Source organism: Pseudomonas sp. NBRC 111133 (assembly GCF_001320605.1).
GTDB classification, from domain to species: domain Bacteria; phylum Pseudomonadota; class Gammaproteobacteria; order Pseudomonadales; family Pseudomonadaceae; genus Aquipseudomonas; species Aquipseudomonas monteilii.
In genome coordinates this window covers 106,757-188,309 of record NZ_BCBJ01000043.1, presented here as the reverse complement: position 1 = coordinate 188,309, position 81,553 = coordinate 106,757, and the positions used below count along the sequence as shown (strand labels likewise).

The window sequence follows — 81,553 nt, the reverse complement described above, 5'->3', positions numbered from 1 at the left end:
TCGGCCTTGCCCAGATCCCTGTAGGAGCGGCTTTAGCCGCGAACACCGGCAACGCCGGTGCCATCCACCGCGCCACCTGCTTCAAATAACCCAAGCAATCATGAAATGTGCGTCATCTATGCCTGACGAATCGCGGAGCAATGCTACGCTCGCGGAAATACTCAGCACGGATACCCACCATGGAAATGAACTGGCACCAGGCTTTGCAAGAGAGCCTGAGCTGGCTGGCAATCGCCTCGTTCATCACCTTAGTCTGCTTCGCAGCAGCTGCCACACTGGCTGTGCGCTGCACGCGTTGGGGCAGCCAGTTCTGGCAGCTTGCCGGGCCCTATTTCAGTTTCAGGCGCAGTTGGCGGCCGCTGTTGGTGTTTGCGTTGCTGCTGGTGTTGACACTGTTCTCTGTACGGCTGAACGTGCTGTTCTCGTTCTGGTACAACGGCTTCTACAGCGCTTTGCAGGGCCTTGATCAAACCGCGTTCTGGTACTTGCTTGGCGTCTTTGCCGTACTGGCTACCATTCATGTGTTGCGCTCGCTGTTCACGTTCTATGTAACCCAGGCATTTAGCATTCATTGGCGGGTCTGGCTCACCGAGCGCCTGACCCACGACTGGATGAAAGGCGATGCCTACTACCGCGGCCAGTTCCTCGCCGAGCCGGTGGACAACCCCGACCAACGTATCGAGCTGGATATCAACGCCTTCGTCACCAACTCGGTGAGCCTGGCGTTGGGCGCGGTCAGTGCGCTGGTTTCGCTGGTGGCATTCACCGGCATTCTCTGGGGGCTGTCGGCACCGCTGACGGTGGCCGGGGTGGAGATCCCCCGGGCGATGGTGTTTGCCGTGTACCTGTATGTCATCGTCGCCACCTGGGTCGCCTTCCGCCTCGGGCGCCCATTGATCCGCCTGAATTTCCTCAACGAAAAACTCACTGCGAACTTCCGCTATGCGCTGATGCGCTTGCGTGAGAACGCCGAGAACATCGCCTTCTACCAAGGTGCTCAGGTGGAGCGGGGCACCTTGCTGGGCCGCTTCGCTGCCCTGATTGTGAATGCCTGGGCGCTGGTGTTCCGAAACCTCAAGTTCAGTGGCTTCAACCTGGGCGTCAGCCAGGTTGCCGTGGTGTTCCCGTTCATTCTGCAGGCGCCGCGTTTCTTCAGCGGAGCGATCAAGCTGGGCGACGTCATGCAAACGTCCCAGGCATTTGGCCAGGTGCAGGATTCGTTATCGTTCTTCCGTGAGTCATATGATGCGTTTGCCCAGTACCGGGCGACCCTCGACCGTCTGACCGGGTTTCTCGATGCCAATGAGCAGGCGAGCGCATTGCCACGCGTCCTGACCGAAGACCAGGCGCATGCGCTGCAGATCACCCGCCTGCAGGTGCTGCGTCCAGACGGGCACGCCCTTATTGCCGACCTGGACCTGAGCCTGCACGCGGGTCAGGCGCTTTTGATCAAAGGGCCATCGGGCAGTGGTAAAACCACGCTGCTGCGCGCCCTGGCGGGCCTTTGGCCGTATGCCGAAGGTGAGGTCAGGCGGCCAATGGGCCATCAGGCACTGTTCCTGTCGCAGCGCCCGTACCTGCCTCTGGGTGACTTGCGTACTGTCATTGCCTACCCGGCAGCCAGCAAGCCTGAGGATGAGGTGCGGATGCAGCAGGCGTTGCGCCAGGTGAACCTGGCTCACCTGGCCGAGCGCCTGGACGTCAGTTGCGACTGGTCACACATTCTTTCAGTGGGTGAGCAGCAGCGTCTGGCATTCGCCCGGGTACTGTTCAACCGGCCGCAGGTGGTGTTCCTCGACGAGTCCACCTCGGCGATGGACGAGGGCCTCGAACATGCCTTGTATGCGTTGTTGCGCTCGGAAATGCCGGGTGCACTGCTGGTCAGTGTCGGCCACCGCAGCACGCTGGCAGCGTTCCATACCCATCGGCTGGATGTGGATGGGCATGGCGGTTGGTCGTTGCTGGAGCAGGAGGCTGCGCTGGCCTAGTTTGCGTCCGGGTGCTGATCACCGTCCAGCACGGCGATCAGCCGGGCGCTTTCCAGGCTTAGCGCAGCAGTATCAACCCCGCCAAGGTGGCGCCAGCGAACCCCGCGCCCACCAGAAACGTTGCCTGAAATCCTGCGCCATCCCACAGCAACCCGGCTACCACGCTGGCGGCCAGCAGTGCCACGCCGGTCAGCAGGTTGAACAGGCCGAAGGCGGTACCACGCAGGTGGGCCGGGGCACTGTCGGCGATCATGGCCGCGAAGACACCTTGGCTGAAGCCCAGGTGCAGGCCCCAGGCCGCCACCCCCAGGGCCAGCCCGCCCCAGCCCGGTAGCAGGGCCAGCAGCAGGTCGGCAGCGATCAGCAAACCCAACCCGGCCATCAGCACGCCTCGGCGCCCCACCCGGTCCGACAGCACCCCGGCAGGGTAGGCCGACAGTGAGTAGGCCAGCGCCATCAAGACCAGCACCGCCGGCGCCCACAGCGGTGCCAGGCCCATGTCCTGGGCACGCAGCAGCAGGAACGCTTCGCTGAAACGAGCAAGGGTGAACACCGTTGCCAGGCCGATCAGTCGCCAATACGCCGACCCGAGTTGCACCAACTCGTGCAGTGCCAACGGTGTGCGCACCGGCCGTGCGGCAGGCGGCGTTTCAGGTTCGCGAACGAAGGCGATGAGAATGTACACCGCTACAAATGCCGGGATCACCGCTACCCAGAACACGGTTTGGAAATGGCTCGCGGTCAGCCACATCAGCACGATTGCCAACAACGGCCCGAGGAAGGCGCCCACGGTATCGAGCGCCTGGCGCAGGCCGAACGCCGCGCCTCGCAGCTCGGCGGGGGTGACATCGGCCACCAGCGCATCGCGCGGCGCCCCGCGAATGCCTTTACCGACCCGGTCCACGAAACGTGCTGCGGTCAGCCACTCCAGCCCGGAGGCAATGGGGAACACCGGCTTGGTCAGCGCAGCCAGGCCATAACCGAGCACCGTCAGCAGCTTGCGCTTGCCCAGCCGGTCGCTGAGGGCGCCGGAAAACACCTTGGTGATCGATCCGGTCGCTTCGGCAATGCCTTCGATAACGCCCACAGCGACTACCGACGTGCCGAGCACGGTAACCATGTACAGCGGCAGTAGCGCATGGATCATCTCCGAGGAGATATCCATGAACATCGACACGAAGCCCAGCGCCCAGACGCTACGAGGGATCTTCGGCAGGCTTCTGGAGGTATGTGCAGAGCGGCTGTCTTCATTGCTGCGCATCTGGGCTCCCGACAGAGTTGCTACGTTCGAAACTGTAAGAGCCTCCTTGCAGGATGCAAATCGGATGAGTGGGTAGCGGCAATGGCCAGTGTGCTCACCACCCAGGTCGCTGGGTGGTGGCGTGTAGCCTGAGCGCCGTGACACGCGCCGGTTGCCGAGGCTACTGCGCGGCCCGCCGCAGGCACGCTCGTTCAGGGGAGCCGTTACAGGCCCTGAAGCACTTCACGAAAAACGTCCGGGCGAGAAGCTGCAATGTGGAGTAGGGACCGAGCGGCACCTGATGGCGCGCGCCTACCTTGCTCCCACTCCTGAAGCGTGCGTACTGAAACGCCCAGCAACTCGGCAAACTTGAGCTGGGAGAGCCCCGTTTTGCTCCGTGCCTCGGCGGCCTTGGTCACCTCTATCTGATGTACTGCTCCATAGCGGCCAGCTTTCACGTTGCGTATGGATTCCAGCAACTCCTCACCGATGTTACGGCTGGCATCGCGCAGCATCAGCTCTTTTTCAGTCAGGGGCATGGTTGAGCTCCTTGGCAATCTTGCGCAACACATGCGCGGGTATGTTTTCAGTAGCGCTCTTGCAGTAAATAAGCAATGCGACCAAGGCGCCATTGGCGAGTTGGGCCGTGTAGATCACACGTGCTGCTCCTCGCTTGCCCTTGCCGTCCAGGCTCCAGCGCACCTTGCGGCATCCGCCTGAGCCGGGAATCACAGAGCCGGCATCGGGATCATTCGCAAGGTAGGACATGAAGGCTCCGTGCTCTTCTTCAGTCCAGTATTCAGGCCATTGCCTTGAGAAAAGTGGCGCTTCAATGATTGTCAGCATACTGCATCCCTACGTCTTTGACGTAGTTATTTTGCTCTGTTCGGCTGAGCTCAAGAAGCGCAGGGATGTATCGACGGGTTTCTGATGAGCGTTGGCGCTGAAGTCGCCGGGGCCGCTGCGCGGCCTTCCGCAAGCAAGCCAACGCCTACAAGGCTGCGCAAGACTTCGTGCGTTGCGAACAGCAACTGCTCTACCTCGGGTTTCAGCAAAGTTCCGTTACAAACATGTAAACTTCGTAAATAAGATTTACTCGCATTTGCGTCTCTCTATATTTACCTCCCCTGTTGGCCACCAAACTGTGTTTGTGGGGCCGGTGGGCGAGGGCTCCCGGTTTCCAACAGGGATGTGCCTTTTCGCTCATGAATCGCAGGAGATGTACCCATGCAGTGCAGAACTTCACCCAATAGCCTGGCCCTGGCGTTCGTCGCGCTGGCGTCGCCGGCCATGATGGCCACCGCGGCTGAAGCCGAGGAGCAGCGTACGGGTGAGGTGCTGGAAGTGCCGGTCGCCGACAACGCGCTGGTGATCCAGGACACCCTGATCACCGCCGAGCGCGAGGCGCACCAGGCCTTGGGCTCGTCGATCATCACCGCCGAAGACATCAAGCGCCACCCGCCGACCAATGACCTGTCCGACATCATCCGCCGCGAGCCCGGCGTCAACCTGACCGGCAACAGCGCCAGCGGCGCACGGGGCAACAACCGTCAGATCGACCTGCGCGGCATGGGCCCGGAGAACACCTTGATCCTCATCGACGGCAAACCGTCCAGCGCCCGCAACGCCGTGCGTTATGGCTGGAACGGCGACCGCGATACCCGAGGTGAAACCAACTGGGTGCCGGCCGAAGCGGTCGAGCGCATCGAGATCCTGCGCGGCCCGGCTGCCGCACGCTACGGTTCCGGCGCCATGGGCGGGGTGGTCAACATCATCACCAAGCGCCCCACCGACGAACTCAAGGGCAGTGTCAGCCTGTATACCCAACTGCCGGAAGACAGCGCCGAAGGCGCCAGCCGCCGCGCCAACTTCAACCTGGGTGGCGGCCTTACCGACAACCTCGGGTTCCGTCTGTATGGCGGCTTGGCCAAGACCGACGCCGACGACCTCGACATCAACGCCAACCACGCCAACAGCGCACTGGTTGCCGGACGCGAAGGTGTGCGCAACAAAGACATCAATGGCTTGCTGAGCTGGAAGCTCAACGACGAGCACCGCCTTGAAGCCAGTGCAGGCTACAGCCGTCAGGGCAACATCTACGCGGGCGACACGATGAACAGCAACGGCGGCAGCGATGTCGCGTTGATTTCCAGCCTGTATGGCCACGAAACCAACATCATGCAGCGCAGCACGTACGACCTGACCCACTTGGGCGACTTTACCTGGGGTACCAGCAAGACCACCCTGGCTTACGAGTACGTGCGTAACTGGCGCCTCAACGAGGGCCTGGCCGGTGGCCCGGAAGGGGCGATCAACGACAGCGGCGCGGCGATGTCGCGGCTGCGCAACACCCGTTTGAGCAGTGAGGTCAACCTGCCGTTCAGCATGGGCAGCACTGAACATGTGCTGACCTTGGGCGGTGAATACCTGTACGAGTCTCTCAATGACCAGGGCTCGTTCCGCCCGCAAAGCTTCGACCCGAGCGGTTCGGGCAATGATGCGATCAGCGGCTTCGATCGCAGCGATACGAAGATGACGGCCAGAAGCTATGCGTTGTTCGTCGAGGACAATATCGTCCTGGGTGATACGACCGTGACGCCCGGCCTGCGCTTCGACCATCACGAGATGTTTGGCGACAACTTCAGCCCAAGCCTGAACCTGTCGCACAAACTGACCGAGGCACTGTCGGTCAAGGGCGGCATTGCTCGTGCCTACAAGGTACCGAACCTGTACCAGTCCAACCCCAATTACCTGCTCTACAGCCGTGGCCAGGGCTGCAGTGTGCAGCAGACCAACTCCGGCGGCTGCTACCTGCAAGGTAATGCCGACCTCAAGCCAGAGATCAGCGTCAACAAGGAAATCGGCCTGCTGTACGACCGTGGCACCTGGCGTACCAGCGCGACCTATTTCCGCAACGACTACAAGAACAAGATCATCGGCGGGACCGATGTGCTCTACGCCATTAACAGCGGTCGCCGCGTGACCCAGTGGGAGAACGCGGGCGAAGCGCGGGTGGAAGGTATCGAAGGCAACTTCTTCATCGAACTGACGCCGACCCTGGACTGGAACACCAACCTGACCTGGATGCTCGACAACGACAACCGCGAAACCGGCGAGCCGCTGTCGGTGATCCCGGTGTACACCGTCAACACCACCCTCGACTGGCGGGCCACCGAGCAGCTGTCGTTCCAGGTAGCGGGCACCTACTTTGGCAAGCAGAAGTCACCGACCTACAACTACCGCACCCAGCAAGACTACGACAAGACCGCGCAGCAGGACGTCGAGGCGTATGGCCTGGTGGACGTGAGTGCCGGGTACAAGTTCAACGCCAACTACGACGTGCGGGTAGGCGTGAACAACGTGTTCGACAAGCAGATCCTGCGTGGCGGCAACGCCAGCAGCTCGGGGGCCAACACCTATAACCAGCCGGGCAGGGCGGTGTTTGCTGCGCTGAATATCAACTTCTGACAGCGGGGGCCGTTTTGCGGTCCGATCGCGACACAAGGCCGCTCCTACAGGCGATTCGCATTCCCTGTAGGAGCGGCCTTGTGTCGCGATCGGGCTGCAAAGCAGCCCCAGATGCCCTACCTGTCCATGCCACGGAGCCCCGATGATGAAAGCCCCCGCCTGGCTACAAATACTCTCCCGCAGCACCGCCGCACTGCTCGGCGGCTATGCCCTCAGCTACGCCGCCACTGCCTGCCTGGCCCGGATCCTGCCGCTGTCTGCCACCGACGCGGTCATCGTCGCGACCCTGCCCGCGTTCATTTTCTACACCGCCACCATCCTCTGGGCCTTCGCCAGCCATGATGCCTTGCGTGCCTGGGCGCCGCTGGTATTGGCCGTGCCCCTGGCCCTGGTCGGTTTCTGGCCGCAAATACTGGAGCGCCTGGCATGAAAAACACCTTCACCCAGTCGATGGCGTGGCTGCACACCTGGGCCGGCTTGGTCTTTGGCTGGCTGCTGTTCGCCATTTTCGTTACCGGGACGCTGGCAGTGTTCGACAAGGAGCTCAACCACTGGATGCAGCCGGAGATCCCGGCTACTCAGGTGTCCCAGGCCGCCGCCGCGCAGCGTGCCATCGCCTACCTGCAGGCCCATGAGCCGAAGGCCGGCAACTGGGGCATCAGTCTGCCGAGCGAGCGCTCGCCAGGCCTGCGCGTGTCCACCGGCGAGCGGCGCTACGGTGGCGGCGTACAGCTCGACCCGCGCACCGGCGAAGCCATCGAGGTGCGTGACAGCGTCGGCGGCAACTTTTTCTTTCGCTTCCACTTCACCCTCGACCTGCCACGCAACTGGGGCATCTTCGTGGTCGGCGCGCTGGCACTGGTGATGCTGGCCGCATTGGTGACCGGCATCGTCATCCACAAGAAGATCTTCAAGGAGTTCTTCACCTTCCGGCCAAACAAGGGCCAGCGCTCGTGGCTGGATTTTCACAACGCCAGTGCGGTGCTGCTGCTGCCGTTCCACCTGATGATCACCTATACCGGCCTGGTGATCTTCATGCTCATTTATATCCCTGCCGGGGTGGATGCACGCTTTGCCGGTGACACCCGCGCCTACTTCCAGGCACAGGGTAATGCCCGCCTGGAGCAACCCCGTGGCCTGGCCAGGCAGCCGGCCACCCTGGTCGATGTGGCGCCGTTGCTGGCCCAGGCCGAGGCGCGTCTGGGGCCTATTGGCGGCTTGAACATTCGCAACCCCAACACTGCAGCGGCGCGTATCGAAATCCGCCCCGAATTGGGCAACCGCATCGCCCTCGCCAAGGGGCAGGCCATGGTTTTCGACGGCGTCAGCGGGGCGTTACTCAGCGATGTGCCTGAATGGCGTGCGGCACCGCTGACCCAACGGGTCATGGTCGGCCTGCACTTCGCCCAGTTCGGCGGTTACCCGATGCGCTGGCTGTACTTCATGTGCGGGTTGGTCAGTTGCCTGATGATCGCCAGCGGGCTGGTGTTGTTCTGCGTGAAGCGTGGGCGTAAATACGCCAGCGCCACCGCCGAAACATCGGCACGGCGTTGGCACCGGGTGGCCGAAGTGTGCAACGTGGGCTTTATCAGCGGCCTGCTGCTGGCATGCGTGGGGCTGCTGTGGGCCAGCCGTTTGCTACCGGTGGATTTGATGCAGCGGGAAAGCTGGGAAGTGCGCGCGTTCTTCGGCGTATGGCTGCTGGCGCTGTTGCATGCCGGCGTCAGGCCGGCGCGGTGCGCCTGGGTCGAACAACTGCTGCTGGCGGCATTGCTGTGCATCGGTCTGGGTGCATTTGGCGGCCTCGAAGACACGATGCGTATGGGCGTAGCGGGCTGTGCGCTGGTGCTGGGAGTGTTGCTTGGTCTGGTGGCCTGGCGGGTGTGGCAAGCACAGCCAGCGCAACAGAAGACCAGGGTGGGCCGGCAACAGAAGGAGGCCAAGGCATGATGATGTGGATCATAGGTGGCGTGGTGTTTGCCTACGCCGGCATGCTTGGGCTGTGCCAAGGGCTGGAGCGGCATTACAAGCAAGTGTGGAGCCGGGCGTGCCCACCCGCGCTGCGTGTCGGCCTGCGCAGTGCAGGTTGGTTGGCGTTGCTGGCCAGCCTGATGATGTGTGCCCAGGCCTGGGGCTGGGCCATGGGGCCGGTGGCCTGGTTCGGCGCGCTGTCGCTGGCGGGGTTGCTGCTGGTGATGCTGCTGCCGTACTGGCCGCGGATGGCGGTCGGGTTGGTGGCCGCGGTGCCGGTGTGGGGCCTGGTGTCACTGATAGCTTGACCGGGCCTCATCGCGGTAAAGGCTGGTACGACATAGTTGCAGCCAAAAGCTTCGCAGCGTGTTAAACCATGGGCCCCAGCCTGCTGCGAGAGAGCCCCGGTGAAAACCGTCCGCCTGACCCTGATCTGCCACGCCCTGACCCAGGCCCAGAAGGTCGGGCGCCTGCACCGGACAGATGACGGCATCTTGCCGTTAACGCAACAGCCCGACGCCATGCTGCCCGGCATGCAGCTGCTGGCTGCGCCAGAGCGGCGAGCCTGCGAGACGGCTACATGGCTGGCGGGGCAGGTGCAGGTCGAACCGGGCTTGGCCGATTGCGACCTGGGTCACTGGCAGGGGCTGGCGTTGAAGCAATTGCAGGCTGAGCAGCCTGGAGCATTGGCGCAATGGTTACAGGACCCGGCCAGTGCGCCGCACGGGGGGGAGTCGTTCGCCGCCCTGTGCCAGCGCCTGGCCGCCTGGCTGGCAGCCTTCGACAGGCCGGGCGATTGGCTGGCGGTGACCCACCCCATGGTCATGCGCGCTGTGTTGGTAGAGGTGTTGGGGTGCCCGATGAAGGCCAGCCAGCGTATCGACGTGCTTCCCCTGTCACGCCTGGATCTGAGTTTTACCGGGCAGTGGCGCCTGCGCCTGGAATGAGGCTCAGAACGCCAGCTTGTAGCCGATCAGCAGCAGCATCGCCGCCAGGCACGGGCGCAGTACGCGGTCGGAGATCCGCCCGGTGAGGTGGCTGCCCAGGTAGATGCCCGGCAGCGAGCCCAGCAGCAGGTAACCCAGCAGCGACCAGTCCATGTTGCCCATGCCCGCGTGGCCCAGCCCTGCTACCAGGGTAAGGGGCACGGCGTGGGCGATTTCGGTACCGACCAGGCGGCGGGTGACCAGGAACGGGTACAGCAGGAACAACGCCACAGTGCCCAGGGCGCCAGCACCGATGGAGGTGAGTGTGACCATTACCCCCAGCACAACGCCGGTGAGTACGGTGAGGATGTTCAGGCTGCGATCGCTGAGGTGGTAGTGGTCACCGGCATGACGGCTGGCAAAGGCCTGCAGGCGCGATTTGAACAGGATGGCCAGCGCGGTCAGGATCAGCACCACCGCCAGGCCTTGCTTGATGATGGCATTGAGCGCCGAGGTGTCGGTGTGCAGGGTGCTGAGGAACCACAGGGTCAGCGCAGCGGCGGGTACGCTGCCCAGGCTGAGCAGGCCGGTGATTTTCCAGTCGATGTTCTTCTGACGCGCATGCACCCAGACGCCACTGGCCTTGGTGATGGCGGCATAGAGCAGGTCGGTACCGACGGCCGTAGCCGGGTTGATGCCAAACCACAACAGGATCGGGGTCATCAGCGAGCCGCCACCGACGCCGGTCATGCCGACGATGAAACCCACGACCAGGCCAGCAATGGTGAAACCAAAAGAACCTACATCCATACGCTACTCGACTGCCCAACGTTGCCCGTTATCGGATGCAGCCAGCATATAGATTTTTTTATAGCCAAATAGACTTGTTCGTTATTAGGTTATAACCGAGGCGGCTTAACGATCCGTCATCACCACCATCACATGCGCATCGCCGCCGTCCTCGCTCTCGGACAGATAGATATGCCCCACCTGGCTGTCGAAATACGCCGTTTCCTGTGGCCCGATGCTCACCGCTTCGCCGGTTTCGAACTCGATGCGCACGCGCCCGCTCAGCACCAGGGCGAACTCTTGCCCGGGGTGGCGGATAAAGTCGTCGAACTGGCCGCGTTCACGGGCGATGATGCGGGCATAAGCCGGCGTCATACGCCGCTCGGGGAAGTCGCCGGCGATCGGGTGGTAGTCATAGGTGCCGGTCGAGTAGCCCGCTGCCGCCGGCAATGAATCGACCACCACGGTCACGGGCACCGGGGCGTTGACCGTGGCACCGGAGCGGAACAACTGGGCAATGTCGACATTCAGCGCCCGCGCAGCGGCGGCGAGCTTTTCATAGCTGACCGACACCTGTGCCAGCTCCATCTTCGACAAGGTGGACAGCGGTACGCCACTGGCTTCGGACAATTGCTTGAGGGTCATCTGGCGCGCCTTGCGCACCTGGCGCAGGCGCTGGCCGACTACGGCGCGGTCAAGCAGGGGTAGGGCAGCGGGCATTCAGCGTTCTCGGCATACGGCGTTGGTCGGGCATCTTACCTTGGACACTTGCGCATTTCTAAATTCTCATATATTAGAATTCTCATAAATGATAATTTGCTTGGCAGGAGCGTGCATGACCCCGATCTACGACACCCTGATCATCGGCGCCGGCATTGCCGGTGCCTCGCTGGGCTATCGCCTGGCTGACCAGCAGCGGGTGCTGCTGATCGAGCGCGAAGCACAGCCTGGCTACCATTCCACCGGGCGTTCGGCGGCCATGTTCATGGAGGCCTACGGCACTGCGCAGATCCAGGCGCTGACCCGCGCCAGCCGGGCCTTTTATGAAGCCCCGCCAGAGGGCTTCTGCGAGCACCCGCTGCTGGAGCCGCGCGGCTGCCTGTATGTGGCCAGCGTGGAGCAGCGCGAGCTGCTTGAGCAGGCCCACGCGCAGAACTTGGCCAATGGCACCGAGGTCAGCCTGCTTGACCGTGATGCCGCGCTGGCACTGGTCCCCAGCCTGCGCAGCGAAACCCTGGCGGGCGCAGTGCTGGAGCCGGGCGCGATGGACCTTGATGTGCATGCCTTGCACCAGGGCTTCTTGCGCGGTTATCGCGCTGCCGGTGGTGAGCTGCGCTGCAACGCCGAGCTGGTCCAGGCCGGGTATCTGGACAACCTGTGGCAGGTGGAATTGGCTGATGGCAGCCGTCTGCAGGCACGTCAGCTGGTCAATGCCGCGGGTGCCTGGGCGGACCGGGTGGCCGAGCAATGCGGTGTGGGGCGCATCGGCCTGCAACCGTGCCGGCGCAGTGCTTTCACCTTTCCTGGCCCTGCCGACCAGGACTTCGCCCGCTGGCCGGCGGTGATTGGTGTCGACGAAAGCTTCTACTTCAAACCCGACGCCGGGCAGTTGCTCGGTTCGCCTGCCAACGCCGACCCGGTAGAGCCGCAGGATGCTGCGCCGGAAGAGCTCGATGTGGCGTTGGGCATCTACAACATCGAAAACATGACCACCTTGACGATCCGCCGCCCCAGTCACACCTGGGCCGGGCTGCGATCGTTCGTTGCGGACGGCGACCTGGTGGTGGGTTTCGATGCACACGCCCCCGCGTTCTTCTGGCTGGCGGCGCAAGGTGGTTATGGCATCCAGTCGGCAGCGGGGGCTTCGCGCCTGGCCGCCGACCTGCTGCTTGGCCAGCCCCTGTGCTCCAGCCTTGTCAGCCAGGGCGTGGCGCCCGAGCGCCTGTCCCCAGCCCGTTTACAGCAACCTTGAAAGGAGCATCCCATGAGCAATGACATCCAGCGTTTCCCCAGCAGCCTGCCGTTCCCGTTTTCCCGTGCAGTGAAGGCCGGTGGTTTTCTGTTTCTCTCTGGCCAGGTGCCGATGAGCGCCAGCGGTGAAGTGGTGCGTGGCGACATCCAGGCCCAGACCCGCGCCGCCTGCGAGCGCATTGCCGAAAGCCTGGCGGCTTGCGGCGCGCGTTTCGACCAAGTGATAAAGGCCACGGTATGGCTGTCGGACATGAGCCACTTCGCCGGTTTCAACGAGGTGTACAAGGAGTTCTTCGGTGCCGCGTTGCCGGTGCGCTCGACAGTGGCCTCGGCGTTGGCGCTGGGGGTGGATGTGGAGATTGAAGTGCAGGCGTTTGTCGGCGATCTGTAACTGAGCGGAGGCCGCTCCCGCAAAAGCGATGCGGTGGCAGCAGGACAACAACAATAAATCCAGAGGTTCACATGCAAGAGCAGCTGAAGATTGCCGGCGCATTTGTCGGCGTGATCGTGGGGGCGGGCTTCGCTTCGGGGCGGGAACTGTTGTTGTTCTTTGTCGATTTTGGTGTGTGGGGGTTGGTGGGGGCACTGGTCAGTGCAGCCCTGTTTACCTTCCTTGGCATGGCCCTGGCCGGGTTGGGCAACCGCCAGCAGGCCACCTCGCACAAGGACGTGATACAGGCCATCTGCGGCCGCCACCTGGGCCTGTTCGTCGACTGGCTGATCACCTTTTTCATGTTCGCCGTCACGGTGGTCATGCTGGCCGGTGGTGGCGCGTTGCTGGAGCAGCAGTTCGGCATTCCGGCACTGACCGGCAGTGTGCTGGTGACGCTGGTGGTGGTGGCGATTGTGTGCCTGGACGTGCGCAAGGTGATCCTGGCCATCGGTGCCATCACACCGCTGTTGATCCTGGTGGCTTCGGCGATTGCACTGTACGCCGTGTTTACCCGTGCACAGAGCTTCGCCGCGCTCGACCAACTGGCCAGCCAGCAGCAGGCCGGTACCCGGCACTGGCTGTTGGGCGCGTTCCTGTATGTGTCGTACAACATCGTTGCCGGTGCGCCGATCCTGGCCATTCTGGGTGGTTCGGCCAAGGTCGAGAAAACCGCAGTGTGGGGTGGCCTGCTGGGTGGGGCGGCGCTGGGCGGCCTGATGCTGGTGATGAGTGCCGGGCTATTGTCGCGCCTGGACAGCGTGGCCGACTTGCCCATGCCGATGCTGTCGATTGCCAACGAAGTGTCACCGCTGCTGGGGGTGGTAATGTGCCTGATCATCTTCGGCATGATCGTCAACACGGCGGTGGGTACGATGTTTTCGTTCCTTTCGCGGCTGCTGCCGGCGGGCACGGCAACGTTCCGCTGGGGTTCGGTGATAACCGGGGTGGTGGCGTTTGGCTGCAGCCTGGTGGGGTTCATCAGTCTGGTGGGGGAGGTGTACCCGTTGTTTGGCTACCTGGGTTTCGTGCTGATGGCGGCGGTGTTGCTGGCCTGGGTGCGGCGGGGCAGGGCCACGAAAGCGGCTGTGGCATAAAAATGGGGCGCAGAGCGCCCCTCTTCGGGCCCATCAGATTCTGAAGCTGCCCACCAGCTGCTTCAAGCGCCCGGCCTGCTGGGCCAGCTGGTCGCAATGACGCAGGGTTTCGTTCAGGTTTTCCACGCCCTGCTGGTTCAGGGCGTTGATCTGGGTGATGTCCAGGTTGAGGCTCTCGACCACGGCGGTCTGCTCTTCGGTCGCGGTCGCCACAGACTGGTTCATGCCATCGATTTCGCCAATGCGCTGGGTCACGCTGGCCAGGCGTTCACCGGCCTGGTTGGCTACCTGCACGGTCTGCTCGCTGGACACCTGGCTGGTGTTCATGGTTTGCACCGCTTCGCGCGAGCCTACCTGCAGGCTGGTGATCATGCGGTGGATCTCTTCCGCCGACTCCTGGGTACGGTGTGCCAGGTTGCGCACTTCGTCGGCCACCACGGCAAAGCCACGGCCGGCTTCACCGGCACGGGCCGCCTCGATCGCGGCGTTCAGTGCCAGCAGGTTGGTCTGCTGCGAAATACCCTTGATCACGTCGAGAATCTTGCCGATTTCGTCGGTGCTGGCGTTGAGCGTTTCGATTTGCGCGCACGACTCGCTGATGCGCTGTGACAAGGCGGTCATGGCACTGATCGCCTCTTCCACCACTTCACGGCCGCCGTGTGCCTGCTCGCTGGCGCCGCTGGCATGCTGCGAAGCATCGGCGGCGTTGCGGGCGATTTCCTGGGTGGCGGCGCCCAGCTCGTTGATGGCTGCCGCGACACTGTTGGTGCGCATGCTTTGTTCTTCCGAGCCGGTGATCGACGCGTTGGATGCGCTGACCACCTTTTCCGACAGGTCGTGCACCAGGCGGGTGGCCGAGGACACTTCGCTGATCGAGGCATGGATGCGCTCGACGAAGCGGTTGAACGAGGTGGCCAGTTCGCCGAACTCGTCCTTGTTCTGCACGGTCAGGCGGCGGGTAAGGTCGCCTTCACCCTCGGCGATGTCGCGCATGGCTCGGCCCATGGCGGTCAGCGGGCTCATCAGCACCGGGATCAGCAGGCCGAGCAGGCCGGCGATGGCAGCCACGGCAATCAGCATGGCGATGATAGCCGAGGTACGGAACTGGCTGAGTGCGGCGTAAGCCTTGTCCTTGTCGATCGACAGGCCGATGTACCACTGCGCCGACGGCAGGCCGGCTACCGGGGCGAAGGAAATGATGCGGTCCTGGCCGTTGAGGGTGACATCCTGCAGGCCGGCGGCAATCCGCAGGTTGCTGCCAGGGTAGATGTCTTTGAGGTTCTTCATCACCTGCTCTTTGTCGGGGCTGACAATCACCTGGCCATTGGCGTCTGCCAGGAAGGCGTGGCCGATGCCGCCGAAGTCGACCGAGTTGATGATCTCGACCAGGGTGTCGAGGGTCACGTCACCGCCGACCACACCGATCAGCTCGCCGTTGCTTTTGCTCTTCACCGGGGTGGCGATGGTGACCATCAGGCCGCCGACCGCGCCTTGGTAGGGGGCGGTCAGCACGGTCTGCCCGGCACTGGCGGCGGCGCCATACCAAGGGCGCTGGCGCGGGTCGTAACCGGCAGGCATCTGGGCGTCCGGGCGCTGGGTGAACGCACCGTTGGCCTGGCCCAGGTAAGTGAACAGGAAATTACGCGTGTAGGACGGCTGCTCGATCAGCCCGGTCAGGGTCTCGCCGGCACCTTGCTGGCCGATGTCCTGGGCCAGGTTTTCCAGCACCAGGATGCGCCCGCTCATCCAGTTCTGCACGCTGCTGGCGGTCAGTGCACCGGATTGCTGCACCGACGCTTCGATGTTCTGGCGGATGGTGTTGCGTTGCAGGTAGTCGTTGTAGAGCGTGAACAGGGCAAATGCCAGGACCACGACGCCGCAGGCGCTGAGCAGGATCTTGTGGCGAAATTTCAGGTTCATGTTTCGAGACCTTGAGCCAATGAGGGGAGGGCGCAGCGCGCTCATGACGCACTGCGGGGCCTGTCGACCGGGATATCGGCTAAAGGGCTAAAAGATTGAAGTACTTACAGGAAATTCTTATGGCCGTTTCGACAGACGGTAATCAACGGTTACTCAACTGCTGGATCAACAGCCGTGCGGCTTGCTGCAGCGGTTGTTGCTTGCGCCACAAGATGTGTACCGGCAACTGCAACTCGTTGCGTGTATTGCGAAAACCCAGGCGCACCAGGCGTCCGCTGGCGAGCAGCGGCGCAACCCGCGACAACGGCAGGTCGCCCCAGCCCAGGCCTGCTTCCACCATTTGCAACGCCAGGTCGAAGCTGTCGGTTGACCAGTGCGCTGCGCCGATCAGCGGGCGCGGGTCGGCCATTGGCAGGTCGCGGCTGCGCACCAGAATCTGACGCACCTGGGTCAGGTCTTCGAGGTAATGGATGCGCCCCTCGCGCAAGGCCGGGTGGGCCGGCGACAGGGTGGCCACCAGCGACTCCATGCCGATGTGCTGGAAGCCTCGGCGGGCGTCGACCTGCAGGCCTGCAAAAGCCACGCAGAGGTCGGCGCGGCCACTGTCCAGCAGGTTCAGGGCTTCTTCCTGCGGGGCGCTGAGCAGGGCGATATCCAGCAGCGGATGGCGTTCGCCAAGGCGTGCGATGGCCGCCAGCAGTGGCCGGTGGTCGATGTCTGGTACCACGGCCAGGGTCAGGCTGCTTTCCAACCCTTTTGACAGCTCCAGTGCGTGTACCTGCAGCAAACCCAATTGTTCGCCAATCAGTCTGGCGTGTGGTTCCAGGGCCAGGGCTTGGGCAGTTGGGCGAACCTCACGCGAACCACGTTCGAACAAGCTGTAGCCCAGTTCCGCTTCAAGGTTGCCGATAGCCATGCTCACGGCTGAAGGCACGCGCTTGAGGGCGCGTGCGGCAGCAGAAAACGAACCGCAGTCGAGCACGGCTAGAAAAAGCTGGATGTTGTCGCTGGAAAAGTTCATGGCAGCCTCCTGTCAGTAGATCTGACAGCTGCTAACTTTTTCTGTCAAGCATGGTGAAGCATGATCGCGCCCCATCGTTTTTGTCATTGGAGGTAACCCCGAGTGCAGGGATTGAAACGCAAGCTGGTCTACGTAACTTTTTATGAACTGATCGGGTTGTGCATGTCGACCCTCGGGCTGGCTTACCTGTCGGACACCCAGGCGTCGCATACTGGGCCGCTGGCGGTGATGATCACCACCATCGCCATGTTCTGGAACCTGGTTTACAACACCTTGTTCGAAGGATGGGAGAGGCGCCAGGCCAAGCGTGGGCGCAGTGTGGCGCGGCGGGTGGCGCATGCCATCGGCTTTCAGCTGACGCTGGTGGTGTACCTGATTCCGCTGATTGCCTGGTGGCTCGACATGACACTGGTGGAGGCGTTGCTGGTGGACATGGCGTTCATCGTGCTGGTGCCTTGCTACACCTTTGCCTACAACTGGGCGTTTGATCGGGTGTTCGGGCTGCCAAGTTCCGCGATGGCCGCTGCCTGATGTTTCTCCTGTGCCGCCCCTAAGGCGGCAGGCGAATGATCAAAGGTGCTTGCTGCTTCACTTGCTGTTCTACCGGTTGCTCGACGGGCCGCGGCACACTGGCCAGCAAGCTGTCCTCAACCTGCCCCGACAGGTAGTACACCCCCGCCATGGCCCCGCTCTGGCGGTTTTCCATCAACTCCTGCCATTCTTGGTTCAGCGCCACGTTGAGGATCACCCGCAACTGTTCGACCATCTGCGGGTGATCGCGGTCATGGGTCATCATGCCGTAGCCGGCCGCCGCAATCGAAATCATCGCCCCCGCCACCTTGCCCACCGCCGACGCCACGGCACTGGCGATGCCGCGCGGGGCCAGGGTAGCGCCGAGCTTTTCGCTGGCCTGGGTGGCCACCGAGTTCAGCCCGACATCGGTTCTTCCGGGGCCTTTGCTGGCCTGCTCATGCAAGTGCTGGCGCATGGCTTGCCAGGCCGGTTGCTGGTCCAGCGACTTGGCCCGAAGCAGTTGATACAGGCTGGCATTACGCGCATCCGGCGGCCCCAGGTGGATGGCGGGGATGCGGTTGAGGCGCTGGCTGACCTGCTCGGGCGGCGCGTTGTAGCGGCTGATGATGGCGGGTAGCTGCTGGCCGAGCAGCTGCAGGTACAGCTCGCAGGCGCGGTCGCGGATGCCCTCGGGGTTGATCTGCTCGGCCACCGGTTCGATCACCCGCTCGTGGTATTGCTCCTGCAGGTACAGGGCCAGGCGCTTTTGCGCAGGTTCACGGCCTTCACCGCTGTCGAGCTTGTACCAGGCCACTTTGAGGGTGAGCCACTGCTGGGTCCAGTAACCGGTGAACCAAGGGATGAAGTCGCTTTCGGTGCGCTGTTGTACCTGCTCCTTCCATACCCGCATGGAGCGCCGGGCATAGTCGTTGGCCGAGCCGGCGGCGCCGACCGAAGCGTCGATCAGTTCCTGGTCGATGCGTTGCCAGGCGGCGGGCGTGAGCGCTGCGGGCGGTGGCGGGGCAGGCGGACGCTTGCTCGCGCAGCCGGTCAGGGCCAACAGCAGGCACAGCAACAGAAGGACTCGAGCACTCACGCAACCGCCTCCCTGATAGAGGCTGGGGTGGTTCTCGTAGTATAGGGTGGGGTTGTTGGGGCTGCTGCGCTGGCCATCGCTCGCTCAGCACAGACATAAGTTTCTGTCGGGACGCAGTCTCTGTGGGAGCGGGCTTGCCCGCGAACACGGGCGAAGCCCGTGCCATCGACCGCGTCAGCTTCTTCGCGGGCAAGCCCGCTCCCACAGCGGAACGCTGATTCATTCCAGGTCGAGCTTTTCTTCCAGGCGGTCCAGGTGCTTGTGCATCAAATCCAGCGCGGCCTCGGCATCGCCTTGCTCCACGGCATCAATGATGGCCGCATGCTCTTCCCATGCACAGTGGTCGCAGCACGGTGATTCGTAGCGGGCGATGATCAGCGAGGTCATCGGCACCAGCCCATTGAGGAACCGTGCCAGCGGCGCATTGGCCGCCACCTGCGCCAGTTTCAGGTGAAACTCGCCGCCCAGGCGGATCGCCGCGCAGCGTTCACCGCTTTCGTGGTGCTGGCGCTCGCGCTCTACCAGTTGCCGCAGCTGGCGCACCTGCGCCGGACGGGCGCGCTGGGTGGCCAGGGTAATCAGCGTGGTTTCGGCCAGGCGCCGGGCACTGAGCACCTGACGTGCCTGATCCGGGTCGGGCGCGGCCAGGTGCGCGGTGTGGCTGGGGCGCTGCACCACCACCTGCTGGTCGGACAGCCGCCCAAGCACACGACGAATCACGGTGCGACTGACACCAAAGGCATGGCCCAGCGCCTGCTCGGGCAGCAGCGCGCCCGGAGGCAGGCGCTGTTCGAGAATGGCGTCGAACAGCCGGGGGTAGATCTGCTCGGCCGACAGGCGGGTTTCGCCGGCCGCAAGCAGGGCGGGCAGGTGAGGGGCGGCGTTCATGGTCGCTCTCCTGGGGTCATGGATGCGGGTGTTCGTCCGGGATGTTCAGCGAAATGCCCATGCGCTGGCCTTCGGCGAGGATGTGCTGGCGCATCTGGGCACTGGCCTGGGCGCTGTTGCGTTCACGTATGGCACGTACCACTGCTTCGTTCTCCTTCAGCCGAGCCGCCAGGTGCTCGGGCGAGTTGCGCAGCATGTCGGCGCTCTGTTTCAGGGCATTGCCGGTCTGCTGCACAACGCTCTGGAAGATCGGGTTGGTGGTGAGCGCGAACAGCGCTTCATGGAAGGCGATGTAGGCCTTCACGCCGGCTTCGCTGTCATCGGCCTCCAGCGCTTCGCGCATGTCCATCAGGGTCAGGCGTAACTGGCCGATGTCCTGGCTGTTGGCCGATTGCGCCACCAGGCCAACGATGAAGGGCTCAAGGGTGTAGCGCAGTTCCAGTACGTCGGCCAGGCTGGCCGCAGCGCTGGTGTCGATGCCGGGTTCCTCGAGGGTGGCATCGACGTCCAGTACCAGTACGCCCTTGCCTGGCAACGAGCGGACCAGGCCCAGGGTCTCCAGCACGGTCACCGCTTCGCGCAGGCTAGGGCGGCTGATGCCCAGTTGTTCGGCCAGTTCGCGCTGGCCCGGCAACATGTCGCCGCTGCGCCATTGGCCCCGGGCCAAGGCCTGGCGCAGTTTTTCCACCACTGAGTTGACGACGGTCGATGAGCTGATCACGGTTCGCTCCTGCAAGGGCCGGCATGATCGCCGGCCGCTCTGGTTCAGAATTCCTGTTGATGGTGCGTGTTGGGCTGTTTGCGCGGCGTGGGAGCAAAGCCGGGTTTGCCGTCGAGCACGTTCTGCGCGCGCTCCAGGTCAATGTCCTTTTCCCAGCGGGCGATGGCCACGGTGGCCACGCAGTTGCCAATCAGGTTGGTCAATGCCCGGCCGATGCCCATGAACCAGTCCACTGCCAGCACCAGCACCAGGCCAACCACCGGAATCGCGGGTACGGCGGTCAAGGTGGCGGCCAGGATGACCAGCGCCGAGCCTGGGATGCCGTGAGCGCCCTTGGAAGTCACCAGGGACACCAGCAGAATGGTCAGCAGGTCGGTCATTTCCAGCGGCGTGCCGGTGGCGTTGGCGATGAACACGATGGCCAGGGTCAGGTAGATGGAGAAGCCGTCGAGGTTGAACGAGTAACCCGTCGGGATCACCAGGCCGACGGTGGAGCTGCCAATGCCCAGGTGCTCCAGCTTGCGCATGATCTGCGGCAGCACGGCGTCGGAAGAGGCGGTGCCCAGCACGATGGTCAGCTCTTCACGCAGGTACTTGATGAGCGGCAACAGCTTCAGGCCCGACAGGCGCATGACCGTCCCCAGCACGATCAGCACGAAGCCGGCACAGGTCAGGTAGAACAGTGCGACCAGCCCGCCCAGGTGCTGCAGCGATTCCAGGCCGTATTTGCTGGTGGTGAAGGCGATGGCGCCGAACACGCCGATCGGCGCCAGGCGCACGATCATGCCCATGATGCGGAAGATCACATGGCTCAGCTCGTTGATCAGCCGCGAAATGCCGGCGGCCGAGTCACCCACCAGGTTCAGCGCACTGCCGAACAGGACCGAGAACAACAGCACCTGAAGAATGTTGTTGTCAGCGAAGGCACCGATCACCGAGGTGGGGATCAGGTCCATGAAGAACGCCGTGGCGCCGTGAATGTGCTGGCCGCGCTCGGCCAGGCCGTTGGCATCGGCGGTGGACAGCTGGTCCAGGTGAATGTTGGCACCGCTACCAATGCCACTGCTGAAGGCGAACACCAGGCCGATCACCAGCGCCAGGGTGGTCAGCACTTCGAAGTAGATCACTGACTTCAGGCCGATGCGCCCGACCTTTTTCAGGTCGCCCGCGCCGGAGATACCGCTGACCACCACGCAAAATACGATCAGGCCGATGAGCATCTTGATCAGCTTGATGAAGCCGTCGCCAAGGGGTTTGAGTTGCAGGGAAAGGTCGGGAAAGCTGAGACCGCAGGCGATGCCGAGGGCAAGGCCGAGCACGACTTGCAGGAAGATCGAACGCGAGCACCATTTGAGCATGGGATTGATCTCTGATCGGTGTCCTTGCTTCGGTAGCCGCACGGGGCGAAAGAGCGCAGGACTTAATTATTGTGGTCTTACCGGTTTGTTCAGCGCGAGGCCATAAAAGCGCGAAAAATCCGACTTTGCAAGGGTTTTCGGCCTTACCGGTCTGACCAGTTATGGGGCAATCTGGCCTGCCAGGCTCTACTTCAGTGCATGCCGTGAAGTGGGTAGGCGCGAATCAGTTCAGGGCTTGGCCAGTGCCTGCTCCACTGCTGCAATCAGCTTGCCAAGATCCTTGGGCGGGGCGTTGTGAATGACGCCGAACAGGTAGGCGCGCTGCTCCTCTTCGTCGTCCGGCTCGGCGAAGAAGTCCTTGGGTTTGACGCCCAGCACCTGAGCAAACGCCATGAGTGCATCGATGCTGGGGGTATAGGTACTGGTTTCGAAGCGGCTGATGGTCTTGGGATCGAAGCCGGTCCGTTCGGCCAGTTGTGCCTGGGTCAGGCCCGCCAGCTTGCGGTAGCGGCGCAGGGCGGTACCCAAAGCTGATCTCGTCATCACTTAATTCCCATTTAGAATCAAGAACTTAACGATATCTATCAGCATGGCGCAACGCCATGATTGATCACCTTTGTTTTATTTATGTGATGAATTTCGTAGAATTCAGTGCTTGACCGGTCAGTCATCGTCAACTTCCCTGTGTGGTTCGGCCTCGTGCCCCAACGGCGGGAAGCACATGTGCCATTTGGAGCGGATCGCTACGGATCGGTTCCGGTGGCTGTCGATGGGCTGGGTACCGGCACGTCAGTGAATGGAGTCTCATCGTGCGTCTCAACTTGCCGGTTACCCCGGTCGAGCAACGTTTTCCCCCTGATCAGCGGCTGATTTCTGCTACCGATACCGCCAGCCTGATCACCTACTGCAACCCCGAATTCGCCGCTATCAGCGGCTACAGCGAGGCCGAGCTGATCGGTAGCCCGCACAACCTGGTGCGCCACCCGGACATGCCGCCGGCGGTGTACGCGTTGATGTGGCGCTACCTGAAAGCTGGCAAGAGCTGGATGGGCATCGTCAAGAACCGTTGCCGTAACGGCGACTACTACTGGGTCAACGCTTACGTCACGCCGATCCTCGAAGGCGGGCGTGTGGTCGGCTACGAGTCGGTTCGGGTGTGCCCCACGCGTGAGCAGGTGGCCCGTGCCGAAGCCCTGTATGCGCGGCTGCGTAATGGCCAGGCGGCATTGTCGGTGCCGCGTCGGCTGAGCTTGCTGGCGCAGGCGCTGGCCTTGCCACTGGCGGGCGGGCTGCTGGCACTGGGTGTCAACCAGTTGTGGCCTGGCCTGGTGGGGCAGGGGCTGACCCTGGGGCTGTTCCTGGCCTACGGCCTGTGGGCACGCGATGCCCTTGGCCGGCAGTTGCAGCAGGTTGTGCAAGGCGCCGACGGTGCCTTCGCCGACCCGGTTGCAGCCTTGACCTACAGCGACTTGCCGGGTGCCGCCGGGCAACTGCAACTGATGCTGATCAGCGAAGAGGCACGCCTGAAAACCGCATTGACGCGGTTAAGCGACCTGGCCGGGCAAATGGCCGTGGCCGCCCACGATGCCGGGCAGCTGTCGCGCGGCACCGAGGCCGCGCTGCTGGAGCAACGCGCCGAAACCGACCTGAGCGCCACGGCGATGAACCAGATGGCCGCCTCCATCGGTGAAGTGGCCAACCATGTCCAGTTGACCGCCGCCGAGGCACACACCGCGCACCTGCTGGCCGAGCAGGGCAGCCAGGTGGCAGATGCCAGCGGTGCAGCCATTCGTACCTTGGCCAGCACCGTGACGCAGATCAACCAGGCGGTCAGCCAGCTGGCCGGTCAGACCGGTGCCATCGCGGAGGCTGCCGGAATGATCCGCGGCATTGCCGAGCAAACCAACCTGCTCGCCCTCAACGCAGCCATCGAGGCAGCGCGTGCGGGCGAGCAAGGGCGCGGCTTTGCCGTGGTTGCCGATGAAGTGCGGGCGCTGGCCGACAAGACCCGCCAGTCGACCCTGCATATCCAGGCCATCATCGATGCGCTGCGCAGTGGCGCCGAAGAAGCCGTGGCGATCGCCAGCCAGGGCATCGAAGGTGCCGAGCTGGGTGTTGCCCAGGTGCAGGAAGCGCGACAGGCGCTGCATGGCATTCGCGATGCGGTGCAGCGCATCAGTGACATGAGCCAGCAGATGGCGACCGCTTCGCAGCAGCAGTCGGCAGTGGCCGAAGACGTTTCGCGGCAGATCAACGGCGTAGCCGGTATTGCCCAGCACAGCGCCCACAGCGCCAACGTCGCCGCCTCGCGCGGCGCCGAACTGGAACAGGTGTGCGCCGGATTGCGCGCCCTGGTGGAGCGCTTCAACCGCTAAGGCAGGATGCTTTATGGATGATATCTATCGCGCGGCCGTGGACGCGGCCGCGATCTTTTCGGAAACCGACCTGCGTGGGAACATCACCTACGTCAACCAGCAGTTCTGCAGCATCTCGGGCTATAGCCGCGAGGAGCTGCTGGGTGCCAACCACCGCATCCTCAACTCCGGCCTGCACGAGCCGGCGTTCTTCGTTGGCATGTGGCGGGCCCTGGCCGCCGGGCGGGTGTGGAAGGGCGAGATCTGCAACCGGTCCAAGGACGGTTCGCTGTACTGGGTCGACAGCACCATGGTGCCCTTGGTCGACCCGCTGACCGGCCTGGTGCGCAAGTACGTGTCGATCCGCTTTGACGTCACCGAGAAGCGCCAACTGCTGCACACCTTGCAATGGCGGGTGGGGCACGATGTGCTCACGGGCCTGCCCAATCGCGCCTACCTGTCCGACCTATTGAATCAGGCCCTGGCCTACTCGCGGCGTGAAGACATCCCGCTGGCGGTGTGCATGCTCGACCTGGATGGCTTCAAGGCGGTCAACGACGGTTACGGGCACGCGGTGGGCGACCTGCTGCTGGTGGAAGTGGCCCAGCGCCTGAAGCGCATCCTGCGCGGGGGTGACGCCGTGGCCCGGTTGTCGGGCGACGAGTTCGTGCTGATCCTGCGCGACGTCGATGATGAGCGAAAGCTGCATACAGCCCTGCGGCGGGTTTTGCGGGCATTGGCGGTGCCCTGTGTGGTTCGGGGGCACACGCTGTCGCTCAGCGCCAGTATCGGCGTGACCCTGTACCCGCTGGATGACGAAGATGCCGATACCCTGGTGCGTCATGCCGACCAGGCCATGTATGTGGCCAAGCAGCGCGGGCGCAACCGGTATCACGTGTTCGACGTGTCGCAGGAGCAGGAGCTCAAGGCCACTCACCAGACAGTGGCGCGGGTGCGACGGGCCCTTAACAACCAAGAGCTTTGCCTTTACTACCAGCCCAAGGTCAACCTGCGCAGCGGCCAGGTGCTGGGCTTCGAGGGCTTGCTGCGCTGGCAGCGGCCAGGCCGTGGCGTGGTGCCGCCCGGCGATTTCCTGCCTTGGGTAGAGCAGACCGACCTGATCGTTGAGATCGGCGAGTGGGTGCTCGATCAGGCCTTGACCCAGTTGCAGGCCTGGCAGCAGCAAGGGCAGCCCTGGTCACTGAGTGTGAACATCGCCGCGCGGCATTTGCAGCGCAGTGACTTTGCCGAGCGCCTGCAGCAGCTGCTGGCAGCGTACCCGGCGGTGGACCCGGCCAGGCTGGACCTGGAAATTGTCGAATCCGTGGCCATCGACAACCTGCAGCACGTCAGCCGTTGTCTGGACGCCTGCCGCGCACTGGGCGTGCGCTTCTCGCTGGACGATTTCGGCACCGGCTATTCGTCGTTGAGTTACCTGAAACGCTTGCCGACCCAGACGATCAAGATCGATCAGTCGTTCGTGCGTGACATCCTCCATGATCAGGACGACCTGGCGCTGACAGCGGCGGTGATCGGCCTGGCCCGGGCCTTTGGCCGGGAGGTGATCGCCGAGGGGCTGGAGAGCGTCGAGCACGGCCGGGTGCTGATGGGGCTGGGCTGCGAGCTGGCGCAGGGGTACTGCATTGCCCGGCCGATGCCGGCCGGTGAAGTGCAAGCCTGGGCACAGGCTTACCGGCAACCGGTGCAGTGGCGTAATCCGTGAGTGGCCGTGCAGGTCAATAGATTCATCGCTCACGCAGCCGCTTGTAGAGGGTGGTCCGGCTGATCCCCAGGCCGCGCGCCACTGCTGACAGGTTGCCATTGGCGTGTTCAACCAGCGTCTGCAGGTCTACCGCATCGGTCGCCACCCGCACAGGCACTTGCAACTCGGCCAGAAACCCTGCAGGCAGGTGCTCGACGCCGACTGGCCCGTTGCCCGCCAAGGCCAGTGCCACCTGCAGCACACTGACCAGTTCGCGCACATTGCCAGGCCAGGGGTGCTGATCGAGCAACTCGATAATGGCCGGGGGCAGCCGCGCCGGTTGCCCAGGCTCGCGGTAGCGGGCATGCACCTGGTCGATCAACTGCCGCCGGTCTGCACGCTCGCGCAGCGGCGGCAGCACCACTGTCAGCCCGGCAATGCGGTAGTACAAATCCTGACGAAAGCGCCCGGCACGCACCTCTTCGGCCAGGTCGCGGTTGCTTGCCGACACCACGCGGATATCCACCGCCACCGGTTCGCCGCTGCCCAGCGGCTGGATGCTGCGCGATTGCAACACGCGCAGCAGGCGGGCCTGGGTAGGCAGCGGCATGTCGCCGATTTCGTCGAGAAACAGGATGCCGTGGTCGGCCTTGCGGATCAGCCCCGGGTTGCCTTTGTGGTGGGCACCGGTGAACGCGCCTTTGTCGTAGCCGAACAGCTCCGACTCCACCAGTTCGGCCGGGATTGCCGCGCAGTTTACGGCGACCAAGGGCTTGTCGGCGCGGCTGCTGGCACGGTGCAGGGTTTCCACGAACACTTCCTTGCCCACACCGGTTTCACCCTGCACCAACACTGGAATGTCCTTTTCCAGCAGCAGGCCGGCCTGCACTCGCGCTTTTTCCAGGCGCGGCTCGCCGTTGTCAGGTTCAGGGCGGCGGGGCGTTTCGCGTGGCGGTTGCCACTGACAATGAAAGCGGTTGCGCCCGGTGGCCTGGAGGGCGAAGGGCTGTTGTCGGGGATGGCTGAGCAACTGCTGCAGGGGCAACTGGAACAGCTGCTCGATGTTCTGCTGCAGCGGGTTGCCGCCGAGCAGGCTGTCGGCCCGGTGGTTGGCGGCCAGCACCTGCCCATGCTCATCGAACACCAGCAGGCCGGCCCAAGGGCTGTCGAGGTTGTCGGAGGCGCTGTTGAAGATCAGTTGTGCATGCTGGTCGGCATGCGCGGCGAGGATCAGGCGGTTTTCCAGGCTCTGGCCCATCATGCGGACCAGGCCCAGTGTCTGGCTGGTCGGCAGATAGCCGTCGCTGGCCACGTCGAACACCCCGACCAGTTGCCGTGCAGCGTCGAACAGGGGGGCGGCGGCGCTGGACATGTAGCGGTTCTGGCGCAGGAAGTGCTCGTCCTGGCCGACGTGAATGGCCTGGGCACAAATCAGCGCGGTGCCCAAGGCATTGGTGCCAACGCCGCGCTCGTGCCAGTGGGCGCCGGCGCTGAAGCCATGCTGCTGGCGCGGCTCGATGAAACGCCGCGAACCCCAGCTGTCGAGCAGGCAGCCGCTGGCATCGGCCAGCATCACCAGGTAGCTGGCGTTGCCCAGCAGGTGTGCATATTGCGGCAGCACTTCCTCGCGGGTCAGGCGCAGCAGGGCCTGGCGTTTTTCCAGCAGTTCGCTGAGTTCGGCGCGGGTCAGGCAGTCGAAGTCCGGTGCGTGCTGCGGTTGCAAACCGTGATCGCGGCAGCGGGCCCAGGATGCCTGGATGAGCTGGGCGTGGGTCGAAGCGGATGCGGCCATGGGCCTGTCCTGTGTGGTTGTTGTTATGGGCGGACCGCTGTTCAGTGTTGTTCACGGGTGTTCATTGTCAAACCGGCAGGTGTTCAGTTGTTCAGTGATTGTGTTCACTTGTGAACCTCCGATTTGCGTGGCATGCCGCCCAGGCCCCGAGCCAGAGCATCGGGGAGCAACTGGCACGGAACTGGCTGTGCCTGGCAGACAACAACGACAAGAAGGCCATGCCATGTCCCTGGTGCTGGAGCAGGTCAGCCGCAGCGTCGACAACCAACCGTGGATCGTCGAGGCCTCGCTGCGTTTCGAACCTGGTTCGTTCAACGTGCTGCTGGGCCGCACCCTGGCTGGCAAGACCAGCCTGATGCGCCTGATGGCCGGGCTCGATTGCCCGGACCGGGGCCGGGTGCTGATGGATGGCCAGGACGTGACGGGTGTGCCGGTGCGCCAGCGCAACGTGTCGATGGTGTACCAGCAGTTCATCAATTACCCGACCTTGAGCGTGTACGAAAACATCGCCTCGCCACTGCGCCAGGCGCGCATGGCCGAGGCGGACATCCGCAGGCGTGTGCAGGAAACCGCCGAGATGTTGCGCATCGAAACCTACCTGCAGCGCCTGCCGCTGGAGCTGTCCGGCGGCCAGCAGCAACGCACGGCGATGGCCCGGGCGTTGGTCAAGGATGCCTCGCTGATCCTCTTTGACGAGCCGTTGGTCAACCTCGACTACAAGTTGCGCGAAGGCCTGCGCCAGGAGCTTCGCGAGCTGTTCGCGGTGCGCCACTGCATTGCTGTTTACGCCACCACCGAGCCCAACGAGGCGCTGGCGCTGGGCGGCACCACCACCCTTGTGCATGAGGGCCGTATCGTGCAAAGCGGTCCCACCGCCGAGGTGTATCAGCGCCCGGGCAGTGTGCTGGCGGCCGAGCTGTTCTCCGAGCCGCCGATCAACCTGGTGCCTGGCCGTATCAGTGGCAACGAGGTGAGCCTGGCCCAGGCCGTGCATTTTGCCCGCAATGCCGACTTGCAGGCGCTTGCCGAAGGCGACTACCGCTTTGGCGTGCGCCCCAGCCATATCACCCTGGTGCCGGCCCACGACGATGACCTGGAACTGGCGGTGCTGGTGGAGCTGGCCGAGATCAGCGGTTCCGAAACCTTTCTGCATGTGCGCAACGAGCATTGGCGCATGATCCTGCACCTGCCCGGGGTGCACGAATACCAGGTGGACACGCCGATCCGCGTGTTCATCCCCACCCACAAGCTGTTCGTCTTCGACAGCGCCGGGGCCTTGGTGCAGGCCCCGGGGCTGCGCCAGGCAAGGAGAGGGTGATGGCTGAAATCCGCCTGCGCCAACTGGCGCACAGTTACAGTCGCCAGCCCGCCAGCGAGGCGGACTATGCCCTGCACGCGCTGGAGCATGTATGGGAGCAGGGCGGCGCCTACGCGTTGCTTGGGCCGTCGGGCTGCGGCAAGTCGACTTTGCTCAACATCATTTCCGGGCTGCTGACGCCGTCCCATGGCGAGGTGCTGTTCGACGGCAAACCGGTCAACCAGCTGTCACCGCAAGCGCGCAACATTGCCCAGGTGTTCCAGTTCCCGGTGGTGTACGACACCATGACGGTGTTCGACAACCTGGCCTTCCCCTTGCGCAACCAGGGGCTGGATGAAGCCCGGGTGCGTGCCCGGGTGGAAGAAATTGCCGAGGTGCTCGATCTGTCTGCCGTGTTGCGCAGGAAGGCGCGCAACCTCAGCGCGGACGAAAAGCAGAAAGTCTCCATGGGCCGCGGCCTGGTGCGCGATGACGTGTCGGCGATCCTGTTCGACGAGCCGCTGACGGTGATCGACCCGCACCTGAAGTGGAAGCTGCGGCGCAAGCTGAAGCAGATTCACGAGCAGTTCAATATCACCATGATCTACGTCACCCACGACCAGCTGGAGGCATCGACCTTCGCTGACAAGATCGCAGTGATGCACGGTGGCCGCATCGTTCAGTTCGGCACCCCGCGTGAGCTGTTCGAGCGGCCTCGGCATACCTTTGTCGGCTACTTCATCGGCAGCCCGGGCATGAACCTGATCGAGGTGCGCGCCGAAGCCGATGGGGTGGCGTTTGGTGATGTCCACCTGGCTTTGCCCGATGGCCTGCGCGAACGGCTGGCGGCAACGACAGGCGGGCGCTTGCAAGTGGGCATCCGGCCAGAATTCGTGCAGCTGTGGGACAGCCCGTTCGATGACGCCATCCCCGCACGCGTCCTGGATATCGAAGACCTGGGCACCTACCGCATCGTCACCATCGAAGCAGGCGGTGTCGCGCTGAAGGTGCGCCTGGGCGAGGACCGCCCGTTGCCTGTGGATCAGGCCTGGGTCAGCTTCCCGGCGCAGTGGTTGATGCTGTACGTCGACGATGTGCTGCTGGAGGCCGGGCCATGAACAAAGTGCCGAACAACAAGGCCTGGTGGCTGGTGCTGCCGGTGTTCCTGCTGGTGGCGTTCAGCGCGGTGGTACCGATGATGACCGTGGTCAACTACTCGGTGCAGGATATTTTCGACCAGTCCAACCGCTACTTCGTCGGTGCCGACTGGTACCGCCAGGTGCTGCGCGACCCGGCGTTGCATGACGCGCTGCTGCGCCAGTTCATTTATTCCGCCTGCGTGCTGCTGATCGAGATCCCGCTGGGCATCGGCATTGCCCTGACCATGCCGACCAAGGGGCGCATGGCGTCGGTGTGCCTGATCGTCATGGCCATCCCGCTGCTGATCCCGTGGAACGTGGTGGGCACCATCTGGCAGATCTTCGGCCGTGCCGACATCGGCCTGCTTGGCGCTACCCTGGCCAAGCTCGGGGTCAGCTACAATTACGCCGGCGACCCGTTCGACGCCTGGCTTACGGTGCTGGTGATGGACGTATGGCATTGGACGTCACTGGTGGCACTGCTGTGCTATTCGGGCCTGCGCGCCATCCCTGACGTGTACTACCAGGCCGCGCGTATCGACCGTGCTTCGGGCTGGGCGGTGTTCCGCCATATCCAGCTGCCCAAGCTGAAGAACGTGCTGCTCATCGCGGTGATGCTGCGCTTCATGGACAGCTTCATGATCTACACAGAGCCGTTCGTGCTGACCGGTGGCGGGCCGGGTAACGCCACCACTTTCCTCAGCCAGACCCTCACGCGCATGGCCGTGGGGCAGTTCGACCTGGGCCCGGCGGCGGCGTTCTCGCTGGTGTACTTCCTGATCATCCTGCTGGTGTCGTGGCTGTTCTACACAGCCATGACCCATGCCGACAAGGACTAGCCCATGAGCACGCGCAAAACGCTGGCCTTGCTGCTTTATTTCTTTTTCCTGCTGGTGCCGATCTACTGGCTGCTGAACATGTCGTTCAAGAGCAACACCGAAATCCTGGGCGGCCTGACCCTGTGGCCGCAGGCATTCACCCTCGACAACTACCGGGTGATTTTCACCGATGCCAGCTGGTACAGCGGTTACATCAACTCGCTGTACTACGTGTGCCTGAACACGCTGATTTCGTTGCTGGTGGCGCTGCCGGCGGCCTATGCCTTCTCGCGCTACCGCTTCCTAGGCGACCGGCACCTGTTCTTCTGGCTGCTGACCAACCGCATGGCGCCCCCGGCGGTGTTCCTGCTGCCGTTCTTCCAGTTGTACTCGTCGATCGGCCTGTTCGACACCCATATTGCTGTTGCCCTGGCCCATTGCCTGTTCAACGTGCCGTTGGCAGTGTGGATCCTGGAGGGTTTCATGTCGGGCGTGCCAAAGGAAATCGACGAAACGGCCTACATCGACGGCTACAGCTTTCCGCGCTTCTTCATGAAGATCTTCATTCCGCTGATTGGCTCCGGTATCGGCGTGACGGCGTTTTTCTGCTTCATGTTTTCCTGGGTCGAGCTGCTGCTGGCGCGCACCCTGACCTCGGTGAATGCCAAGCCGATTGCTGCCGTGATGACCCGCACCGTGTCGGCCTCGGGTATCGACTGGGGGGTGCTGGCGGCGGCGGGGGTGCTGACCATTTTGCCGGGCATGCTGGTGATCTGGTTCGTGCGCAACCATGTGGCCAAGGGCTTTGCCCTGGGCCGGGTGTGAGGAGGGCAACGCATGGAATGGATGGCCTGGACCTTGCCGACGGCGCTGTTCTTCGCCGCCGTTGGCGTGCTGCTGCTGGGCATGACCCTGCTTGAGCTGCGCCGCCCTTGCGTGGCGCGGCGCGGCTTCTTGCCGCTGGTCACCAGCCGGGGTGACCGCTTGTTCATCGGCCTGCTGGCCAGCGCCTACCTGCATTTGCTGGTGGTTGGCGTCAGCGAGTGGCCGTTGTGGGTGGCCTCGCTGCTGTCGCTGGCGTGGCTGGTGGTGGTGCTGCGCTGGGGCTGAGCGAGCGGCCCTGTGGAATAACAGAAACGGGAGATCACAATGTTCGATAACAAGCACAAGACGCGACATTTGACCCTGGCCGCGTTGCTGGTGCTGACCAGCGTGCATGGCACAGCCTGGGCTGACCAATACGAGGATGCAGCGAAGAAGTGGCTTGGCAGCGAGTTCAAGCCTTCGACGCTGACCCCGGAACAGCAGATGGCCGAGATGAAGTGGTTCATCAAGGCCGCAGAGCCGTTCCGTGGCATGAAGATCAACGTGGTGTCGGAAACCATCACCACCCATGAATACGAGTCCAAGGTGCTGGCCAAGGCCTTCAGCGAAATCACCGGCATCCAGCTGACCCACGACCTGCTCCAGGAAGGCGACGTGGTGGAGAAACTGCAGACACAGATGCAGTCGGACAAGAACATCTACGACGGCTGGGTCAACGACTCCGACCTGATCGGTACGCACTTTCGCTACGGCAAGGTGGAATCGATCACCGACCTGATGGCCAACGAAGGCAAGGACTACACCTCGCCGACCCTCGACCTGAAGGACTTTATCGGCATTTCCTTCACCACTGCACCGGATGGCAAGGTCTACCAGTTGCCCGACCAGCAGTTCGCCAACCTGTACTGGTTCCGCGCCGACTGGTTCGAGCGGCCGGAGCTTAAAACCAAATTCAAGGAAAAGTACGGCTACGAGCTGGGTGTGCCGGTGAACTGGTCGGCCTATGAAGACATTGCCAAGTTCTTTACCGAAGACGTCAAGGAAATCGACGGCAAGCGCGTCTATGGCCATATGGACTACGGCAAGAAAGACCCGTCGCTGGGCTGGCGCTTCACGGATGCCTGGTTCTCCATGGCCGGCGGTGGCGACAAAGGGCTGCCCAACGGCCTGCCGGTGGATGAATGGGGCATTCGCGTGGAGGACTGCCACCCGGTGGGCTCCAGTGTCACCCGTGGCGGCGACACCAACGGCCCGGCCGCTGTATATGCCACCCAGAAGTACGTGGACTGGATGCGTGCCTATGCGCCCAAGGAAGCGCAGGGCATGACCTTCTCCGAGGCGGGGCCGGTGCCGGCGCAGGGCAACATCGCCCAGCAGATCTTCTGGTACACCGCGTTTACCGCCGACATGACCAAGCCCGGATTGCCGGTGGTGAATGCCGATGGCACACCGAAGTGGCGCATGGCGCCCTCGCCGAAGGGGCCTTATTGGGAGGAGGGGATGAAGCTGGGCTATCAGGACACGGGTTCGTGGACGTTCTTCAAGTCCACCCCCGAGAAGCAACGCCTGGCAGCGTGGCTGTATGCCCAGTTCGTCACCTCCAAGACGGTGTCGCTGAAGAAGACCATCGTCGGCCTGACGCCGATTCGTGAGTCGGACATCAACTCCCAGGCCATGACCGACCTCGCGCCCAAGCTCGGTGGGCTGGTCGAGTTCTACCGCAGCCCGGCACGGGTGCAGTGGACGCCCACTGGCACCAACGTGCCGGATTATCCGCGCTTGGCGCAGCTGTGGTGGAGCCACATTGCCGAAGTGGCCAGTGGCGAGAAGACCCCGCAGGAAGCGCTGGATGGCCTGGCGCGGGACCAGGACCGCATGATGGAACGTTTGCAGCGGTCCAATGCCCAGGCCACCTGTGCGCCCAAGCTGAACCCGGAGAAGGATGCCCAGTACTGGTTCGACCAGCCCGGTGCACCGAAACCGAAGTTGGCCAACGAGAAGCCCAAGGGCGAGACAGTCAGCTACAACGAGCTGTTGAAGTCGTGGGAGGCGGCCAGGAAGTAATTGGCTGAGTACCACGTTGGCTTCTTCGCGGGCTCGCCCGCACACAGGTACTGCATCGCTCTCAAGGGGAGTGGGGTTCCTGTGGGGGCGGGCAAGCCCGCGAAGAGGCCAGCAAGGCCAATGCATGAACCACAGGCAAAAAAAACGGCACCTGCCAGAGGTGCCGTTTTCATTTCACGCCGACTTACTTGTGCAGCTCTTCCGCCGCATACAGCGTGTTTTCCAGCAGGCAGGCACGGGTCATCGGCCCGACGCCACCCGGCACCGGCGTGATCCAGCCGGCACGTGGCAGGGCGGTCTCGTAGACCACGTCGCCGACCAGCTTGCCGTCTTCCTGGCGGTTGATACCCACGTCGATGACGATAGCGCCTTCCTTGACCCACTCACCCTTGACCAGGCCCGGCTTGCCGGCAGCCACGACCACCAGGTCGGCGCGCCCGACATGGCCAGCCAGGTCCTTGGTGAAGCGGTGGCAGACGGTGACGGTGCAGCCGGCCAGCAGCAGTTCCATGGCCATCGGGCGACCCACGATGTTGGACGCGCCGACGATCACTGCGTTCATGCCGTACAGGTCCTGACCGGTGCTTTCCAGCAGGGTCATGATGCCTTTCGGCGTGCACGGGCGCAGCAGCGGGATGCGCTGGGCCAGGCGGCCGATGTTGTATGGGTGGAAACCGTCCACATCCTTGTCCGGGCGAATGCGCTCGAGCAGCAGCGAGGCGTCCAGGTGCGCCGGCAGCGGCAACTGCAGCAGGATGCCGTCGACAGCCGGGTCGTCATTGAGGCGGTCGATCAGCTCGGTCAGGGCCTGCTGCGAGGTTTCGCTGGGCAGGTCGAACGCCTGCGAAATGAAGCCGACCTCTTCGCAGTCCTTGCGCTTGTGCGAGACATAGACTTGGGAGGCGGGGTCGGTGCCGACCAGGATCACTGCCAGGCCCGGCGTACGCAGGCCTTGCTGGCGACGCTCCACGACACGTTGAGCGATCTGCTTGCGCAGGTTGGCGGCGATCGCCTTGCCATCGATTAGGTGTGCAGTCATAGACGCGTGATTAACCATCGAGAAGGAAACAATTAAAGAGCGCGCATTCTCGCACGACACGGCCCACGGGCAAAGGCGGGTGGTCGGGCAAATCCCCTAACCCCTTAAATAATTTAAATTTTTTTTAAAAAGGTGTTGACGAGTTACAGGGTCGACTATAAGATTCGCCGCACTTGTCGGGCACAGCCTAGCACTGGTTGGCTAAGTCGGGCAGAATGAGTGGTTTAGCAGTTATCTGTTAAGGTCTCGTTCGGTTAGGCTTCAAGCTTAAGCGCCCGTAGCTCAGCTGGATAGAGCATCCGCCTTCTAAGCGGATGGTCGCAGGTTCGAGTCCTGCCGGGTGCGCCATTAGGCAGCTTTGGCACGCAAGTAGCTGTAATGCAATATGGTGGGCGTAGCTCAGTTGGTAGAGCGCTGGATTGTGATTCCAGTTGTCGTGGGTTCGATTCCCATCGTCCACCCCATATTCTTCAAGGGCGCCTCGATAGCATCTGGCGCCTTTGTTTTAAGCGTTACGCGGACGTGGTGAAATTGGTAGACACACTGGATTTAGGTTCCAGCGGCGCAAGCTGTAAGAGTTCGAGTCTCTTCGTCCGCACCATGCTTCTGTAAGGTTGTACCGCAACATCGCAAGACTGCAATATGGTGGGCGTAGCTCAGTTGGTAGAGCGCTGGATTGTGATTCCAGTTGTCGTGGGTTCGATTCCCATCGTCCACCCCATATTCTTGAAAAGGCGCCTTGATCGTGAGATCGGGCGCCTTTTTGTTTTGGGGTTGTGGTGGTGTGGATGCCTTGGGTGCCCTGGCGCTCGATCTCGCAGGCGCTGAAAATGTCATGGCGAACCACCTTCCGGCCAAATCGCATCCCCGCCCCTTGTAATCCTCTAGTGACACCCCAATAAAAGCTGTTAGATTTCAGCCGGTTGAAACACCGGCCTGTTTGACAGGCAGAGGACTAGCCCGATGATTGCAAAAGAAGCCCGTCAGGCCCTGGCGCTGCAGCGCTTTGCCGAAGCCAACCCGCAGCTGCTCGAGGAGATCCGCGAGCTGGATGCGCGCGAACAGGCCCAGCAGATCGAGTGGGCGTTCGAAGATGCCGCCGACGAGCAGGGCATTCAGCCTTGGGAGCTTGCGCTGCAACTGATCGCCGAAACCCCGGAGCAGCTGCAGGCCATGCGCCTGGAAACGCACCGTGACGTGGCCGAGGCGCTGGGGATGGAATGGGAAGAGTACTGCCAGTTCAACGAAATCGACCCTGAATAAAGGAAGCGAAATCGTTGTTGGCAGTTGTTTGACAAGGTATTTCGGCTGTAGGGCGCCCCGGGTGTCGTGCGGCCCTTATTGAAACAGGCCTGGCGGTGCGCCGTGCGGGCCTTGAAAGTTAATCGACCGGCGTGGTTTCCCGTCGTCCCGAGTGGGGTGACTTCTGCTGCGCGACTCACTAGAATGCTTGCCCTTGATTCTGGAGTCGGGCTAACGCCGGCTAACGTCTGTGCAACGAGGAATATCCATGCAAGTTTCTGTTGAAAACACTTCCGCTCTCGAGCGCCGCATGACCATCGCCGTTCCGGCCGAGCGCGTCGAGAACGAAGTCAACAAGCGTCTGCAACAGACTGCCAAGCGCGCCAAAGTTGCCGGCTTCCGCCCAGGCAAGGTGCCAATGAGCGTGATCCGTCAGCGCTTCGAGGCCGATGCCCGTCAAGAGGCTTTCGGTGACCTGGTCCAGGCTTCCTTCTACGAAGCCATCGTCGAGCAGAAGCTGAACCCGGCTGGCGCTCCGGCTGTAGAGCCCAAGTCCTTCGAAAAGGGCAAGGACCTGGAATTCGTCGCCATCTTCGAAGTGTTCCCTGAGTTCACCGTTGCCGGCCTGGAGTCGATCAACGTCGAGCGCCTGAGCGCCGAAGTGGCTGACGCCGACCTGGACAACATGCTGGAAGTGCTGCGCAAGCAGAACACCCGCTTTGAAGCCGTTGAGCGCGCCGCGCAGAACGACGACCAGGTCAACATCGACTTCGTTGGCAAGGTTGACGGTGAAGTGTTCGCCGGTGGTTCGGCCAAGGGCACCCAGCTGGTACTGGGCTCCGGCCGCATGATCCCGGGCTTCGAAGACGGCCTGGTTGGCGCCAAGGCTGGCGAAGAGCGCGTTGTCAACGTGACCTTCCCAGAGGACTACCAGAACCTGGACCTGGCTGGCAAAGCCGCCGAGTTCACCATCACCATCAACAGCGTTGCCGCCCCTGTGCTGCCAGAGCTGAACGAAGAATTCTTCGCCCAGTTCGGCATCAAGGAATCGACCCTGGAAGGCTTCCGCGCCGAAGTTCGCAAGAACATGGAGCGTGAACTGCGTCAGGCGATCAAGACCAAGGTCAAGAACCAGGTCATGGACGGTCTGCTGGCCGCCAACCCGATCGAAGTGCCAAAAGCCCTGCTGGAAAACGAAGTCAACCGTCTGCGCGTGCAGGCTGTTCAGCAGTTCGGTGGCAACATCAAGCCAGAGCAACTGCCAGCCGAGCTGTTCGAAGAGCAAGCCAAGCGCCGTGTTGTGTTGGGCCTGATCGTTGCTGAAGTGGTCAAGCAGTTCGAACTGAAGCCGGACGACGCCAAGGTTCGCGAAATGATCGAAGAAATGGCTTCGGCTTACCAAGAGCCTGAGCAGGTCATCGCCTGGTACTACAAGAACGACCAGCAACTGAACGAAGTGCGTTCGGTTGTGCTGGAAGAACAAGTTGTAGATACTGTTCTGCAGAAAGCGACTGTGACCGACAAGTCGGTCTCGTACGAAGATGCCGTTAAACCAGCACAGGCTCCTGCCGAAGCTGAGTAATACGGTTCTCTCGTAGGAAACCCCCACAAGCCAGCCTTCGAGCTGGCTTGTGCGTATTCAAGCCATGACTATTTGGGAGTGAGCGCAGGACATGTCCCGCAATTCTTATATTCAGCAGAGCTCTGACATCCAGGCCGCAGGCGGCCTGGTCCCGATGGTTATCGAGCAGTCCGCCCGTGGCGAACGCGCTTACGACATCTACTCGCGCCTGTTGAAGGAGCGTGTAATTTTCCTGGTCGGCCCGGTAGAGGACTACATGGCCAACCTCGTCGTTGCGCAACTGCTGTTCCTTGAGGCTGAAAACCCGGACAAGGATATCCATCTGTACATCAACTCGCCGGGTGGCTCCGTCACCGCCGGCATGTCGATTTACGACACCATGCAGTTCATCAAGCCGGACGTTTCGACCATCTGCATCGGCCAGGCCTGCAGCATGGGCGCCTTCCTGCTGGCTGCCGGTGCCAAAGGCAAGCGTCACTGCTTGCCGAACTCGCGCGTGATGATTCACCAGCCGTTGGGCGGCTTCCAGGGGCAGGCGACCGATATCGAGATCCATGCCCAGGAAATCCTCAATATCAAGGCCCGTCTGAATGAGCTGCTGGCCTACCACACCGGCCAGGACCTCGAGACTATCAAGCGCGACACCGAGCGTGACAACTTCATGAGCGCCTCGCGCGCGGCCGAGTACGGCCTGATCGACTCGGTCTACGACAAGCGGCAACTGGCCTCCTGAACCGGGGTGCCAGAGCAGGTAGGTGCGCAAAGCGCCTACCTGCGGACTTGAAAAAGCCCGCAATTGCCTTCATCTTGTGTTGCAAGCCTACCGGATTGGATCGATCGAATGACTGACACCCGTAACGGCGAGGACAGCGGCAAATTGCTTTATTGCTCCTTCTGCGGCAAAAGCCAGCACGAAGTGCGCAAACTGATTGCCGGGCCCTCGGTATTTATCTGCGACGAGTGCGTCGACCTGTGCAATGACATCATCCGTGAGGAGGTGCAGGAAGCCCAGGCCGAGAGCAGCGCGCACAAATTGCCTTCGCCGAAAGAAATCAGCGGCATCCTGGACCAGTACGTCATTGGTCAGGAGCGCGCGAAGAAGGTGCTGGCCGTAGCGGTGTACAACCACTACAAGCGCCTGAACCAGCGTGACAAGAAGGGTGACGAAGTCGAACTGGGCAAGAGCAATATCCTGCTCATCGGGCCGACCGGCTCGGGCAAGACCCTGCTCGCCGAAACCCTGGCACGCTTGTTGAACGTACCGTTCACCATTGCCGACGCGACCACCCTGACCGAAGCCGGTTATGTGGGTGAGGACGTCGAGAACATCATCCAGAAGCTGTTGCAGAAGTGCGACTACGACGTGGAAAAGGCCCAGATGGGCATTGTCTACATCGACGAGATCGACAAGATCTCGCGCAAGTCGGACAACCCGTCCATCACCCGTGACGTTTCGGGCGAGGGCGTGCAGCAGGCGTTGTTGAAACTGATCGAAGGCACCGTGGCTTCGGTTCCGCCGCAAGGTGGCCGTAAACACCCGCAACAGGAATTCCTGCAGGTTGATACCCGCAACATCCTGTTCATCTGTGGTGGTGCGTTCTCGGGCCTGGAAAAGGTTATCCAGAACCGCTCCACCAAAGGTGGTATCGGTTTTGGCGCCGAAGTGCGCAGCAAGGAAGAGGGCAAGAAGGTTGGCGAGTCCCTGCGTGAGGTCGAGCCGGACGATCTGGTCAAGTTTGGCCTGATTCCGGAATTCGTCGGCCGTCTGCCGGTGCTGGCGACCCTCGACGAGCTGGACGAGGCTGCGCTGATGCAGATTCTCACCGAGCCGAAGAATGCCCTGACCAAGCAGTACGCCAAGCTGTTCGAGATGGAAAGCGTCGACCTCGAGTTCCGCAGTGACGCACTCAAGGCCGTTGCCCGCAAGGCCCTGGAGCGCAAGACTGGCGCCCGTGGCCTGCGTTCGATCCTCGAAGGCGTGCTGCTCGACACCATGTACGAGATCCCTTCGAAGAAGGACGTCAGCAAGGTGGTGATCGATGAGAGCGTCATCGAGGGTACCTCGCAGCCGCTGATGATCTACGAGAACAGCGAGCCGCAAGCCAAGGCCGCGCCAGACGCCTGATTCAGGCAAAGGCCGGTTCACGGTTGCAAGCAAGGAGGGGGCCTACGGGCCCCTTTCTGCTTTTCCTGCGCTAGCGCTTGTAATTTCCCAAGCGTGCCCCCACATTAGGTCCAAGCATCATTTCCACCGGTTTCCGGCCATAAGGCCGCTGTAGAGGCGAAATCATGAAGACCACCCTCGACTTGCCTCTTTTGCCATTGCGCGATGTCGTTGTTTACCCGCACATGGTTATCCCGCTGTTCGTGGGGCGCGAAAAATCCATCGAGGCCCTTGAGGCCGCGATGACGGGCGAAAAGCAGATCCTTCTGCTTGCCCAGAAAAACCCGGCCGACGACGACCCCGGCGAGGACGCCCTGTACCGCGTCGGTACCGTGGCCACCGTGCTGCAACTGTTGAAGCTGCCTGATGGCACCGTCAAGGTGCTGGTCGAAGGCGAGCAGCGTGGCGCTGTCGAGCGTTTCACCGAAGTAGAAGGGCACATCCGTGCCGAAGTCTCCCTGATCGACGAAACCGACGCCGCCGAGCGCGAGTCGGAAGTGTTCGTGCGCACGTTGCTGTCGCAGTTCGAGCAGTACGTACAACTGGGCAAGAAGGTCCCTGCCGAAGTGCTGTCTTCGCTGAACAGCATCGAAGAGCCAGGGCGTCTGGTCGACACCATGGCCGCCCACATGGCCCTGAAGATCGAACAGAAGCAGGAAATTCTCGAAATCGTCGACCTGCCAACCCGTGTCGAGCACGTGCTGGCGCTGCTGGATGCCGAAATCGACCTGCTGCAGGTCGAAAAACGCATTCGCGGCCGGGTCAAGAAGCAGATGGAGCGCAGCCAGCGCGAGTACTACCTGAATGAGCAGATGAAGGCCATTCAGAAAGAACTCGGCGATGGCGATGAAGGCCACAACGAAGTCGAAGAGCTGAAAAAGCGCATCGAAGCCGCTGGCCTGCCCAAGGATGCCCTCACCAAGGCCCAGGCCGAGCTGAACAAGCTCAAGCAGATGTCGCCAATGTCGGCCGAGGCCACCGTGGTGCGTTCGTACCTCGACTGGCTCGTGCAGGTGCCGTGGAAGGCCCAGAGCAAAGTGCGCCTGGACCTGGCCAAGGCCGAGGAAATTCTCGATGCCGACCACTATGGCCTGGAAGAGGTCAAGGAACGCATCCTCGAATACCTTGCCGTGCAAAAGCGCGTCAAGAAAATCCGTGGCCCGGTGCTGTGCCTGGTCGGCCCTCCCGGCGTTGGCAAGACCTCGCTGGCCGAGTCGATAGCGGCCGCTACCAACCGCAAGTTCGTGCGCATGGCCTTGGGTGGCGTACGTGACGAAGCCGAAATTCGTGGTCACCGCCGCACCTACATTGGCTCCATGCCAGGCCGTCTCATCCAGAAGATGACCAAGGTGGGCGTGCGCAACCCGCTGTTCCTGCTCGACGAAATCGACAAAATGGGCAGCGACATGCGTGGCGACCCGGCCTCGGCGCTGCTGGAAGTGCTCGACCCGGAGCAAAACCACAACTTCAACGACCATTACCTGGAGGTTGACTACGACCTCTCGGATGTGATGTTCCTGTGCACCTCGAACTCGATGAACATCCCGCCGGCGCTGCTCGACCGTATGGAAGTCATCCGCCTGCCGGGCTACACCGAGGACGAGAAGATCAACATCGCGGTCAAGTACCTGGTGCCCAAGCAGGTCAAGGCCAACGGCTTGAAGAAAGAAGAGCTGGAAGTCGACGTTTCGGCGATCCGCGACATCATCCGTTATTACACCCGCGAAGCCGGTGTGCGGGGCCTGGAGCGGCAAATCGCCAAGGTCTGCCGCAAGGTGGTCAAGGAACATACCGGGCAGAAGCAGGTCAAGGTCAAGGTGGCCAGCGAGCAGCTGGAACACCTGCTGGGCGTGCGCAAGTTCCGCTACGGCCTGGCCGAGCAGCAGGACCAGATCGGCCAGGTCACCGGCCTGGCCTGGACCCAGGTGGGCGGCGAACTGCTGACCATCGAAGCCGTGGTCATCCCCGGCAAGGGCCAGCTGATCAAGACCGGCTCGTTGGGCGATGTGATGGTCGAGTCGATCACTGCCGCACAGACCGTGGTGCGTAGCCGCGCCCGCAGCCTGGGTATTGCCGCCGACTTCCACGAGAAGCATGACGTGCATATCCACATGCCGGAAGGCGCTACGCCGAAGGATGGGCCAAGTGCCGGTATCGGCATGTGCACCGCGCTGGTGTCGGCGCTGACGCAGATTCCGGTGCGCGCCGATGTGGCCATGACCGGCGAAATCACCCTGCGTGGCCAAGTGCTGGCCATTGGCGGGTTGAAGGAAAAACTGCTGGCGGCACACCGTGGCGGGATCAAGACGGTGATCATTCCCGAGGAGAATGTTCGCGATTTGAAGGAGATTCCTGAAAATATCAAACAGGATCTGCAGATCAAACCGGTCAAATGGATTGACGAAGTCCTGCAAATTGCGCTGCAATACGCCCCGGAGCCCTTGCCAGATGTGGCTCCGGAGATTGTCGCGAAAGATGAAAAGCGCGACGGCGATGCTAAGGAAAGAATCAGCACGCATTAGTAGTTTTTAGCTGGGGGGCTTTCCTTGACAGTTTTTTCGGGGCCTTGCTATAAAGCGGCACGCTATTGTCATCAGGCCACCCAGCGCACGTTTCATAAGCTTTTCATTACATACTTAGAAACAAACTCAATAGAGAAATAAGGGGACTTAGAGTGAACAAGTCGGAACTGATTGACGCTATCGCCGCATCTGCTGACATCCCGAAAGCTGTAGCCGGCCGTGCGCTGGACGCAGTCATCGAATCCGTCACCGGCGCCCTGAAGCAAGGTGACGATGTGGTACTGGTTGGCTTCGGTACCTTCTCGGTCAAGGAGCGCGCCGAGCGCACCGGCCGTAACCCGCAAACCGGCAAGGCGATCAAGATCGAAGCCGCCAAGGTTCCAGGTTTCAAGGCAGGCAAAGGCCTGAAAGACGCCGTCAACTAAGTCGTCTTTCAGCCGGACCCGGCCTGGCCTGGTCCGAGCACGGTGATGGCGGGGCGCAAACGTTCCCGCCTGACACGTTTGCTAAGCAAAGGCGCATCCTCGGATGCGCCTTTCTTTTATCAGGATTCTACCCACGCTCCGCGGTTGTCGACGCAGTGGTACAGCCGTTTCTGGGGGACGCATGCTGCAAAATATCAGGGACAATTCACAAGGTTGGATTGCCAAGACCATCATCGGCCTTATCGTCGTGTTGATGGCGTTGACCGGCTTTGAAGCCATTTTCCAGGCCGCCACCCATAGCCAGGACGCCGCCAAGGTGAACGGCCAGACCATCAGCCAGAATGAGCTGAGCCAGGCCGCCGACATGCAGCGCCGTCAGCTGATGCAACAGTTGGGCAAGGATTTCGACCCGGCGCTGCTGGATGACAAATTGCTGCGTGAAGAGGCCCTCAAGGGCCTGATCAGCCGCAAGCTGCTGCTGCAAGGCGCCGAAGATGCCAAGTTCGCCTTCTCCGAGGCCGCGCTGGATCAGGTGATCCTGCAGACGCCGGAATTCCAGGTGGACGGCAAGTTCAGTGCTGACCGTTTCGACCAGGTCATCCGCCAGATGGGCTACGGCCGCATGCAGTTCCGTGACATGCTCGCCGAGGAAATGCTCATCGGCCAGCTGCGCACCGGCCTGGCCGGCAGCAGCTTCGTCACCGACCAGCAGGTGGATGCTTTCGCCCGCCTGGAGAAGCAGACCCGCGACTTCGCTTCCCTGACCTTCAAGGCCGACCCGGCCTCGGTCAAGGTCAGCGACGAAGAGGTCAAGGCGCACTACGACCAGCACGCCAAGGAGTTCATGTCGCCTGACCAGGTGGTGATCGACTACATCGAGCTGAAGAAGTCGGCGTTCTTCGACCAGGTCAACGTGACCGACGAAGAGCTCAAGGCTCAGTACGAGAAGGACATCGCCAACCTCGCGGAACAGCGCCATGCCGCGCACATCCTCATCGAGGTCAACGACAAAGTCACCGATGCCCAGGCCAAGGCCCGTGCTGAAGAGATTGAGCAGCGTCTGGCCAAGGGTGAAGACTTTGCCGCATTGGCCAAGGAATTCTCTCAGGACCCTGGCTCGGCCAACAACGGTGGTGACCTCGGCTTCGCCGGCCCGGGTGTGTACGACCCCGCCTTTGAAGAGGCGCTGTACAAGCTGCAGGAGGGCCAGGTATCGACCCCGGTACGCACCGAGTTCGGCTACCACCTGATCAAGCTGCTGGGCGTGCAAGCACCGGAAGTGCCGAGCTTCGCCAGCCTGAAGGACAAACTGACCCGCGACCTGAAGATCCCGTTGGTCGAGCAGCGATACGTCGACGCCAGCAAGCAGTTGCAGGATGCGGCCTACGAGGCCTCCGACCTGGCTCAGCCGGCCCAGGACCTGAACCTCAAGGTGCACACCTCCGCAGCCTTCGGCCGCGAGGGTGGTGAAGGCATCACTGCCAACCGTTCGGTGGTACAGGCTGCGTTCTCAGAAGAAGTGCTGGACGAAGGTGCCAACAGCACCGCCATCGAGCTCGACCCGGAAACCACCGTGGTACTGCGTGTCAAGGAGCACCGCAAGCCGGAGCAACTGCCGCTGGAGGCCGTGGCCAAGAACATCAGCGAGCAGCTGGCCAAAGACAAGGCGACCGCCGAACTCAAGGCCAAGGCAGACAAGCTGATTGCCGGCCTGCGTGATGGCTCCATCGCACCGGGCAGCGTGCATGAAGGGCAGGGCTGGAAGGCCTATGAGGCTGTTACCCGTGGCGAGGACGGTATTGACCCGGCCGAACTGCAGGCACTGTTCCGCCTCGGCAAGCCGCAGGCCAAGGCCAAGCCGGTTTACGGCAGCGTAGTGCTGCGTGACGGTAGCCTGGTGGTGCTGCAGCTCAAGGGTGTTAACGAAGGCGCTACCGCCACCGACGAAGAGAAGCAGCAGATCCGCCGCTACCTCGCGTCGCGTGCTGGCCAGCAGGACTTTGCGGCTTATCGCAAGCAGCTGGAAGCCAATGCAGACATCACCCGTTACTAAGGTGATCGTTGCATGAAGAAACAGGCCGCCTCGTGCGGCCTGTTTCATTTGTGTCGCCTGTAGCGGCCTCTTAGCGGGCAAGCCTGCTCCCACAGGATAACCACAAGCCTGAATACTGTGGGATCCCTGTGGGAGCAGGCTTGCCCGCTAAGAGGCCGCTACAGGCGCTATAGACCTTACCGTTTCACTCCCTCGTAATTATCGAGCGTATCCCGCGCAATCTCCCGCCCCAGGGCAATCAGCTCCGGCGCCTTGTAAAACTCGAAAAACCGGCACACCCGCTTGGGCACGTTGATCAGTACATCCGGTGGATAGCCGGCGATCTTGTACTGCGCCAGCGAGGTTTGCATCACTTCGAAGCTCTGGTTGATCAAATCCAGCAGCGAAGCCGGCCCCACGTTGTCAATGATGAACGAGCCGGTCGCCGACTTGGGCGCCCCCTCGCGCTCGGGGGCCGCTGCCGGTTGCTGGCCTTCCGGGTTGGCGGCATCTGCCAGCCACGGGTTCGGCGGCGCCAGCCCTTCGGCAACGATCTCCTTTTCGATGCGTATCAGCTCCTCTGCCGGCTTGCGCCGGAACGGCAGGCGAGAGCCCAACGAGCTCAGCAGGGAGTCAAAACGCATCTTGAACGCCGCCGGGCGCTCGATCACCGGCAATTGATACTGCTTCTGGTTGGTGGCGTTGAGGTTGACCGCTATGATCAGGTCACAGTGGCTGGACACCACCGGCACGATCGGTAGCGGGTTGAGGATGCCGCCGTCTACCAGCATGCGATTGCCCTGCATCACTGGCGTGAACAGGCTGGGGATGGCCGCCGAGGCGCGCATGGCCTGGTGCAGGCAACCCTCCTGAAACCAGATTTCCTGCTGGTTGGTGAGGTCGGCGGCAACCGCCGTGTAGGGGATGCGCAGTTGTTCGATGTTGATCTCGCCGACGATCTTGCGGATCTGTCCGAACACCTTGTCGCCACGAATGGCGCCGAGGCGAAAGCTCACGTCTACCAGGCGCAGTACATCCAGGTAGTCGAGGCTCTCGATCCAGTTGCGGTAGTCTTCCAGCTTGCCGGCGGCGTAGATGCCGCCAATCACCGCCCCCATGGAGCAACCGGCGATGCAGGCGATGTCGTAGCCCCGGCGCTCGATTTCCTCAATCACGCCAATGTGCGCATATCCCCGGGCGCCGCCCGATCCCAATACCAGTGCCACGCGTTTACTCATGAACATTCCTCGGGCCGTGCAACCATGGTCCTACAATGCACCCTTGGCGGCCTGTGCTTCAATGTAGATCGCGCTGAGCTACTGTGATAATGCTGGCCACGCAAAGTTGGCTGGGCCGGGCACTTTTCAGTTGCCCGGGCGTCGAACAGCCACCGTTTTTTTACCATTGAGGTCATACCGATGAAAGCCTGGATCTGCCTTCCACTGATTGCCCTGGCCTTGGCAGGCTGCGCGGGCAAGACGGCCTACCGTGACAGCTGCGCCACCCAGCTGGATGCCGCCTGGAAGGAGCTGGACCTGGCCAAGGCCGAAGGCTTTGCCGGTGCCGTGAGCTACTCCAAAGCCTTGTCGCTGCTGACCGGCGCGAAGACCCAGCAGCAGTTCGAAGGCTACGAAAGCTGTACCCGCAAGGCTGAGAAGGCGCGGTTCTACATTCGTGAGTCTCGCGCCGGGCGCTGACCGAGGAGCGTCTTATGTCTGCCATGCTCGATCATGTAGTTGCCCAGATGCTGGCCGTGCAGGTACGCCTGCTGGCGTGTCGCGAGCGCCTGGCTGCCAATACCGACAGCGAGGCGCTGCATGACCTGCGTATCACCTTGCGCCGTCTGCGCAGCCTGCTCAGGCCCCTGCGCGGGCTGCCTGGCGTGGAACAGCTGGAGGATGCCGCCAGGGCCTTGGGTACCCTGACCACGCCGCTGCGCGATCGTGAGGTGCTGGCAGCCGAACTGATCGGGCGCGGCCACGTCGCGGTCGGGCAGCGGCGCCTGGAAGGGCGGGACAGGACCTTCGCCAGTGTCGCTGCCAGCCCGCAGCTGGCGCGTGTGTTGGCGATTGTCGACGCGTTTCCGTTGTTTCTGCGGGCAGCCGGCCGCGAGGGGCTGACCCGGTCACTGGGCAAGCGCATCGACAAGCGCCTGGTCAAGCAGTGGCGTACATTGCGCAAAGCCTTGCAGGATCCGGCTCACGACCGTCACCGCCTGCGCTTGCTGATCAAGCGTGCGCGCTATGGCGATGAAGCGTATCCACAGCTTGATCACGCCGGGAAAAAGCTGCAGCGCTTGCTGAAAAAGGCGCAGGGCGACCTGGGGGGCTGGCATGACCGCCTGCAGTGGCTGCTGCAGGCGCGCGACCATGCAGACCTCGCCCCCTGCCAGGCCGACTGGGAGCAAGAGTTGCATGAAGCCGAGCGCCAGTCGGACGTGACGCTGGATGCCTTGTTGCAGGCACTGGCGCGGCGTTAGCCCGAACAATGACCGATATGCGGGCTGATCGCCCAGGGTTTGCTGGCTAGGATGGGCCGACCCTTTCTACAGGCAGGAGTCGGCCCATGAATTTCAACCAACTACTCGACGCTGTGCGAGCCAACCCGCAAGCCGTCAGCATCCCCCCCAGCTGGGCCCAGGGCCGCGCTGCCTTTGGCGGGCTGATGGCGGCCATGGTCTATGAGGCCATGCGCCTGAAGCTCACCGACAGCCGCCCGGTGCGCTCGCTGGCCATCAGCTTCGTAGCGCCTGCGGCCGCGGACGTGCCAATTCGCTTCGAGGTGGAGGTGCTGCGTGAAGGCAAGGCTGTCAGCACCTTGCTGGGCCGCGCGGTCCAGGATGGCCAGGTGGTGACCTTGGTGCAAGGCAATTTCGGCGCGGGGCGGCCATCTGTGGTCGATGTACCGGCATTACCGGCCATGGAAATGAAAGCGCTTGAAGACGCCGCACCCGAACTGCCCTACATCAAGGGCGTCACACCCGAGTTCATGCGCCATGTTGCCTTGCGCTGGGCGGTGGGCGGGTTGCCGTTCAGTGGCAATCAGTCGCGCAAGATGGGCGGTTGGGTGCGGTTGCGGGATGTGGCAGAAGACCAGGTCAATGAAGCACACCTGCTGGCGCTGGTCGATGCCTGGCCGCCGAGCCTGATGCCGTTTCTCAAGCAACCGGCTGCAGGCAGTACGCTGACCTGGACCATCGAGTTCATCCAGCCTACGGCGAAATTGTCGACCTTGGACTGGTGCCGCTATTGCGTGGAAACCGAACATGCGCGGGACGGGTATGGGCATGCGGCGGCCGCCCTTTGGACGGCAGAGGGCGAGTTGTTGGCCCTGAGCCGACAGACCGTGACCGTATTTGCCTGATCACCCCTGGGAGCACTGCGCGCTCCTTTCGCGACGCAAGGCCGCTCCCTCAGGGACTGCGCGATTCCTGTGGGAACGGCCTTACGTCACGATTGGGCTGCAAAGCAGCCTCTTGGCATCAATGCCGGTGTTTATGCCGCTCCCGCCAGGCCTTCCACCACGCCCCGCTCAGCACAAAGCGTGGAAAGGTAATGAACTGCTCGGTCAGCAATCGCTGCACGGCGTCCTGACGATTGGCGAACGGCTCAGGCTGCTCGGCTTCCAGCCGGTGCCCCTGGCGCTGCAAGCCAAGCCCCGCAATCAGGGCGATCACGCCAACAGCAATCTGCCCCAGGTCCAGGGCGAACAGGCCGGACAGAACCAACAGCGCGCCAAGGATGAACAGCGGCACGGCAATCAGGTGCAGCACCAGGTTAGCCGGGTGGCGGTGGTTATGGTGGTAGCCACGCCATTGCCAGGCGGGCAGGTTGGGCAGACGCTTGCTCATGGGCATTTCCTCACAGTCGTGCCCAAAGCTTAGTGCGGCCCCCGGGCGGGGGCCAATCGAGGCTGGCTATGGTGACTATAGCTTGAGCTGGCCAATGGCCTTGCTGAGTTCGCCGGCCAGGGTCGCCAGTTCGCTGCTGGTGGTGGCCGAGCCCACCGTCTGCTGCACGGTCTGCTCGGTGACATCGCGGATGCTCACCACGGCGCGGTTCATTTCCTCAGCCACCTGGCTTTGTTGCTCGGCGGCCACGGCGATCTGGGTGTTGCTTTCGCGCATCTGCGCCACTGCGCCGGTAATCTCGGCCAGCGCTTCGCCGGCCTCCTGGGCTTGTCGCACGCAGTCGTCGGCTTTGTAAGAGCTTTCCTGCATGAACTCCACCGCATCGCGGGTGCCCGATTGCAGGGCCGAGACCATGGTGGTGATTTCGTCGGTAGAGGTTTGCACGCGCTTGGCCAGGTTGCGCACCTCATCGGCCACCACGGCAAAGCCGCGCCCCAGGTCGCCAGCACGCGCCGCTTCGATGGCAGCGTTGAGCGCCAGCAGGTTGGTTTGCTCGGCGATGCTGTGGATCACGCTGACCACGCCGTTGATCTTCTGGCTGTCGTCGGCCAGCTGGCGAATCATTTCGGCAGTTTGCTGCACGCCGCTGGAAAGCCCGGAAATCGAGTCCTGTACCCGGCTGACCACCTCTTTGCCACTGCCGGCCAAGGTGTCGGCGGTTTGCGACAGGTCGCGGGTGGCGCCGGCATGCTGGGCGATGTGGTGTACCGTCGCCGACATTTCGTTGATGGCGGTGGCGGCCTGGTCGGTTTCGCTTTGCTGGCCGAGCATGCCGTGGCGCACGTCGCTCATGCTGGCGGCCAGGCGTGCGGCGCCGGAGTCCAATTGTGCCGCCGTGTGGGCGACCGTGCTGACGACCCGGTGGTAGGTGGCCTGCATGGCATTGAAGGCCCCGGCCATCTGGCCGACCTCGTCGCCGCAGGCCAGCGGCACGCGGGCAGCCAGGTCACCGGTTTTCTCCACATGCAGCATCACGTCTTTCAAGGTGTTGAGCTGGCTGAGCAGGAAGCGGATCAGCAACTGCGAAGCGCCAAGCATGGCCAGCATCAGGATCAGCACGCACACCGCGTAGTTACTGAAGCGGTCGAAGAACACCTGGCGCAGGCTTGGCGACTGGGCCACCACGGCCACGTGCTGGTCACCGTTGCGCAGCACCTGTGCGCCGCGCAGCGGGTTTTCTCCGAGGACCCAGGCGCCTGGCAGTTCGACCCAGCCTTGGGCGTTGCGCAGGGGGTCGAGCGCCTCACCGGCGAACGTCGGCGTTTGCCCCGCAGGCCAACTGATGACATTGGCAAGGCGGGGCAGTGCTTGCCCAGCCGGCCAGGCGGCTATCAGCTGGGCCTGCGCGGCCGCCTGGGCCTGCGCGGCCTCGGCGCGGGCGCGTTGCTCCAGATGCACGGCGTAGAGCACCAGCAGTAAGGTCGTGACAAAGGCCACCGCGTTGACGGCCCAGAATTTGTACTTCAGGGAAACGTTGCTAAGCCAGGCACCCATGGGCAGGTCTTCTCTGAGTTGAGCGGAAACAATATTGGCAAGGTGCCATCATTGTGCCTGTATCTACTCAGCAAGATGTTGATACATATCAACGGCCCGAACGCAGGGCTCAGGGAAGCTGGAAGAATGCCCGCGCCGTTGCGGTGGTATGGGCAGCCGTATGCTCGGTTGATTCGCCCCGGTGCAAGGCGACCTCACGCAGCACCTCTGGCAAAAACGCCGGCTCGTTGCGCCCGTTCTTCGGCTTGGGCCGAAGGCTGCGTGGCAGTAGGTAGGGGGCGTCGCTTTCCAGCATCAGCCGGCCTTCGGCAATGTTGCCTACCAGCGGGTGCAGATGAGTGCCACGGCGTTCGTCGCAGATCCAGCCGGTAATGCCGATGTGCAGGTCCATGTCCAGGTAGGCGAACAGCGCCTCGCGTTCGCCGGTAAAGCAGTGCACCACCGCGCCGGTCAGGTGGTCGCGGTAATCCTTCAGGATTGCCAGCAAACGCTCGCTGGCATCGCGCTCATGCAGGAACACCGGCAGGCGCAGTTCCGCAGCCAGGGCCAGCTGGGCTTCCAGGGCTTTTTCCTGCAGCGGGCGAGGGGAGAAGTCGCGGTTGAAATCCAGGCCGCATTCGCCCACCGCACGCACGCGCGGCTCATTCAGCAGTTGGCGCAACTGGCGCTCGCTACTGGCATCCCAGGCCTTGGCATCGTGAGGGTGTACGCCTGCCGTGGCGAACAGGTGCGCGCCGCTGTTATCCAGCTGCTGGCACAGCTCCAGTGCCTGCTCGCTGACCGCCAGGCTGGTGCCTGTCAGCACCATTTGCGTTACACCGGCTTCAAGCGCGCGCTCGACAATGGCTGCCTGCTGGTCGTGGAAACTGCTGTTGGTCAGGTTGACGCCGATATCGATCAGTTGCATGGTGCTATCTCGTGCCGCGGGGCGGCCAGCATAGCAAAAACCGCGTTTTTCTGAAAAAACCAAGAACTTCATGCTGTTGCCGTGGTCTTTTACCGTCATTTCTCACTTGGCGGTGCAAGCCATGGATGCCGCCCACCGACCACGGACACGTTTTCGCATGCTGCGATGCTGGCTCACCTTCCTGTTCACGCTCGGGCTGACGATTGGGCTGACCCTGCCCGGTGCCGCCCATGCGCGCGCGCCGGGGCCGCAGCAGAATATCCCGCCTGCCAAGGTGCGCGACCTACAACAGATCCGCTCCAGCCAGGTGCTGCGGGTGTTGGTCAATCAAAGCCGTAATAGCTCAGGCGAGGTCAAGGGTGAGCCGGTCGGTATCGAATACTATCGCCTGCGCGCCCTGGAGCATTACCTCAATGCCCGTGCCGCCGATGGCCAGGAGATTCAACTCAAGCTCATCCCACGCGCCAAGGAACAACTGCTGGGCGCACTGGCTCGCGGCGAGGGTGACCTGGCAGCGCCGGGCGAGCTGCTTGACCCCGGCACCGTGCGCGGCGTCAGCAGCAGTGCGCCAATTCTCGACCAAGTGCCGCTGACGCTGGTGGGGCGCAAGGGCGAGCGAAGCTTCAGCAAGGTCGAACAGCTTTCCGGGCGTACCGTGGCCTTGACCAGTGCCAGTGCCGCCGGGCCGCTGATCCAGCAGGCCAACCAGCAACTGGCCCTGCGCAAACGGCCGCCGATCAAGGTGGAGTGGGTCGACTCAACGCTGGCGGTAGAGGATGTGCTGGAGATGGTGCAGGCGGGCATCTATCACCTGACAGTGGTCGAGCAACCCATTGCCCGGCGCTGGGCGCGGGTGATGCCACGCCTGCGCCTGGACACCCGGGTGCACCTGGGGGCGCCGCAGGCCATGCGTTGGTATGTAGGGCGCGATGCACCGCAATTGCTGGCCACGGTCGACCGTTTCCTGCAGGGCTACCGTGCACCGGACAACCAGGATGCCGCCTTCGAGCGCATCTACCGCCGCCAGTACCGGGTGCACAACCCGTTGGCCAGCAAGGACCGTCAGCGCCTGGCCTCGGTGCGTGCAGTGCTGCAGAAGCATGGCCAGGCGCAGCAGATCGATTGGCTCAACCTGGCCGCGCTGGCCTTCAAGGAGTCCACCCTCAACCCGGCCGCGCGTGGCACTGGCGGTGCCCACGGCTTGATGCAGATAACGCCTTCGGCGGCCCAGCGGGTAGGGGTGAGCAACACCGCCACGGTAGATGGCAATGTACAAGCCAGTGCCCGTTACCTGGCGCTAATCCGCCGCAAGTTCTTTGCCAGCCCCAAGATCAACGAGCGTGAACGCATGGCCTTTGTACTGGCGGCCTACAACCTCGGCCCCGAGCGGGTCCAGGCCATGCGTGCCGAGGCCCGGCGGCGTGGCCTCAATGGCAACCAGTGGTTCTTCCAGACCGAGCGCATTGCCATGGAGCAGGTCGGCATGGGGCCGGTCAACTTCGTCAATAGCGTCAACAAGTACTTCCTGGCGTTCAACCGCGAGCGTGCGGTGCTGGAGCGCGTAGCAAAGCGTTGAGAAATCGATTTTATCGATTGTTATGTTGGGGTTTTTGCGATTTTCATATCTATTGAATTGATTATGATAGCGCCCATCCCAACACAACTTCTCCGCTTCAAGGACGCTTCGACATGAACAACACGACCCTCAACGCCCTGTTCTCCACCCGCGCCGGCGCTGGCCTCAGCGTTATCCGCATCCTGGTTGGCATCATCTTCATGGCGCATGGCGCGCAAAAACTGTTCGGCCTGTTTGGCGGTTATGGCCTGGAAGGTACCGGCCAGTGGATGGAAAGCATCGGCCTGGCGCCGGGTTACCTGATGGCCTTGCTGTCCGGCAGTGCCGAATTCTTCGGCGGCCTGGCCCTGGTGATCGGCCTGCTGGCCCGCCCGGCGGCTCTGGCGCTGACCGTGACCCTGGTGGTGGCGATCTTCTCGGTGCATATCGGCAACGGCCTGTTCATGTCCAATAACGGCTATGAGTTCGCCCTGGCCCTGCTGGCGGGCACTGTCGCCGTCATGATCGAAGGCGCTGGCCGCTTCTCGCTGGACCGCCTGATCGCCCGGTAACCCGCTGCAAGCTTTGAGCTACAAGCCGCAAGCAAGAGCGGGCCAATACTCGGCCTGCTTTTGCTTGCGGCTTGTAGCTTGCAACTTGTGGCTCATCGCTCTAGCATACCGCCTGCGCCGATTTAAACAGCTACTTGCGGGGCGCAGGAAAGCCCCCATCCGGGTTATCCGAAATACCGCTAAAGCGCTGGTTCGGTGACGCCTCCCACCGCTGCCCAGCGGGATTCGCGAGGCGGAGAGAAGCTCCATGAGTTGCCCACGTACCAGTGTCTGTTTAAGCCCATTGCCTGCCAACCAGGCGTCCCGCACACCGCGCATTCTGCTCGGCGGCCAGCATCAGCCCACCCTTTTGCGTCACCTCGAAGGCCTGTCCCGGCGCAAGGGCCAGGCACGCGCGTTTCTGATTCAGTTTGCCGAAACCGGCTGCCGCCTGGCGCAGTACGGCAATGACCGTTTTGACCTGGCCGTCATCCAGGCTCCGGCGCAGGATGAGGCCGCAGACGTTATTGGCCACCTCACCCGTATCGCGCGCCAAGGCCTGATTACCCGCCGTTAAGGAGTGCGCTGTTGAGCACCAACATCATTACCACGGAAGGCCATGAGGCGCTGAAGAAAGAGCTGGACCACCTGTGGCGGGTATATCGCCCGGAGATCACTCAGAAGGTTGCCTGGGCGGCATCCCTGGGGGATCGCAGCGAAAACGCCGACTACCAGTACAACAAGAAGCTGCTGCGCGAAATCGACCGCAGGGTGCGTTATCTGCGAAAGCGTCTTGAAGATGTGAAGGTGGTGGCTTATTCGCCGCAGCAGGAAGGCAAGGTGTTTTTCGGCGCCTGGGTCGAGATCGAGAATGATGATGGCGAGGCCATGAAGTTTCGCATTGTCGGTTATGACGAAATCTACGGGCGCAACGACTACATCTCGATCGATTCGCCCATGGCCCGTGCCTTGTTGAAGAAGGAAGAGGGCGATGAGGTGGTGGTGCATACACCTACCGGTGAAGCGACCTGGTATGTGAGCAGCATCAGCTACGGACAGTGATTATGGGTTGCCTGTACCGGCCTCTTCGCGGGTAACCATCAGCTCTCCCGCAAAACCGCCAGCGGGCTCGCATTCAATGCCCGCCGCGTCCCCAGCACCCCCGCGCCTCCCACCAGCAGCGCCCCCGCCAGCGGCAACACAAGCAGCCAAGGATGCGGGCTCCACTGCAAATCGAAGGCATAGCGATACAGCACCAGGGTAATCAGTTCACAACCCACTGCCGCCAACAGCCCACTGGCCGCACCCAGCAAACCGAACTCGATACGCCGCGCCTTCACCAGCAATGGCCGCGCCGCCCCTAGCGCACGCAGCAAGGCGCCTTGGCGAATGCGTTCGTCCAGCGTTGCCTGCAAGCCGGCGAACAGCACCGCCAGCCCGGCCGCCAGCACGAACAGCAGCACATACTCCACCGCCAGGGTCACCTGGGCGAGGATGCTGCGCAACTGGTCGAGCAAGGCGTCCACCTGCAGGATGGTCACCGCCGGAAATGCCCGCGACAGCGCCACCACATCCAGGTCGTGGCCGGGTGCCAGGTAGAAACTGGTCAGGTAAGTGGTCGGCAACCCCTGCAGCGTGCCGGGCTGGAAGATCATGTAGAAGTTCGGCTGGAAGCTGTCCCAATGCACGCTGCGCAGGCTGCTGACCCGGGCCTGGCGCTGCTGGCCGCCGATGTCGAAGGTCAGCAGGTCGCCGATGTGCAGTTTCAGGCTGGTGGCCAGTTCCGCTTCCACCGAAACACCGGGAATTTCGCTGTCGGCCGGCAAGGCTTGCCACCAACTGCCAGCAGTGAGTTGATTGCCTTCGGGCAGTTCGGCGGCCCAGGTCAGGCTAAGGTCTCGCTGCACGGCGCGTTCACCCGCCGAGTCTTTGCTGACAACTTGCTGCACCGGCTGCTCGTTGATTTGCACCAGGCGCCCGGGCGTAACCGGGTAAAGCGGCGCCGAGGCTGCATTGACCTGGTGCAGGCGTTGCGCGAACGGTTCGCGGTCATCCGGCAGGATGTTCAGGGCGAAATGGTTGGGTGCATCCTTGGGCAGTTGGGCTTGCCAGGTGTCGAGCAGTTCGGCGCGCAGCAGGGCGACCAGGGCCATGGCCAGCAAGATCAGGCCGAAGGCCAGGGCCTGGCCGGCGGCGGCCGTGGGGTGACGCAGCAGCTGGCCCAACCCCAGGCGCCAGGTCAGCGGTGCGCCGGCCAGCAACTGGCGCAGGCTGCGCAAACCGAGCAACAGCAGGCCGCCGAGCAACAATGCGGCGACCAGACCGCCACCGAGCAGGGCGAAGGTGAGCAGCAGGTCAAGGCTCAGCCGCCACATGATCAGGCCCAAGGCAAACAGCGCGGCGCCATACACCAGCCAGCTGCTGGGCGGTATCGGCAGCAGGTCGCGGCGCAGCACCCGCAGCGGGGGCACCTGGCCCAGTGCAGCGATCGGCGGCAGGGCGAAACCGGCCAGTGCCACCAGCCCGGTACCGATGCCGGCCAGGGCGGGTACGATACCTCCAGCAGGCACCACGCTTGGCAACAGCCCCTGCAGCAGGCGGAACAGGCCCAGCTGGGCCAGCCAGCCGAGCAGAGCACCGGCCAGGGCGGCGACCAGGCCGAGCATGGCCAGTTGCAGGCAATACAGTCCCAGTGCCTGACGGCGCGACAGGCCCAGGCAGCGCAGCAGGGCGCTGGCGTCCAGGCGGCGTGCGGCATAGCGGCTGGCCGACAGGGCCACGGCCACGCCCGCCAGCAGTACCGCCACCAGGCTGGCCATGTTCAGGTAGCGTTCGGCCTTGCCCAGTGCGCCGCCGATCTGCTGGTTGCCATCGCGGGTGTCGCGCAGGCGCTGGTTGGCGGCCAGGTCTTTTTCAACGGCCTGGCGGTATTGGGCCAGAGCCTCGGTATCGCCACGCCACAGGTCGCGGTAGGTAACCCGGCTACCCGGCTGAATGACGCCAGTGGCCTCGAGGTCGGCCAGGTTCATCATCACCCGGGGGGTAAGGCTGTAGAAGTTGTTGGCGCGGTCAGGTTCGTAGGTCAGCACGCGGCTCATGCGCAGGGTTTTCATGCCCACGTCGATGCTGTCGCCAATCGCCAGCCCCAAGGCGGCCAGCAGGCGGGGCTCGACCCATGCCTCGCCAGGTGCCGGGCCGCCGCCTGGGGTTTCCTCGGCATAGGGTGCCGCTGCGCTGCGTACTTGCCCACGTAGCGGGTAGGCGCCATCGGCAGCCTTTACACTGGACAGCTGGATGCCACTGTCGCCGCCTACCACGCTGGTGAATTCGACCAGCTGTGCATGGCGCAAGCCAAGTGCCGTGCCGGTATCGATCTGCTGTGCACGGGCCGGGGCGCTGCCCTGCAGCACCAGGTCGGCGCCCAGGAATTCACTGGCGCGCAGCTGCATGGCGCCGTTGAGGCGGGCGCCGAAATAGCCGATGGCGGTGCTGGCCGCCACGGCCACCAGCAGGGCAAAGAACAACACGCGTACTTCGCTGGCGCGAATGTCGCGCAGCAGCTGGCGCAGGGCCAGGCCGCACAGGCGGGACAACGGCATGTGGGTCATCAGGCCTCCACCGGGGCCACCAGGCGCCCCGCGTCCAGGCGGATCTGGCGGCGGCAGCGCCGGGCCAGGCGTTCGTCATGGGTGACGAGCACCAGGGTGGTACCGCGCTCCTTGTTCAGCTCAAACAGTAAATCGCTGATGCGCTCGCCCGTGTGGCTGTCGAGGTTGCCTGTGGGCTCGTCGGCAAACAGCACCGCCGGTTGTGCCGCGAAGGCGCGGGCGATAGCAACCCGCTGCTGCTCACCGCCTGACAGTTGACGGGGCGTGTGGCTCAGGCGCTTGCCGAGGCCGACCCGTTCCAGCAGGGTGCGCGCATGTTCGCGGGCATCCCGGCGGCCGTCCAGCTCCAATGGCAGCATCACGTTTTCCAGGGCGTTGAGGCTGTCGAGCAGCTGGAACGACTGGAACACGAAGCCCACATGTTCGGCGCGCACGCGGGCGCGCTGGTCTTCATCCAGGGGGCCCAGGTCATGGCCGGCAAGGATGACCTGGCCGGCGCTGGGCTGATCGAGGCCGGCAAGCAAACCGAGCAGGGTCGACTTGCCGGAGCCCGAGGCGCCGACGATAGCCAGGCTGTCGCCTTGGGCCAGGTCGAGGGAGAGTGCGTGAAGGATGGTCAGGTCACCTTCCGCGCTGGAGACCACTTTGCTAAGGTTCTGCGCAACGAGAATGCTGGGGCCCATGGAGAATCCGATGCGAGTGTGGTGGTTGAGTGCCGGTCTGGCCCTGTATTGCCTGGCCCAGAGCGCGGCGGCGGGAACACTGCTGGTTGTTGGCGATAGTATCAGCGCCGGTTTTGGCCTGGATAGCCGCCAGGGTTGGGTCTCTTTGTTGCAGACCCGGCTCAAGGACGAAGGTTTCGACGATAAAGTGGTCAACGCCTCGATCAGCGGTGACACCAGTGCAGGTGGCCAGGCGCGGCTACCGGCGCTGCTTGCAGCCCATAAACCGAGCTTGGTGGTGCTGGAGCTGGGCGGTAACGATGGCTTGCGTGGGCAGCCGCCTGCGCAATTGCAACAAAATCTTGCCTCGATGATTGAAAGCGCGCGCCAGGCCGGCGCCAAGGTGGTGCTGCTGGGCATGCGCCTGCCGCCCAATTATGGCGTGCGCTATACCACCGCATTCGCCAAGGTGTATGAACAGCTGGCGGCGGATAAACAGGTGCCATTGGTGCCGTTTTTCCTCGAAGGAATAGGGGGCGTGCCTGAGTTGATGCAGGCCGATGGCATCCACCCGGCCCAGGGTGCCCAGCAGCGTTTGCTGGAAAATGCCTGGCCGGCGATAAAACCCTTGCTCTGACGCTTTAAACGGGGCCGGCTTTCGGCTAATGTTGCGCCCCCCGTTTCGAGTGCCCCCGATGCCGCGCCCTGCCTGGTCCCTGTATGCCTACCAACTGATCGAGCCTGATGAGCAGCTCGACCTGTTCGCCTGCCAGGAAATCCGCGTTCACCTGGTGGCTCGCCAGCTTGAGCTGGGCGTGCCGGTAGACCGCACCTTGTGCGGCGGCCTGCTGCCTGCGCAGCCGCGCTGGTCGGCCGTGCCGCGCGCCATCTACCGTGACAGCCGCCTGTGTGACCTGTGCCGTGCCATCCTCGATGCCCAGCGGCGCGGCATGCGCCCGGTCTGGCCAGAGCTGCAGGCCAGCTGAACGGCAAGCACCTTTCATCATCTGAAACGCTTGCATGGGCGCCAATGCCTCCCGCTTGCATCAAGGCGGGTGTACAATCGTTCCTCTTGACCTATCTTTCGAAGGATTTACCGGATGTTGCCGCGCTTTCCTGCCGTCACCCGTAGCCTGTCCCTGGCCGCCCTGCTGGTAGCGGGCCCCGCTGCTGCGCTGGAATTGCCACTGCCACCGCCCGGTGAAGACATCGTCGGCCAGGTGCATACGATCAAGGCCAAGTACGAGGACACGTTCGCCGATATCGGCACCGCCAACGACCTCGGCTACCTGGAAATGATCGCCGCCAACCCGGGCGTCGACCCGTGGCTGCCGGGCGCCGGTACCGAGATCATCCTGCCGACCCGCTACATCCTGCCGCCGGGCCCGCGTGAAGGTATCGTCATCAACCTGGCCGAGTACCGTCTGTATTACTTCCCGAAAGGTCAGAACGTAGTGCATACCTTCCCGCTGGGTATTGGCCGTGAGGGGTGGGGTTCGCCGATCGCCAACACCAAGATCACCGCCAAGACGCCGAACCCGACCTGGACGCCGCCTGCCTCCATCCGTAAAGAACACGCCGCAGACGGTGACATCCTGCCGGCTGTGGTGCCGGCAGGTCCGGATAACCCGCTGGGGCCGTTCAAGTTCACCTTGGGCGTACCGGGCTACCTGATCCATGGGTCGAACAAGAAGTTCGGCATCGGCATGCGTACCAGCCACGGTTGCTTCCGCATGCTCAACAACAACGTGTTGGAACTGTCGAAGATGGTGCCGGTCGGTACGCCGGTACGCATCATCAACGAGCCCTACAAGTTTGGTATCAGTGGCGGCAAGGTCTATCTGGAGGCGCACACGCCGCTGGACGACCAGGGTAACCCGTCGGTGGTCGACAAACACACTGCGGTTATCAACGCTTTGCTCAAGCGGGAAGACCTGGCCAACAACCTGCGCATGAACTGGGACATGGTGCGTGACGTGGTGGCTGCAGAAGATGGCATGCCGGTAGAAATTGCCGTGCCGGTGCAAAACCAGGGCAATGCGCCGATGGTGACGAGCATACCGCCCGAACTGCAGTAAGGTATTCGCGACACACCCGGGCCCGCCTTAGTGCGGGCCTTTTCGTATCTGCGTGACGCGTTTGCCTTGTTTGCAGGCAATAAAAAAGCCGACCCACAAGTGGGTCGGCTCCATAACAATCCGTGAGGATTATTACTTGCGGCTGGCTTTGTCCAGCATACGCAGGGCGCGCTCGTTGGCTTCGTCAGCGGTCTGCTGAGCCTTCTGAGCGGCTGCCAGTGCATCGTCAGCCTTACGGTAGGCTTCGTCAGCACGAGCTTGAGCGCGAGCTGCTGCGTCTTCAGTCGCAGTCAGACGAGCTTCGGTTTCTTTGGATACGCTGCTGCAACCGGTAGCCAGAACTGCGGCCAGAGCCAGAGCAGAGAATTTCAGAACGTTGTTCATCGTGTTCCCCTTCAAGGACTTTCTATTAAATAGCCATCTCTCAGGAAAAGAGAAACTGGCCGGCGTACATAGTACCCATTACTTGTAGTAAGTAAACTGACTGAGCGCAAGAACTGCAAAAAAAATGTTGCTTGACGCCGTGCCGACAAGATTTGCGACGCGTGTGTGAAAAAAACGTGCAGGGCTCGCAAGCGGTTGTACTACAGGAACTTTTTTGTTGAACTAAGGGTGACTTTAACTGTCCTTCGACGTCTTAAGCCCTACAACATCCGGTGGCTGTTGAACGTGCAGGGAAGAGTCGCTTTCCGGGCATTTTCGCCATTTTTAGCCGCTACCACCTTGAGCAATCCCGTTTACGGCGCCTACTATCTTGTGAGTGCCAGAGAATCCGAACGATTGCAATCGTCCAGAGGTCGAAGGGGCAACAGGTGGCATAGAGGATTCTGTGCCGGATAAACCACCATCGGTGAAGGTATGGGTCTGCCGAGAAGACCTGCGAGGAGTAGTGATGAGCGAAGCGCTGACCATCCACCATGACCAGGCCGGTCATCAGTTCGAGACCAACGTGGACGGTCATCGTGCCTATCTGACGTACATGGATCTGGGCAAGCAGACGCTGGACATCTATCGCACCTTCGTGCCGAACGCCTTGCGGGGCCGCGGGATTGCCGCCGCGTTGACCGAGCAGGCCTTGGCGTACGCCGAACAGATGGGCTACACGGTCATTCCGTCCTGCTCGTATGTGGAACGCTACATGGAGCGTCAGCAGCGGCATTCCAGCAAGGCCTGAGCTGCCGAAAGGCAGCAGATACAAAAACGCCGGGCAATGCCCGGCGTTTTGTTTATTGCAATGCTCAGCCGCGCTTACGCTGCGGTAGCACGTCCTTCAGCTTGGTACGCATGCTGCGCAGGGTTTTCTCGGTAGCCGACCAGTCGATGCAGGCATCGGTGATCGAGACGCCATACTGCAGCTCTTCCAGGTTTTTCGGGATCGATTGGCAGCCCCAGTTCAGATGGCTCTCGACCATCAGGCCGATGATCGACTGGTTGCCTTCGAGGATCTGGTTGGCAACGTTCTCCATCACCAGCGGTTGCAGGGCCGGGTCCTTGTTGGAGTTGGCGTGGCTGCAATCGACCATGATGTTGGCCTTGATCCTGGCTTTGGCCAGGTCCTGCTCGCACAGGGCGACGCTGACCGAGTCGTAGTTCGGCTTGCCGTTGCCGCCGCGCAGTACCACGTGGCCGTAAGGGTTACCCTTGGTGGTGACGATCGACACGCCGCCTTCCTGGTTGATGCCAAGGAAGCGGTGTGGTTTGGACACCGACTGCAGGGCGTTGATGGCAACGGTCAGGCCGCCGTCGGTGCCGTTCTTGAAGCCGACCGCCGAAGACAGGCCCGAGGCCATCTCGCGGTGGGTTTGCGATTCGGTGGTGCGGGCACCGATGGCCGACCAGCTGATCAGGTCTTGCAGGTATTGCGGCGAAATCGGGTCGAGCGCCTCGGTGGCGGTCGGCAGGCCCATCTCGGCCAGGTCCAGCAGCAGCTGACGGCCAATGTGCAGGCCGTCCTGGATCTTGAACGAGTCATCCAGGTACGGGTCGTTGATCAGGCCTTTCCAGCCCACGGTGGTGCGTGGCTTTTCGAAGTACACGCGCATGACCAGGTACAGCGTATCGGACACTTCTTCGGCCAGCACCTTCAGGCGCTCGGCGTACTCGTGGGCGGCCTTGATGTCGTGGATGGAGCAAGGGCCGACCACGACGAACAGGCGATGGTCCTTGCCGTCGAGAATATTGCGCACCACTTCACGGCCGGCAGTCACGGTCTGCAGGGCCTTGGCGCTGAGGGGGATTTCCTTCTTGAGCTGATCGGGGGTGATCAGGGTCTCGTTGGAGGCAACGTTCAAGTCATCGATCGGTAAATCAGCCATCGTGTTACTCGTCAGGTCACGGGTGCCGGCCGCCAGCTATCCCCGTGCGGCCCAGCAGCAAGAATATTCGCAGCGGGGAGCCGAACCTTAGCGCGTTACAGGTGGCGCGACAATGGGCTTGGCCCAGTCATTGTGGGGTTTTTCCCTGATCAAGTGCGTTGAGCGCGAATGGGCTGCCCAGCGCTGCGTAACCTGTGTAAAAAGAGGGCTGACTTTATACTCGGAGATCGGCATGCATCCGCACACCCCTCGCATCGGAATCATCGGCAGTGGCGCAATCGGCGGCTTCTATGGGTTGATGCTGGCCCGGGCCGGTTTCGATGTGCATTTTCTGTTGCGCAGCGAGTACCAGGCCGTCAGTGAGCAAGGGCTGACCCTGGACAGTGATGTGCATGGTGCGTTGCAGATGCAGGTACAAACCTATGCCAGTGCCGCCGACATGCCGCCTTGCGACTGGTTGCTGATCGGTGCCAAGGCCACCAGCAATGATCAGCTGGCACCGCTGATCGTGCAGGCCGGCGCATCCGGCGCCAAGGTTGTACTGCTGCAGAACGGTCTGGGCGTGGAGGAGCAATTGCGCCCGGCCTTGCGTAGCGACATGCACCTGCTGGGCGGCCTGTGCTTTATCTGTGTCAACCGTCATGCGCCAGGCGTGATCCGCCATCAGGCACTCGGAGCTGTCAACCTGGGTTACCACAGTGGGCCGGCAAGTGATGGCGGTGCTGCGCTGGTCGGTGAGGGGGTGGCGTTGTTCAAGCGCGCGGGCATCGATTCGCAGGCCATGCCAAATCTCGACTCGGCGCGCTGGCAGAAGCTGGTGTGGAACGTGCCCTACAATGGCCTGTCTGTGCTGCTGGGGGCCAGCACCACGCCGCTGATGGCAGACAGCCACAGCCGTGATCTCATCCAGGCATTGATGGCCGAGGTGGTGCAGGGCGCCGCAGCCTGTGGCCACGTGTTGCCCGAGGGCTATGCCGAGCACTTGTTCCAGGTGACCGAGCGCATGCCCGACTACTGGCCAAGCATGTATCACGACCATACGTTCAAACGCCCACTGGAATTGCAGGCCATCTATGCCGAGCCGCTGGCCCGTGCGCGTGCGGCAGGCTGCTGCTTGCCGCGTATGGAAATGCTCTATCAGTCGCTGAGCTTCCTCGACAGCAACCACCGGCCTCACTGAGGGCGGCACTGACCTCGGCTGGGCGCTTCAGCCCGCGCCAGTAGCGCGCCGGACGGCAAAGCGTGCATCCGGCGCGCTGCTAAGCTGAAGCTTGCTCTGCCGCTGCGGCAGTCGAGGAGGTCGAATGATCCGCTCCATGCTGTACGCCACCGACCTCGGTGTCTACGCACCTTTTGTGATGCAACACGCGCTGGCCCTGGCGCGTACGTTCAATGCCGAGTTGTATGTGATCCATGCAGTGGAACCCATGGGGCAGTTCGCCGAATCCCTCCTGCAAAGCTACCTTGATGAGCAGACGCTCGACCAGTTGCACAGCCAGGGCGTGAACACGGTGATGGCCAACATCGAGCAGCGCGTGCTGGAAAACTTTCGTGATGAGCTGGGCGAGGAGGCCGACCTCGCGGTGATCAAGGCGGTGCGGGTGCGCCAGGGTGACCCCGCGCAGGTAATCCTTGACCAGGCACAACGGTTGAGTGTCGACCTGCTGATTTTCGGCAGCCACAGCGCCGGTGCCGGCGTGGATGTGCCCCTTGGGCGAACGGCGGTTCGGCTGCTGCAGCTGTCACCGGTGCCGGTGTACATGGTGCCGTTGGCGCAGCACTTGGGGCGTAGGAAAGCATGAAGATGGCTGTAGGCTGTTTCCGGGGGCATGTAACAAAATTGTTCTAGATTTATTTCCAGAACCACTAATATAGTTATATATCGTCGCTGCCTGCTGCCGCGGACTCATCGCTGAACCGAGGGGAACCTATGAAGCTTCAACAACTGCGCTACATCTGGGAAGTGGCGCACCATGACCTCAACGTCTCCGCGACGGCGCAGAGCCTGTATACCTCCCAGCCAGGTATCAGCAAGCAGATCCGCCTGCTCGAAGACGAACTGGGTGTTGAAGTCTTTGCGCGTAGCGGCAAGCACCTGACCCGCGTCACGCCGGCCGGCGAGCGCATCATCAATACCGCTGGCGAAATCCTGCGCAAGGTCGAAAGCATCAAGCAGATTGCCCAGGAGTTCTCTAACGAGAAGAAGGGCACGCTGTCCATCGCCACTACCCACACCCAGGCGCGCTATGCCTTGCCGCCGGTGATCAGCAGCTTCATCAAGCAGTACCCGGAAGTGTCCCTGCACATGCACCAGGGGTCGCCCATGCAGATCGCCGAGATGGCAGCAGACGGCACGGTAGATTTCGCCATCGCCACCGAGGCCCTGGAGCTGTTCGGCGACCTGATCATGATGCCGTGCTACAAGTGGAACCGTTGCGTGGTGGTGCCGCAGGGTCACCCGCTGGCCAAGCTGCCGAAACTCACTCTGGAAGCGGTTGCCGAATACCCGATCGTTACCTATGTGTTCGGCTTTACCGGGCGCTCGAAGCTGGACGAAGCGTTCAACCACCGCGGCCTCACGCCGAAAGTGGTGTTCACTGCGGCCGACGCCGACGTTATCAAGACCTATGTGCGCCTGGGACTGGGCGTGGGTATCGTCGCGGGCATGGCTGTGGATGCCAAGCTCGACAGTGACCTGGTGGCGCTGGATGCCAGCGAGCTGTTCGAGGCCAGTATCACGAAGATCGGCTTCCGCCGTGGCACCTTCCTGCGTGGCTTCATGTGCGACTTCATCGAGAAGTTCGCCCCGCACCTGACCCGCGAAGTGATGGCCAAGGCCATTCAGTGCCATAACAAGCAGGAGCTGGAAGAGCTGTTCGAAGGTGTCGAACTGCCGGTGCACTGAAAGCAGCTACGAGCTTTAAGCTGCAAGCTTCAAGAAAAGGCAGTCCATCTACGGGCTGCTTTTTTCTTGTGGCTTGCAGCTTGTAACTTAAAGCTCCTTATCAGGCCTTGCTGATCAGGTTGCCCGCGTGCAACCCGCATTCCTTCTGTGTCGACTCTTCCCACCACCAGCGCCCCTCGCGCTCATGCTGATTCGGCAGTACCGGCCGGGTGCAAGGCTCGCAGCCAATGCTGATGAAGCCTCGTTCATGCAGGCTGTTGTACGGCAGCTCAAGCATGCGGATATAACCCCACACTTCCTCGCTGCTCATCTGCGCCAGCGGGTTGAACTTGTACAGCGTGCGCTCGGGTGTGGAGAAGGCGCTGTCGATTTCCAGTGCCGCGACCTGGCTGCGGGTGCCCGGGCTCTGGTCGCGGCGCTGGCCGGTGGCCCAGGCGCGCACGCTAGCCAGCTTGCGGCGCAGCGGTTCGATCTTGCGGATGCCGCAGCACTCGCCGTGGCCGTCCTTGTAGAAGCTGAACAGGCCCTTTTCTTTCACGAACGGGTCAAGCTTGTCGCGGTCCGGGCTGAGGATTTCGATTGGCAGGTTGTACTGCTCGCGAACCTGGTCGATGAACCGATAGGTCTCCGGGTGGAGTCGGCCGGTGTCGAGGCTGAACACCTTGACCTGCTTGTTCAGCTTCCAGGCCATGTCGACCAGCACCACGTCCTCGGCGCCGCTGAAAGAGATCCACAGGTCATCGCCAAAGTGCTCGAAGGCAAGCTTGAGGATGTCCTGCGGGGACTTGTTGGCATAGGTCGCGGCCAGGGCGGCGACGTCGAAGGGTTGGCTCATCAGGCGGTTTCCATCTTGGCTGTGGCGCTGTGCGCTCGTAGTAAGGTGATGGTAACAAAAAAACGCGGGCTAGACGGACTCACAAGCCCTGCAAGGTCTGCATCAACACCCGCACTTTGGCGATCGACTCTTCATATTCGGCTTGCCATTCGGAGTCGGCCACGACCGCGCCGCCACCCCAGCAGCTGACCTGGCCGTCTTTGACCAGCAGGCTGCGAATGGCAATCGAGCTGTCCATCTCGCCGCGCACATCCACATACATCAGCGAGCCGCAGTACAGCGCCCGGCGCGCGGGTTCCAGCTCGTCGATGATCTGCATGGCGCGAATTTTCGGCGCGCCGGTGATCGAGCCGCCGGGGAAGCTGTCGCCGATCAGGTCCAGGGCATCCTTGTCGTTGGCAAGCTGGCCAGTGACACTGCTGACCAGGTGATGGACGTTGGGGTAGCTCTCCAGGCTGAACAGCTCCGGTACTTTCACCGAGCCGATTTCGCAGGTGCGCCCCAGGTCGTTGCGCAGCAGGTCGACGATCATCAGGTTTTCCGAGCGGTCCTTGGGGCTGCGCAGCAGCTCCTCGGCATTGCGTGCGTCTTCACCTGGGTCGCTGGCGCGCGGACGGGTGCCTTTGATTGGCCGGGTTTCCACCTGGCCCTGGCTGACACGGATGAAGCGCTCGGGCGAGAAGCTCAGCAAGGCGCTGCCGTCAGCCAATTGCTGGTAGCCGGAAAACGGCGTGGGGCATGCCTTGCGCAGGGCCTGGTAGGCTCGCCAGGGGTCGCCCTGGCAGGGGGCGCGGAAGCGTTGAGTCAGGTTGATCTGGTAGCAGTCACCGGCCTGGATGTAGCGCTGTACCTGGTCGAAAGCGGCTTTGTACTGTTCCGGCTGCAGGTCACCCGCCATTGGGGCGAGCAACTGGAAATCACCGGTTTCGGTGCAGCTACTGCCTTCGAACAGGCTGATCAGGCGTTCTCGCTCGTCGCTTGCCAGGCTCGGGTGGAACACCAGCTGGCTGGTGCCGTGCAGGTGGTCGCTGACCAGTGCCCAAGCGTAGAGGCCCAGTTGCGCGTCAGGTAGGCCGAGGTCGTCCACAGCCAGGCTTGGCAGGTGTTCCAGTCGGCGGCCGAAGTCGTAGCTCAGGTAGCCGATCAGGCCACCGGCAAAGGGCAGCTCAACGCCCTTGGGCAAGCTGGCGTGGCCCAGTTGCGCCAGGCCGGCACGCAGACGCTTAAGGAATGCGCGGCCGTCTTCATCGAACTGTGCTTGCAACTGTTGCAGCGGCCAGGCGCTGAGCAGGTCGAAGCGACCGCGTTCGGCGCCGGGGCGGGCGCTGTCGAGCAGGATCGCGCCGGGGGCCAGGCGCAGGCGGGCGAAATAGGCAGCAGGGTCGGGCTGGTAGGGCAGGGGGTGCAGCGTACAGGTCGGCATCAGTGTGGACGGCGATGTAAAAGCGAGGAGGGCGATTGTAGACCTGTGTAGGAAAAGCGCCTAGCACTGGGCGCGACATTCAACATTGTGTTTTATGCAGGGACCGCACAGCGGTCCCAAGATTTCAGCGGTTAGGCACGTGCCCGAACAACCCCTGCGCTACACGAACGCGCTGTTCGGCATCTTCGGTAATGCCGTCCTTCGCCAGTGCTTCGATGTGCGCTTCGATGGCATGGGTGCGCTGGGTCAGGCCGCAGTCGTTGGCAATCTGGATGTTCAGGCCCGGGCGGGCGTTAAGTTCCAGAATCAGCGGGCCTTTGTCCTGGTCCAGCACCATGTCCACGCCAATGTAGCCCAGGCCGCACAGCTCATAGCAGCCGGCCGCCAGCTTCATGAAGCCGTCCCAGTTCGGCAGTTGCACGCCGTCCACCGCATTGGTGGTGTCCGGGTGCTTGCTGATGATGTTGTTCAGCCAGGTACCGCGCAGGGTCACGCCGGTGGCTAGGTCGACACCCACGCCGATGGCGCCCTGGTGCAGGTTGGCCTTGCCGCCGGACTGGCGGGTCGGCAGGCGCAGCATGGCCATGACCGGGTAGCCCATCAGCACGATGATGCGGATGTCCGGCACGCCTTCGTAGCTGATGCTCTTGAAGATCTGGTCGGGGGTGACCCGGTATTCGATCAGTGCGCGGTCGCGGTGGCCGCCCAGCGAGTACAGGCCGGTGAGGATGCTCGAAATCTGGTGCTCGATTTCCTCATGGCTGATGATCCTCCCCGACACGGTGCGGTAGCGGTCCTCGAAGCGGTCAGCGATGACCAGGATGCCATCACCGCCGGCACCCTGCGCCGGCTTGATGACGAAGTCGCTGCGCCCGCCAATGATCTGGTCGAGCTTTTCAATCTCTTTTTCGGTCTCGATGATGCCGTACATTTCCGGCACATGGATGCCGGCCGCCAGGGCACGCTCCTTGGTGATGATCTTGTCGTCGACGATCGGGTACAGGTGGCGCTTGTTGTACTTCAACACGTAGTCCGCGTTGCGCCGGTTGATACCCATGATGCCCCGGGCCTCCAGGGCTTTCCACGTCTTGATCAGGCCAAACATCAGGCGTCAGCCTTCTTCAGGAATGCCTTGAAGCGCACGAGCTCGGTGAGGCGGTAGCCGCGGTAGCGGCCCATCGCCAGCATGAAGCCCACCAGGATCAACAACACGGCAGGGAAGGTAAACACGAAGTACACCAGTTCCGGCACCATCATCAGCAGGTGCGCAAGCGACGCGGCGAACAGGGTGCCGATAGCCACTTTCATGGCATGGCCACCGCCACGTTCTTCCCAGGTAATGGACAGGCGTTCGATGGTCATGGTCAGGATCACCATCGGGAACAATGCCACCGACAGCCCGCGCTCCAGGCCCAGTTTGTGGCTGAACAGGCTGATGGCGGCGATCAGCACCACGACAAAGGTGAGTACCACCGACAGGCGCGGCAGCATCTGCAGCTTGAGGTGTTCCAGGTACGAGCGCAGTGACAGGCCCAAGGCCGTGATGACCGTGAACAGCACGATGCCGAAGCCCAGCTGGGTCTCGCGGAAGGCCAGGGCGATCAGCACCGGGGTGAAGGTGCCCAGGGTCTGCAGGCCGATCAGGTTGCGCAATACCAGGATCACCAGCACGCCGATCGGGATCATCACCATGATCATGAAGGTTTGCTGGGTTTGCAGCGGCAAGCCGTACAGCGAGTATTCGAGGAAGTCGGCGTCGGTGTTCTCGTCGGTCAGCTTGGCCAGGCGGATGGCGTTCATCTCGCTGTTGTTCATGCTGAAGGTGACGTTGGCCTTCTTGCCGCCATCGACGGTAATCAGGTTGTCGTCACCGGTCCACCACAGCAGGCGGTCGCTGGGCAGGCCCTGCTCGCCGGTGTCCGGGTTGAAGTACAGCCAGTCGTTACCGTTGAAGCTGCGCAGCCACAGCTCAGGGGTTTGCGGGGTATCGGCCACCAGGCGGATGGTGTGCACCTTCTCCATCGGCACATGGGCGATCGACAGCAGCAGGTCGATGATCTGGGCCTTTTTCATTGGCGAGGTGTCGCCGGCCAGCAGCAGCTTGACGTTGTCGTCGTTGAGGTTGTTGACCCGCTTGATGGTCTCGCTGACGAAGGTCTCGACGTCGGCGGAGTGCTGGCGAATCGGCGCCATCAGGGCTTCGGCGGCAATCTTCTCGGGGCCTTCGATCGCCAGGCTGTCACGGAAGGTCGGGCCTTTGACGGTGGTCTTCTCGTTGCTGTAGCGCTTGGTCAGCACCAGGCGGTAGTACAGGGTCTGGTTGCCGCTGGCGCGGCGGGCCGACCAGGTAACCTTGCGGTTGCCGTCGGCGCGGTTGACGCTGACCCCGTAGTTGTTGGAGATGAAGCTCTCGTTAAGGCTGACGTAGTCGCGGTTCAGCGGTGGCACGAACATCTGCACCTTGACCGGGTCCTTGGTGCTGGCCACGAACTCGACCTTGGCGTCGATGTTCCACAGGTCGTCGGTTTCATCCTCGGTCACCGGGATGCCGAGGAAGAAGATCTGATAAGCCGTGACCGCCACGCCCAGTAGCACCAGGACGGTGATCAGGACTTTCAGATGGAGGGTAAGAGAGCGCATCGGGATTACTCTGCTTTGGGAGCGTCGGTGGCACAGGCAGGTTTGCCGGCCGCATATTTAAGGCTTGGGTCGACCAGCGCGTCGAAGTGCTTGAGCGCCTCGGAGCCGATCAGCAGCGGGAACTGGAACGCGCTGCGGTCGGTGAGGTTGACTTCGATGGTGCGCATGGCCTGGCCCAGGCAGATTTCGAGTTCGATGACCGGGCGGGCGGTATAGGCCTTGCCCGATTCGGCATCATAGTCGCCGGCCCGGCGCTTGATCTTGCTCACGCGTGCCAGCGGGCGCTCGATCGGATGCGAGTGCGCCGCATCGATGGCCAGGTAGAAGCGCACCCAGCTTTCGCCGTTGCGCTTGAAACGCTTGATGTCGCGGGCGCTGAGCGATGCGGTCTTGGCACCGGTGTCGAGCTTGGCGGCCACTTCCAGGTCCAGGTCGCCCAGGCGGGCGTATTCGTTGAGACCATACACGGTCTTGCCCGCCGCCTGGCCAAGGGCCGGTAGCAGGGTGAGGTATAGCAGCAATAAAACGGGTGTAAGTCTCATAATCCTGGCGCGGTGCGGTGCAAGGTTCGGGCTATGTTAAGGGCAAGGCGACTGGCAACGACTGCGCAAGCTTCCTCGTTTATCTGTCAACAAGCATGAATGGATGACAGACAGGCTATCCATACCCCATCGGAGGCGCGGCATTCTATCACGCCGACGTCTTGACGCCAGCGGTGCGCGATCTGACAGCATCGAGAGGGTGATAGTTCGTTCTTAGACGATTGTCGACAATATTCATTTTGTCTTTGACTTGGAGGGCTCTGTTCGTTAATTTCTGGCGAAGAGTTTTTCAAGGTGTCGACAATATGCAGGACCTTTCCACCCCCAGCCCGGTGCAGGCAGACGAAACGGAAACCCTTTCCGAAAACGTCTTCCGGCGCATCCAGGCGGCCATCGTCAAAGGTGAAATCGCCCCTGGCAGCAAGATCTCCGAGCCGGAGCTGGCGCGCACCTATGGCATCAGCCGCGGGCCGCTGCGCGAGGCCATTCACCGCCTTGAAGGCCAGCGCCTGCTGGTGCGCGTGCCGCATGTGGGGGCGCGGGTTGTGTCACTCAACCACGCCGAGCTGATCGAGCTGTATGAAATCCGTGAATCGCTCGAAGGCATGGCCTGCCGGCTGGCCGCCGAGCGCATGAGCCAGGCAGACATCGACGAGCTGCGCCGGGTGCTCGACACCCACGAGCGCGATGCCGCGTTCCAGGCCGGCCTGGGTTATTACCAGCAGGAAGGCGACTACGACTTCCATTACCGGATTATCCAGGGCAGCGGCAACCAGACCCTGGTCAAGATGCTGTGTGGCGAGCTGTACCAGCTGGTGCGCATGTACCGCATCCAGTTCTCGGCCACGCCCAACCGCCCACGCCAGGCGTTTTCCGAGCACCACCGCATTCTCGATGCCATCGCCGACCGTGACGGCGAACTGGCCGAACTCCTGATGCGCCGCCACATCGGCGCGTCCAAGCGCAATATCGAGCGTCACTACCTGGACGCCCACAACAACAGCCCACGAGGTGAGAAATGACTGTGAAGAGCACCCCCGGTCAGCGTTTCCGCGATGCCGTTGCCGCTGAGCACCCGCTGCAGGTGGTTGGCACCATCAACGCCAACCATGCCCTGCTGGCCAAGCGCGCCGGCTTCAAGGCCATCTACCTGTCCGGTGGCGGCGTGGCCGCCGGCTCCCTGGGCCTGCCGGACCTGGGCATCAGTGGCCTGGACGACGTGCTCACTGACGTGCGCCGTATCACCGACGTGTGCGACCTGCCGTTGCTGGTGGATGTCGACACCGGCTTCGGTGCCTCGGCCTTCAACGTTGCCCGCACCGTGCGTTCGATGAGCAAGTTCGGTGCTGCCGCCATCCATATCGAGGACCAAGTGGGCGCCAAGCGCTGTGGTCACCGCCCGAACAAGGAAATCGTCAGCCAGCAGGAAATGGTCGACCGCATCAAGGCCGCCGTCGATGCCCGCACTGATGACAGCTTCGTGATCATGGCGCGTACCGATGCCCTGGCCGTCGAAGGCCTGAACGCGGCCCTGGACCGTGCCGAGGCCTGTATCGAAGCGGGCGCCGACATGATCTTCCCGGAAGCCATCACCGAACTGCAGATGTACAAGACGTTCGCTGACCGGGTGAAGGCACCGATCCTGGCCAACATCACCGAGTTCGGCGCCACGCCGCTGTACACCACCGAAGAGCTGGCCTCGGTTGACGTGTCGCTGGTGCTGTACCCGCTGTCGGCGTTCCGTGCCATGAACAAGGCAGCCGAGAATGTGTACACCGCGCTGCGCCGCGACGGCACGCAGAAAAACGTGATCGACACCATGCAGACCCGCATGGAGCTCTACGATGCCATTGGTTACCACGCCTTCGAGCAGAGCCTCGATGCGCTGTTTGCCCAGAAGAAGGGCTGAGCAACACCCCGAATTAGCCAGAAAGCATCCATAACAAATTCAAGAAAGGAGAATCACCGTGGCCGAAGCAAAAGTACTCAGTGGTGCAGGCCTGCGCGGCCAAGTGGCTGGCCAGACCGCACTGTCGACCGTGGGCCAGGCCGGTGCCGGGCTGACCTACCGTGGTTATGACGTGCGTGACCTGGCGGCCGGTGCCGAATTCGAAGAAGTCGCCTACCTGCTGCTGTACGGCGAGCTGCCAACCCAGGCCGAGCTGGCGGATTACAAGCGCAAGCTCAAGGGCCTGCGTGACCTGCCGCAAGCACTGAAGGAAGTGCTGGAGCGCATCCCGCGTGACGCTCACCCGATGGACGTGATGCGCACGGGTTGCTCCGTGCTGGGCACCCTGGAGCCCGAGCTCACCTTCGAGGCCCAGCGCGACAAGACTGACCGCTTGCTGGCACTGTTCCCGGCCGTGATGTGCTACTGGTACCGCTTCACCCATGAGGGTGTGCGCATCGATTGCACCAGCGACGAAGACACCCTCGGTGGCCACTTCCTGCACCTGCTGCATGGCAAGAAGCCGAGCGCGCTGCACGTCAAGGTGATGAACGTGTCGCTGATCCTCTACGCCGAGCACGAGTTCAACGCCTCGACCTTCACTGCCCGCGTCTGTGCCTCGACCCTGTCCGACCTGTACTCCTGCGTCACCGCTGCCATCGGCTCGCTGCGCGGCCCGCTGCACGGCGGTGCCAATGAGGCGGCCATGGAGCTGATCGAGCGTTTCCAGAGCCCGCAGGACGCCACCGCCGAGCTGCTGCGCATGCTGGAGCGCAAGGACAAGATCATGGGCTTTGGCCACGCGATCTACAAAGAGTCCGACCCGCGCAACGAGGTGATCAAGGGCTGGTCGAAGCAGTTGGCCGACGAAGTGGGTGACAAGGTGCTGTACCCGGTTTCCGAAGCCATCGACAAGACCATGTGGGAGCAGAAACGCCTGTTCCCCAATGCCGATTTCTACCATGCTTCGGCGTACCACTTCATGGGCATTCCGACCAAGCTGTTCACCCCGATCTTCGTCTGCTCGCGCCTGACCGGCTGGGCGGCGCATGTCTTCGAGCAGCGCGCCAACAACCGCATCATCCGCCCGAGTGCCGAATATGTCGGCGTCGAGCAGCGCCAGTTCGTGCCGATCGAACAGCGCTGAACAGAAATAGAGAGGCAACCCGTTTCCCCTGTGGGAGCGGGCTTGCCCGCGAATGCGCCCGACCGGGCAACAGCGGAGCACCTGCTGACGCATGCGCGGGCAAGCCCGCTCCTACAAGGGTGCGGCGGAGCTTTCCGAATCCTTGACCGAGCCTGAACAATGAATACTGCATACCGCAAAAACCTGCCAGGCACCGACCTGGACTACTTCGATGCCCGTGCGGCGGTCGAGGCGATCAAGCCCGGCGCCTACGACGGCCTGCCATACACCTCCCGCGTGCTCGCCGAAAACCTGGTGCGCCGCTGCGATCCGGCCACCCTCGATGCCTCGCTGAGCCAACTGATCGAGCGCAAGCGCGACCTCGACTTCCCTTGGTTCCCGGCCCGCGTGGTGTGCCACGACATCCTCGGCCAGACCGCGCTAGTCGACCTCGCCGGCCTGCGTGATGCCATTGCCGACAAAGGCGGTGACCCGGCCGCGGTCAACCCGGTGGTGCCGGTGCAGCTGATCGTCGACCACTCGCTGGCCGTCGAGTGCGGTGGCTTCGACCCGCAGGCGTTCGAAAAGAACCGCGCCATCGAAGACCGCCGCAACGAAGACCGCTTCCACTTCATCAACTGGACCAAGAAAGCGTTCAAGAACGTCGACGTGATCCAGCCGGGCAACGGCATCATGCACCAGATCAACCTGGAGAAGATGTCGCCAGTCATCCACAACGACCGTGGCGTGGCCTACCCGGACACCTGCGTCGGCACCGACAGCCACACGCCCCATGTCGACGCCCTGGGCGTAATCGCCATAGGCGTCGGCGGGCTGGAAGCCGAGAACGTGATGCTGGGCCGTGCCTCGTGGATGCGCCTGCCGGAAATTGTCGGCGTCGAACTGACCGGCAAGCTGGCACCGAACATCACCGCCACCGACCTGGTGCTGGCCCTGACCGAGTTCCTGCGCAAGCAGAAAGTCGTTGGCGCGTACCTGGAGTTCCATGGCGAGGGTGCCCGTGCCCTGACCTTGGGCGACCGCGCCACCATCTCCAACATGGCCCCGGAATACGGCGCCACTGCAGCCATGTTCGCCATTGACCAGCAGACCATCGATTACCTGCGCCTGACCGGTCGCGAAGAGCAGCAGGTCAAGCTGGTCGAGACCTACGCCAAGGCCGCCGGCCTGTGGGCCGACAGCCTGGGCGCCGCCGTCTACGAGCGCACCCTGAGCTTCGACCTGTCGAGCGTGGTGCGCAACATGGCCGGGCCGTCCAACCCACACGCACGCGTGGCCACCAGCGACCTGGCGGCCAAAGGCATCGCCGGCAGTTGGGAAGAAGTACCGGGGCAAATGCCTGACGGCGCGGTGATCATCGCCGCCATCACCAGCTGCACCAACACCAGCAACCCGCGCAACGTGATTGCCGCAGGCCTGCTGGCGCGCAATGCCAACAAGCTGGGCCTGGCCCGCAAACCCTGGGTCAAGTCGTCGCTGGCACCGGGCTCCAAGGCCGTGCAGCTGTACCTGGAAGAGGCGGGGCTGGAGAAGGAGCTGGAGCAACTGGGCTTTGGTATCGTCGCCTTTGCCTGCACCACCTGCAACGGCATGTCCGGCGCCCTGGACCCGGTAATCCAGCAAGAAATCATCGACCGCGACCTGTACGCCACCGCCGTGCTGTCGGGTAACCGTAACTTCGACGGGCGTATCCACCCGTATGCCAAGCAGGCCTTCCTGGCGTCCCCGCCACTGGTGGTGGCCTATGCCATTGCCGGCACCATCCGCTTCGATATCGAGAAGGATGTGCTGGGTGTGGTCGATGGCAAGGAAATCCGCCTCAAGGATATCTGGCCGAGCGATGAAGAGATCGACGCCGTGGTGCGTGCTGCGGTCAAGCCAGAGCAGTTCCGCAAGGTGTACATCCCGATGTTCGCCATCGAGGAAGACCGTGGACCGAAGGTGGCGCCGCTGTACGACTGGCGCCCGATGAGCACCTACATCCGCCGCCCGCCCTATTGGGAAGGTGCCCTGGCCGGTGAGCGCACCCTGCGCGGCATGCGCCCGCTGGCGGTGTTGCCGGACAACATCACCACCGACCACCTGTCGCCGTCCAACGCCATCATGCTCGACAGTGCCGCTGGCGAGTACCTGGCGAAAATGGGCTTGCCGGAAGAAGACTTCAACTCCTACGCCACCCACCGTGGCGACCACCTGACCGCCCAGCGTGCCACCTTCGCCAACCCCAAGCTGTTCAACGAAATGGTGCGCAAGGAAGACGGCAGCGTAAGGCAGGGTTCGCTGGCGCGTATCGAGCCGGAAGGCAAGGTCACCCGCATGTGGGAAGCCATCGAAACCTACATGCAGCGCAAGCAGCCGCTGATCATCGTGGCCGGCGCCGATTACGGCCAGGGTTCGTCCCGTGACTGGGCGGCCAAGGGCGTGCGGTTGGCGGGTGTCGAGGCGATCGTGGCCGAAGGCTTCGAGCGCATTCACCGTACCAACCTGGTGGGCATGGGCGTGCTGCCGCTGGAGTTCAAGCCGGGCACCGACCGCAAGACCCTGGGCCTGGACGGTAGCGAGACGTATGACGTGCTGGGCGCGCGTACGCCGCGGGCGACTCTGACCCTGATGGTTACCCGCAGCAATGGTGAGCGCCTGGAAGTGCCGGTGACCTGCCGCCTGGATACCGCCGAGGAAGTGTCGATCTACGAGGCGGGTGGCGTGCTGCAGCGTTTTGCCCAGGACTTCCTCGAAGCAACCGCTTGAACAGGACTTGAACATGGCACATGTACCGCAAGTAAAAATCCCCGCCACCTACATCCGTGGCGGCACCAGCAAGGGTGTGTTCTTCCGCCTGCAAGACCTGCCCGAGCAGGCGCAAATCCCGGGGCCGGCCCGCGATGCGCTGCTGTTGCGGGTAATCGGTAGCCCCGACCCTTACGGCAAGCAGATCGACGGCATGGGCGGTGCCACCTCCAGCACCAGCAAGACCGTGATCCTGTCGCGAAGCATCAAGCCCGGGCATGATGTGGACTACCTGTTCGGCCAGGTCAGTATCGACAAGGCGTTTGTCGACTGGAGCGGCAACTGCGGCAACCTGTCTGCGGCGGTCGGTTCGTTCGCCATCAGCAGTGGCCTGGTGAGCGCGGCGCGCATTCCACGCAACGGTATCGCCACGGTGCGCATCTGGCAGGCCAACATCGGCAAGACCATCATCGCCCATGTGCCGATCACCGAAGGTGAAGTGCAGGAAACCGGCGATTTCGAGCTGGACGGGGTGACCTTCCCGGCGGCCGAGGTGCAGCTGGAGTTTCTCGACCCGGCAGCCGACGAAGACGGTGACGGCGGTTCGATGTTCCCGACCGGTAACCTGGTCGATGAGCTGGAGGTGCCGGGCGTAGGCACGTTCAAGGCCACCCTGATCAACGCCGGCATTCCTACCATCTTTGTCAATGCGGCCGATATCGGTTACACCGGTGCTGAACTGCAGGATGCCATCAACGGGGACCCTCAGGCGCTGCTGCGCTTCGAGACCATTCGCGCTTACGGTGCCGTGCGCATGGGCCTTATTGAAAACGTCGACCAGGCAGCCGGACGTCAGCACACACCAAAAGTGGCGTTCGTTGCGCCGCCGAGCACCTACACTGCGTCCAGTGGCAAGGCGGTGCAAGCGGGTGATATCGACCTGCTGGTGCGCGCCTTGTCCATGGGTAAGCTGCACCATGCGATGATGGGGACGGCTGCGGTGGCGATTGGCACTGCGGCGGCCATTCCGGGCACGCTGGTCAACCTCGCGGCTGGCGGGGGGGAGCGTAGCGCCGTGCGTTTCGGCCACCCCTCGGGCACCTTGCGGGTCGGGGCCGAGGCGCGTCAGGTGAATGGTGAGTGGACAGTGACCAAGGCAATCATGAGCCGCAGTGCTCGCGTGCTGATGGAGGGCTGGGTTCGCGTGCCTGGCGATAGCTTCTAACGCACCAATGGCGCTCGGCTTCAAGAGGGGCTGCACAGCAGCCCCCTTTCACAGGAGCTGCATATGAGCGCCAACGTTGACCTGAACGACCGCCCGGACTACGACCGAGTGCTGCAAACCCTGGCCGACTACGCCCTCGGCTACCGGGTCGATTCCGCCGAAGCCCTCGACACCGCACGCAACTGCCTGATGGACACCTTGGGCTGCGGCCTGCTGGCCCTGCGCTTTCCCGAATGTACCAAACTGCTCGGTCCTCAGGTTGAAGGCACGTTGGTGCCCAATGGTGCCCGCGTCCCCGGTACCGCCTACCGGCTCGACCCGGTCAAGGCGGCCTGGGACATTGGCTGCACCGTGCGCTGGCTGGATTACAACGACACCTGGCTGGCAGCCGAATGGGCTCACCCCTCGGACAACCTGGGCGGTATCCTGGCCGTTGCCGATCACCTGTCGCAGAAGCGTGTGGCCGCTGGTGAAAAACCGCTGCTGATGCGTGATGTGCTCGAAGCCATGGTCATGGCCCATGAGATCCAGGGTGTGCTGGCACTGGAAAACTCGTTCAACCGTGTCGGTCTCGATCATGTCATTTTGGTGAAAGTGGCCTCGACTGCCGTGTGCGCCAGGTTGATGGGCGCCAACCGCGAACAGATGCTCTCGGCGTTGTCCCATGCCTTCGTCGATGGCCAGGCCCTGCGCACCTATCGGCATGCGCCCAATGCCGGCTCACGCAAGTCCTGGGCGGCGGGTGATGCGTCCAGCCGTGGCGTGCGCCTGGCCGATATCGCCCTGCGCGGTGAGATGGGCGTACCGGGTGTGCTCACGGCCCCACAGTGGGGCTTCTACGACGTATCGTTCAGCCATACCAACAAGGACCTGGCGCTCAAGCCCGCCGGGCAGTACGAACTGCGTCTGCCTCAGGCCCTGGGCAGCTACGTGATGGAAAATGTGCTGTTCAAGGTCAGCTTCCCTGCCGAATTTCACGCCCAGACTGCCTGCGAAGCGGCGGTCACCCTGCACCCACGGGTGCGTAACCGCCTGCATGAAATCGACCGCATCGTCATCACCACCCAGGAGTCGGCAATCCGCATCATTTCCAAGAGCGGCCCGCTGGCCAATGCCGCTGACCGTGACCACTGTTTGCAGTACATGGTGGCAGTGCCGTTGATCTTCGGGCATCTGGTGGCGGAGCACTATGAAGACACCTTCCATGCCAACCACCCCAGCATCGACCGCCTGCGCGAGAAGATGGAAGTGGTGGAAGACCCGCGCTTCAGCCGCGAGTACCTCGAGCCGGACAAGCGCTCGATCGCCAATGCGCTGCAGGTGTTCTTCAAGGATGGCAGCAGTACCGAGCAGGTGGTGGTGGAATACCCGATCGGGCACCGGCGGCGGCGAGGGGAGGGCATACCCCTGCTGGAGGCCAAGTTCAGGGCCAACCTGGCAACGCGGTTTGCGCGGCAGCGGTGTGGGGAGGTGCTGGAAGTGTGCAAGGACCAGCAAATGCTGGAAGCGATGGCGGTGCACCGCTTTGTGGATTTGTTCGTGATCTGAGCGGGTGTGAGCAGGCAAATGAAAAAGCCCCGGCATCGCTGCCGGGGCTTTCTTTTACAGCGTGTAACTCAGCTTACGCCTGAACCACCGGGATCTTGGCGTTGGCTGCCGCTTCGCGGAACTCGGCGATCTGGTCGAAGCTCAGGTAGCGGTAAACGTCGGCAGCCATGCTGTCGATGTCTTTCGCGTACTGCATGTACTCTTCGACGGTCGGCAGCTTGCCGATGATCGAAGCGACAGCAGCCAGCTCGGCCGATGCCAGGTACACGTTGGTGGCGTCGCCCAGACGGTTCGGGAAGTTACGGGTCGAGGTGGAGACCACGGTCGAACCGGTCTGAACACGTGCCTGGTTACCCATGCACAGCGAGCAGCCTGGCATTTCCATGCGCGCACCGGCCTTGCCGTAGATGCCGTAGTAGCCTTCTTCGGTCAGCTGGTGGGCGTCCATCTTGGTTGGCGGGGCCAGCCACAGACGGGTCGGAATACCGCCCTTGACCTTTTCCAGCAGCTTGCCGGCAGCGCGGAAGTGACCGATGTTGGTCATGCACGAGCCGATGAACACTTCGTCGATCTTCTCGCCCTGTACCGAAGACAGCAGGCGGGCATCGTCCGGGTCGTTCGGCGCGCAGAGCACAGGCTCTTTGACGTCGGCCAGGTCGATTTCGATGATTTCGGCGTATTCGGCATCGGCGTCGGCCGACAGCAGCTCAGGCTTGGCCAGCCAGGCTTCCATGGCCTGGGCGCGGCGCTCCAGGGTGCGGGCATCGCCGTAGCCTTCGCCGATCATCCAGCGCAGCAGGGTGATGTTGGACTGCAGGTACTCGGCGATGGCCTTCTCTGGCAGTTTGATGGTGCAACCGGCAGCAGAACGCTCAGCCGAGGCGTCGGACAGCTCGAAGGCTTGCTCGACGGTCAGTTCGTCCAGGCCTTCGATTTCCAGGATGCGGCCGGAGAAGGCGTTTTTCTTGCCTTTCTTCTCGACGGTCAGCAGGCCTTGCTGGATGGCGTAGTAAGGGATCGCATGCACCAGGTCACGCAGGGTGATGCCAGGTTGCAGTTTGCCCTTGAAGCGCACCAGGATCGACTCTGGCATGTCCAGCGGCATGACGCCGGTGGCAGCGGCGAAGGCTACCAGGCCGGAACCGGCCGGGAACGAGATGCCGATCGGGAAGCGGGTGTGCGAGTCGCCACCGGTACCCACGGTGTCAGGCATCAGCATGCGGTTCAGCCAGCTGTGGATGATGCCGTCGCCCGGGCGCAGCGACACGCCGCCACGGGTGCGGATGAAGTCTGGCAGGGTGTGGTGGGTGGTGACGTCGATCGGCTTCGGATAGGCCGCGGTGTGGCAGAACGACTGCATGACCAGGTCAGCGGAGAAGCCCAGGCAAGCAAGGTCTTTCAGCTCGTCACGGGTCATCGGACCAGTGGTGTCCTGGGAGCCGACGGTGGTCATCTTAGGCTCGCAGTAGGCACCCGGGCGCACGCCCTGGCCTTCTGGCAGGCCACAGGCACGGCCGACCATCTTCTGCGCCAGGGTGAAGCCCTTGCCGGTGTCGGCAGGCTGCTCTGGCTTCTTGAACAGGTCCGATGGGCCCTGGCCCAGCTCGGCGCGGGCTTTTTCGGTCAGGCCACGGCCGACGATCAGCGGGATGCGGCCGCCAGCGCGGACTTCATCCAGCAATACTTCGGTTTTCAGCGCGAACTCGGTAACCAGCTCGTCGCTGCCGTGGCGGCGCACTTCACCTTTGAACGGGTACACGTCGATGACGTCGCCCATGGCCAGGTTGGTGCAGTCGAATTCGATCGGCAGGGCGCCGGCGTCTTCCATGGTGTTGTAGAAGATCGGGGCGATCTTGGTGCCGAAGCAGAAGCCGCCGGCGCGCTTGTTCGGCACGTACGGGATGTCGTCACCGAAGAACCACAGCACCGAGTTGGTGGCGGATTTACGCGACGAACCGGTACCGACCACGTCACCGACGTAGGCAACCGGGAAGCCTTTGGCCTTGACGGCTTCGATCTGGGCCAGCGGGCCGACCGAACCTGGCTGCGAGGGCTCGATGCCGTCACGGGCCATTTTCAGCATGGCCAGGGCGTGCAGCGGGATGTCAGGGCGCGACCAGGCGTCCGGGGCAGGGGACAGGTCGTCGGTGTTGGTCTCGCCAGGCACCTTGAACACGGTCAGGGTGTACTTGTCGGCGATGGCCGGGCGCGAGGTGAACCACTCGCCGGCAGCCCAGGACTCCAGCACGGCCTTGGCGTGGACGTTGCCCGCCTTGGCTTTTTCGGCCACGTCGTGGAAGGCATCGAACATCAGCAGGGTGTGCTTGAGCTGTTCGGCCGCGACGGCGCCCAGTTCGGCGTCATCCAGCAGTGCGACCAGCGTTTCGATGTTGTAGCCGCCCTGCATGGTGCCCAGCAGTTCGGTGGCGTGCTTGCGGTCGATCAGTGGCGACTTGGCTTCGCCCTTGGCGACGGCGGAGAGGAAAGCAGCCTTGACGTAGGCAGCTTCGTCGACCCCTGGCGGTACGCGGTTGGTGATCAGGTCTACGAGGAAGGCTTCTTCGCCGGCCGGCGGGTTTTTCAGCAGCTCGACCAGGCCTGCAGTTTGTTCGGCGTTCAGCGGCTGGGGCACGATACCCAGGGCGGCACGCTCTTCGATGTGTTTGCGGTAGGCTTCAAGCACAGTTATTTCCCTCATCAGTGGTCCCTAAAGGGGGTCCGGGACGCTCATCCAGCATTCCATGCACCCATGCGCTGCTACGGCTTTGTGGGCCGCCCAGCCAGGGTCGCAAAGAATCCTTACAGAAGCTGCTTTCAAAGTTTTACGCCTGCAGAACGGGGAGCTGATGAGGGCTGGCGCGGGCATGCGAGGGGTGCATGGCCCGGGCCAACGCCGTTCTACCGGATTAACTGTGCTCGTGACGCTTTGAAAACAGCTTCCAACGGACATTGTTGCCTTTGAAAAGGCGGGATGATTCTACGGCAAAAAAAGCCTGAAGGTAAGGCGCAGAAGATGACTTTAACGAGTGACCCTGGTTAGACAAAGGGCTAACATGGGGCCGTGTTCCACCGCCAAGCTGTTGTTTTTCATGTCCAACAAGTCCATCAAGACCCCTTGTGTCGGCCTGTGCTCCACGGT

72 protein-coding genes, 4 tRNA genes and 4 pseudogenes (1 of these 80 only partly in view) are annotated in these 81,553 nt (G+C 62.7%); 51 read left to right on the top strand and 29 right to left on the bottom strand.

Annotation, left to right across the window (positions count from 1 at the left end; translation table 11 throughout):
• The first annotated feature begins 179 nt into the window (after positions 1 to 179).
• The gene (locus APH36_RS09440) at positions 180 to 1,988 is read left to right on the top strand and encodes an ABC transporter ATP-binding protein/permease (protein WP_060498407.1); all 1,809 of its coding nucleotides are present in this window, start codon (positions 180 to 182) and stop codon (positions 1,986 to 1,988) included.
• A 58-nt stretch (positions 1,989 to 2,046) separates the two neighbouring features.
• On the opposite strand, the gene APH36_RS09435 is transcribed toward APH36_RS09440, so the two are convergent.
• The 3 genes from APH36_RS09435 to APH36_RS09425 all read right to left on the bottom strand — a co-directional run bounded on the left by APH36_RS09435 (position 2,047) and on the right by APH36_RS09425 (position 4,074).
• A complete protein-coding gene (locus tag APH36_RS09435) occupies positions 2,047 to 3,249 on the bottom strand; it encodes an MFS transporter (RefSeq protein ID WP_060498406.1) in 1,203 nt (400 codons plus the stop codon).
• Between the two features lie 203 nt (positions 3,250 to 3,452).
• A complete protein-coding gene (locus tag APH36_RS09430; RefSeq protein ID WP_060498405.1) occupies positions 3,453 to 3,767 on the bottom strand; it encodes a DNA-binding transcriptional regulator in 315 nt (104 codons plus the stop codon).
• Positions 3,754 to 4,074: a transcriptional regulator gene (locus tag APH36_RS09425; RefSeq protein WP_164524355.1), complete on the bottom strand. Its 321-nt coding sequence runs from the start codon at positions 4,072 to 4,074 to the stop codon at positions 3,754 to 3,756. Before APH36_RS09425 ends, APH36_RS09430 begins: the two co-directional genes overlap by 14 nt.
• A 381-nt stretch (positions 4,075 to 4,455) precedes the next feature.
• Between APH36_RS09425 and APH36_RS09420 the strand changes: the two genes are divergently transcribed.
• The 5 genes from APH36_RS09420 (at position 4,456) to APH36_RS09400 (ending at position 9,614) form a co-directional block, all read left to right on the top strand.
• Complete coding sequence (locus APH36_RS09420) at positions 4,456 to 6,696, top strand: TonB-dependent siderophore receptor (RefSeq protein ID WP_060498404.1); 2,241 nt, start codon at positions 4,456 to 4,458, stop codon at positions 6,694 to 6,696.
• 142 nt (positions 6,697 to 6,838) lie between these two features.
• Positions 6,839 to 7,126 (top strand): hypothetical protein, encoded by a 288-nt coding sequence (locus APH36_RS09415; protein WP_060498403.1) that lies wholly within the window; start codon positions 6,839 to 6,841, stop codon positions 7,124 to 7,126.
• Entirely contained in the window at positions 7,123 to 8,646 is a 1,524-nt protein-coding gene (locus APH36_RS09410) for a PepSY domain-containing protein (protein WP_060498402.1), read from the top strand. The genes APH36_RS09415 and APH36_RS09410 overlap by 4 nt, the downstream gene beginning before the upstream one ends.
• Complete coding sequence (locus tag APH36_RS09405; RefSeq protein WP_060498401.1) at positions 8,643 to 8,975, top strand: DUF3325 domain-containing protein; 333 nt, start codon at positions 8,643 to 8,645, stop codon at positions 8,973 to 8,975. Before APH36_RS09410 ends, APH36_RS09405 begins: the two co-directional genes overlap by 4 nt.
• A gap of 99 nt (positions 8,976 to 9,074) precedes the next feature.
• On the top strand, positions 9,075 to 9,614 hold the full coding sequence (locus tag APH36_RS09400) for a histidine phosphatase family protein (RefSeq protein WP_060498400.1): 540 nt from the start codon (positions 9,075 to 9,077) through the stop codon (positions 9,612 to 9,614).
• Between the two features lie 3 nt (positions 9,615 to 9,617).
• Here the strand turns inward: APH36_RS09400 and APH36_RS09395 are convergent, their stop codons facing one another.
• Positions 9,618 to 10,403 carry a sulfite exporter TauE/SafE family protein gene (locus APH36_RS09395; protein ID WP_012271535.1) on the bottom strand — a complete coding sequence of 262 codons (786 nt, stop codon included), beginning with the start codon at positions 10,401 to 10,403 and terminating at the stop codon, positions 9,618 to 9,620.
• Between the two features lie 105 nt (positions 10,404 to 10,508).
• Entirely contained in the window at positions 10,509 to 11,102 is a 594-nt protein-coding gene (locus APH36_RS09390) for a helix-turn-helix domain-containing protein (protein WP_016714792.1), read from the bottom strand.
• Between the two features lie 115 nt (positions 11,103 to 11,217).
• Here APH36_RS09390 and APH36_RS09385 point away from each other — a divergent pair, with 115 nt between their 5' ends.
• From APH36_RS09385 to APH36_RS09375, 3 genes are all read left to right on the top strand, one after another.
• Positions 11,218 to 12,354, top strand: coding sequence for an FAD-binding oxidoreductase (locus APH36_RS09385; RefSeq protein WP_060498399.1), 1,137 nt, complete (start codon positions 11,218 to 11,220; stop codon positions 12,352 to 12,354).
• Positions 12,355 to 12,366: 12 nt separating this feature from the next.
• Complete coding sequence (locus tag APH36_RS09380; protein WP_060498398.1) at positions 12,367 to 12,744, top strand: RidA family protein; 378 nt, start codon at positions 12,367 to 12,369, stop codon at positions 12,742 to 12,744.
• Positions 12,745 to 12,815: 71 nt separating this feature from the next.
• Positions 12,816 to 13,880, top strand: a complete 1,065-nt coding sequence (locus tag APH36_RS09375) for a hypothetical protein (RefSeq protein WP_060498397.1) — start codon at positions 12,816 to 12,818, stop codon at positions 13,878 to 13,880.
• Between the two features lie 33 nt (positions 13,881 to 13,913).
• Here the strand turns inward: APH36_RS09375 and mcpA (APH36_RS33135) are convergent.
• The 3 genes and pseudogenes from mcpA (APH36_RS33135) to APH36_RS09365 all read right to left on the bottom strand — a co-directional run.
• Positions 13,914 to 14,510 (bottom strand): annotated as a pseudogene (gene mcpA / locus APH36_RS33135) (methyl-accepting chemotaxis protein McpA); the annotation flags it as partial.
• Positions 14,511 to 14,768: 258 nt separating this feature from the next.
• Positions 14,769 to 15,800, bottom strand: a pseudogene (mcpA, locus tag APH36_RS33130) (methyl-accepting chemotaxis protein McpA); the annotation flags it as partial.
• 142 nt (positions 15,801 to 15,942) lie between these two features.
• Positions 15,943 to 16,821, bottom strand: coding sequence for a LysR family transcriptional regulator (locus tag APH36_RS09365; protein WP_060498395.1), 879 nt, complete (start codon positions 16,819 to 16,821; stop codon positions 15,943 to 15,945).
• A gap of 102 nt (positions 16,822 to 16,923) precedes the next feature.
• On the opposite strand from APH36_RS09365, the gene APH36_RS09360 reads away from it, so the two are divergent.
• On the top strand, positions 16,924 to 17,352 hold the full coding sequence (locus tag APH36_RS09360; RefSeq protein WP_060498394.1) for a PACE efflux transporter: 429 nt from the start codon (positions 16,924 to 16,926) through the stop codon (positions 17,350 to 17,352).
• Positions 17,353 to 17,371: 19 nt separating this feature from the next.
• Here the strand turns inward: APH36_RS09360 and APH36_RS09355 are convergent, their stop codons facing one another.
• The 5 genes from APH36_RS09355 to APH36_RS09335 form a co-directional block, all read right to left on the bottom strand.
• Entirely contained in the window at positions 17,372 to 18,430 is a 1,059-nt protein-coding gene (locus APH36_RS09355; protein ID WP_060498393.1) for a hypothetical protein, read from the bottom strand.
• Positions 18,431 to 18,649: 219 nt separating this feature from the next.
• On the bottom strand, positions 18,650 to 19,318 hold the full coding sequence (locus tag APH36_RS09350; protein ID WP_060498392.1) for a GntR family transcriptional regulator: 669 nt from the start codon (positions 19,316 to 19,318) through the stop codon (positions 18,650 to 18,652).
• A gap of 16 nt (positions 19,319 to 19,334) precedes the next feature.
• The gene (locus APH36_RS09345) at positions 19,335 to 20,039 is read right to left on the bottom strand and encodes a FadR/GntR family transcriptional regulator (protein WP_060498391.1); all 705 of its coding nucleotides are present in this window, start codon (positions 20,037 to 20,039) and stop codon (positions 19,335 to 19,337) included.
• Between the two features lie 44 nt (positions 20,040 to 20,083).
• Positions 20,084 to 21,397, bottom strand: coding sequence for a C4-dicarboxylate transporter DctA (locus APH36_RS09340; protein ID WP_016714783.1), 1,314 nt, complete (start codon positions 21,395 to 21,397; stop codon positions 20,084 to 20,086).
• A gap of 228 nt (positions 21,398 to 21,625) precedes the next feature.
• Positions 21,626 to 21,940 (bottom strand): helix-turn-helix domain-containing protein, encoded by a 315-nt coding sequence (locus APH36_RS09335; protein ID WP_028699651.1) that lies wholly within the window; start codon positions 21,938 to 21,940, stop codon positions 21,626 to 21,628.
• A 143-nt stretch (positions 21,941 to 22,083) separates the two neighbouring features.
• Here APH36_RS09335 and APH36_RS33125 point away from each other — a divergent pair.
• The 3 genes and pseudogenes from APH36_RS33125 to APH36_RS09325 all read left to right on the top strand — a co-directional run.
• Positions 22,084 to 22,488, top strand: a pseudogene (locus APH36_RS33125) (PAS domain-containing protein); the annotation flags it as partial.
• A 789-nt stretch (positions 22,489 to 23,277) separates the two neighbouring features.
• Positions 23,278 to 23,772, top strand: a pseudogene (locus APH36_RS33120) (methyl-accepting chemotaxis protein); the annotation flags it as partial.
• Between the two features lie 13 nt (positions 23,773 to 23,785).
• Complete coding sequence (locus APH36_RS09325; RefSeq protein ID WP_060498389.1) at positions 23,786 to 25,474, top strand: bifunctional diguanylate cyclase/phosphodiesterase; 1,689 nt, start codon at positions 23,786 to 23,788, stop codon at positions 25,472 to 25,474.
• A 22-nt stretch (positions 25,475 to 25,496) separates the two neighbouring features.
• On the opposite strand, the gene APH36_RS09320 is transcribed toward APH36_RS09325, so the two are convergent.
• On the bottom strand, positions 25,497 to 27,245 hold the full coding sequence (locus tag APH36_RS09320; protein ID WP_060498388.1) for a sigma-54-dependent Fis family transcriptional regulator: 1,749 nt from the start codon (positions 27,243 to 27,245) through the stop codon (positions 25,497 to 25,499).
• A gap of 223 nt (positions 27,246 to 27,468) precedes the next feature.
• Between APH36_RS09320 and APH36_RS09315 the strand changes: the two genes are divergently transcribed.
• From APH36_RS09315 to APH36_RS09290, 6 genes are read left to right on the top strand one after another with little or no spacing between them, the layout of a single operon-like run.
• The gene (locus APH36_RS09315) at positions 27,469 to 28,563 is read left to right on the top strand and encodes an ABC transporter ATP-binding protein (protein ID WP_060498387.1); all 1,095 of its coding nucleotides are present in this window, start codon (positions 27,469 to 27,471) and stop codon (positions 28,561 to 28,563) included.
• Positions 28,563 to 29,660, top strand: a complete 1,098-nt coding sequence (locus tag APH36_RS09310) for an ABC transporter ATP-binding protein (protein WP_060498386.1) — start codon at positions 28,563 to 28,565, stop codon at positions 29,658 to 29,660. The genes APH36_RS09315 and APH36_RS09310 overlap by 1 nt, the downstream gene beginning before the upstream one ends.
• Positions 29,657 to 30,520 (top strand): carbohydrate ABC transporter permease, encoded by an 864-nt coding sequence (locus tag APH36_RS09305; RefSeq protein WP_016714776.1) that lies wholly within the window; start codon positions 29,657 to 29,659, stop codon positions 30,518 to 30,520. Before APH36_RS09310 ends, APH36_RS09305 begins: the two co-directional genes overlap by 4 nt.
• A gap of 3 nt (positions 30,521 to 30,523) precedes the next feature.
• Positions 30,524 to 31,324 carry a carbohydrate ABC transporter permease gene (locus APH36_RS09300; RefSeq protein ID WP_016714775.1) on the top strand — a complete coding sequence of 267 codons (801 nt, stop codon included), beginning with the start codon at positions 30,524 to 30,526 and terminating at the stop codon, positions 31,322 to 31,324.
• Positions 31,325 to 31,336: 12 nt separating this feature from the next.
• The gene (locus APH36_RS09295) at positions 31,337 to 31,609 is read left to right on the top strand and encodes a DUF2160 domain-containing protein (RefSeq protein WP_060498385.1); all 273 of its coding nucleotides are present in this window, start codon (positions 31,337 to 31,339) and stop codon (positions 31,607 to 31,609) included.
• A gap of 39 nt (positions 31,610 to 31,648) precedes the next feature.
• A complete protein-coding gene (locus APH36_RS09290) occupies positions 31,649 to 33,388 on the top strand; it encodes an ABC transporter substrate-binding protein (RefSeq protein WP_060498384.1) in 1,740 nt (579 codons plus the stop codon).
• A 184-nt stretch (positions 33,389 to 33,572) separates the two neighbouring features.
• On the opposite strand, the gene folD is transcribed toward APH36_RS09290, so the two are convergent.
• Positions 33,573 to 34,427: a bifunctional methylenetetrahydrofolate dehydrogenase/methenyltetrahydrofolate cyclohydrolase FolD gene (gene folD, locus APH36_RS09285; RefSeq protein WP_060498383.1), complete on the bottom strand. Its 855-nt coding sequence runs from the start codon at positions 34,425 to 34,427 to the stop codon at positions 33,573 to 33,575.
• Positions 34,428 to 34,698: 271 nt separating this feature from the next.
• Between folD and APH36_RS09280 the strand changes: the two genes are divergently transcribed.
• From APH36_RS09280 to APH36_RS09230, 11 genes are all read left to right on the top strand, one after another.
• Positions 34,699 to 34,775: transfer RNA gene (locus APH36_RS09280), tRNA-Arg, on the top strand.
• A gap of 40 nt (positions 34,776 to 34,815) precedes the next feature.
• Positions 34,816 to 34,891: transfer RNA gene (locus APH36_RS09275), tRNA-His, on the top strand.
• Between the two features lie 52 nt (positions 34,892 to 34,943).
• Positions 34,944 to 35,028: transfer RNA gene (locus APH36_RS09270), tRNA-Leu, on the top strand.
• 44 nt (positions 35,029 to 35,072) lie between these two features.
• A tRNA-His gene (locus APH36_RS09265) sits at positions 35,073 to 35,148 on the top strand.
• Positions 35,149 to 35,390: 242 nt separating this feature from the next.
• The gene (locus APH36_RS09260; protein ID WP_060498382.1) at positions 35,391 to 35,690 is read left to right on the top strand and encodes a DUF6388 family protein; all 300 of its coding nucleotides are present in this window, start codon (positions 35,391 to 35,393) and stop codon (positions 35,688 to 35,690) included.
• Between the two features lie 247 nt (positions 35,691 to 35,937).
• Positions 35,938 to 37,251, top strand: coding sequence for a trigger factor (tig, locus tag APH36_RS09255; RefSeq protein ID WP_060498381.1), 1,314 nt, complete (start codon positions 35,938 to 35,940; stop codon positions 37,249 to 37,251).
• A 91-nt stretch (positions 37,252 to 37,342) separates the two neighbouring features.
• Positions 37,343 to 37,984 carry an ATP-dependent Clp endopeptidase proteolytic subunit ClpP gene (gene clpP, locus APH36_RS09250; protein ID WP_003259400.1) on the top strand — a complete coding sequence of 214 codons (642 nt, stop codon included), beginning with the start codon at positions 37,343 to 37,345 and terminating at the stop codon, positions 37,982 to 37,984.
• Between the two features lie 108 nt (positions 37,985 to 38,092).
• The gene (gene clpX, locus APH36_RS09245; RefSeq protein ID WP_003250242.1) at positions 38,093 to 39,376 is read left to right on the top strand and encodes an ATP-dependent Clp protease ATP-binding subunit ClpX; all 1,284 of its coding nucleotides are present in this window, start codon (positions 38,093 to 38,095) and stop codon (positions 39,374 to 39,376) included.
• 164 nt (positions 39,377 to 39,540) lie between these two features.
• Complete coding sequence (gene lon / locus APH36_RS09240; RefSeq protein WP_025754403.1) at positions 39,541 to 41,937, top strand: endopeptidase La; 2,397 nt, start codon at positions 39,541 to 39,543, stop codon at positions 41,935 to 41,937.
• Positions 41,938 to 42,089: 152 nt separating this feature from the next.
• Entirely contained in the window at positions 42,090 to 42,362 is a 273-nt protein-coding gene (gene hupB / locus APH36_RS09235; RefSeq protein WP_003250246.1) for a nucleoid-associated protein HU-beta, read from the top strand.
• 181 nt (positions 42,363 to 42,543) lie between these two features.
• Entirely contained in the window at positions 42,544 to 44,415 is a 1,872-nt protein-coding gene (locus APH36_RS09230) for a SurA N-terminal domain-containing protein (protein WP_060498380.1), read from the top strand.
• Positions 44,416 to 44,591: 176 nt separating this feature from the next.
• Here the strand turns inward: APH36_RS09230 and APH36_RS09225 are convergent, their stop codons facing one another.
• On the bottom strand, positions 44,592 to 45,632 hold the full coding sequence (locus APH36_RS09225) for a patatin-like phospholipase family protein (protein WP_060498379.1): 1,041 nt from the start codon (positions 45,630 to 45,632) through the stop codon (positions 44,592 to 44,594).
• A 180-nt stretch (positions 45,633 to 45,812) separates the two neighbouring features.
• On the opposite strand from APH36_RS09225, the gene APH36_RS09220 reads away from it, so the two are divergent.
• The 3 genes from APH36_RS09220 to APH36_RS09210 all read left to right on the top strand — a co-directional run bounded on the left by APH36_RS09220 (position 45,813) and on the right by APH36_RS09210 (position 47,757).
• A complete protein-coding gene (locus APH36_RS09220) occupies positions 45,813 to 46,091 on the top strand; it encodes a lipoprotein (protein ID WP_003250254.1) in 279 nt (92 codons plus the stop codon).
• A gap of 14 nt (positions 46,092 to 46,105) precedes the next feature.
• A complete protein-coding gene (locus APH36_RS09215) occupies positions 46,106 to 46,873 on the top strand; it encodes a CHAD domain-containing protein (protein WP_060498378.1) in 768 nt (255 codons plus the stop codon).
• A gap of 86 nt (positions 46,874 to 46,959) precedes the next feature.
• The gene (locus APH36_RS09210) at positions 46,960 to 47,757 is read left to right on the top strand and encodes an acyl-CoA thioesterase II (protein ID WP_060498377.1); all 798 of its coding nucleotides are present in this window, start codon (positions 46,960 to 46,962) and stop codon (positions 47,755 to 47,757) included.
• Positions 47,758 to 47,875: 118 nt separating this feature from the next.
• On the opposite strand, the gene APH36_RS09205 is transcribed toward APH36_RS09210, so the two are convergent.
• The 3 genes from APH36_RS09205 to APH36_RS09195 form a co-directional block, all read right to left on the bottom strand.
• A complete protein-coding gene (locus APH36_RS09205) occupies positions 47,876 to 48,244 on the bottom strand; it encodes an Mpo1-like protein (protein WP_060498376.1) in 369 nt (122 codons plus the stop codon).
• 75 nt (positions 48,245 to 48,319) lie between these two features.
• Positions 48,320 to 49,798, bottom strand: coding sequence for a methyl-accepting chemotaxis protein (locus APH36_RS09200; RefSeq protein ID WP_060498375.1), 1,479 nt, complete (start codon positions 49,796 to 49,798; stop codon positions 48,320 to 48,322).
• Positions 49,799 to 49,907: 109 nt separating this feature from the next.
• Positions 49,908 to 50,705, bottom strand: a complete 798-nt coding sequence (locus APH36_RS09195) for a TatD family hydrolase (RefSeq protein WP_060498374.1) — start codon at positions 50,703 to 50,705, stop codon at positions 49,908 to 49,910.
• A gap of 157 nt (positions 50,706 to 50,862) precedes the next feature.
• Here APH36_RS09195 and APH36_RS09190 point away from each other — a divergent pair, with 157 nt between their 5' ends.
• From APH36_RS09190 to greB, 4 genes are all read left to right on the top strand, one after another.
• Complete coding sequence (locus APH36_RS09190; protein WP_060498373.1) at positions 50,863 to 52,281, top strand: transglycosylase SLT domain-containing protein; 1,419 nt, start codon at positions 50,863 to 50,865, stop codon at positions 52,279 to 52,281.
• A gap of 113 nt (positions 52,282 to 52,394) precedes the next feature.
• On the top strand, positions 52,395 to 52,832 hold the full coding sequence (locus tag APH36_RS09185) for a DoxX family protein (protein WP_019097176.1): 438 nt from the start codon (positions 52,395 to 52,397) through the stop codon (positions 52,830 to 52,832).
• Between the two features lie 247 nt (positions 52,833 to 53,079).
• Positions 53,080 to 53,388, top strand: coding sequence for a hypothetical protein (locus APH36_RS09180; RefSeq protein WP_060498372.1), 309 nt, complete (start codon positions 53,080 to 53,082; stop codon positions 53,386 to 53,388).
• An 11-nt stretch (positions 53,389 to 53,399) separates the two neighbouring features.
• Entirely contained in the window at positions 53,400 to 53,873 is a 474-nt protein-coding gene (gene greB / locus APH36_RS09175) for a transcription elongation factor GreB (protein WP_060498371.1), read from the top strand.
• A gap of 38 nt (positions 53,874 to 53,911) precedes the next feature.
• Here the strand turns inward: greB and APH36_RS09170 are convergent, their stop codons facing one another.
• Both APH36_RS09170 and APH36_RS09165 read right to left on the bottom strand, forming a co-directional pair.
• A complete protein-coding gene (locus tag APH36_RS09170) occupies positions 53,912 to 56,419 on the bottom strand; it encodes an ABC transporter permease (protein ID WP_060498370.1) in 2,508 nt (835 codons plus the stop codon).
• On the bottom strand, positions 56,419 to 57,102 hold the full coding sequence (locus tag APH36_RS09165) for an ABC transporter ATP-binding protein (RefSeq protein ID WP_060498369.1): 684 nt from the start codon (positions 57,100 to 57,102) through the stop codon (positions 56,419 to 56,421). The genes APH36_RS09170 and APH36_RS09165 overlap by 1 nt, the downstream gene beginning before the upstream one ends.
• Before the next feature lie 10 nt (positions 57,103 to 57,112).
• Here APH36_RS09165 and APH36_RS09160 point away from each other — a divergent pair, with 10 nt between their 5' ends.
• From APH36_RS09160 to APH36_RS09150, 3 genes are all read left to right on the top strand, one after another.
• Positions 57,113 to 57,718 (top strand): arylesterase, encoded by a 606-nt coding sequence (locus APH36_RS09160; RefSeq protein WP_060498368.1) that lies wholly within the window; start codon positions 57,113 to 57,115, stop codon positions 57,716 to 57,718.
• 58 nt (positions 57,719 to 57,776) lie between these two features.
• Positions 57,777 to 58,067 (top strand): hypothetical protein, encoded by a 291-nt coding sequence (locus APH36_RS09155; RefSeq protein ID WP_016714754.1) that lies wholly within the window; start codon positions 57,777 to 57,779, stop codon positions 58,065 to 58,067.
• Between the two features lie 114 nt (positions 58,068 to 58,181).
• Positions 58,182 to 59,159 carry a L,D-transpeptidase family protein gene (locus APH36_RS09150; protein WP_060498367.1) on the top strand — a complete coding sequence of 326 codons (978 nt, stop codon included), beginning with the start codon at positions 58,182 to 58,184 and terminating at the stop codon, positions 59,157 to 59,159.
• Positions 59,160 to 59,291: 132 nt separating this feature from the next.
• On the opposite strand, the gene oprI is transcribed toward APH36_RS09150, so the two are convergent.
• The gene (gene oprI / locus APH36_RS09145; protein ID WP_003259780.1) at positions 59,292 to 59,543 is read right to left on the bottom strand and encodes an outer membrane lipoprotei OprI; all 252 of its coding nucleotides are present in this window, start codon (positions 59,541 to 59,543) and stop codon (positions 59,292 to 59,294) included.
• A gap of 508 nt (positions 59,544 to 60,051) precedes the next feature.
• Here oprI and APH36_RS09140 point away from each other — a divergent pair.
• Positions 60,052 to 60,333, top strand: coding sequence for a GNAT family N-acetyltransferase (locus APH36_RS09140; RefSeq protein WP_016714752.1), 282 nt, complete (start codon positions 60,052 to 60,054; stop codon positions 60,331 to 60,333).
• 64 nt (positions 60,334 to 60,397) lie between these two features.
• On the opposite strand, the gene APH36_RS09135 is transcribed toward APH36_RS09140, so the two are convergent.
• Positions 60,398 to 61,474: a 3-deoxy-7-phosphoheptulonate synthase gene (locus APH36_RS09135; RefSeq protein ID WP_019097589.1), complete on the bottom strand. Its 1,077-nt coding sequence runs from the start codon at positions 61,472 to 61,474 to the stop codon at positions 60,398 to 60,400.
• A gap of 232 nt (positions 61,475 to 61,706) precedes the next feature.
• On the opposite strand from APH36_RS09135, the gene APH36_RS09130 reads away from it, so the two are divergent.
• The 3 genes from APH36_RS09130 to cysB all read left to right on the top strand — a co-directional run bounded on the left by APH36_RS09130 (position 61,707) and on the right by cysB (position 64,379).
• A complete protein-coding gene (locus APH36_RS09130; protein ID WP_060498366.1) occupies positions 61,707 to 62,654 on the top strand; it encodes a putative 2-dehydropantoate 2-reductase in 948 nt (315 codons plus the stop codon).
• 124 nt (positions 62,655 to 62,778) lie between these two features.
• On the top strand, positions 62,779 to 63,276 hold the full coding sequence (locus tag APH36_RS09125; RefSeq protein ID WP_016714749.1) for a universal stress protein: 498 nt from the start codon (positions 62,779 to 62,781) through the stop codon (positions 63,274 to 63,276).
• Between the two features lie 128 nt (positions 63,277 to 63,404).
• Positions 63,405 to 64,379 (top strand): HTH-type transcriptional regulator CysB, encoded by a 975-nt coding sequence (gene cysB / locus APH36_RS09120; RefSeq protein WP_010953293.1) that lies wholly within the window; start codon positions 63,405 to 63,407, stop codon positions 64,377 to 64,379.
• 100 nt (positions 64,380 to 64,479) lie between these two features.
• Here cysB and APH36_RS09115 read toward each other — a convergent pair whose 3' ends face one another.
• The 5 genes from APH36_RS09115 to APH36_RS09095 form a co-directional block, all read right to left on the bottom strand.
• Complete coding sequence (locus APH36_RS09115; RefSeq protein WP_060498365.1) at positions 64,480 to 65,214, bottom strand: phosphoadenylyl-sulfate reductase; 735 nt, start codon at positions 65,212 to 65,214, stop codon at positions 64,480 to 64,482.
• Positions 65,215 to 65,293: 79 nt separating this feature from the next.
• Positions 65,294 to 66,637, bottom strand: coding sequence for an aminodeoxychorismate synthase component I (gene pabB / locus APH36_RS09110; protein WP_060498364.1), 1,344 nt, complete (start codon positions 66,635 to 66,637; stop codon positions 65,294 to 65,296).
• Between the two features lie 124 nt (positions 66,638 to 66,761).
• The gene (locus APH36_RS09105) at positions 66,762 to 67,742 is read right to left on the bottom strand and encodes an alpha-L-glutamate ligase-like protein (RefSeq protein WP_060498363.1); all 981 of its coding nucleotides are present in this window, start codon (positions 67,740 to 67,742) and stop codon (positions 66,762 to 66,764) included.
• Entirely contained in the window at positions 67,742 to 69,277 is a 1,536-nt protein-coding gene (locus tag APH36_RS09100) for an inactive transglutaminase family protein (protein ID WP_016714745.1), read from the bottom strand. Before APH36_RS09100 ends, APH36_RS09105 begins: the two co-directional genes overlap by 1 nt.
• A 5-nt stretch (positions 69,278 to 69,282) precedes the next feature.
• Positions 69,283 to 69,819, bottom strand: coding sequence for an ATP-dependent zinc protease (locus APH36_RS09095; RefSeq protein ID WP_060498362.1), 537 nt, complete (start codon positions 69,817 to 69,819; stop codon positions 69,283 to 69,285).
• A gap of 305 nt (positions 69,820 to 70,124) precedes the next feature.
• Between APH36_RS09095 and APH36_RS09090 the strand changes: the two genes are divergently transcribed.
• From APH36_RS09090 to prpD, 6 genes are all read left to right on the top strand, one after another.
• Positions 70,125 to 70,841, top strand: coding sequence for a GntR family transcriptional regulator (locus tag APH36_RS09090; protein WP_016714744.1), 717 nt, complete (start codon positions 70,125 to 70,127; stop codon positions 70,839 to 70,841).
• A complete protein-coding gene (gene prpB, locus APH36_RS09085; RefSeq protein ID WP_016714743.1) occupies positions 70,838 to 71,728 on the top strand; it encodes a methylisocitrate lyase in 891 nt (296 codons plus the stop codon). Before APH36_RS09090 ends, prpB begins: the two co-directional genes overlap by 4 nt.
• 58 nt (positions 71,729 to 71,786) lie before the next feature.
• Positions 71,787 to 72,914, top strand: a complete 1,128-nt coding sequence (gene prpC, locus APH36_RS09080; RefSeq protein WP_060498361.1) for a 2-methylcitrate synthase — start codon at positions 71,787 to 71,789, stop codon at positions 72,912 to 72,914.
• A 159-nt stretch (positions 72,915 to 73,073) separates the two neighbouring features.
• Positions 73,074 to 75,662 carry a Fe/S-dependent 2-methylisocitrate dehydratase AcnD gene (acnD, locus tag APH36_RS09075; RefSeq protein WP_060498360.1) on the top strand — a complete coding sequence of 863 codons (2,589 nt, stop codon included), beginning with the start codon at positions 73,074 to 73,076 and terminating at the stop codon, positions 75,660 to 75,662.
• A gap of 13 nt (positions 75,663 to 75,675) precedes the next feature.
• Positions 75,676 to 76,866: a 2-methylaconitate cis-trans isomerase PrpF gene (gene prpF, locus APH36_RS09070; RefSeq protein WP_060498359.1), complete on the top strand. Its 1,191-nt coding sequence runs from the start codon at positions 75,676 to 75,678 to the stop codon at positions 76,864 to 76,866.
• A 63-nt stretch (positions 76,867 to 76,929) separates the two neighbouring features.
• Positions 76,930 to 78,414 carry a 2-methylcitrate dehydratase gene (prpD, locus tag APH36_RS09065; protein ID WP_060498358.1) on the top strand — a complete coding sequence of 495 codons (1,485 nt, stop codon included), beginning with the start codon at positions 76,930 to 76,932 and terminating at the stop codon, positions 78,412 to 78,414.
• A gap of 73 nt (positions 78,415 to 78,487) precedes the next feature.
• Here the strand turns inward: prpD and acnB are convergent, their stop codons facing one another.
• Positions 78,488 to 81,097 carry a bifunctional aconitate hydratase 2/2-methylisocitrate dehydratase gene (gene acnB / locus APH36_RS09060; protein ID WP_060498357.1) on the bottom strand — a complete coding sequence of 870 codons (2,610 nt, stop codon included), beginning with the start codon at positions 81,095 to 81,097 and terminating at the stop codon, positions 78,488 to 78,490.
• A gap of 406 nt (positions 81,098 to 81,503) precedes the next feature.
• Between acnB and APH36_RS09055 the strand changes: the two genes are divergently transcribed.
• Positions 81,504 to 81,553: the beginning of a DUF1289 domain-containing protein gene (locus tag APH36_RS09055; RefSeq protein WP_177337094.1), read on the top strand. It continues 430 nt past the right edge of the window; only the first 50 of its 480 coding nucleotides appear in the window; it begins with the start codon at positions 81,504 to 81,506; its stop codon lies off the right edge, out of view.

What these genes read in the sequence shown, in the direction of transcription:
- APH36_RS09440 (WP_060498407.1), top strand. Translation starts at nt 180, where the DNA reads ATGGAAATGAACTGGCACCAGGCTTTGCAAGAGAGCCTGAGCTGGCTG.
- APH36_RS09435 (WP_060498406.1), bottom strand. Translation starts at nt 3,249, where the DNA reads ATGCGCAGCAATGAAGACAGCCGCTCTGCACATACCTCCAGAAGCCTG.
- APH36_RS09430 (WP_060498405.1), bottom strand. Translation starts at nt 3,767, where the DNA reads ATGCCCCTGACTGAAAAAGAGCTGATGCTGCGCGATGCCAGCCGTAAC.
- APH36_RS09425 (WP_164524355.1), bottom strand. Translation starts at nt 4,074, where the DNA reads ATGCTGACAATCATTGAAGCGCCACTTTTCTCAAGGCAATGGCCTGAA.
- APH36_RS09420 (WP_060498404.1), top strand. Translation starts at nt 4,456, where the DNA reads ATGCAGTGCAGAACTTCACCCAATAGCCTGGCCCTGGCGTTCGTCGCG.
- APH36_RS09415 (WP_060498403.1), top strand. Translation starts at nt 6,839, where the DNA reads ATGATGAAAGCCCCCGCCTGGCTACAAATACTCTCCCGCAGCACCGCC.
- APH36_RS09410 (WP_060498402.1), top strand. Translation starts at nt 7,123, where the DNA reads ATGAAAAACACCTTCACCCAGTCGATGGCGTGGCTGCACACCTGGGCC.
- APH36_RS09405 (WP_060498401.1), top strand. Translation starts at nt 8,643, where the DNA reads ATGATGATGTGGATCATAGGTGGCGTGGTGTTTGCCTACGCCGGCATG.
- APH36_RS09395 (WP_012271535.1), bottom strand. Translation starts at nt 10,403, where the DNA reads ATGGATGTAGGTTCTTTTGGTTTCACCATTGCTGGCCTGGTCGTGGGT.
- APH36_RS09390 (WP_016714792.1), bottom strand. Translation starts at nt 11,102, where the DNA reads ATGCCCGCTGCCCTACCCCTGCTTGACCGCGCCGTAGTCGGCCAGCGC.
- APH36_RS09385 (WP_060498399.1), top strand. Translation starts at nt 11,218, where the DNA reads ATGACCCCGATCTACGACACCCTGATCATCGGCGCCGGCATTGCCGGT.
- APH36_RS09380 (WP_060498398.1), top strand. Translation starts at nt 12,367, where the DNA reads ATGAGCAATGACATCCAGCGTTTCCCCAGCAGCCTGCCGTTCCCGTTT.
- APH36_RS09375 (WP_060498397.1), top strand. Translation starts at nt 12,816, where the DNA reads ATGCAAGAGCAGCTGAAGATTGCCGGCGCATTTGTCGGCGTGATCGTG.
- APH36_RS09365 (WP_060498395.1), bottom strand. Translation starts at nt 16,821, where the DNA reads ATGAACTTTTCCAGCGACAACATCCAGCTTTTTCTAGCCGTGCTCGAC.
- APH36_RS09350 (WP_060498392.1), bottom strand. Translation starts at nt 19,318, where the DNA reads ATGAACGCCGCCCCTCACCTGCCCGCCCTGCTTGCGGCCGGCGAAACC.
- APH36_RS09340 (WP_016714783.1), bottom strand. Translation starts at nt 21,397, where the DNA reads ATGCTCAAATGGTGCTCGCGTTCGATCTTCCTGCAAGTCGTGCTCGGC.
- APH36_RS09335 (WP_028699651.1), bottom strand. Translation starts at nt 21,940, where the DNA reads ATGACGAGATCAGCTTTGGGTACCGCCCTGCGCCGCTACCGCAAGCTG.
- APH36_RS09325 (WP_060498389.1), top strand. Translation starts at nt 23,786, where the DNA reads ATGGATGATATCTATCGCGCGGCCGTGGACGCGGCCGCGATCTTTTCG.
- APH36_RS09320 (WP_060498388.1), bottom strand. Translation starts at nt 27,245, where the DNA reads ATGGCCGCATCCGCTTCGACCCACGCCCAGCTCATCCAGGCATCCTGG.
- APH36_RS09315 (WP_060498387.1), top strand. Translation starts at nt 27,469, where the DNA reads ATGTCCCTGGTGCTGGAGCAGGTCAGCCGCAGCGTCGACAACCAACCG.
- APH36_RS09310 (WP_060498386.1), top strand. Translation starts at nt 28,563, where the DNA reads ATGGCTGAAATCCGCCTGCGCCAACTGGCGCACAGTTACAGTCGCCAG.
- APH36_RS09305 (WP_016714776.1), top strand. Translation starts at nt 29,657, where the DNA reads ATGAACAAAGTGCCGAACAACAAGGCCTGGTGGCTGGTGCTGCCGGTG.
- APH36_RS09300 (WP_016714775.1), top strand. Translation starts at nt 30,524, where the DNA reads ATGAGCACGCGCAAAACGCTGGCCTTGCTGCTTTATTTCTTTTTCCTG.
- APH36_RS09295 (WP_060498385.1), top strand. Translation starts at nt 31,337, where the DNA reads ATGGAATGGATGGCCTGGACCTTGCCGACGGCGCTGTTCTTCGCCGCC.
- APH36_RS09290 (WP_060498384.1), top strand. Translation starts at nt 31,649, where the DNA reads ATGTTCGATAACAAGCACAAGACGCGACATTTGACCCTGGCCGCGTTG.
- folD (WP_060498383.1), bottom strand. Translation starts at nt 34,427, where the DNA reads ATGACTGCACACCTAATCGATGGCAAGGCGATCGCCGCCAACCTGCGC.
- APH36_RS09260 (WP_060498382.1), top strand. Translation starts at nt 35,391, where the DNA reads ATGATTGCAAAAGAAGCCCGTCAGGCCCTGGCGCTGCAGCGCTTTGCC.
- tig (WP_060498381.1), top strand. Translation starts at nt 35,938, where the DNA reads ATGCAAGTTTCTGTTGAAAACACTTCCGCTCTCGAGCGCCGCATGACC.
- clpP (WP_003259400.1), top strand. Translation starts at nt 37,343, where the DNA reads ATGTCCCGCAATTCTTATATTCAGCAGAGCTCTGACATCCAGGCCGCA.
- clpX (WP_003250242.1), top strand. Translation starts at nt 38,093, where the DNA reads ATGACTGACACCCGTAACGGCGAGGACAGCGGCAAATTGCTTTATTGC.
- lon (WP_025754403.1), top strand. Translation starts at nt 39,541, where the DNA reads ATGAAGACCACCCTCGACTTGCCTCTTTTGCCATTGCGCGATGTCGTT.
- APH36_RS09230 (WP_060498380.1), top strand. Translation starts at nt 42,544, where the DNA reads ATGCTGCAAAATATCAGGGACAATTCACAAGGTTGGATTGCCAAGACC.
- APH36_RS09225 (WP_060498379.1), bottom strand. Translation starts at nt 45,632, where the DNA reads ATGAGTAAACGCGTGGCACTGGTATTGGGATCGGGCGGCGCCCGGGGA.
- APH36_RS09220 (WP_003250254.1), top strand. Translation starts at nt 45,813, where the DNA reads ATGAAAGCCTGGATCTGCCTTCCACTGATTGCCCTGGCCTTGGCAGGC.
- APH36_RS09215 (WP_060498378.1), top strand. Translation starts at nt 46,106, where the DNA reads ATGTCTGCCATGCTCGATCATGTAGTTGCCCAGATGCTGGCCGTGCAG.
- APH36_RS09210 (WP_060498377.1), top strand. Translation starts at nt 46,960, where the DNA reads ATGAATTTCAACCAACTACTCGACGCTGTGCGAGCCAACCCGCAAGCC.
- APH36_RS09205 (WP_060498376.1), bottom strand. Translation starts at nt 48,244, where the DNA reads ATGAGCAAGCGTCTGCCCAACCTGCCCGCCTGGCAATGGCGTGGCTAC.
- APH36_RS09200 (WP_060498375.1), bottom strand. Translation starts at nt 49,798, where the DNA reads ATGGGTGCCTGGCTTAGCAACGTTTCCCTGAAGTACAAATTCTGGGCC.
- APH36_RS09195 (WP_060498374.1), bottom strand. Translation starts at nt 50,705, where the DNA reads ATGCAACTGATCGATATCGGCGTCAACCTGACCAACAGCAGTTTCCAC.
- APH36_RS09190 (WP_060498373.1), top strand. Translation starts at nt 50,863, where the DNA reads ATGCTGCGATGCTGGCTCACCTTCCTGTTCACGCTCGGGCTGACGATT.
- APH36_RS09185 (WP_019097176.1), top strand. Translation starts at nt 52,395, where the DNA reads ATGAACAACACGACCCTCAACGCCCTGTTCTCCACCCGCGCCGGCGCT.
- APH36_RS09180 (WP_060498372.1), top strand. Translation starts at nt 53,080, where the DNA reads ATGAGTTGCCCACGTACCAGTGTCTGTTTAAGCCCATTGCCTGCCAAC.
- APH36_RS09170 (WP_060498370.1), bottom strand. Translation starts at nt 56,419, where the DNA reads ATGACCCACATGCCGTTGTCCCGCCTGTGCGGCCTGGCCCTGCGCCAG.
- APH36_RS09165 (WP_060498369.1), bottom strand. Translation starts at nt 57,102, where the DNA reads ATGGGCCCCAGCATTCTCGTTGCGCAGAACCTTAGCAAAGTGGTCTCC.
- APH36_RS09160 (WP_060498368.1), top strand. Translation starts at nt 57,113, where the DNA reads ATGCGAGTGTGGTGGTTGAGTGCCGGTCTGGCCCTGTATTGCCTGGCC.
- APH36_RS09155 (WP_016714754.1), top strand. Translation starts at nt 57,777, where the DNA reads ATGCCGCGCCCTGCCTGGTCCCTGTATGCCTACCAACTGATCGAGCCT.
- APH36_RS09150 (WP_060498367.1), top strand. Translation starts at nt 58,182, where the DNA reads ATGTTGCCGCGCTTTCCTGCCGTCACCCGTAGCCTGTCCCTGGCCGCC.
- oprI (WP_003259780.1), bottom strand. Translation starts at nt 59,543, where the DNA reads ATGAACAACGTTCTGAAATTCTCTGCTCTGGCTCTGGCCGCAGTTCTG.
- APH36_RS09140 (WP_016714752.1), top strand. Translation starts at nt 60,052, where the DNA reads ATGAGCGAAGCGCTGACCATCCACCATGACCAGGCCGGTCATCAGTTC.
- APH36_RS09135 (WP_019097589.1), bottom strand. Translation starts at nt 61,474, where the DNA reads ATGGCTGATTTACCGATCGATGACTTGAACGTTGCCTCCAACGAGACC.
- APH36_RS09130 (WP_060498366.1), top strand. Translation starts at nt 61,707, where the DNA reads ATGCATCCGCACACCCCTCGCATCGGAATCATCGGCAGTGGCGCAATC.
- APH36_RS09125 (WP_016714749.1), top strand. Translation starts at nt 62,779, where the DNA reads ATGATCCGCTCCATGCTGTACGCCACCGACCTCGGTGTCTACGCACCT.
- cysB (WP_010953293.1), top strand. Translation starts at nt 63,405, where the DNA reads ATGAAGCTTCAACAACTGCGCTACATCTGGGAAGTGGCGCACCATGAC.
- APH36_RS09115 (WP_060498365.1), bottom strand. Translation starts at nt 65,214, where the DNA reads ATGAGCCAACCCTTCGACGTCGCCGCCCTGGCCGCGACCTATGCCAAC.
- pabB (WP_060498364.1), bottom strand. Translation starts at nt 66,637, where the DNA reads ATGCCGACCTGTACGCTGCACCCCCTGCCCTACCAGCCCGACCCTGCT.
- APH36_RS09105 (WP_060498363.1), bottom strand. Translation starts at nt 67,742, where the DNA reads ATGTTTGGCCTGATCAAGACGTGGAAAGCCCTGGAGGCCCGGGGCATC.
- APH36_RS09100 (WP_016714745.1), bottom strand. Translation starts at nt 69,277, where the DNA reads ATGCGCTCTCTTACCCTCCATCTGAAAGTCCTGATCACCGTCCTGGTG.
- APH36_RS09095 (WP_060498362.1), bottom strand. Translation starts at nt 69,819, where the DNA reads ATGAGACTTACACCCGTTTTATTGCTGCTATACCTCACCCTGCTACCG.
- APH36_RS09090 (WP_016714744.1), top strand. Translation starts at nt 70,125, where the DNA reads ATGCAGGACCTTTCCACCCCCAGCCCGGTGCAGGCAGACGAAACGGAA.
- prpB (WP_016714743.1), top strand. Translation starts at nt 70,838, where the DNA reads ATGACTGTGAAGAGCACCCCCGGTCAGCGTTTCCGCGATGCCGTTGCC.
- acnD (WP_060498360.1), top strand. Translation starts at nt 73,074, where the DNA reads ATGAATACTGCATACCGCAAAAACCTGCCAGGCACCGACCTGGACTAC.
- prpF (WP_060498359.1), top strand. Translation starts at nt 75,676, where the DNA reads ATGGCACATGTACCGCAAGTAAAAATCCCCGCCACCTACATCCGTGGC.
- prpD (WP_060498358.1), top strand. Translation starts at nt 76,930, where the DNA reads ATGAGCGCCAACGTTGACCTGAACGACCGCCCGGACTACGACCGAGTG.